Origin of the sequence: Campylobacter sp. BCW_4341, assembly GCF_001764255.1 — a bacterium.
GTDB classification, from domain to species: domain Bacteria; phylum Campylobacterota; class Campylobacteria; order Campylobacterales; family Campylobacteraceae; genus Campylobacter_D; species Campylobacter_D jejuni.
This window is the reverse complement of sequence record NZ_MKAH01000005.1, coordinates 1-115343: the sequence shown is the minus strand read 5'-3', so window position 1 is coordinate 115343 and position 115343 is coordinate 1. Positions and strand designations below refer to the sequence as shown.

At 30.5% G+C, this 115343-nt stretch carries 122 protein-coding genes and 2 pseudogenes (1 of these 124 running past the window's edge); 61 read left to right on the top strand and 63 right to left on the bottom strand.

The genetic code is table 11. The annotated features are described in order from the left end of the window. The 3 genes from AJN70_RS00660 to AJN70_RS00650 form a co-directional block, all read left to right on the top strand. Positions 1-1246, top strand: the 3' portion of a protein-coding gene (locus AJN70_RS00660) for an FAD-dependent oxidoreductase (RefSeq protein WP_070276419.1). Its footprint begins 101 nt before the window's first position; 1246 of the gene's 1347 nt are visible here — the last part of the coding sequence; its start codon lies beyond the left edge, outside the window; it ends in the stop codon at positions 1244-1246. 48 nt (positions 1247-1294) lie between these two features. Next, positions 1295-2737 carry a pyruvate kinase gene (pyk, locus tag AJN70_RS00655; protein WP_070276417.1) on the top strand — a complete coding sequence of 481 codons (1443 nt, stop codon included), beginning with the start codon at positions 1295-1297 and terminating at the stop codon, positions 2735-2737. 97 nt (positions 2738-2834) lie between these two features. Continuing rightward, positions 2835-3470 carry a hypothetical protein gene (locus AJN70_RS00650; protein ID WP_070276415.1) on the top strand — a complete coding sequence of 212 codons (636 nt, stop codon included), beginning with the start codon at positions 2835-2837 and terminating at the stop codon, positions 3468-3470. Between the two features lie 30 nt (positions 3471-3500). Here AJN70_RS00650 and pflB read toward each other — a convergent pair whose 3' ends face one another. From pflB to der, 5 genes are read right to left on the bottom strand one after another with little or no spacing between them, the layout of a single operon-like run. Next, positions 3501-5963, bottom strand: coding sequence for a motility protein PflB (gene pflB, locus AJN70_RS00645; protein WP_070278293.1), 2463 nt, complete (start codon positions 5961-5963; stop codon positions 3501-3503). Between the two features lie 9 nt (positions 5964-5972). Then, a complete protein-coding gene (gene serS, locus AJN70_RS00640) occupies positions 5973-7208 on the bottom strand; it encodes a serine--tRNA ligase (RefSeq protein ID WP_070233640.1) in 1236 nt (411 codons plus the stop codon). A 10-nt stretch (positions 7209-7218) separates the two neighbouring features. Next, the gene (gene trpS, locus AJN70_RS00635) at positions 7219-8178 is read right to left on the bottom strand and encodes a tryptophan--tRNA ligase (RefSeq protein ID WP_070295335.1); all 960 of its coding nucleotides are present in this window, start codon (positions 8176-8178) and stop codon (positions 7219-7221) included. Then, positions 8175-8672, bottom strand: coding sequence for a shikimate kinase (locus tag AJN70_RS00630; protein WP_072225852.1), 498 nt, complete (start codon positions 8670-8672; stop codon positions 8175-8177). Before AJN70_RS00630 ends, trpS begins: the two co-directional genes overlap by 4 nt. Next, on the bottom strand, positions 8659-10041 hold the full coding sequence (gene der / locus AJN70_RS00625; RefSeq protein WP_038816916.1) for a ribosome biogenesis GTPase Der: 1383 nt from the start codon (positions 10039-10041) through the stop codon (positions 8659-8661). The genes AJN70_RS00630 and der overlap by 14 nt, the downstream gene beginning before the upstream one ends. Positions 10042-10142: 101 nt before the next feature. Between der and AJN70_RS00620 the strand changes: the two genes are divergently transcribed. The 7 genes and pseudogenes from AJN70_RS00620 to AJN70_RS00590 all read left to right on the top strand — a co-directional run bounded on the left by AJN70_RS00620 (position 10143) and on the right by AJN70_RS00590 (position 14943). After that, positions 10143-11075 (top strand): DMT family transporter, encoded by a 933-nt coding sequence (locus tag AJN70_RS00620; RefSeq protein WP_070295333.1) that lies wholly within the window; start codon positions 10143-10145, stop codon positions 11073-11075. Next, positions 11072-11887, top strand: a complete 816-nt coding sequence (kdsA, locus tag AJN70_RS00615; RefSeq protein WP_002933960.1) for a 3-deoxy-8-phosphooctulonate synthase — start codon at positions 11072-11074, stop codon at positions 11885-11887. The genes AJN70_RS00620 and kdsA overlap by 4 nt, the downstream gene beginning before the upstream one ends. Continuing rightward, a complete protein-coding gene (gene ribE, locus AJN70_RS00610) occupies positions 11884-12348 on the top strand; it encodes a 6,7-dimethyl-8-ribityllumazine synthase (protein WP_002933962.1) in 465 nt (154 codons plus the stop codon). The genes kdsA and ribE overlap by 4 nt, the downstream gene beginning before the upstream one ends. Next, positions 12348-12746 carry a transcription antitermination factor NusB gene (gene nusB, locus AJN70_RS00605; protein WP_002854405.1) on the top strand — a complete coding sequence of 133 codons (399 nt, stop codon included), beginning with the start codon at positions 12348-12350 and terminating at the stop codon, positions 12744-12746. Before ribE ends, nusB begins: the two co-directional genes overlap by 1 nt. Next, positions 12743-13420: pseudogene (gene pyrF, locus AJN70_RS00600) on the top strand (orotidine-5'-phosphate decarboxylase); the annotation flags it as partial. The gene nusB and the pseudogene pyrF, both read left to right, overlap by 4 nt. Positions 13421-13477: 57 nt before the next feature. Continuing rightward, complete coding sequence (gene msrP / locus AJN70_RS00595; RefSeq protein WP_002857634.1) at positions 13478-14371, top strand: protein-methionine-sulfoxide reductase catalytic subunit MsrP; 894 nt, start codon at positions 13478-13480, stop codon at positions 14369-14371. Continuing rightward, positions 14371-14943, top strand: a complete 573-nt coding sequence (locus AJN70_RS00590) for a sulfite oxidase heme-binding subunit YedZ (protein ID WP_052776093.1) — start codon at positions 14371-14373, stop codon at positions 14941-14943. The genes msrP and AJN70_RS00590 overlap by 1 nt, the downstream gene beginning before the upstream one ends. Here the strand turns inward: AJN70_RS00590 and AJN70_RS00585 are convergent. The 8 genes from AJN70_RS00585 to rpsU all read right to left on the bottom strand — a co-directional run bounded on the left by AJN70_RS00585 (position 14908) and on the right by rpsU (position 21473). Continuing rightward, a complete protein-coding gene (locus AJN70_RS00585; protein ID WP_070295332.1) occupies positions 14908-16620 on the bottom strand; it encodes an AAA family ATPase in 1713 nt (570 codons plus the stop codon). The two genes, AJN70_RS00590 and AJN70_RS00585, sit on opposite strands and share 36 nt — an antisense overlap. Beyond that, a complete protein-coding gene (locus AJN70_RS00580) occupies positions 16620-17444 on the bottom strand; it encodes a hypothetical protein (RefSeq protein ID WP_070295330.1) in 825 nt (274 codons plus the stop codon). The genes AJN70_RS00585 and AJN70_RS00580 overlap by 1 nt, the downstream gene beginning before the upstream one ends. Positions 17445-17454: 10 nt before the next feature. Continuing rightward, the gene (locus tag AJN70_RS00575; RefSeq protein WP_002854442.1) at positions 17455-17931 is read right to left on the bottom strand and encodes a hypothetical protein; all 477 of its coding nucleotides are present in this window, start codon (positions 17929-17931) and stop codon (positions 17455-17457) included. Positions 17932-17939: 8 nt separating this feature from the next. Next, positions 17940-18431: a YajQ family cyclic di-GMP-binding protein gene (locus AJN70_RS00570; protein WP_002854188.1), complete on the bottom strand. Its 492-nt coding sequence runs from the start codon at positions 18429-18431 to the stop codon at positions 17940-17942. Then, complete coding sequence (locus AJN70_RS00565) at positions 18421-19356, bottom strand: D-2-hydroxyacid dehydrogenase (protein ID WP_070233642.1); 936 nt, start codon at positions 19354-19356, stop codon at positions 18421-18423. The genes AJN70_RS00570 and AJN70_RS00565 overlap by 11 nt, the downstream gene beginning before the upstream one ends. Positions 19357-19359: 3 nt before the next feature. Then, positions 19360-20529, bottom strand: coding sequence for a glutathionylspermidine synthase family protein (locus AJN70_RS00560; protein ID WP_070233643.1), 1170 nt, complete (start codon positions 20527-20529; stop codon positions 19360-19362). Between the two features lie 9 nt (positions 20530-20538). After that, positions 20539-21144, bottom strand: a complete 606-nt coding sequence (locus tag AJN70_RS00555; RefSeq protein WP_002870776.1) for a UPF0323 family lipoprotein — start codon at positions 21142-21144, stop codon at positions 20539-20541. 116 nt (positions 21145-21260) lie between these two features. Beyond that, positions 21261-21473 carry a 30S ribosomal protein S21 gene (gene rpsU, locus AJN70_RS00550; RefSeq protein ID WP_002780697.1) on the bottom strand — a complete coding sequence of 71 codons (213 nt, stop codon included), beginning with the start codon at positions 21471-21473 and terminating at the stop codon, positions 21261-21263. 159 nt (positions 21474-21632) lie between these two features. On the opposite strand from rpsU, the pseudogene ccoG reads away from it, so the two are divergent. The 5 genes and pseudogenes from ccoG (at position 21633) to cmeC (ending at position 29420) form a co-directional block, all read left to right on the top strand. Next, positions 21633-23010, top strand: a pseudogene (gene ccoG / locus AJN70_RS00545) (cytochrome c oxidase accessory protein CcoG). Then, positions 22997-23629 carry a multidrug efflux system transcriptional regulator CmeR gene (gene cmeR, locus AJN70_RS00540; protein WP_002861132.1) on the top strand — a complete coding sequence of 211 codons (633 nt, stop codon included), beginning with the start codon at positions 22997-22999 and terminating at the stop codon, positions 23627-23629. The pseudogene ccoG and the gene cmeR overlap by 14 nt, the downstream one beginning before the upstream one ends. Positions 23630-23723: 94 nt before the next feature. Next, positions 23724-24827, top strand: coding sequence for a multidrug efflux RND transporter periplasmic adaptor subunit CmeA (gene cmeA, locus AJN70_RS00535; protein ID WP_070278299.1), 1104 nt, complete (start codon positions 23724-23726; stop codon positions 24825-24827). Beyond that, positions 24827-27949 (top strand): multidrug efflux RND transporter permease subunit CmeB, encoded by a 3123-nt coding sequence (gene cmeB / locus AJN70_RS00530; RefSeq protein WP_074470127.1) that lies wholly within the window; start codon positions 24827-24829, stop codon positions 27947-27949. Before cmeA ends, cmeB begins: the two co-directional genes overlap by 1 nt. Beyond that, positions 27942-29420 (top strand): multidrug efflux transporter outer membrane subunit CmeC, encoded by a 1479-nt coding sequence (gene cmeC / locus AJN70_RS00525; RefSeq protein ID WP_070233647.1) that lies wholly within the window; start codon positions 27942-27944, stop codon positions 29418-29420. The genes cmeB and cmeC overlap by 8 nt, the downstream gene beginning before the upstream one ends. A 22-nt stretch (positions 29421-29442) precedes the next feature. On the opposite strand, the gene cmeU is transcribed toward cmeC, so the two are convergent. Next, positions 29443-29694 carry a CmeU family protein gene (cmeU, locus tag AJN70_RS00520; protein WP_002861128.1) on the bottom strand — a complete coding sequence of 84 codons (252 nt, stop codon included), beginning with the start codon at positions 29692-29694 and terminating at the stop codon, positions 29443-29445. A 127-nt stretch (positions 29695-29821) separates the two neighbouring features. On the opposite strand from cmeU, the gene AJN70_RS00515 reads away from it, so the two are divergent. After that, positions 29822-31168, top strand: coding sequence for a coproporphyrinogen III oxidase family protein (locus tag AJN70_RS00515; protein ID WP_070295328.1), 1347 nt, complete (start codon positions 29822-29824; stop codon positions 31166-31168). On the opposite strand, the gene hemJ is transcribed toward AJN70_RS00515, so the two are convergent. The 4 genes from hemJ to AJN70_RS00495 all read right to left on the bottom strand — a co-directional run bounded on the left by hemJ (position 31165) and on the right by AJN70_RS00495 (position 34521). Next, complete coding sequence (hemJ, locus tag AJN70_RS00510; protein ID WP_070295327.1) at positions 31165-31617, bottom strand: protoporphyrinogen oxidase HemJ; 453 nt, start codon at positions 31615-31617, stop codon at positions 31165-31167. The genes AJN70_RS00515 and hemJ overlap by 4 nt on opposite strands. Beyond that, the gene (lspA, locus tag AJN70_RS00505) at positions 31601-32071 is read right to left on the bottom strand and encodes a signal peptidase II (protein ID WP_070233650.1); all 471 of its coding nucleotides are present in this window, start codon (positions 32069-32071) and stop codon (positions 31601-31603) included. Before lspA ends, hemJ begins: the two co-directional genes overlap by 17 nt. Next, positions 32064-33401, bottom strand: a complete 1338-nt coding sequence (gene glmM / locus AJN70_RS00500) for a phosphoglucosamine mutase (RefSeq protein WP_070295325.1) — start codon at positions 33399-33401, stop codon at positions 32064-32066. Before glmM ends, lspA begins: the two co-directional genes overlap by 8 nt. A 94-nt stretch (positions 33402-33495) precedes the next feature. Next, positions 33496-34521, bottom strand: coding sequence for a cytochrome-c peroxidase (locus tag AJN70_RS00495; RefSeq protein WP_002861123.1), 1026 nt, complete (start codon positions 34519-34521; stop codon positions 33496-33498). 199 nt (positions 34522-34720) lie between these two features. Here AJN70_RS00495 and plsY point away from each other — a divergent pair, with 199 nt between their 5' ends. From plsY to AJN70_RS00470, 5 genes are all read left to right on the top strand, one after another. Then, positions 34721-35329 (top strand): glycerol-3-phosphate 1-O-acyltransferase PlsY, encoded by a 609-nt coding sequence (gene plsY / locus AJN70_RS00490; RefSeq protein ID WP_002857304.1) that lies wholly within the window; start codon positions 34721-34723, stop codon positions 35327-35329. Next, positions 35314-35631 (top strand): dihydroneopterin aldolase, encoded by a 318-nt coding sequence (locus tag AJN70_RS00485; RefSeq protein WP_002857609.1) that lies wholly within the window; start codon positions 35314-35316, stop codon positions 35629-35631. The genes plsY and AJN70_RS00485 overlap by 16 nt, the downstream gene beginning before the upstream one ends. A 78-nt stretch (positions 35632-35709) precedes the next feature. Next, a complete protein-coding gene (gene hsrA / locus AJN70_RS00480; RefSeq protein ID WP_002857553.1) occupies positions 35710-36381 on the top strand; it encodes a homeostatic response regulator transcription factor HsrA in 672 nt (223 codons plus the stop codon). Between the two features lie 112 nt (positions 36382-36493). Beyond that, positions 36494-36739 carry a YfhL family 4Fe-4S dicluster ferredoxin gene (locus AJN70_RS00475; protein WP_002854647.1) on the top strand — a complete coding sequence of 82 codons (246 nt, stop codon included), beginning with the start codon at positions 36494-36496 and terminating at the stop codon, positions 36737-36739. After that, positions 36739-38199, top strand: a complete 1461-nt coding sequence (locus AJN70_RS00470; protein WP_070295323.1) for a Ppx/GppA phosphatase family protein — start codon at positions 36739-36741, stop codon at positions 38197-38199. Before AJN70_RS00475 ends, AJN70_RS00470 begins: the two co-directional genes overlap by 1 nt. Here the strand turns inward: AJN70_RS00470 and AJN70_RS00465 are convergent. The 9 genes from AJN70_RS00465 to AJN70_RS00425 form a co-directional block, all read right to left on the bottom strand. Further along, on the bottom strand, positions 38196-38993 hold the full coding sequence (locus AJN70_RS00465) for a hypothetical protein (protein ID WP_070278307.1): 798 nt from the start codon (positions 38991-38993) through the stop codon (positions 38196-38198). The genes AJN70_RS00470 and AJN70_RS00465 overlap by 4 nt on opposite strands. Further along, on the bottom strand, positions 38994-39302 hold the full coding sequence (gene fliN / locus AJN70_RS00460; protein ID WP_002824739.1) for a flagellar motor switch protein FliN: 309 nt from the start codon (positions 39300-39302) through the stop codon (positions 38994-38996). Then, complete coding sequence (locus tag AJN70_RS00455) at positions 39302-39724, bottom strand: chemotaxis protein CheX (RefSeq protein ID WP_002854524.1); 423 nt, start codon at positions 39722-39724, stop codon at positions 39302-39304. The genes fliN and AJN70_RS00455 overlap by 1 nt, the downstream gene beginning before the upstream one ends. A 70-nt stretch (positions 39725-39794) precedes the next feature. Beyond that, positions 39795-40544 (bottom strand): tryptophan synthase subunit alpha, encoded by a 750-nt coding sequence (trpA, locus tag AJN70_RS00450; protein WP_070233655.1) that lies wholly within the window; start codon positions 40542-40544, stop codon positions 39795-39797. After that, a complete protein-coding gene (gene trpB / locus AJN70_RS00445) occupies positions 40537-41715 on the bottom strand; it encodes a tryptophan synthase subunit beta (protein WP_070243294.1) in 1179 nt (392 codons plus the stop codon). Before trpB ends, trpA begins: the two co-directional genes overlap by 8 nt. Further along, positions 41712-42311, bottom strand: a complete 600-nt coding sequence (locus AJN70_RS00440; protein WP_002854429.1) for a phosphoribosylanthranilate isomerase — start codon at positions 42309-42311, stop codon at positions 41712-41714. Before AJN70_RS00440 ends, trpB begins: the two co-directional genes overlap by 4 nt. Next, positions 42298-43899, bottom strand: coding sequence for an anthranilate phosphoribosyltransferase (trpD, locus tag AJN70_RS00435; RefSeq protein WP_070295322.1), 1602 nt, complete (start codon positions 43897-43899; stop codon positions 42298-42300). The genes AJN70_RS00440 and trpD overlap by 14 nt, the downstream gene beginning before the upstream one ends. Then, positions 43896-45146 (bottom strand): anthranilate synthase component I family protein, encoded by a 1251-nt coding sequence (locus AJN70_RS00430; protein ID WP_070278311.1) that lies wholly within the window; start codon positions 45144-45146, stop codon positions 43896-43898. Before AJN70_RS00430 ends, trpD begins: the two co-directional genes overlap by 4 nt. 167 nt (positions 45147-45313) lie before the next feature. After that, a complete protein-coding gene (locus AJN70_RS00425) occupies positions 45314-45439 on the bottom strand; it encodes a hypothetical protein (RefSeq protein WP_044778484.1) in 126 nt (41 codons plus the stop codon). 122 nt (positions 45440-45561) lie between these two features. Here AJN70_RS00425 and AJN70_RS00420 point away from each other — a divergent pair, with 122 nt between their 5' ends. The 6 genes from AJN70_RS00420 (at position 45562) to AJN70_RS00395 (ending at position 51543) form a co-directional block, all read left to right on the top strand. Then, the gene (locus AJN70_RS00420; RefSeq protein WP_044778483.1) at positions 45562-46347 is read left to right on the top strand and encodes a sulfite exporter TauE/SafE family protein; all 786 of its coding nucleotides are present in this window, start codon (positions 45562-45564) and stop codon (positions 46345-46347) included. 73 nt (positions 46348-46420) lie between these two features. Then, complete coding sequence (gene uvrA, locus AJN70_RS00415) at positions 46421-49243, top strand: excinuclease ABC subunit UvrA (RefSeq protein WP_070295321.1); 2823 nt, start codon at positions 46421-46423, stop codon at positions 49241-49243. A gap of 1 nt (position 49244) precedes the next feature. Next, positions 49245-49796, top strand: coding sequence for a hypothetical protein (locus AJN70_RS00410; protein WP_002867760.1), 552 nt, complete (start codon positions 49245-49247; stop codon positions 49794-49796). A 19-nt stretch (positions 49797-49815) separates the two neighbouring features. Further along, positions 49816-50523 carry a hypothetical protein gene (locus AJN70_RS00405; RefSeq protein WP_002867759.1) on the top strand — a complete coding sequence of 236 codons (708 nt, stop codon included), beginning with the start codon at positions 49816-49818 and terminating at the stop codon, positions 50521-50523. Further along, positions 50504-51100, top strand: a complete 597-nt coding sequence (locus AJN70_RS00400; RefSeq protein WP_070295320.1) for a hypothetical protein — start codon at positions 50504-50506, stop codon at positions 51098-51100. The genes AJN70_RS00405 and AJN70_RS00400 overlap by 20 nt, the downstream gene beginning before the upstream one ends. Continuing rightward, the gene (locus tag AJN70_RS00395) at positions 51100-51543 is read left to right on the top strand and encodes a YqaA family protein (protein WP_002867758.1); all 444 of its coding nucleotides are present in this window, start codon (positions 51100-51102) and stop codon (positions 51541-51543) included. The genes AJN70_RS00400 and AJN70_RS00395 overlap by 1 nt, the downstream gene beginning before the upstream one ends. On the opposite strand, the gene AJN70_RS00390 is transcribed toward AJN70_RS00395, so the two are convergent. Beyond that, positions 51499-52506, bottom strand: a complete 1008-nt coding sequence (locus AJN70_RS00390; RefSeq protein ID WP_002867757.1) for a nucleoside hydrolase — start codon at positions 52504-52506, stop codon at positions 51499-51501. The two genes, AJN70_RS00395 and AJN70_RS00390, sit on opposite strands and share 45 nt — an antisense overlap. Beyond that, the gene (locus AJN70_RS00385) at positions 52503-53864 is read right to left on the bottom strand and encodes an MFS transporter (protein WP_070295319.1); all 1362 of its coding nucleotides are present in this window, start codon (positions 53862-53864) and stop codon (positions 52503-52505) included. Before AJN70_RS00385 ends, AJN70_RS00390 begins: the two co-directional genes overlap by 4 nt. A gap of 161 nt (positions 53865-54025) precedes the next feature. Between AJN70_RS00385 and polA the strand changes: the two genes are divergently transcribed. From polA to motB, 3 genes are read left to right on the top strand one after another with little or no spacing between them, the layout of a single operon-like run. Next, entirely contained in the window at positions 54026-56665 is a 2640-nt protein-coding gene (gene polA / locus AJN70_RS00380; RefSeq protein WP_070233660.1) for a DNA polymerase I, read from the top strand. A gap of 16 nt (positions 56666-56681) precedes the next feature. Continuing rightward, on the top strand, positions 56682-57458 hold the full coding sequence (gene motA / locus AJN70_RS00375; RefSeq protein ID WP_002854170.1) for a flagellar motor stator protein MotA: 777 nt from the start codon (positions 56682-56684) through the stop codon (positions 57456-57458). Between the two features lie 2 nt (positions 57459-57460). Further along, a complete protein-coding gene (gene motB / locus AJN70_RS00370) occupies positions 57461-58204 on the top strand; it encodes a flagellar motor protein MotB (protein ID WP_002861111.1) in 744 nt (247 codons plus the stop codon). 5 nt (positions 58205-58209) lie between these two features. Here the strand turns inward: motB and flhB are convergent, their stop codons facing one another. Then, positions 58210-59298 carry a flagellar biosynthesis protein FlhB gene (gene flhB / locus AJN70_RS00365; RefSeq protein ID WP_002861110.1) on the bottom strand — a complete coding sequence of 363 codons (1089 nt, stop codon included), beginning with the start codon at positions 59296-59298 and terminating at the stop codon, positions 58210-58212. A 118-nt stretch (positions 59299-59416) separates the two neighbouring features. Further along, on the bottom strand, positions 59417-60013 hold the full coding sequence (locus tag AJN70_RS00360) for a peroxiredoxin (protein ID WP_002854219.1): 597 nt from the start codon (positions 60011-60013) through the stop codon (positions 59417-59419). 205 nt (positions 60014-60218) lie between these two features. On the opposite strand from AJN70_RS00360, the gene AJN70_RS00355 reads away from it, so the two are divergent. From AJN70_RS00355 to AJN70_RS00330, 6 genes are all read left to right on the top strand, one after another. After that, entirely contained in the window at positions 60219-60503 is a 285-nt protein-coding gene (locus tag AJN70_RS00355) for a DUF362 domain-containing protein (protein ID WP_002854354.1), read from the top strand. A 112-nt stretch (positions 60504-60615) separates the two neighbouring features. Further along, entirely contained in the window at positions 60616-61029 is a 414-nt protein-coding gene (ndk, locus tag AJN70_RS00350; protein WP_002870750.1) for a nucleoside-diphosphate kinase, read from the top strand. After that, positions 61030-61383: a hypothetical protein gene (locus tag AJN70_RS00345; RefSeq protein ID WP_044780420.1), complete on the top strand. Its 354-nt coding sequence runs from the start codon at positions 61030-61032 to the stop codon at positions 61381-61383. Positions 61384-61406: 23 nt separating this feature from the next. Next, the gene (gene rpmF, locus AJN70_RS00340; protein WP_002858674.1) at positions 61407-61553 is read left to right on the top strand and encodes a 50S ribosomal protein L32; all 147 of its coding nucleotides are present in this window, start codon (positions 61407-61409) and stop codon (positions 61551-61553) included. A gap of 5 nt (positions 61554-61558) precedes the next feature. Continuing rightward, positions 61559-62545 carry a phosphate acyltransferase PlsX gene (gene plsX / locus AJN70_RS00335; RefSeq protein WP_070233661.1) on the top strand — a complete coding sequence of 329 codons (987 nt, stop codon included), beginning with the start codon at positions 61559-61561 and terminating at the stop codon, positions 62543-62545. Further along, the gene (locus AJN70_RS00330) at positions 62538-63512 is read left to right on the top strand and encodes a beta-ketoacyl-ACP synthase III (protein ID WP_002858639.1); all 975 of its coding nucleotides are present in this window, start codon (positions 62538-62540) and stop codon (positions 63510-63512) included. Before plsX ends, AJN70_RS00330 begins: the two co-directional genes overlap by 8 nt. On the opposite strand, the gene AJN70_RS00325 is transcribed toward AJN70_RS00330, so the two are convergent. The 17 genes from AJN70_RS00325 to AJN70_RS00245 form a co-directional block, all read right to left on the bottom strand. Further along, positions 63509-63859 (bottom strand): RidA family protein, encoded by a 351-nt coding sequence (locus tag AJN70_RS00325; RefSeq protein WP_002854323.1) that lies wholly within the window; start codon positions 63857-63859, stop codon positions 63509-63511. The genes AJN70_RS00330 and AJN70_RS00325 overlap by 4 nt on opposite strands. Next, positions 63856-64932 carry a phosphoserine transaminase gene (gene serC, locus AJN70_RS00320; RefSeq protein ID WP_002858670.1) on the bottom strand — a complete coding sequence of 359 codons (1077 nt, stop codon included), beginning with the start codon at positions 64930-64932 and terminating at the stop codon, positions 63856-63858. Before serC ends, AJN70_RS00325 begins: the two co-directional genes overlap by 4 nt. A 9-nt stretch (positions 64933-64941) precedes the next feature. Then, on the bottom strand, positions 64942-66105 hold the full coding sequence (gene xseA / locus AJN70_RS00315; protein ID WP_070295318.1) for an exodeoxyribonuclease VII large subunit: 1164 nt from the start codon (positions 66103-66105) through the stop codon (positions 64942-64944). After that, entirely contained in the window at positions 66102-66809 is a 708-nt protein-coding gene (gene ubiE, locus AJN70_RS00310; RefSeq protein ID WP_070295317.1) for a bifunctional demethylmenaquinone methyltransferase/2-methoxy-6-polyprenyl-1,4-benzoquinol methylase UbiE, read from the bottom strand. The genes xseA and ubiE overlap by 4 nt, the downstream gene beginning before the upstream one ends. Positions 66810-66811: 2 nt before the next feature. Beyond that, entirely contained in the window at positions 66812-68008 is a 1197-nt protein-coding gene (locus AJN70_RS00305) for a hypothetical protein (RefSeq protein ID WP_070295315.1), read from the bottom strand. A gap of 45 nt (positions 68009-68053) precedes the next feature. Beyond that, complete coding sequence (perR, locus tag AJN70_RS00300) at positions 68054-68464, bottom strand: peroxide-responsive transcriptional repressor PerR (protein WP_070295313.1); 411 nt, start codon at positions 68462-68464, stop codon at positions 68054-68056. A gap of 85 nt (positions 68465-68549) precedes the next feature. Next, on the bottom strand, positions 68550-70397 hold the full coding sequence (dxs, locus tag AJN70_RS00295) for a 1-deoxy-D-xylulose-5-phosphate synthase (protein ID WP_070233666.1): 1848 nt from the start codon (positions 70395-70397) through the stop codon (positions 68550-68552). Continuing rightward, positions 70390-71220, bottom strand: a complete 831-nt coding sequence (gene fliH / locus AJN70_RS00290; RefSeq protein ID WP_070233667.1) for a flagellar assembly protein FliH — start codon at positions 71218-71220, stop codon at positions 70390-70392. Before fliH ends, dxs begins: the two co-directional genes overlap by 8 nt. A gap of 7 nt (positions 71221-71227) precedes the next feature. Next, positions 71228-72256 carry a flagellar motor switch protein FliG gene (gene fliG, locus AJN70_RS00285; RefSeq protein WP_002854670.1) on the bottom strand — a complete coding sequence of 343 codons (1029 nt, stop codon included), beginning with the start codon at positions 72254-72256 and terminating at the stop codon, positions 71228-71230. Beyond that, positions 72256-73938, bottom strand: a complete 1683-nt coding sequence (fliF, locus tag AJN70_RS00280; RefSeq protein ID WP_002861099.1) for a flagellar basal-body MS-ring/collar protein FliF — start codon at positions 73936-73938, stop codon at positions 72256-72258. Before fliF ends, fliG begins: the two co-directional genes overlap by 1 nt. Positions 73939-73991: 53 nt before the next feature. Next, positions 73992-75086, bottom strand: a complete 1095-nt coding sequence (hisC, locus tag AJN70_RS00275) for a histidinol-phosphate transaminase (protein ID WP_002922251.1) — start codon at positions 75084-75086, stop codon at positions 73992-73994. After that, positions 75076-76149, bottom strand: a complete 1074-nt coding sequence (pheA, locus tag AJN70_RS00270) for a prephenate dehydratase (RefSeq protein ID WP_070239982.1) — start codon at positions 76147-76149, stop codon at positions 75076-75078. Before pheA ends, hisC begins: the two co-directional genes overlap by 11 nt. Then, positions 76143-76904 carry an HAD-IIA family hydrolase gene (locus tag AJN70_RS00265; protein ID WP_070239980.1) on the bottom strand — a complete coding sequence of 254 codons (762 nt, stop codon included), beginning with the start codon at positions 76902-76904 and terminating at the stop codon, positions 76143-76145. Before AJN70_RS00265 ends, pheA begins: the two co-directional genes overlap by 7 nt. Before the next feature lies 1 nt (position 76905). Next, on the bottom strand, positions 76906-78114 hold the full coding sequence (gene lysA, locus AJN70_RS00260; protein ID WP_070239978.1) for a diaminopimelate decarboxylase: 1209 nt from the start codon (positions 78112-78114) through the stop codon (positions 76906-76908). A gap of 43 nt (positions 78115-78157) precedes the next feature. Further along, positions 78158-79216, bottom strand: coding sequence for an LptF/LptG family permease (locus tag AJN70_RS00255; RefSeq protein ID WP_070239976.1), 1059 nt, complete (start codon positions 79214-79216; stop codon positions 78158-78160). Position 79217: 1 nt separating this feature from the next. Beyond that, the gene (gene pth, locus AJN70_RS00250) at positions 79218-79763 is read right to left on the bottom strand and encodes an aminoacyl-tRNA hydrolase (protein WP_002892865.1); all 546 of its coding nucleotides are present in this window, start codon (positions 79761-79763) and stop codon (positions 79218-79220) included. Then, the gene (locus AJN70_RS00245) at positions 79760-80296 is read right to left on the bottom strand and encodes a 50S ribosomal protein L25/general stress protein Ctc (RefSeq protein WP_002791314.1); all 537 of its coding nucleotides are present in this window, start codon (positions 80294-80296) and stop codon (positions 79760-79762) included. The genes pth and AJN70_RS00245 overlap by 4 nt, the downstream gene beginning before the upstream one ends. 131 nt (positions 80297-80427) lie before the next feature. On the opposite strand from AJN70_RS00245, the gene AJN70_RS00240 reads away from it, so the two are divergent. From AJN70_RS00240 to AJN70_RS00230, 3 genes are read left to right on the top strand one after another with little or no spacing between them, the layout of a single operon-like run. Continuing rightward, complete coding sequence (locus AJN70_RS00240) at positions 80428-80766, top strand: DMT family transporter (RefSeq protein WP_002892867.1); 339 nt, start codon at positions 80428-80430, stop codon at positions 80764-80766. A 2-nt stretch (positions 80767-80768) separates the two neighbouring features. Then, the gene (locus AJN70_RS00235) at positions 80769-81083 is read left to right on the top strand and encodes a DMT family transporter (protein WP_002794052.1); all 315 of its coding nucleotides are present in this window, start codon (positions 80769-80771) and stop codon (positions 81081-81083) included. Between the two features lie 9 nt (positions 81084-81092). Further along, complete coding sequence (locus AJN70_RS00230) at positions 81093-81698, top strand: dethiobiotin synthase (protein WP_070233671.1); 606 nt, start codon at positions 81093-81095, stop codon at positions 81696-81698. Here AJN70_RS00230 and AJN70_RS00225 read toward each other — a convergent pair. Further along, entirely contained in the window at positions 81685-82968 is a 1284-nt protein-coding gene (locus AJN70_RS00225; RefSeq protein ID WP_070233672.1) for an adenosylmethionine--8-amino-7-oxononanoate transaminase, read from the bottom strand. The genes AJN70_RS00230 and AJN70_RS00225 overlap by 14 nt on opposite strands. A 67-nt stretch (positions 82969-83035) precedes the next feature. Between AJN70_RS00225 and AJN70_RS00220 the strand changes: the two genes are divergently transcribed. Genes AJN70_RS00220 through AJN70_RS00190 form a run of 7 tightly spaced genes read left to right on the top strand, consistent with a single transcriptional unit; the run spans position 83036 to position 88212 of the window. Continuing rightward, on the top strand, positions 83036-84178 hold the full coding sequence (locus AJN70_RS00220; RefSeq protein ID WP_070274992.1) for an aminotransferase class I/II-fold pyridoxal phosphate-dependent enzyme: 1143 nt from the start codon (positions 83036-83038) through the stop codon (positions 84176-84178). Next, on the top strand, positions 84175-84786 hold the full coding sequence (locus AJN70_RS00215; protein ID WP_070233674.1) for a pimeloyl-ACP methyl esterase BioG family protein: 612 nt from the start codon (positions 84175-84177) through the stop codon (positions 84784-84786). The genes AJN70_RS00220 and AJN70_RS00215 overlap by 4 nt, the downstream gene beginning before the upstream one ends. Further along, complete coding sequence (gene bioC, locus AJN70_RS00210; protein WP_070233675.1) at positions 84783-85469, top strand: malonyl-ACP O-methyltransferase BioC; 687 nt, start codon at positions 84783-84785, stop codon at positions 85467-85469. Before AJN70_RS00215 ends, bioC begins: the two co-directional genes overlap by 4 nt. A gap of 50 nt (positions 85470-85519) precedes the next feature. Beyond that, a complete protein-coding gene (gene modA, locus AJN70_RS00205) occupies positions 85520-86269 on the top strand; it encodes a molybdate ABC transporter substrate-binding protein (RefSeq protein ID WP_070276369.1) in 750 nt (249 codons plus the stop codon). Further along, on the top strand, positions 86266-86667 hold the full coding sequence (locus AJN70_RS00200) for a molybdopterin-binding protein (protein WP_070233677.1): 402 nt from the start codon (positions 86266-86268) through the stop codon (positions 86665-86667). The genes modA and AJN70_RS00200 overlap by 4 nt, the downstream gene beginning before the upstream one ends. Further along, the gene (gene modB, locus AJN70_RS00195; protein WP_070233678.1) at positions 86660-87334 is read left to right on the top strand and encodes a molybdate ABC transporter permease subunit; all 675 of its coding nucleotides are present in this window, start codon (positions 86660-86662) and stop codon (positions 87332-87334) included. The genes AJN70_RS00200 and modB overlap by 8 nt, the downstream gene beginning before the upstream one ends. After that, entirely contained in the window at positions 87331-88212 is an 882-nt protein-coding gene (locus tag AJN70_RS00190; protein WP_070276365.1) for a sulfate/molybdate ABC transporter ATP-binding protein, read from the top strand. Before modB ends, AJN70_RS00190 begins: the two co-directional genes overlap by 4 nt. On the opposite strand, the gene AJN70_RS00185 is transcribed toward AJN70_RS00190, so the two are convergent. Genes AJN70_RS00185 through surE form a run of 3 tightly spaced genes read right to left on the bottom strand, consistent with a single transcriptional unit; the run spans position 88168 to position 90369 of the window. Continuing rightward, on the bottom strand, positions 88168-88941 hold the full coding sequence (locus AJN70_RS00185) for an OXA-184 family class D beta-lactamase OXA-614 (protein ID WP_070233680.1): 774 nt from the start codon (positions 88939-88941) through the stop codon (positions 88168-88170). The genes AJN70_RS00190 and AJN70_RS00185 overlap by 45 nt on opposite strands. Beyond that, positions 88938-89603 carry a ThiF family adenylyltransferase gene (locus AJN70_RS00180; RefSeq protein ID WP_074470129.1) on the bottom strand — a complete coding sequence of 222 codons (666 nt, stop codon included), beginning with the start codon at positions 89601-89603 and terminating at the stop codon, positions 88938-88940. Before AJN70_RS00180 ends, AJN70_RS00185 begins: the two co-directional genes overlap by 4 nt. Next, positions 89593-90369, bottom strand: a complete 777-nt coding sequence (surE, locus tag AJN70_RS00175) for a 5'/3'-nucleotidase SurE (protein ID WP_070239961.1) — start codon at positions 90367-90369, stop codon at positions 89593-89595. Before surE ends, AJN70_RS00180 begins: the two co-directional genes overlap by 11 nt. Before the next feature lie 481 nt (positions 90370-90850). Between surE and AJN70_RS00170 the strand changes: the two genes are divergently transcribed. The 11 genes from AJN70_RS00170 (at position 90851) to AJN70_RS00120 (ending at position 101034) form a co-directional block, all read left to right on the top strand. Beyond that, complete coding sequence (locus tag AJN70_RS00170; RefSeq protein ID WP_070233683.1) at positions 90851-91651, top strand: RICIN domain-containing protein; 801 nt, start codon at positions 90851-90853, stop codon at positions 91649-91651. 15 nt (positions 91652-91666) lie between these two features. After that, complete coding sequence (locus AJN70_RS00165) at positions 91667-92473, top strand: cytolethal distending toxin subunit B family protein (RefSeq protein WP_070239959.1); 807 nt, start codon at positions 91667-91669, stop codon at positions 92471-92473. 14 nt (positions 92474-92487) lie between these two features. After that, the gene (locus AJN70_RS00160; protein WP_044779556.1) at positions 92488-93060 is read left to right on the top strand and encodes a cytochrome c oxidase subunit IV; all 573 of its coding nucleotides are present in this window, start codon (positions 92488-92490) and stop codon (positions 93058-93060) included. Between the two features lie 226 nt (positions 93061-93286). Further along, positions 93287-94381 (top strand): lipid-A-disaccharide synthase, encoded by a 1095-nt coding sequence (gene lpxB, locus AJN70_RS00155; protein WP_070239956.1) that lies wholly within the window; start codon positions 93287-93289, stop codon positions 94379-94381. 11 nt (positions 94382-94392) lie between these two features. Continuing rightward, a complete protein-coding gene (gene greA / locus AJN70_RS00150; protein WP_002851733.1) occupies positions 94393-94878 on the top strand; it encodes a transcription elongation factor GreA in 486 nt (161 codons plus the stop codon). A 9-nt stretch (positions 94879-94887) separates the two neighbouring features. Next, positions 94888-95646 carry a UDP-2,3-diacylglucosamine diphosphatase gene (locus tag AJN70_RS00145; RefSeq protein ID WP_323470666.1) on the top strand — a complete coding sequence of 253 codons (759 nt, stop codon included), beginning with the start codon at positions 94888-94890 and terminating at the stop codon, positions 95644-95646. Then, the gene (locus tag AJN70_RS00140; RefSeq protein WP_070283916.1) at positions 95639-96595 is read left to right on the top strand and encodes a chemotaxis protein; all 957 of its coding nucleotides are present in this window, start codon (positions 95639-95641) and stop codon (positions 96593-96595) included. Before AJN70_RS00145 ends, AJN70_RS00140 begins: the two co-directional genes overlap by 8 nt. Positions 96596-96598: 3 nt before the next feature. Further along, positions 96599-98908 carry a chemotaxis protein CheW gene (locus AJN70_RS00135; protein WP_070295311.1) on the top strand — a complete coding sequence of 770 codons (2310 nt, stop codon included), beginning with the start codon at positions 96599-96601 and terminating at the stop codon, positions 98906-98908. A 4-nt stretch (positions 98909-98912) separates the two neighbouring features. Further along, positions 98913-99434 (top strand): chemotaxis protein CheW, encoded by a 522-nt coding sequence (locus tag AJN70_RS00130; protein WP_044779559.1) that lies wholly within the window; start codon positions 98913-98915, stop codon positions 99432-99434. Beyond that, complete coding sequence (gene serB, locus AJN70_RS00125) at positions 99434-100057, top strand: phosphoserine phosphatase SerB (RefSeq protein WP_070295310.1); 624 nt, start codon at positions 99434-99436, stop codon at positions 100055-100057. The genes AJN70_RS00130 and serB overlap by 1 nt, the downstream gene beginning before the upstream one ends. Then, positions 100057-101034, top strand: coding sequence for a transaldolase (locus tag AJN70_RS00120; RefSeq protein ID WP_070295308.1), 978 nt, complete (start codon positions 100057-100059; stop codon positions 101032-101034). Before serB ends, AJN70_RS00120 begins: the two co-directional genes overlap by 1 nt. Here AJN70_RS00120 and AJN70_RS00115 read toward each other — a convergent pair whose 3' ends face one another. The 10 genes from AJN70_RS00115 to AJN70_RS00070 form a co-directional block, all read right to left on the bottom strand. Beyond that, entirely contained in the window at positions 101035-101457 is a 423-nt protein-coding gene (locus tag AJN70_RS00115; protein ID WP_002851686.1) for a hypothetical protein, read from the bottom strand. Further along, positions 101454-104723, bottom strand: a complete 3270-nt coding sequence (gene carB, locus AJN70_RS00110; RefSeq protein WP_070295306.1) for a carbamoyl-phosphate synthase large subunit — start codon at positions 104721-104723, stop codon at positions 101454-101456. Before carB ends, AJN70_RS00115 begins: the two co-directional genes overlap by 4 nt. A 260-nt stretch (positions 104724-104983) precedes the next feature. Further along, positions 104984-105733, bottom strand: coding sequence for a rod shape-determining protein MreC (gene mreC / locus AJN70_RS00105; protein ID WP_070261202.1), 750 nt, complete (start codon positions 105731-105733; stop codon positions 104984-104986). Further along, positions 105723-106763, bottom strand: coding sequence for a rod shape-determining protein (locus AJN70_RS00100; protein WP_002851700.1), 1041 nt, complete (start codon positions 106761-106763; stop codon positions 105723-105725). The genes mreC and AJN70_RS00100 overlap by 11 nt, the downstream gene beginning before the upstream one ends. Before the next feature lie 11 nt (positions 106764-106774). Beyond that, complete coding sequence (gene clpX, locus AJN70_RS00095; RefSeq protein WP_002860329.1) at positions 106775-107998, bottom strand: ATP-dependent Clp protease ATP-binding subunit ClpX; 1224 nt, start codon at positions 107996-107998, stop codon at positions 106775-106777. Further along, a complete protein-coding gene (gene lpxA, locus AJN70_RS00090) occupies positions 107991-108782 on the bottom strand; it encodes an acyl-ACP--UDP-N-acetylglucosamine O-acyltransferase (protein ID WP_002921686.1) in 792 nt (263 codons plus the stop codon). Before lpxA ends, clpX begins: the two co-directional genes overlap by 8 nt. Then, on the bottom strand, positions 108782-109222 hold the full coding sequence (gene fabZ / locus AJN70_RS00085; protein WP_052949480.1) for a 3-hydroxyacyl-ACP dehydratase FabZ: 441 nt from the start codon (positions 109220-109222) through the stop codon (positions 108782-108784). The genes lpxA and fabZ overlap by 1 nt, the downstream gene beginning before the upstream one ends. Positions 109223-109316: 94 nt before the next feature. Then, positions 109317-110408 (bottom strand): epoxyqueuosine reductase QueH, encoded by a 1092-nt coding sequence (locus tag AJN70_RS00080; RefSeq protein WP_070295304.1) that lies wholly within the window; start codon positions 110406-110408, stop codon positions 109317-109319. Beyond that, positions 110408-110863 carry a thioredoxin-dependent thiol peroxidase gene (gene bcp, locus AJN70_RS00075; protein ID WP_070295303.1) on the bottom strand — a complete coding sequence of 152 codons (456 nt, stop codon included), beginning with the start codon at positions 110861-110863 and terminating at the stop codon, positions 110408-110410. Before bcp ends, AJN70_RS00080 begins: the two co-directional genes overlap by 1 nt. Further along, a complete protein-coding gene (locus AJN70_RS00070; RefSeq protein WP_070295301.1) occupies positions 110860-111066 on the bottom strand; it encodes a tautomerase family protein in 207 nt (68 codons plus the stop codon). The genes bcp and AJN70_RS00070 overlap by 4 nt, the downstream gene beginning before the upstream one ends. Positions 111067-111240: 174 nt before the next feature. Between AJN70_RS00070 and ilvE the strand changes: the two genes are divergently transcribed. The 4 genes from ilvE to AJN70_RS00050 are packed head-to-tail and all read left to right on the top strand — an operon-like array spanning position 111241 to position 114308. After that, on the top strand, positions 111241-112155 hold the full coding sequence (ilvE, locus tag AJN70_RS00065; RefSeq protein ID WP_070295299.1) for a branched-chain-amino-acid transaminase: 915 nt from the start codon (positions 111241-111243) through the stop codon (positions 112153-112155). Positions 112156-112167: 12 nt separating this feature from the next. Then, a complete protein-coding gene (locus tag AJN70_RS00060) occupies positions 112168-113256 on the top strand; it encodes a prohibitin family protein (protein WP_002870862.1) in 1089 nt (362 codons plus the stop codon). A 12-nt stretch (positions 113257-113268) separates the two neighbouring features. Further along, positions 113269-113799 (top strand): DUF2393 domain-containing protein, encoded by a 531-nt coding sequence (locus AJN70_RS00055; RefSeq protein WP_002870863.1) that lies wholly within the window; start codon positions 113269-113271, stop codon positions 113797-113799. Continuing rightward, entirely contained in the window at positions 113799-114308 is a 510-nt protein-coding gene (locus AJN70_RS00050; RefSeq protein ID WP_002861050.1) for a DUF2393 family protein, read from the top strand. The genes AJN70_RS00055 and AJN70_RS00050 overlap by 1 nt, the downstream gene beginning before the upstream one ends. A gap of 120 nt (positions 114309-114428) precedes the next feature. Here the strand turns inward: AJN70_RS00050 and AJN70_RS00045 are convergent. Then, a partial coding sequence (locus AJN70_RS00045) for a methyl-accepting chemotaxis protein (RefSeq protein ID WP_002934477.1) occupies positions 114429-115343 on the bottom strand: 915 nt, incomplete at its 5' end.

Genomic DNA, 115343 nt, shown 5'->3' with positions numbered 1-115343 from the left:
TTTGATAGAAAAATATAATACAGCTGCAACATTAAATTCTAAGGGAACGAGTAATTCTCAAACCATTCATTGTGGAGATATTGAAACCAATTATACTTTAGAAAAAGCGCGAAAAGTAAAAAGAACAGCTGATATGATAGTTAAATATGGACTCATGCAAAATGCGCAAAATAATTTCATGTTTTCTCATCAAAAAATGGCTCTAGCTGTTGGAGATATAGAATGTGATTATATGAAAAAACGCTATGAAGAATTTAAAGAACTTTATCCTTATATAAAATTTTTCGATAAAGCAAAAATCAAACAAATTGAACCCAAGGTTGTTTTAGGAGAAGATTGCAATCAAGATAGACCTGAAAATATCTGCGCCATGGGTGTTGAAAGCGGCGAGGTTTTTACAACTGTAGATTTTGGGAAAATGAGTATAAATCTAATAGAACAAGCCCAAAAACAAAATAAAAATACTTTCGTTGCCTTTAATCAAGAAATTATTCACATAGAAAAAAAGGATGATATTTTTATATTAAAAACCTCAAATCATCAAGAATACCATGCCAAAAGCGTAGTTGTCAATGCTGGAGCGCACTCTTTATATTTAGCACATAAAATGAACTTAGGTATGGATAAGTCTTGTTGGCCTGTTGCAGGAAGTTTTTATTTAACCAAACAAAAACTTTTAAATGGCAAGGTTTATATGGTGCAAAATCCTAAACTTCCATTTGCAGCTCTTCATGGAGATCCTGATTTACTTGCTAATATGAACACTCGCTTTGGACCTACTGCACTTGTTATTCCAAAACTAGAACGTTATCATGGTCTAAAATCAGTTCCAGAATTTTTTGAAGCACTAAAACTTGATAAAACTGTTTTAAAAGTAACTTTTAATATGTTTAAAGATGCAACAATTAGAAATTACATCTTTTATAATTATCTTTTTGAACTACCTTTTATTGATAAAAGCTTATTTGTTAAAGATGCCAAAAAAATAGTCCCAAGTCTTAAAGCAAGCGATATTTATTATGCAAAAGGTTTTGGAGGCGTAAGACCACAAGTTATTGATAAAACTAAAGGAGAATTAATGCTAGGTGAAGCAAGCATCACAGAAACCCCTGGTATTATTTTCAATATGACTCCAAGTCCTGGAGCAACAAGTTGTCTAGGAAATGCTGAAAGAGATGCAAAGCTTGTATGTAATTACCTAGGAATGGAATTTAACGAAGATAAATTTTCTTCAGAATTATTGTAATCATTTTGTTTCTATTTTTAGCTACAATAATTTCAAAAGGAGTTTACCATGCTTAAAAAAACAAAAATTGTAGCCACAGTAGGTCCAGCAAGTGAAAAGGAAGAAATTCTACGCCAAATGATTATCAATGGTGTAAATGTTTTCCGTTTAAACTTTTCTCATGGAACACATGAGTATCATAAAAAAAACTTAGATACCATAAGAAGAGTAGCTAAAGAATTGCATACTCGTATTGGAATTTTACAAGACATTAGTGGTCCTAAAATTCGTACAGGTGAACTTAAAGAACCATTTGAATTAAAAAAGGGTGATAGACTTGATTTTTATCGTGAAACAATTTTAGGGGAGAAGATTGCTCAAAATCATTATAAAATCAGTATCAATCAAAAATCCATTTTAGATATGTTAAAAATTGATGAATATATTTATCTGTATGATGGATCAATTCGTGCTAAAGTACTAAATATAGATAATCAAAAAATTGAAACCATTATAGAAAATGATGGTTTTTTAAACTCAAATAAAGGTATTAATTTTCCGAATACTAAAATCAATATTGATGTTATTACACAAAAAGATAAAAATGATTTACTTTGGGGTATAAAAAATGAAGTAGATTTTTTAGCAATATCTTTCGTGCAAAATGCGCACGATATTGATGAAGTTCGTGAAATTTTAGCACAAAATAACGCAAAAATATCTATTTTTGCAAAAATTGAAAAATTTGATGCAGTAGAAAATATTGATGAGATTATTAAATCTAGCGATGGTATAATGGTTGCAAGAGGAGACTTAGGTATTGAAGTACCTTATTATAAAGTTCCTAATATCCAAAAAGAAATTATACAAAAAGCAAACAATGCCTCTAAGCCTGTTATTACTGCGACTCAGATGCTTTTTTCATTAGCCAAAAGCAAAACCGCCACAAGAGCTGAAATTTCAGATGTTGCAAATGCTGTTTTAGATGGAACAGATGCAGTAATGCTAAGTGAAGAAAGCGCCGTTGGTATAGATCCTGCAAACGCTGTTGATATAATGTGCCAAACTATAATAGAAACAGAAAAACGCTATCCATATAACAAATTTAATGATTTTAATGATTTAGACAATACAGATAAAATCATGCGTTCTTCAGCTCATCTTGCAACAGATCTTAACTCTGATGCTATTTTTTCTTTAACAAGTAGCGGAAAATCTGCTATTAAGATTGCAAGATATCGCCCAAATATAGAAATCATAGCAGTAGGGCATTCTGAAAAAACCTTAAACTCTTTAAGTATAGTTTGGGGAGTTAATCCTGCGATTTTGGTTAACAAGAGTAATGAACTTACAGAATTATTAAAAGACTCTGTAAGATCAAGTGTTGAAAAAGGTTTTATGGATGAAGACAAATGCTATCTTCTAACTGCAGGCTTTCCAACAGGAGTAGAAGGTACTAGCAATCTTATCCGCATTCTCAATAAAGAGCAAATTGCTTATTATCTACAATAAAACATTAAATTCCTTTGAAAATAAGGAATTTAATGTTCTTATAAATTTTTTAAGTCAAAAGTCGATATAAATTAAAGCCTCACACAAAGGAGCAAATATGCAAGTGAATACTTTTTCAAATATCGCTAGCATGGCACAAACACAAGTTAGCAATAAGAAGGCAGATGATGCTAAGGAAAACACAAAAGACAAAAATGTTCAAAGTGCTAATTCTAGCAAGGATGTAGATAAAAATACCCTTGAAAAATTAAATGCACTTGGTGGAAAGGGCATTACACAAATTTACCTAGTTCAATTTCAACAGCAAACAATGAATGCTGTAATAGGTTCGAGCAATGCCCAAACTGGACTAGATAGTCTTTTAAATGGTGCCAATTTAGATACTGCGAAATCTATACTTACAAATATTGATTTTGCATCCTTAGGCTACAGTGGCAAAAATCCACTTGATATGAATACAGATGAACTTCAACAACTTGTAAGTGAAAATGGTTTTTTTGGAGTGGAAAATACAGCCAATCGCATCGCGGATTTTGTTATTAAAGGCGGTGGCGACGATGTTGAAAAATTGAAAAAAGGTCTTGAAGGTATGAAAAAAGGATTTGAGCAAGCAGAAAAAATGTGGGGCGGAGAACTTCCTCAAATCAGTCAAAATACAATAGATGCGGCACTTAAAAAAGTTAGCGATCGCATTGATGAACTAGGCGGAAAAACTCTAGATCTTCAAGCTTAACTAAAAATGCTTAGAAATTTCTAAGCATTTTTAGTTGTTATTAATATCAAAAGTAAAAAATTCACTCTTAAAATTATTAGGTAAAGTTTTATACTGAGATATCGCAGCTTCATAGTTCTTTACTTCTTGATACAACATACCAAGAGCTGCTTTACTCTCTTTGTTATTTTTATCTGTAAGTTTAGAAAGCTGCAAAAGCGCTATAGCTGAATTTGGATTATTTGCACCTACGGCTGCTACGGCTGCTAAAAATAAAGTTTTAGTATCTTTAGCTCCATAATCATCAATCAAAGAATTATAAAGCGCATAAGCCTCCTCGTATTGCTGTGCAAAAATATCCAAATAAGCTAAAGTTTGTAAAATACCCTCATCTTTTGCTCCTGAAACATTAATCAACTCTTTAAATTTCTGTCTTTCTAAATTTAAAAGCCCTGCAATATGCATTAAATTAACATAAAATTCCCTAGCTATATTTGGCCCACCAAAAACACTACGATAATCAAGTTTTAAATTTTTAAAATGAATTTGAGCATTTTGAGCATATTCTTTAATATTTAAATTTGAATTTAAAGAATTAAAATACAAAATATTTGTCAAAATATCTTCAGGCAACTCTGAACGCAATTTAGCAATTTTCACATCTACTTGATTATTAAGGTTATTATTTTTAGCAACAATAGCTTCAAAAATCAAACTCAAAGGCGTGTCTTTTTTTGTTTCATCTAAATAAGGAAGCATAGAAATATAATTATTATTAACTAAAAACAACATACTTTTTTGCATATTAGCTTTAAAATTAGAATCAGCAGCTATATTATCAAGAATTTCATTGTAAAGTTTAGTTGTATCAATATCAATTAATTTTGCACAAAACATAGCAAAAGCACCTGCTAAGTAATTTTTAGGATTAAGATGATATGAACTTGAAAAATGCTTATAAGCAAGTTCATAATTTTGCATTTGGGCATAGGTTAAAGCCAAATTATAATGTAAAATACTATGTTCTGGATAATCCTTGATAAGTTTTTGAAATTCTTGGTTAGCAAGGCGTAACTTCTGATTTAATGCATAGTTAATAATATTGGCAATTTTTACATTGGTAGATGAAAGAGCTTTGCTTGCATTAAGATAAATTCCCGCATCAGTACTATCATCTACGAAATCTGTAACATTAGCTTTTTTAATATACAAAGCAGCCTGCTTACTATCAAACACTTGATAAGGTGCAAAATAAAAAAGTAAATCGAATTGATCTTTTTGTTTTTTTAACAAATCTTTTGAAAAAGAATTTTGAGCAACTGCTATATTAAAAAGATCCTTATTTAAACGAACTTGAATTTTATAAGTATCTAAAATCTTATATCTATCTTTATCATTATCATAAGAATTTTGCAAGCGTGCTAACATATCTTGATAATTTCCTGTTTTAATATCAACCAATGTCAAAGCCGCCAAACTCTGATTAAAATCTCTTTCAATTTTCATCGCTGTACTTAAAGCGACTTTAGCTTTAGCATATTCTCCTATTCTAGCATATAAAAGACCTAAAGATAAACTAGATTCAAAATTGCCTTGAGAATTTAATTGCTGTATAGCCTTGGAATCAAAGTCCATTTTTGCATAAATTTTAGCAGACAAATACTTTGCAACATCAGAATACGGCTCCACATCTGTTCTTTGCAACATTTGTAAGGCCTCAGGGTAATATCCTTTGTAATAATTAATCAAGCTTAAATAATAATCATATAATTTTGATTTTCCTTCTTTTGGAAGATACACTTGAGCTAAATCAATATAATATCTAAATTTTTCCTTATCATTAAGCTTTAAAGCACAAACAGCAGCATTGATAGCAGCTACACTTTGATTTTCTCCATTGGCTATAGCTTTCTTGAAGCTTTCAAAAGCTTCTTGGAATTTATTCTCATTCATTTGAGAAACGCCTAAATTATAATTAGATAAAGATTCATTATATACGGCAACTTGCTCATAAACTTTTAAAGCCTGTTCAACCTCACCCTTTAAATATAAAGCATTTGCTTTTTGGATCATACCATCAATTCTTTGCATATCATTGTATTTATATGATTCATCAGGCATAACAACAGGTTGTTCTAAAGGCTTAGAAGCTATAATATCTGGTTTAATTTTTCCTTCACTAAAAGTTAAATAAAAAAGTGTAAAAACTAAAATACAAATAATCCCCAAAGATAAACCCACAAGAGACATAAACTTACGATCTTTATACCAAGGCGTAGGCTCTTGACTTTCAACTTCTTCAAAAGTTGATACATCTTCAGGCGCACTTTCTCTTGTAAATTTAAAACCACTTTCACTATTTTCTTGAGGTAATTCTTCTGGCAATGATGCAAATTCTTCATCTTCTGGAGCTTGCCCCTCTTGCCCTTTAAATCCCTCTAAACTCTCATCAAGTCTTGGTTGATTTAAGCCATCTTCGGGTTTTTCTAGTATTATATCTTCTTGTTCAGCCATCTATACTCTTTAAAAATATTTTTTCAAAACATCAGGAATATGAATTTTTCCTTCTTTATCTTGATAATTTTCCATAATCGCTACCAAAGTTCTTCCTACTGCCAAAGATGAGCCATTAAGAGTGTGGACGAGTTCATTTTTTCCTTGTTCGTTTTTATAGCGAATTTTAGCGCGTCTTGCTTGAAAATCACGACAATTTGAAACCGAGCTGATCTCACGATATTTATTTTGTCCTGGAAGCCACACTTCAAGATCTACAGTTTTTGCCGCACTAAAACCCAAATCTCCAGTGCAAAGCATCAAATGTCTATGCGCTAAACCTAAAGAACTCAGCAAATCACTTGCACACTCAAGCATTTCATTAAACACGCTATCACTTTGCTCAGGTTTAGTAATACTTACAAGCTCTACTTTTTCAAACTGGTGTTGTCTTATAATACCTCTTGTATCACGCCCTGCACTGCCTGCTTCTTTTCTAAAACAAGCGCTATAACAAGTCATTTTTATCGGTAAAGTTTCACTCGCTAAAATTTCTCCACTATAAAGATTGGTTACTGGAATTTCAGAAGTTGAGATCAAATACAAATCCTCATCATCTACCTTATACATATCTTCTTTAAATTTTGGCAACTGACCTGTCCCAAACATAGTAGCACCATTTACCAAAAAAGGCACATTAACAAATTCAAATCCACGACTTCTATTAAAATCTATCATATAATTTACCAAAGCGCGGCTTAATAAAGCTCCTTCGTTTTTAAGCACACAAAAACGACTTTGTGAAATTTTTACCCCACGCACAAAATCAAGCCAATTTAAACTCTCACCTAATTCAAAATGTTCTTTTGGAGTAAAATCAAAGCTAGGTGGATTTAAAACTTTTTTAAGCTCCACATTTTCATCTTCGTCTTCACCCACAGGCACAGACTCATCAGGGATATTTGGGATGGCATGAGCGATTTCTTCAAGCTCATTTTCTAAAGCATTTACTTTAGCGCTTTGCTCATTAATTTTGCTTTTATTTTCGCTTAATTTTGCTTTTAAATTTTCTTTATCTTCGGCTGTAGCAAGCTCTTTGCTGAATTTATTTTGAAAAGCTTGAAATTCTTCTAAAGCTGTTTTTTCTTTTTTTAAACTTGCAAACAGTTCAGCAAGTTTTTTTAAAATATTTTCATCAACTTTTTTATTTTTTAACTTTTTAGCCACTTCATCAAAATTATTTTGCAAATTTTTTAAATCTAGCATTTTCTACTCCTTAAAGTCCGATTTTTTCATAAATTTTTTGCATTTTTTCTTGGGCGATTTTTCTTGCTTTGGTTGCACCAAAATCTAAAATTTCTTTTAAATGTGAAGGCTTTTCTAAAAGCTCATTGTATTTTTCTCTCGCTTCTTTAAAATAAACATTTACAAGCTCGTTTAAATACATTTTAAAATGTCCATAACCCTCGCCACCTTTTTCATAGCGTATTTGTAATTCTTTTTGCTCTGCTTCATCTAAAAAAAGCTTTGCGATTTTAAAAACATTGCAGTTTTCATGATCTTTTGGATCTTCTAAAGCGGTACTATCTGTAACTATGGAAGAAATTTGTTTTTTTAAGGTTTTTTCACTGCTAAAAATATCTATAGTATTTTGATAAGATTTACTCATTTTTGCCCCATCGGTGCCTACAACTACAGCTACTTCTTCATTAACTCTCGCTTCTGGAAGGGTAAAAATTTCACCCCATTCATTATTAACTTTTAAGGCAATATCGCGTGCGATTTCAACATGCTGGATTTGATCTTTTCCTACAGGGACAATTTGTGTATCAAAAAGCAAAATATCTGCCGCCATTAAAACAGGATAAGAAAAAAGTCCGTGTGAAGCACTAAGCCCCTTAGCAACTTTATCCTTATAACTATGCGCACGCTCTAATAAACCCATAGGAGTAAATTGCGATAAAATCCAATAAAGCTCCATAACTTCCTTAACATCACTTTGCAACCAAAAAACGCTCTTTTGCGGATCTATACCAAGGCTTAAAAAAGCCGCAGCAGCTTTTAAGGAATTTTGTTTAAGTTTTTCTCCATCTTGAGAAGAAGTCATGGCATGATAATTAGCAATAAACATAAACATTTGGCTTTTTTCTTGTGCATCTACCATTTGCTTAATCGCACCAAAATAATTACCTATATGCAAATCGCCACTTGGCTGAAGGCCTGTTAATACTCTCATTTTATCACCTTTTTAATCTCGCTTAAAAGCTTGTCTATATTTTTATTTTCTATATTTAAAACAAAATTTGCCTTTTGTTCATACTTGCTTAAACGCTCATTATATAATTTTTTTGCTTTAATTTCATCATAAAACAAAGGTCTTTTAGAAATTTCATTTTCATCTAAACGCTTTTTTAAATATTCAAAATCTGCTTTTAAATAAATACAAAAACCTACTTTTTCTAAATTTGAAACATTAACAAAACCCCCGCCTGTAGCAATACAAGTTTTCTCACAAGAACTAAAAAAATCAGCCATTTTTTGCTCTTGTTCTCTAAAAAAAATCTCGCCTTTTTGTGCGAAAATTTCACTGATTTTTTGATTAAATTTTTGTTCTATTAAAAAATCACTATCTAAAAAAACAAGATCTAAATCCTTAGCCAAAGCTCTTGCTAAAGTACTTTTTCCAGAACCCATAAATCCTATAAAAACGATATTTTTAGCTTTCATCATTTTCTTTACTGCCCTTTTTACGCGAAGCAATCACTAAAGGCACACCTTCAAAATTAAATTCTTTTCTGATTTGATTTTGCAAATAACGCTTGTAACTAAAATGCAAAGCCTTAGGACGATTCATGATAAGCGCAATTTTTGGCGGTGCTAAGTCATATTGTACTGCATAATAAATTTTAACCAATTTCCCATAATCATGCGGCAAAGGATGTGCTCTTGTGGCATTTTCTATCAACGTATTAAGCTTAGAAGTTTGGATTTTTTGAGTGAAATTTTCAAAAATTTGCAAAATTTTATCGAGTAAAACATGCACCCTTTTTCCACTTAAAGCTGATACACTAATCACGGGTGCGTAAGCTAGAAATTTAAAACGATCAAGACGCAATTCTTTTACAGTCTTATCAAAATCCATCTCACTTTTATCCCATTTATTTAAAACAATAATCACACCCAAATAATGCTTAGCCACAAGCCCAGCAATGCGTTCATCAAGCTCGTTAAAGCCCTCATGCGCATCTAAAACCAAAAGTGCTATTTGAGAATGAGATAAAATTTTTTCCGTGCGATTTAGGGCAAAGCGTTCGAGTCCTTGAATTTTACCCCTTTTTCTAATACCTGCAGTATCAACAAATTCTATCACTTTATCTTTATGAACTACACTTTCATTAACAGGATCTATAGTAGTTCCTGCGATAGAACTTACAACACTACGTTCTTGTTTAACCAAAGCATTTAAAAGACTTGATTTTCCAACATTTACACGCCCTACAATACCCACTCTGATATGATTTTGATCGACTTCTTTAAATTGAAATTCTTTTCCTTCTTCATAATGCTCTAAAAAATCTTCTAAATTTTCTTCTTCATCGGGGATTAAAAACTCTTCATGTAAAAATTTTTCAAGCCATTCATAAAGTTCATCTAAGCCTACATTATGGGTTACTGAAAGATTAAAGATTTCCTTTACGCCAAAATTTGCAAACTCCCAAGCCCTTTCTTCATCTTTTTTATTATCTACTTTATTAATCACTAAGGCTATAGGTTTTCCAAGTTTTTTTAAAGAATAAAAAAACTGTCTATCCTCATCATCAGGCGCTAATTTTCCATCAACTAGATAAAGTATGATATCGCTTTCTTTGGCTACTTTTAAAGTGTTTTTTTTCACATTTTTAAAAAGTTCATCACTTTCATCAAGCCCTCCACTATCAATAAGCATGGCTTTTTTTGAATGAATATGAATTTGCGTTTTATTTGTATCTCTAGTTGTACCTGAAATATCACTTGTAATAGCTATTCTTTGTCTTGCCATTCTATTAAAAAGACTTGATTTACCAACATTTGGCTTGCCTATAAGTATGATGCTTTGCATTTTTTTCCTAGAAAATTATATTTTTAAAATTATATAAAATTTGGCTTAATATTAAGCAAAAAAAGACTAGAATTAACCCAGATTTTAGTCAAGGAAAAAAAATGCTAAAAGTAATCAAGCATAATTTAGGAATTTATTTCATGATTTTAGCATGTTTGGATTTTGCACTTATGGGAGCTTGTGCAAAAATTCTTAGCAAGGAAATGAGTTCTATAGAAATTATGTTTTTTAGAAATATCATAGGAATTTTTTTCATAGTCTATCTTTTAAAGCAATCTAAGGCACATAAAGAAGGGGGACATTTTTGGCTCTTGGTATTTCGTGGAGTAGTAGGCACGCTTTCACTATATATGTTTTTCTATAATGTTTCAAATATTACACTAGGTGGAGCTTTTGCTTTTCAAAAAACTGCTCCTATTTTTATTACTTTAATAGCTTTTGTTGTTTTTAAAGAAAATATTGGCATCAAAGGCTGGATAGGAATTTTAATAGCATTTGGTGGAGTGCTTTTAATCGCTCAGCCTTGGGCTCATAATTTAAATCATTCAGGCTTTGATTTAAAAAATTCAGTTATAGGTATCACGAGTGGATTTTTAGCTGCTTTAGCTCTTACAAGTGTAAGAGAACTTAGAAAATCTTACACTACAGAACAAATTGCCTTTTCTTTTATCCTTTTAGGAACCTTAATGCCTTTAATTTCTATGATCAGTGCTGAATTTTTTGAACCACAGCATCTTGATTCTTTACATTTAGATTTCATTCTAGCACCTTTTGTGATGCCAAGTCTTACAGCTTGGCTTATCGTTGCCATTATGGGAACTTTAGGCACCATTTATCAAATTCATGTCACTAAAGCTTATGGTATCGCTAAACAAGCAGGAGTAGTTGCTGGAGTTAGTTATCTTGATGTAGTATTTAGTATGATAGTTGGGATAATTTTAGGAGATAATTTACCAAGCACTATAGTTTTTTTAGGTATAATAGGCATTATTTTTGGTGGATTAATTTTAGTTAAGAACAAAGGAAAAAAATGAAAAAAATGATACTCATTGCTGGTCCTTGCGTGATAGAAAGCAAAGATTTGATTTTTAAAGTTGCTGAACAGTTAAAAAACTTTAATGAAAATCCAAATATAGAATTTTATTTCAAATCAAGTTTTGATAAGGCCAATCGCACAAGTATTAATTCTTTTCGAGGTCCTGGTCTTGAAGAAGGATTAAAAATTTTACAAAGCGTAAAAGATGAATTTGGTATGAAAATCTTAACCGATATACACGAAAGCAATCAAGCAAACCCTGTAAGTGAAGTAGCTGATGTCTTGCAAATTCCTGCTTTTTTATGTCGTCAAACCGATTTACTTGTAGCCGCAGCAAAAACTAAGGCAAAAGTTAATATCAAAAAAGGACAATTTTTAAACCCAAGCGATATCAAATACAGCGTTAAAAAAGTTCTACAAACCCGTGGCATAGAAGATGAAGGCTATGAAGCTGCTCAAAAAAATGGTGTTTTTGTAGCTGAAAGAGGATCTAGCTTTGGCTATGGAAATCTAGTAGTAGATATGCGTTCTTTAGTTATTATGCGTGAATTTGCTCCAGTTATTTTTGATGCTACCCATAGTGTACAAATGCCAGGGGCTGCAGGTGGAAGTAGCGGAGGGAAAAGCGAATTTGTAGAACCTTTAGCAAGAGCGGCAGCAGCCGTAGGCATAGATGGCTTTTTCTTTGAAACACATATTAATCCTTGCGAGGCTTTATGCGATGGACCTAATATGCTTAATCTTACACGCCTTAAAAATTGCGTTAATACATTACTAGAAATACAAAATATCATAAAGGAAAACAAATGAATATTATTGAAGGAAAATTATATTTAGACTCAAATACAAAAATTGCTATCATTAATGCAAGATTTAATCATATCATCACAGATCGCCTTGTAGAAGGAGCAAAAGATGCTTTTTTAAGACACGGAGGCAAAGAGGAAAATCTAAGCCTTATACTTGTTCCTGGTGCTTTTGAACTTCCGTATGCGTTAAAAAAAGCTATAGAAAGCAAAAAATTTGATGCAATTTGTTGTGTAGGCGCAGTAATTCGTGGCTCAACTCCGCATTTTGACTATGTTTCAGCAGAAACCACCAAAGGCATAGCCAATGTGAGTTTAAATCATAATATCCCTGTAAGCTTTGGTGTTTTAACTACAGATACAATAGAACAAGCCATAGAAAGAGCTGGAAGCAAAGCAGGCAATAAAGGCTTTGAAGCTATGACAACTGTAATCGAGATGTTAAATTTAAGCAAGGAGCTTTAATGGCAACGCGTCATCAAGTTCGCCAAAGCGTCATCTCCTTGCTTTATGCTTTTGAATTAAATTCTCAAAACAACGTTTTTGTAGATGAAATTTTAGATGAAAAAAAAATACGCAATGAACAAAAAAATTTTACTTTAAATTTATATCATGGAATTTTAGACAATTTAAACAATATTGATGAAACCTTAAATTCATTTCTAAATGATAATCAAATTACAGCTTTAGGACATGTAGAAAGAGCTATACTAAGACTTGGAGCTTATGAGTTACTTTTTACCGATACTCCTAGCGCCATTGTTATCAATGAAGCTATAGAACTTGCCAAAGAACTTGCTAATGATAATTCTCCAAAATTTATAAATGGAGTTTTAGATGCCTTGATAAAGGCTAAAAAATGAAGCTTTGTGTCGCACTTGATCTTTCTACAAAAGAAGAATGCTTGCAACTTGCTAAAGAATTAAAAAATTTAGACATATGGTTAAAAGTAGGTTTAAGAGCATATTTAAGAGATGGTTTTAAATTCATAGAAGAACTTAAAAAAGTTGATGATTTTAAAATATTTCTTGATCTTAAAATTCATGATATTCCCAACACTATGGCAGATGCTTGCGAAGAAATATCAAAACTTGGTGTTGATATGATCAATATCCACGCAAGTGCTGGAAAAATAGCTATGCAAGAAGTTATGACACGGCTTAGCAAATTTTCAAAAAGACCTTTAGTTTTAGCAGTTTCTGCTCTTACGAGTTTTGATGAAGAAAATTTCTTTAGTATTTATAGACAAAAAATCGAAGAAGCTGTAATTAATTTTTCAAAAATATCCTATGAAAATGGACTTGATGGTATGGTATGCTCTGTTTTTGAAAGTAAAATCATCAAAGAACACACTCAAAGAAATTTCCTAACTCTCACTCCAGGAATTCGTCCATTTGGAGAGAAAAATGATGATCAAAAACGCGTCGCTAATTTAACAATGGCTAGAGAAAATTTAAGCGATTTTATAGTAGTTGGACGCCCTATTTATAAAGATAATAACCCTAGAAAAATTTGCGAAAAAATTCTACAAGAAATTTAATAATCATTATCCTTGTTATGTTTTAATAATAAAAATTTTTAACAAGGAAAAATTATGATTATAACCCCTGAGAATTTATATAAAAAAAGAAGAGATTTTTTAAAACTTGGAGCAGGTGCTTTAATAAGTTCAAGCGTGCTTGCTTCTAAATTATCTGCTTTAAATTTCACAAGCGATACTAATCCAAACAAACTTGAAATCAGCGATGAAGAACTTGCTACAAATTATGTCAATTTTTATGAATTTTCAACAGATAAAAAAAAGGCTGTATCATTGGCACAAAATTTCAATACTCAAAATTGGAAAATCGATATCAGTGGAGAAATAGAAAAACCTTTAACTTTAAGCATGGAAGATATTTTAAAATTCCCACTAGAAGAAAGAATTTATCGTTTTCGCTGTGTTGAAACTTGGTCTATGGTGGTACCTTGGGTAGGCTTTGAATTGCGTCGTTTGATTGAAATGGCAAAACCTACAAGCGAGGCAAAATTTGTTAAATTCACCACTCTTTTAGATAAGAGCCAATTTCCCGATCAAGACGCTTTATTTCCAACTATAGACTATCCTTATGTAGAAGGACTTCGCATGGATGAAGCTATGCATCCTCTTACCTTGCTTGCAGTAGGAATGTATAAAAAAGCCTTAAAGCCTCAAAATGGTGCTCCAATACGCCTTGTTGTTCCTTGGAAATATGGCTTTAAAAGTATTAAATCTATAGTTAAAATAGAATTTACCAAAGAACAGCCTAAATCCACTTGGGAAAGTTACGCTCCAAGTGAATATGGTTTTTATGCTAATGTCAATCCTAATGTTTCTCATCCTAGATGGTCTCAAGCTAACGAAAGGGCTTTAGGAGACTTCTTTACCAAGCCTACTTTAATGTTTAATGGTTATGAAAAAGAAGTGGCAAGTTTATATAAAAACATGGACTTAAAAGTGAATTTTTAATGCAGACAAAATACTTTAAATTTCTTGCTTATTTTAGCTTTATCATAAGTTTAATCTATGGCTTTTATCATATCATAAAAGCCTTTGATTTTGTAAAAGAAGCCTACATTTACACTGGAATATTTGCTTTAATCTTTTTAAATTTAAGTCTTTTATTTTCTTTACTTAAATTTAAAAAAACAAAAAATTATCCTAAAATTTTAGGTATTTTTGCAGCTTTTTGGGCGATTTTGCACTTTTTAAATTATTTTATTTTTGATAGAAATGCTCAAATTTCAAGGCTTTTCGATGATATTTCACATCGTTTATTAGAAGCAAGTGGATTTATCGCATTTTTAATCATATTTTTAATGCTTTTAAGTTCTTTTAAAATCTTTAAAAAACTTAGTAAAATCAGAAAACTAGGATATTTATGCTTAGTTTTGGCAAGTTATCATTATTTTTTAACCCCAAAAGTTCCTATGTTTTGGGAATGGAGTGCTTTAATTGTAGCTTTGTTTTATTTTATAGTTCGCTATACAAAAACATTAAAAAAGTTAAAATCCAACAATCTTACTTTTATCAAAACTTGAATTTAATTCTTTTTGTATGCTTTCTATAAAATCTTGCATTTTAAAAACCCCATCTTGTGATACAGCTACTTTCAAAGCTGTATTCTTTACTATCATTAAAATTTGTGCTCCACTTAATTCATAATTTGATAAAATATTTATATCAAAATCTTTTTCAAATAATGCTTTTTTAGGTAGAAATTTTTCCCAAATTTTAAGCCTATCTTTAAAATCAGGTTTTTTAAATTCTATCTTATAATCAAATCTTCTTGAAAATGCACTATCTAAGCTTTCTAAAAAATTTGTCGTAGCGATAATTACACCACTAAAACGCTCAATTTGCTCTAAGAATATATTTTGCATTTGATTATGCATTTTATCACTACCACTACTTCCATCTACACGCGTACTTAAAAACTGATCGGCTTCATTGAGAAGTAAAATAGGACTTTGTTTACAAGTTTGCACAATATTTTTATAAGTATCAAAAATTTTTCTTACATTTTGCTCACTCTCTCCAACCCATTTGCTCAAAATTTTAGAACAGTCAAAACTAAGAACAGATTTTTTCATTGATTTAGCCATAGCTAAAGCTGACATAGTTTTTCCAGTACCAGCAGGACCATAAAAAATAATTTTAGCTTCTATATTTTTATTACTCTTTATACCCCAAGAATGAAGTCTTTCTAGGACTTTTTTATCTTGTTGTTTTAAAATATTTTCTAAAAGCTCTTTTGTATTTTCAGGCATAATAATATCATTGATGTCAGTGCTTGGTTCTATAAGCTCGAAAATATCTTGATCTTTTAAAACACTTTCAATTTTGATTTTTTTACTTTGTTTTGGTTCAAAATTTATAATTCTTTGTAAAATTTCATCAATAATAAAAAAACTTTTAGAAATATCTCCAAAAGCATTTAAATATTCATCGTACTCGATTAAGTTTAAAAGAGGAGCATTTTCTTGTAATAGTTTTTTATTTTTGTGTCTTTCTAAATCATTTTCACTGATTAAAGAAAGTAAAGAATTCATTTCTCTAGAAATCGAACTTTCATTACTTAAGGCGTATTCTTCTTTTAAAAGTGCTAGAAAAATAATTTGTTCTTTATGTTCAAGATTGTATTCTTTAAAAATATCAGCCAATACATTATAAAATTTACTTTTTTTTAGTCTTTCTTTGATATGTTTTTCATAAAGTTTAATTTGATTTTTTATTTCACTATTATAAGCACTTTTTTGTATAAAACTTAATCTTTCGTATAATTGAATACGCACAAATTCATCTTTTAAATATTCTAAATAATCTGCATAAGCCTCTTGTTTCTCAAAGTTTAAACGAGGTTTTGCTTCTAAAAATTCTAAAAAATATTCACTTAAACTAAGCTCACTTTGCAATAAGGCAAGAGTTAATGTTTGAGTTTTATTATTTTCCAAACTTTTAAAAAAACTCGAATTTTGATTTACAAAACCTCTTTCGATAAGTTTTTTTAAATCCTCCAAAGCATCAAGATAAAGATACTTATCATTTCCAAAAATTGTCGATAATAAAGTAAAGGCATTGATAGAAGAAATAGAAACGACATAATTTCTACAAAGCTCTCTAAGAATCAAAGCTTCATTTTTAGCACACTTAAGCTCTTTATAAATTTGAGTATCTTCTATATTTTTCAAACTTAAAAAATTTTTTAATTTTTCCATTATTTTTTAAATTCCTTAAGCTCATCTTCATTAAATTCTACGCAAATATTTTCATCTAAAAAATGACCTTCAAAAGGTAGATAACAAATTTTTAGTTTTCCATTATTAAGTAAAAAATTATTATTAAATTGTAAATTTTGCAGATCTTCAAAACACTCATCACATGTATTTTTAAGCTTCTCATGTAAAAGATTTTGAAATTTTTGATTTTCAGTATTATACAAATCATTTAGTTTTACAAATGCGTGAGCATTAATATCATAAACAAAATTATTTAACTCTAAAATAGCACGACTCATACCATCTTCATAAAAATAATACCATTCTTCAAAACTAATTTTTCCATCTTGTAAAAAAATAGGTTTTTGGCAAATTTGCTCAAAGCTAAATACACCCTTATGAACAGGATGAAATTCTTTAAAATCATCATTAAAACCTATAAAATCAAGACTACGCTTTATACGAATGCCATCTTGCGTTTCGACAAGTTCTAAAGTAGTTGTTCCTAAATTTTCTCCTTGAAAATTTTTATTATCATATGTAAGCATTTTAGAAGAATTGATTTTATATTTTTTACGCTCATCCTGCCAAAAATCATTTGTCTTAACGAGCGGAATCTCTAAATTTCCATTTATATCATCAACAATTAAAAAACTAGAACTTGTTTGATTTTTATCCCTGTCAAAAAGTGGGGTCATAGGTGCATTATCATAAACTATGGCAAAAATTTCTTTATCCTGCAAATGATAAAAATACAATTCACCTTTATAAATTTGTGCTAAAGCTAGATTTACAAAGCAAAATACCAGTAAAAAAAATTTCAAACTCTATCCTTCAATTTTGAATATGCGTTAAGATAATTTTAGTATGTGAAATTTTATCAAAAAAACTTACTTTATTATCACAAACTTGATAAAAAATTTCATAATTTTTTGCTTTTAAATTTTGTTCAAAACCACAATCAGTTTTTTCTAAATTTTTACCCTGCCATAAAGCATTTGCCTTTAAAATATCACTTAAAATATCATCATAATATACATTTTTAAAAAATTTTTGATTAAACACTTTTTTATCATAACACACTGCATTGATACAAATTTTATCTTTGATTTTGAGTTCAAAAAAAGCTTGCCCTAGTTTATAAACTTCTAAATTTAAAGCATTATTTTCTTTTTTTAAAAAAGCTGCGTCATTGATTTTTATCATAGGAGAAGCAATCAAAACCATCAAGCTTTGACTCGAAAAATTTTGATTTTTCACACTACAAGCACAAAGAAAAAAAATAAAACACAGAGCTAAACAATGCTTCAAATTTGACCTTATTTAAGATTTTTAAAACTGATATTTAACTCTAAATCAAGCTCTTTTACAAGCTTCATCACAGCTTGTAAATCATCAATTTGTTTTGCTACAACACGAATTTCTTCACCACGAATCGAAGAATTAACTTTAAGTTTGCTATCTTTGATAGCTTTATTGATTTTTTTAGCATTTTCACTATCAATAGCATCGTTTGCTTTCAAATTTAAACGAAACATTGCTCCACTTTCACGAGAAAGCTCTTTAATAGCATTAGGATTAATTCCTCTTTTGATAAGTTTAGAAATCACTATATCTTTTAAAACATCAAGCTTTCCTTCACTAGAAGAACTGAGTTTAAAAATACTCTCTTTTTCGCTTAAATCAATCTCACACTTAATTCCTTTTAAGTCATAACGACTATCAAGTTCTTTTTTAGCTTGTTCAAAAGCATTTTTTAACTCTTGTTTATCTAAAGCTGCTGAAATATCAAAACTATGTTCACTTGCCATTTTCTATCCATTCTTTTAAATTATTATAAACTATATCCATTAAAGCATTTAAAGCTTCCTTACTCGCCCATGCAACATGAGGGGTGATAATAAGATTTTCTTTATTTTTAATGCTTAAAAGCGGATGATTTTTCATCATAGGTTCAATTTCTAAAACATCAAGCCCTACACGAATATTTTTTTCATCTATGATTTTAGCTAAATCATTTTCATTGATAATCCCACCTCTTCCTACATTAATCAAAATCGCATTATCTTTTAAAAGCTTTAATTCTTCAAAGGTGAGTAAATTTTTAGTTTTTTCATTTAAAGGTGCATGGATACTTATAATATCGCAAGTTTTCAATAAATCTTTTAATTCCAAATGTACAAAATCTGCGTTTTTATTAGCTCCACTCGTAGAATAATAATAAATTTCGGCTCCAAAAGCCTTTGAAATTTTTGCCACTTCTTTACCTATAGCTCCTAAACCTATAATACCATGTTTTTTACCACTTAAGGTGTTTAAAATTCTACTATAATCTGTAAAAATAGAACTTTCACACCATTTACCCTCTTTGCTCCATTTGTCATAATAAAGCACTTGATTTAAAAAAGTAAACATAAACGCAAAAGTATGTTGTACAACACTCATGGTAGAATACCCAGCAGCATTTTTTACAATAATACCTTTTTCTTTAGCATACTCAATATCGATATTATTAACCCCTGTAGCAGTTTCTAAAATGAGTTTTAAATTTTTACAAGCATCAATCACATCTTTATCAATTACAACCTTGTTTGTCATGGCGACATTAGCATCTTTTAAACGCTCTATGGTTTGCTCTTTATTTGTTGTAGTATAAATTTGCAAAGAACCAAATTTTTCAAAAACACTTAAATCATAATCCCCTAAAGTTGCCGCATCTAAACAAACAATTTTCATTTTTCAATCCTTTATAATATGTCCTACAAATTTAGAATAATTATCAAGCACAAGTCCTCCTTTTCTAAATCCTAAGCCACACCCTTCATAAGCAAAGAAAACACCTGCTTGATAGTATTCGTTTTCACATGAATTAAACTCTACATATTCTTGATAAATAGCCTTATTATTCCCGTAAGGACCTACATTCTCATGCAAAGTTTTTCCATCTTTAATTATACTGATATTTGCACCTTCTCTACCAAAAACAGGTTTTTTAACATAATTTTTACCCTCTAAAGGAGTATCTTTTGTTTCTAAAAGTAATGGATGATTTGGATAAAGCTCCCATAAAATTTTTAAAATTCCCTTAGATTGAAATAAAAGCGTATAAGCAGGATTTAAAATAATCGCTCTTTGATTACGCATGATCTGAGTTAAAAGCATAGCAAGTTCACCCTCTTCTATAGCTATATCCTCCCAAGGAATAAGCTTAAACCAATACTCATAATTTTCACCCTCTTTAAAAATTCCTTCTTCACTAAATTCTACCTCATCTACAAAGGAAAAATTAGTTTGAAAACCTGCTTCATTGGCTATATGGGAAAGTAATTTTGTAGTGATTTCTTCTTCTTTGCTTCCTGCAACACTTGAAAAAAGAATTTTCCACCCTTGGTAATGCTCTTCAAACTCTTCAACACTTTCATCAAGGGTAATAAGTCTTTTAAAATTATCCATCAAACTTTCATAAATGCTATTAAATTGTGCGCTTTCATCCATTCCATTTTGTTTTAAAAGTGCCCATTGTAAAATCGCACTTTCAAAAAGAGCAGTAGGGGTATCAGCATTAAATTCTATAAGTTTTATAGGCTTACCATCAAGCCCACCCGCTAAATCAAAACGCCCATATAAATGCCAATGAACCTCATTTTCCCAACTCATTTTAATCGCATCAATAAGATTAAAAGGGATTCCAAGCTCATCAAAACGATCATTGTCAATCACTTCTTGCGCTGCAGCAATAAACATATCATAAAGCTCATTTACCGCTTCATAATAAGCATTAACTTCACTTTCCTTAACACAAACTAACTTATTGCTAATATAATCACTTCCATCTTCATCTGTATGCCAAGAAAAACCTATATTTTCTAAATAATCTTTTTGAAGTTTGTCTACTTGTAATAATTGCATTATTTATCCTTAAGAACCAAAAGAAGAACTAGAACTTGTGGCTTTAGAGCCTCCACTAAAAAAACCTGATTTTTTAGCACTTGAAGCGGAGCTTGTTGTACCTGCTTTATTAAAACTATTAACACTCCTTTGATAAGCACTTTGATTTGAAAAAGCACCGCGTTGTTGGTTGGCAAAATTTTGATTATTGAAAAGTTTTGAACCTATCCAACTTCCCAAAATAGCGCCTGCAGCACTTGCGAGTAAAGTTTCTCCCAAACTCAATCCTCCACTACTGATTTGTCCATTGTCTTTAGTTAAATTTGAAGTTCCATTATCAATTTTAGCTGCTTCTTCTTTAATCAAAGCATCCATTTCTTCTTTGGATAAAATTCTTTCTGTACCATTAAGATCTTTTAAAACTACCCTTGTTTCATCACTTGGATATTGATCTTTGATTTTATACTGCCCTGGAGCTGTTTCTTCGATAATTACAAAAGCTCCTTGAACATTAGCTGCTTGATTTAAAGTATCTGCATTGTCATTATTACTTCCACAACCTGCTAAAGCACCTCCAGCAACAGCTGCTAAACCACCTATCATACCAATTTGAATGATTTTTTTGATTTTTTTCATAAGTTTATCCTAAAAACAGAAAATTTAAATTAGAAATTTTAACAAAAAATAATAAATACTTTTTAATACCGAATGAAGATTTGTAGGTATAAAAAAAGCCCTTTCGGGCTTTTGGGTTAGAGTCTTGACTCGTAGCGTCTAAGCATATAAAGTCTTTTAAGCATTTTTTTGCGTGCTGAAATTTTTTGTTTTTTGCGAATTTCAGTCATAGGCTCGAAAAATCTTCTTGCTCTTACTTCAGTTACAACTAGATTTCTATCTACTTGCTTTTTGAATTTACGATACGCTTCATCAAAAGACTCGTTAGGATGCACCTTGATTCCTGGCACAGTCCTCACCACCTTTCATGTGTAAATTTTTGTTGTGAAATATAATTATAAAACACTTCTTATTAATTCTAACTTAGAAAGCATTTAAAAATTGTTTTAGTTTTTATCGGCTATAATCTTTAGTTACAAAGTGCTAAAAATTATAATTAAGGTCTAAAAATGCAAGGACACATTACAAACTATACAAAAAAACGATATTTTATATATTTAATTGCAAGTATTGTCATATTTGCTCTACCTTTCATAAGAATTAATGAAAATCATTTTTTTCTTTTAAGTTTTGATCACTCTAAATTAAACCTATTTTTTATTTCTTTTTCAACACAAGAATTTTATCTCATGCCTTTTATTCTTATATTTCTTTTTTTATTTATTTTTTTTATTACAACTTTAGGCGGAAGAATTTGGTGTGCTTGGAGTTGTCCACAAACGATTTTTAGAGTTATATATAGGGATATTATACAAACTAAATTTCTTAAAATTCGCAAAAATATTAATAATAAACAAAAAGAATATGAGGGACAATATTTTAAAAAATTTCTTGGAGTAATAATTTTTTATTTTATATCTTTAGTTGCTGTTAGTAATTTACTTTGGTACTTTATTCCTCCTGAAGATTTTTTCAATTATATTCAAAATCCTGGTGAGCATCTACTTTTACTTGGAGTTTTATTTTGTGCTAGCTTACTTTTTACTTTGGATATTACCTATTTACAAGAAAAATTTTGTATTTATGTCTGTCCTTATGCAAGAATACAATCTGTAATGTTTGATCATGATACAATGCAAGTGATCTACGATGAAAAACGCGGGGGTTTGATTTATGATGGACACATCAAACTTCATAAAAAACCGCCTGAAGGAGAATGCATAGGTTGTGAAGCCTGTGTTAGCATCTGTCCAACTCATATTGACATACGCAAAGGAATGCAACTTGAATGTATTAATTGTCTTGAATGTGCCGATGCTTGTTCTAAGGTACAAAGCAAATTTAATCGTCCAAGTTTGATCAATTGGACAAGTGCAAAAGCTATTGAAACGCGTTCTAAGGTTCATTATTTAAGATTTAGAACGATAGCATATTTTATAGTTCTTTTAATTGCTTTATTGGCTTTAATTATCATGGGAAGCAAAAAAGAAAGCATGCTTTTAAATATCAATCGTAGTAGTGAATTATATAATATTTCAAATGTTAAAGGTAAATTAGTCATTTCAAATGCTTATACCTTTTTGTTTCAAAATACAGATTCTAAACCTCATGAATATTATTTTACAGCAAATTTAGAAGGAATAAATGATGGAATTGAAATCATAAGACCAAACAAACCTTTTAAATTAAAAGCAGGAGAACAAGTTAAAAAAATAGTTGTTATCAAAGCTACAAAAAATTTAGCAAACAACGATAAAAAAGATGTAATCTTTCCTTTACATATAAAAGCTTATGCAAAAGATAATGAAAAAATTTCGGTTTTTAGAAAAAGTATATTTGTATACCCCAAAAACACTCTTACAAAGGATAAAAAATGAACTCAAATAGAACACCATCACAAAAAGTTTTAGCTAGACAAGAGAAAATCAAAGCAGTGGCCTTAGAGCTTTTTTTAACAAAAGGTTACCAAGAAACAAGTTTGAGTGATATTATTAAATTATCCGGAGGATCTTATTCTAATATTTATAATAGTTTTAAAAGCAAAGAAGGATTATTCTTTGAAATTTTAGATGACATATGTAAAAAACATTTTCATCTTATTTATTCCAAAACACAAGAAATTGAAAATGGTACTTTAAAAGAAATTTTAACTTCTTTTGGTTTAACTTTTATAGAAATTTTTAATCAACCAGAAGCTGTAGCTTTTGGTAAAATTGTTTATTCTCAAGTTTATGATAAAGATAGACACCTTGCTAATTGGATAGAAAACAATCAACAAAATTTTTCCTATAACATACTTATGGATTTTTTTAAGCAACAAAATAATTCTTATATGAAAAAAAACGCAGAAAAACTTGCTGTTCTTTTTTGCACTATGTTAAAAGAACCTTATCATCATCTTAATGTTTTAATTAATGCTCCTTTGAAAAATAAAAAAGAACAAAAAGAACATGTTGAATTTGTTGTAAACGTTTTTCTAAATGGGATCAATGGCTCCAAAGCTTAAAAAATAATTTTATTAACCAAAATTAAGATATAATTAGCCAAAAATTTTTGTAATAAATATTACAATTTTTAATTTAATTTTTCAAGGTAAAACCATGAAATTATTTCAAAACAATACTATTTTAGCTTTAAGTGTTGTGCTTTTACTCACTGCTTGTAGCAAAGAAGAAGCACCAAAAATACAAATGCCGCCTCAACCTGTAACGACAATGAGTGCTAAATCTGAAGATTTGCCACTTAGTTTTACTTATCCTGCTAAACTTGTCAGTGATTATGATGTTATTATAAAACCTCAAGTTAGTGGCGTAATAGTAAATAAACTTTTTAAGGCTGGAGATAAGGTAAAAAAAGGACAGACATTATTTATTGTAGAGCAAGATAAATTTAAAGCTAGCGTTGATTCAGCTTACGGACAAGCTTTAATGGCTAAGGCAACTTTTGAAAACGCGAGCAAGGATTTTAATCGTTCGAAGGCTCTTTTTAGCAAAAATGCAATCTCTCAAAAAGAATACGACTCTTCTCTTGCTACATTTAATAATGCAAAAGCTAGTCTAACAACTGCTAGAGCACAACTTGCAAATGCAAGAATTGATCTAGATCATACCGAAATAAAAGCTCCTTTTAATGGTACTATAGGAGATGCTTTAGTTAATATAGGGGATTATGTAAGTGCTTCAACAACTGAACTAGTTAGAGTTACAAATTTAAATCCTATTTACGCAGATTTCTTTATTTCAGATACAGATAAACTAAATTTAGTCCGCAATACTCAAAGCGGAAAATGGGATTTAGACAGCATTCATGCAAATTTAAATCTTAATGGAGAAACCGTTCAAGGCAAACTTTATTTTATTGATTCCGTTATAGATGCTAATAGTGGAACAGTAAAAGCCAAAGCTGTATTTGATAACAACAACTCAACACTTTTACCGGGTGCTTTTGCAACAATTACTTCAGAAGGTTTTATACAAAAAAATGGCTTTAAAGTGCCTCAAATAGCTATTAAACAAGATCAAAATGATGTTTATGTTCTTCTTGTTAAAAATGGAAAAGTAGAAAAATCTTCTGTACATATAAGCTACCAAAACAATGAATACGCTATCATTGACAAAGGATTACAAAATGGCGACAAAATCATTTTAGATAACTTTAAAAAAATTCAAGTTGGTAGCGAAGTTAAAGAAATTGGAGCACAATAATGTTTTCTAAATTTTTTATCGAAAGACCTGTTTTTGCTTCAGTTGTTGCAATTATCATTTCTTTAGCTGGAGTCATCGGTCTTACAAATTTACCCATAGAACAATATCCTTCTTTAACTCCTCCTACAGTTAAGGTAAGCGCAACTTACACAGGAGCTGATGCACAAACCATTGCTTCAACGGTTGCAAGTCCTATCGAAGATGCAATCAATGGTGCAGATAATATGATTTATATGGATTCAACTTCAAGTTCTTCAGGAACTATGAGTTTGACTGTCTATTTTGATATCGGCACAGATCCCGATCAAGCCACTATAGATGTTAATAATAGAATTTCAGCTGCAACTGCAAAAATGCCAGATGCAGTTAAAAAACTTGGAGTAACTGTTAGAAAAACTTCTTCAGCAACACTTGCTGCAATTTCTATGTATTCAAATGATGGTTCAATGAGTGCAGTGGATGTATACAACTACATCGCTTTAAATGTTTTAGATGAGTTAAAAAGAGTTCCGGGAGTTGGGGATGCAAACGCTATAGGAAATCGTAATTATTCTTTAAGAATTTGGCTAAAACCTGATTTATTAAATAAATTTGGAATCACAGCTACTGATGTAATTTCTGCGGTTAATGACCAAAATGCTCAATACGCAATTGGTAAAATTGGCGAAGAGCCCGTAACTCAAAAATCCCCTTATGTTTATTCAATCACTATGCAAGGAAGACTACAAAATCCTAGTGAATTTGAAAATATTATTTTAAGAACAAATGATGATGGATCATTTTTAAGACTTAAAGATATAGCTGATGTAGAAATAGGATCACAACAATACAGCTCACAAGGACGATTAAATGGCAATGATGCAGTTCCGATTATAATCAATCTTCAATCAGGGGCAAACGCATTGCATACAGCAGAACTTGTCCAGGCTAAAATGCAAGAACTTTCAAAAAATTTCCCAAAAGGTTTAACATATAAAATTCCTTACGACACAACAAAATTTGTGATAGAATCAATCAAAGAAGTAATTAAAACTTTTGTTGAAGCTCTAATTTTAGTTATCATTGTTATGTATATGTTCTTAAAGAATTTCCGTGCAACGCTTATTCCTATGATAGCTGTACCTGTTTCATTATTAGGAACTTTTGCTGGACTTTATGTTTTAGGCTTTAGTATTAACTTGCTTACGCTTTTTGCCTTGATTTTAGCTATAGGGATTGTTGTAGATGATGCGATTATAGTTGTAGAAAATATCGATAGGATTTTACACGAAAATGAACAAATAAGCGTAAAAGATGCTGCTATCCAAGCGATGCAAGAAGTTAGCTCTCCGGTTATTTCAATTGTTCTTGTACTTTGTGCTGTTTTTATACCCGTTTCTTTTATATCAGGTTTTGTTGGAGAAATTCAAAGACAATTTGCCCTTACCTTAGCAATATCTGTAGCCATATCAGGTTTTGTTGCTCTTACTTTAACACCTTCTTTATGTGCACTCTTTTTACGACGTAATGAAGGAGAGCCATTTAAATTTGTAAAGAAATTTAATGATTTTTTTGATTGGAGTACTTCTGTATTTAGCACAGGAGTAGCATATATTTTAAAAAGAACCATTCGCTTTGTTTTAATTTTTTGTATTATGCTTGGGGCAATTTTTTATCTTTATAAAGCTGTACCAAGCTCTTTAGTTCCTGAAGAAGATCAAGGTTTGATGATTGGCATTATTAATCTTCCTTCGGCTTCAGCACTTCATAGAACAATCTCAGAAGTTGATCATATAAGTCAAGAAGTTTTAAAAACCAATGGAATTAAAGATGCAATGGCTATGATAGGATTTGATCTTTTTACAAGCTCATTAAAAGAAAACGCTGCTGCAATGTTTATAGGCTTGCAAGATTGGAAAGATAGAAATGTGAGTGCTGATGAAATCGCCATGGAACTTAATAAAAAATTTGCTTTTGATCGCAACGCTTCAAGTATATTTATAGGCCTACCTCCTATACCTGGATTAAGCATCACAGGTGGTTTTGAAATGTATGTTCAAAACAAAAGTGGAAAAAGTTATGATGAAATACAAAAAGATGTAAATAAACTTGTTGCTGTAGCCAACCAAAGAAAAGAACTATCAAGAGTAAGAACAACCCTTGATACAACTTTCCCTCAATACAAGCTTATAATTGATAGAGATAAATTAAAACACTACAATCTTAACATGCAAGATGTTTTTAACACAATGAATGCAACTATAGGCACTTATTATGTTAATGATTTTTCTATGTTAGGCAAAAACTTCCAAGTAAATATCCGTGCAAAAGGTGATTTTAGAAATACACAAGATGCATTAAAAAATATTTTTGTAAGATCAAACGATGGAAAAATGATACCACTTGATTCTTTCTTAACTTTACAAAGAAGTTCAGGGCCTGATGATGTAAAACGATTCAACCTTTTCCCAGCGGCACAAGTTCAAGGTCAACCCGCACCAGGTTATACTTCAGGTCAAGCTATAGAAGCGATTGCTCAAGTAGCAAAAGAAACTTTAGGGGATGATTATTCCATAGCTTGGAGTGGATCAGCCTATCAAGAAGTTTCTAGCAAAGGAACAGCAAGCTATGCTTTTGCTTTAGGGATGATATTTGTCTTCTTAATTCTAGCTGCCCAATATGAAAGATGGCTTATACCTTTAGCAGTTGTAACAGCTGTGCCTTTTGCGGTATTTGGATCATTTTTATTGGTATATTTAAGAGGATTTAGCAATGATATATATTTTCAAACAGGACTTTTGCTCTTGATTGGACTTTCAGCTAAAAATGCTATCTTGATCGTAGAATTTGCAATGGAAGAGCGCTTTAAAAAAGGCAAAGGAGTTTTTGAAGCAGCTGTTGCAGCAGCAAAACTTCGTTTTCGTCCTATCATAATGACTTCTTTGGCATTTACTTTTGGGGTCTTGCCAATGATTTTCGCAACAGGAGCAGGAAGTGCTTCAAGACACTCTTTAGGAACAGGGCTTATTGGTGGAATGATCGCAGCATCAACTTTAGCGATATTCTTTGTGCCTTTATTTTTCTATCTTTTAGAAAATTTTAATGAATGGCTAGATAAAAAAAGAGGTAAGGTTCATGAATAAAATAATTTCAATTAGTGCTATAGCAAGTTTTACTCTTTTGATTTCAGCTTGCTCTTTAAGTCCAAATTTAAATATTCCCGAAGCAAACTATAGCATTGATAATAAGTTTGGAGCCTTATCCTGGGAAAAAGAAAACAATAGCTCTATCACAAAAAATTGGTGGAAAGATTTTGATGATGAAAATTTAAATAAAGTGGTTGATTTAGCACTTAAAAATAATAATGATTTAAAACTTGCCTTCATACACATGGAACAAGCTGCTGCTCAATTAGGTATAGATTTTAGCAGTTTGTTGCCAAAATTTGATGGTAGCGCAAGCGGTAATCGTTCAAAAACAGCTATAAATGCTCCAAGCAATCGAACCGGGGAAGTAAGTTACGGTAATGATTTTAAAATGGGGCTTAATTTAAGCTATGAAATCGATCTTTGGGGAAAATATCGCGATACATATCGCGCCTCAAAATCAGGCTTTAAAGCAAGTGAGTATGATTATGAAGCTGCAAGACTTTCTGTTATTTCAAATACGGTTCAAACTTATTTTAATCTTGTAAATGCTTATGAAAATGAAAATGCTCTTAAAGAAGCCTATGAATCTGCAAAAGAAATTTATAGGATTAATGATGAAAAATTTCAAGTTGGCGCTGTAGGTGAATATGAACTTGCTCAAGCAAGAGCCAACTTAGAAAGTATGGCTTTGCAATATAATGAAGCAAAATTAAATAAAGAAAATTACCTTAAAGCTTTAAAAATTTTAACTTCAAATGATTTAAATGACATACTTTACAAAAATCAAAACTATCAAGTTTTTAATCTTAAAGAATTTGACATTCCAACTGGAATTTCAAGTACCATCTTGCTTCAACGTCCAGATATTGGCTCTTCTTTAGAAAAATTAACTCAGCAAAATTATCTTGTTGGAGTAGCTCGCACGGCTTTCTTACCTAGTCTTTCTTTAACAGGATTATTGGGATTTGAAAGTGGGGATTTAGATACCTTGGTTAAAGGAGGTTCTAAGACTTGGAATATAGGTGGAAACTTTACTCTGCCTATTTTTCATTGGGGTGAAATTTACCAAAATGTAAATTTAGCTAAGCTTAATAAAGATGAAGCTTTTGTAAATTATCAAAATACTTTGATTACTGCTTTTGGAGAAATTCGCTATGCTTTAGTAGCTAGAAAAACTATACGCTTACAATACGATAATGCACAAGCAAGCGAACAATCTTACAAAAGAATCTATGAAATTGCTAAAGAACGCTATGATATAGGAGAAATGTCTTTGCAAGATTATTTAGAAGCACGTCAAAATTGGCTTAATGCTGCGGTTGCTTTTAATAATACTAAATATTCTTATGCTAATTCCATAGTAGATGTAATCAAAGCATTTGGTGGAGGATTTGAGCAAAGCGAAGATATGAGTAAAAATATAAAAGAAGAATCAAAAAATTTAGATATGTCTTTTAGAGAATAGTTTATTCTATTCTCTAAATAAATTAAAAATCTTTGTCTAAATCTGCATCTGTAATTTCATAAGCCTTGTAAATAGCAGGCAATAATTTTCTTATAGCATAATCAAAATGATAAAATTGCCTATATACCTCTTCTGGATTTAAATTTTTAGCATTCTTAAAATCAAATACTTCAGTATTATTGATTTTGGCAATATTTTCATCAAAATAAGAGTAAAACTCTGCTCTTTGTTTAAACAAAGCATTTAAATTTTGAACAATTTTGGCTTTATCCATTTTATATCCTTTTTAAATAATTTAAAAACTTAATCCCATTTTTTATTTAAGAAATAAAAAATTTACTCCTATTTTAGCTAAAAATTGATAAAGTTATATCTTAAATATTTTAATATATAGGCCACTTATGAATTTATTTCAAAATTTAGCTTTAAAATACTCTCATACTATGATGGAAAAATCCCTCCAAAAAGGTTTCAATGTCGAACTTTTAAAACAACCCGAAGAAAAAATTCCAAAACAAGACAAAAGCTATATGCTTTATGCCCATGTACCTTTTTGCCATACTTTTTGTCCTTATTGTAGCTTTCATAAATATTATTATGATGAAAATTTAGCCAAAGTGTATTTTCAAAATCTTAGAGAAGAAATTAAAATCATGAAAGATAAAGGTTTTGATTTTACTTCCATGTATGTGGGTGGTGGTACAACACTGATTAACGAAGAGGAATTATTAAAAACCTTAGAACTTTGTAAAAAATTATTTAATATAAAAGAAATTTCATGCGAAAGTGATCCAAATCATATTGATCCAAATAAGCTTTTTATGTTTAAAGGTATAATTGATCGTTTAAGTTGCGGAATTCAAAGTTTTGATGATGAAACTTTAAAAAAAGTGGCAAGATATAATAAATTTGGTTCATCTAAAGAACTTCAAGAAAAAATTTCAAAAGCTTTAGGAATTTTACCTATTTTTAGTATAGATCTTATTTTCAATCTTCCAGGACAAAGCGAAAAACAACTTTTAAATGACTTAGAAATTGCTACAAATTTAGCCCCACAACAAATCACAACCTATCCTTTAATGAAATCAAATCTTACCAAAGATAATATCGCTAAAAGTCTAGGAGTGAGCATTAAAGATAATGAATTTACTTATTATCAAATCATATGCGAATTTTTTAAAGACTATACCCAAAACAATGGTTGGAGTTTTTCTTTAGAAAAAAACAAGCTTAATGACGAATATGTCAGTTCTCATCATGAATACCTAGGAGTAGGCAGCGGGGCTTTTAGCTTTTTAGATGGGGAGCTTTTAATTAATGCATTTAATCTAAATGATTATGCTAAATTTATACAAGAAAAACAAAATGCTAATATAGCCAAAGCTTGTTTTGATAAAAAAGAGATTATCAAATATGTCTTTTTAACTGAAATTTTTTCAGGGAAAATAGAAATTGATAAATTTAATAAAACTCTAAATTGCAACCTCGAAAAAGAACTTTTCATAGAACTTTTAGGGCTTAAAACAAGTGGTGCCATCATAAAAGATCAAAATGCTTTAATCGCAACCGAATTTGGTCAATATCTTTTTGTGGTTTTAATGAAAGATTTTTACATAGGAATGGATCTTGTGCGTGCAGTATTTAGAGATGATAAGCGTCTTAAAAATAAAGATTATATCGATATCATGAAAGAAAATATTGATCCGCTTAACTCCGCTAGTATGGAATTTAAAGCGGAGACAAACTAAAAGGGGCGAACAACCATCATTAAAGCGATAATAATAAACATTATAGTTGGGAATTCATTATAAATTCTAAAATATTTCCCACTTTTAGCAGAAGTATCATTTGCTAAAGCTTTTAAACAATAATAATTATGTATATGGAAAATAATCAAAAGTGTAACACAGGCAAGTTTAGCATGCATAAAACCCGAACCTACCATTAAAACTTCCTTATGAGCATGCAACATTAAACTTCCTGTGATTAAAGTCACAATCATTGCAGGAGTTTGTATATAAAAATAAAGTTTTCTTTCTTGAATTTTTACAATCTCGACAAAACCTTTATTGTCTTTATGTTCAGCATGATACACAAAAAGACGAGGTAAATAAAAAAGACCCGCCATCCAAGAAACAAATGCCAAATAATGCACCCATTTAATCCAAAAATAATAATCATTAATCCATTCTGTCATCTTTTTTCCTTTTTTTAAATATTTCTTGTATTAAAATCAAAGCCACACTTATATTTATCATGACATCTGCAACATTAAAAATAGCAAAATTAAACCATTTATGCCAAAAAAACATATCCACTACACCTCCATGTATAAAACGATCCAATAAATTTGAAACACCAGCACCAAGCATCATTCCAAAAGCTATATTATGAGTTTTTAAAAGTGTTTTTTGCCAAAAAAGATAAATAAAAAGCACGCCAATTAAAGCAAGATGTAAATATTTTAAATTATGTTCTAAAAAACTCAACATTGAAAAAGCTACGCCTGTATTTAGAGCATAAGTTAAATCTAAGTATTCACTCTGCCATCTAAGTCCTGCTAAAGTTAAGGATTTTACCCATTGATCAAGGGCAAAAACCAAAACAAAGACACCCCAAAAATAAAAAATAAATTTAAAAGTTTTAGCCATTTAAAGCTTTCTTAAAAAACTCCACAACATTTTTCATTTCTTTTTCTAAGAGCTTAATATCTTTAGCTTCTAGCAAAAGTCTTATCAAATTTTCTGTTCCAGAATAGCGAAATAAGGTATTAATATTTTTATTTTCTAAATCTTTTTTTAATTCTTTTAAACCTTTAATTTTATCTAAATCTTTTTTTTCTGCAATTTTAAGATTGGTTAAAAGCTGAGGATAAGGTTTGACTTGACCCAAAATAGAGCTTGCAGATTTTTTCTTAGAAAGCATTAAAGCACTAAATTGCAAAGCAGCTATCAAACCATCTCCAGTTTTTGCATAATTACTAAAAATAATATGCCCACTTTGCTCTCCACCAAAATTTCCACCATTAGCTTTTAATTTTTCAAGCACATATTTATCGCCCACATTACAAGTAACAAGTTCTATACCATGTTTATTTAAAAATTCTTTTAAAGCACCATTACTCATTATAGTGACTACAACACTTGATTGTAATTTACCTTGTTCTTTAAGATAAAGTGCTAAAACCCCTAATAAACTATCTCCATTAGCCACTTCGCCTTTTTCATCTACAACCACCAAACGATCTGCATCACCATCAAAAGCAAAGCCTACATCTGCACGCAAACGCTTTACCTCAGCAGCTAAGTTTGCAGGATGCAAAGCTCCACAATTTTCATTGATATTAAGTCCATTAGGTTTATCGCTCATTACTATAACTTCAGCGCCTAATTCCTTAAAAACAGTAGGTGCTACCTTATAAGCTGCCCCATGAGCCACATCTAAAACCACACGCAAAGACTTTAAAGTAAGATCTTTTGGAAAAGAATTTTTAATAGAAACAATATATCTTCCTATAACATCATCAATTCTTTTTGCTTGACCAATTTTTTCCATATCTACCTTAGAGGCTTGTATAAGCTTATCATCAAAATAAATTTCTTCTATTTTTTTCTCTATATCTTCACTGAGTTTATTTCCATGAGCATCAAAAAATTTAATACCATTGTCATAATAAGGATTGTGAGAAGCTGAAATCATAATCCCTGCATCACAACGCATATCTTCAGTTAAGAATGCAATCGCAGGAGTTGGCATAGGACCAATTTGTATAACATTATATCCTATAGAAGTAAGCCCTGAAACAATAGCATTTTCTATCATATAGCCACTTCTTCTTGTATCTTTTCCTACTAAGATATTATTAGTAATACTTTTATCTTTAAAATAAATACCCGCAGCCATTGCTAAACGCATAGCCAAAAAACTATCTAAAAATTCACCCGCTTTTCCACGAACTCCATCGGTTCCAAAAAGTTTCATTGCAAACCTTTCTAGCAAAAATTTAAAGACAATTATAACAAAGCTAAGATAAAGAAATTTAAACAAGCTCTAAAAATAGAGCTTGTTTAGAACCTTATAGTTCAGGTTTAGGAGTTCTTTCAGTAGAAATAGGAAGTTGTGGATAAACAATTGCTGGTTTTGTTCCTGTTAAAGATTTTAAGAAAGTTTCAATACTTTTTGCTTCTTTATCAGAAATTTTAATGCCAAGTTGCACACTACCCATTTCCTTAATAGCATCTTTTAGATTCCAAATAGCGCCATTATGAAAATATGGAGCAGTTTCAGCAACATTTCTTAAAGTTGGAGTTTTTACCATGCCATTTGCATCACCTTTAAAATCGCCTAAATTTGCAAATTTATATTTACCAGCAACTTCGAACGCTTGCATATTGCCACCTAAATTCACACCATTATGACAAGCTACACAACCTTTATCTATAAAAAGTTTTAAACCTTGTTGCTCTTCTTTTGTTAAAGCTTTTTCATCGCCTTCTAAAAATTTATCAAAACGAGATGGAGTGATCAAAGTTCTTTCAAAATTTGCAATTGCATCAGCAATATTGTCAAAATTTACACCGCTTTTACCATAGATTTTTTTAAACTCACTCACATATTCAGGCAAAGATGAAATTTTTTCTACTGCAAGTTTAGCAGGAGTTGCCATTTCAGGATCAGCTTGGATTGGACCTTTAGCTTGATCAGCTAGAGTACCTGCACGACCATCCCAAAATTGAGTACTATTTAAAACTGCATTATAAACTGTTGGTGAATTTAAATGATGGGGATTTGCTGTCCATTTATGACCTATTGCAGCACTGATTCCATCTATTCCACCAAGTCCTACATTATGACAGGTATTACAAGAAATGATACCACTTTTTGAAAGGCGTGGTTCAAAATAAAGCTTTTTACCAAGCTCTGCTTTTTCAAGAGTAAATTCACTAGCCTTTACTCCATTTTGTTTCAAAATTTCATCAACGCCTTTTTGATCTTTTGGTAAGGCAACAAGACCTGAATTTTTAGCTTCATCTATAAGACTTGCAGCATTTAAGCTTGAAAAAGCAACTAAGGATGCGATTAGCAATGATTTTACTTTCATTTACAAACTCCTATTAAAGATAAATTAAAATAAAATAATAATCATTTAGAGCTTAAATAAAAATAAATATTATTAAAAAATGTTTATAATTAATTAATACTATTTTTATCTTAAAAATTATTTTTTGTTTATTTATTTTGATAAGATATAATTTTTAGTTATAAATCTTAAAATTTTAAGATGATTTGAAAAGGATATTATGGAAAATTTAATAATTTACGCTTTTATATATCTTTTAGGTTCAATCCCTTTTGGGCTAATCCTAGCTAAATTTTTTGCTAAAACTGATATCAAAAAAGAAGGTTCAAAAAGTATAGGGGCAACCAATGTTTTAAGAGTAGTAAAAGAAAAAAATCCCAAACTAGCAAAAAAACTTGCCATTGCTACAATAATTTTAGATTTTGCAAAAGCAGCTATTCCTTTACTAATCTTGAAATTTCTTCATTATGATCAAGCTTTGCTTTGGAGCGTCGCAGTTTTGGCTATTTTTGGACACTGTTTTTCAATTTACTTGTTATTTGAAGGAGGGAAAGGCATAGCAACAGGAGCAGGCGCTATGATAGTTTTACTTCCATTGGAAGTGCTTACAGCATTTATTGTGTGGGTAGTTATTGGAAAAATTTTTAAAATATCTTCGCTAGCTTCTTTAGCAGCGTTACTTGCTTTTGTTATAAGTTCTTTTATATTTAATTATGACTTAGAAATTCATACACATGCACCCGTTTTCATTATCGCTTTTATTATAATATATAAACATCTACCTAATATTAAAAGATTGATTTTTAAAGAAGAATGCAAAGTCATATAAAAATAAAATTTCACTTTAAGTGTATCATTGGTATATTAGATTTCGAAAGAAGAAAAAAACAAAAAATTATTATCAAACTTAAAGCTAAAGCAAATGAATTTTTAAATTATGCAGAGGTAATTACCAAAATTAAAAAATGGTATAAAAAAGAAGAATTTTACACCCTTGAAGAGTCTTTAGACTTTGTAAGCTTAAATTTAAAAAAAGATTTTCCTAATTTAACCAATCTTAACATAAAAATTTTCAAACCCCATATAATAAAAAATGCTACAGTTGGGGTTAAATTGAAAAAAAAATATTAATTTTTTTTTAAAGATATCTAAACATTTACTTAAGCTATGATATAATTCTTTAAATTTTTCTTAATAAGGATAGAACAAATGAGAATTTTAGTTATAGAAGATGAGATTAGCCTAAATAAAACAATTATAGACAATCTTAATGAATTTGGTTATCAAACCGATTCTTCTGAAAATTTTAAAGATGGAGAATACTTTATCGGCATTAGACATTATGATTTAGTTTTAGCAAACTGGACTTTACCTGATGGAGATGGAGCAGAACTTGTTAATACCATTAAACATAAATCTCCAAGAACTTCAGTTATGATTATGTCTTCAAAAACAGACAAAGAAACAGAAATCAAAGCTTTGAAAGCTGGAGCTGATGATTTTGTTAAAAAACCTTTAGATTTTGATATTCTACTCGCAAGAATTGAAGCAAGACTAAGACTTGGCGGAACCAATGTTATTAAAATTGAAGACTTAGTTATTGATCCAGATGAGGAAAAAATTACTTATAAAGGTCAAGATATAGAACTTAAAGGAAAACCTTTTGAAGTTTTAACGCACTTAGCAAGACATTCGGATCAAATTGTATCCAAAGAACAACTTTTAGATGCCATCTGGGAAGAACCTGAGCTAGTAACTCCAAATGTTATCGAAGTAGCTATCAATCAAATTCGTCAAAAAATGGATAAACCATTAAATATATCTACCATAGAAACAGTTCGTCGTAGAGGATACCGTTTCTGCTTCCCTAAAAAATCTTAACAATTTTGCACCTTCGGTGCAAAAAATTTATCTTTATTTCTATTTTTATATTTTATTTAAGTTTGGTTATTGTATAAACTAAAATTATTTTTTAAATTTTTGAAAGGTTATGATGTCTCTTTTAATTACAAAAGACTGCGTATGTTGTGATGCTTGCAGAGAAGAATGTCCTGATGAAGCTATTTATGAAAATAGTCCAATTTATGTAATAGACCCTGATCTTTGTTCAGAGTGCGTTAATGATTTTTCAGAGCCTGCCTGTATTGTTGCTTGCCCATATGAATGTATCATTCCTGATCCTGATAATGTAGAAACTATAGAAGAATTAAAACTCAAACATAGAGATAGAGAATTTTAATGGCAAAAAAAACAGCCGTTGTTGATCTTGGCTCAAACTCCATTAGAATGGTGATTTTTGAAAAAACTTCTAGATATGGTTTTTATACAACTTGCGAATACAAACGCAAAGTAAGACTTGGAGAAAATGCTTATAATAATGGCAAAATTCTCCAAGAAGAAGCCATGCAAAGAGCCGAAGATGCCTTAGCTTTTTTCAAACAATGCGCTTTAAAGCATAAGTGCAAAAAAATATTTATAGTAGGCACATCAGCCTTAAGAGATGCCCCAAATTCAAAAAATTTCATTAAAAGAATCAAAGATAATCTGTCTTTAAATATACGCTGTATAGATGGAAAAAGCGAAAGTTACTTAGGTGGTCTTGCAGCTCTAAATTTATTAAGTCCTTTTAAGGATGGAACCACTTTAGACATAGGTGGTGGTTCTAGTGAATTGTGTTTAATAAAAAATAATAGAATTATTTCTTGCATATCTCTTGATATTGGCACTGTTAGGCTAAAAGAATTGTTCTATGATACTGGAAAAATGGATTCTTTAGAAGAATTTATAAAACCAATTTTAGAACAAATTCCTAAAGAATTTTGCAATCAAAACCTTATTGCAATAGGTGGAAGCTTAAGAGCAATATCTAATTCCATCATGCAAAAAAATTCCTATCCACTGAAAAATTTACATGATTTTCGCTATATGCTAGATGAAGAAAAAGGACATATTTTAAAAATTTTTAATTCAAACTTAGACTCTTTAATCAATTTTGGCATAAAAAAGGATCGTTTTGATACCATTAAAGAGGGTATATTTATTTTTTTAAAGATTGCGGAAAAAATAAAAGCCAAACAAGTTATCACGAGTGGGGTTGGAATCAGAGAAGGAATTTATTTGCAAGATTTACTTCGTCCTAAAATCACATTTCCACCAAATTTCAATCCTAGTTTAAAATGTTTGCAAGATAAATTTTTACAATCAAAACAAAAAAATAAAACTCCACATTTTGCTCTGCAAATTTTTACAACCCTTAAAAATCTTCATAAACTTAACGATAACTATAAGCATACTTTACTAAATGCTGCTAAATTATGCCATATTGGAGAATATTTAAATTTCTATTTTGCTAATGAACATTCTGCTCATTTTGTACTAGGTGGATTAAATTATGGATTTTCACATAAAGAAAAAGCTTTAATTGCTAGCATTATTAAGCTTAATGGAAAAAAAGTTAATCCTTATAATCTTGAACCCTATAAGCAACTTTTACCCAATATTCATACCATTTCATGGCTTAATTTTATTTTGTGCCTAGCTAAAACTTTAAGCGCAAATGAAGATAAGATTGATTTTGCCTTTGCAAACAATACTCTTTATATATATCAAGAAAACAAAATTCTTAATTTACCCAAAGATGAGCTCAAAAAAATTGCAAAACCAGCTACCATAGCATTAGCAATCAATCAAAAAATTTAAGATTTTTTACCTTTTTGACGCTGCTCTATAAGATTTTGAATTCTTTTTTTATTCTCTTCAAAAAAAGAATCAAAATTTTTCTCTGTTTTTTCTGTATGTTTTATTGTTTGTTCCTCTGGAATTTCAATACTTTCTAAAAGCACATTGGAATTACCTATTATCATTGTATAACGTTTATTAGCGTGATCAAAAACAACAAGTTGATTATTTTTATCTAAAAATCTTTGGAAAATCATAGTAAAATCTCTAGAAACATTGTTATTTTTATAAACCATAGTCTTTTTAAACCACCAAAGTACTATTAACAAAATAACTAAAATTAGCATTACTAAGATATAATTTGTATAATCATACCCTTCTAAACTTGTACTTTTTGGTTTAGGCATTAATTCTTGAGAATTATTCGCAGTTGTTGTAGGTGCAGATTCGATATTTGCTTTCCCTTGCTCTATAGCTCGTATCCTTACTCCAAATTTATCATTGATAGAGCTAAGTTCTAAATTAATATTTTGTTTGTTTTGTAGCATAATATAGGTATTATTATTTTTAGAACTAATACTAATTTTATCTACAAGTTGAGAGTTAAGTTCTTTTAATTCATCTTTAGAATACGTTAAATCACTAAAAGTTAAAAGAGTTAAATTTTTTTCTTTTTTTTGAGAAATATTGCCATTATAAGCATTATCAAAAGAAAGCATTAAATCTACTCGATCATTTCTATCGTAGATATTATAACTAATCAGCTCAACACTATATAAAGGTAAAATTAAAAAAAATAATACTAGTAATCTCATTTAAATTTCTTTTTTAAAGTATTGAAGCACAGTCTTAGAATCCAAAATTTCATTAATTCTTATAGCGAGATTTTTTTCATAAACCATAACCTCGCCTTTGCCAAAAATTCTTTTATTGATATAAAGCTCAACGCTTTCTCCAGCAGGCTTTTCAAGATCAATAACCGAACCTACTTCAAGTTTTAAAAGCTCTGCTACACTCATATTTGTAGTTCCGAGCTCGCTTACAAAATCTACTGTAATATCTAAGATATCTTCATAAGATTGTAAAAGCCCATGATGAATGTTAAACTCTATATCATCGCTCATTATTTGCAATATCCTATTCTAAAATAACAATTTTCAAATTTATAAGTTAAAGCTTCATCTAGAACTATTTCAGAAAAATCAACTTTTCCTAAATATTCGGGAATTCCAAGTTTATACTCGTCATCACCCTTAGCATCATTTAACAAATTTTTAGCATAACCTATAATCTGATTGGCACATTCTTTAGTTAAATCGCACCAGTCATCTTCTTTAAATTTTTCATCATTAATTAAAATTTCTGCAATTTTTTTTAAAAATTCTTTTGGAAAAAATAAATAAAAATTACATTCTCCTTCGCTTTTGCCCATGATAGGAATACTCGCTCCATAAAGTTCACCGCTTATATCTTGAGCTGCTTCAATGCGAAGTCTTAAGATATGCTCGCAAAAATGAGTGATGGAATACTCAAGAATCTTTAACATAGCTACCACCTTTATAAAAAACTTAATTTAAAATTATAGTAAATATAAAATAAAAATATGTTTTAAAATTTTATTTTTTGAAAATTTCTTCAATATCTTTCATTATTATATCCAAATTTCCTTGTTTAAAACACTTTACTATGCTAGTTCCCACAATCACTCCATCAGCAACTTTTCTCATTCTTTTTACATCTTGATTATTTTGAATGCCAAAACCTACAAAAATAGGCAAATTTGTAAAAGATCTGATTTCTTTTACTTTATCTTGTAAGACTGCTTCTTCGACACTTTTAGTACCTGTAATACCTATGCTTGCTAATAAATAAATAAAACCTTTAGCATGTTTTACTAACTTTTTAACCCTTTCTTTAGGGGTTGTAACACTTACAAGTGTAATTAAAGCTATATTATATTTTTCACACTCTTTAATTAAATCATCACTTTCTTCAAAACTTAATTCAGGTATAATCAAAGCACAAATCCCTAAAGATTTTGCTTTTTTCACAAATTTTTCCAAACCATAAGAAAAAATTAAATTATAATAAACCATAAAAACCAAAGCTTTTTTAGTTTTTACCCTAGCTAAAAGCTCAAAAACATTGTAAATATCTACACCTTGATCAAGAGCTATTTTTGCCGCATCTGCAATAATCTCACCATCGGCAATAGGATCACTATAAGCAACACCAAGTTCTAAAATATCAATAGGGCTTTGATCCAATCTTTGCAAAAAAGCTTCACTTGTTTGAAGATTTGGATAACCTAAAACCGTATAAGCCACATTTGCATTTTCTTTATAAAATTTTCTAAAATCAACCATAAATCACCCCTTTTTTATAATCTCTAATCATTTGCATATCCTTATCTCCCCTACCTGAAAGATTTACTACTATCACGCTTTTCTTTTTTAAAGTTGGACAAAGTTTTTCTAAAAACGCTAAAGCATGCGAACTTTCAATCGCTGCAATAATACCTTCCTCTTTGCAAAGTAATTTTAAAGCTTGCATACATTCTTCATCACTTATAGCATGATATTGCGCTCTTTTACTTTCAAATAAAAAAGCATGCAAAGGGCCAATTCCTGGATAATCAAGCCCTGCAGAAACACTATGCACAGGCAAGATATTGCCTAAATCATCTTGTAAAACCTTGGTTTTCATACCGTGAATAATGCCTGTTTTTCCCTTATTTAAAGTCGCTGCATGATAAGGTGTATCGATGCCAAGCCCCCCTGCTTCAATACCTATAAGTTTAACATTTTCATCTTTGATAAAATCATAAAAAATCCCAGCTGCATTGCTTCCACCCCCAACAGCTGCGATAATATAATCTACTTTTTTATTGAGTTTTTGAAGTTGCATTTTGCATTCTTTTCCTATAATGCTTTGAAAATGCGTTACCATTTTAGGATAAGGATAAGGACCTACCGCACTTCCAACCACATAAAAAATATTTTTAATATCTCCAACCCAAGCTTGAATAGCTGCAGTAGTAGCTTCTTTTAGAGTTTTAAGCCCACTTTGTACTGCATGAATTTTAGCACCCAAAAGCTCCATTTTATAAACATTTAAAGCCTGTCTTTGTATATCAGTTGCCCCCATATAAATTTCACATTCAAGTCCTAAAAGTGCTGCTGCAGTGGCTGTTGCAAGTCCGTGTTGACCTGCTCCTGTTTCTGCTATGATTTTTTTCTTTCCCATTTTTTTTGCTAAAAGGGCTTGAGCGATGGCATTATTGATTTTATGTGCTCCAGTATGATTTAAATCCTCGCGTTTTAAATAAATTTCATGCTGATATTTTTTGCTTAAATTTCTAGCAAAATAAAGCGGAGTAGGACGCCCTACATAAGTTTTTAAAAGCTCGTTTAATTCTTTTTTAAAGAGTTTATCTTTAGAAAATTTCAAAAAAGCACTTTCTAGCTCATTTAAAGCAAACATTGCACTTTCAGGCAAAAACTGCCCACCAAAATCCCCATAATATGCTTTTTTCATTTTTTCAGCTCCTTTAAAATTTGTTTTATTTTGTTGATATCTTTTAAGCCTTTTTCATCTTCAAGCTTCGAATTAAGATCTAAAATTTTAGCTCCTGTTTTTACGGCCTTATGAATATTATCCAAACCTATGCCTCCAGCTAATACAAAATCTTTAGTATAAGAACTTAATAAAGTCCAATTAAAACTTATTCCATTACCGCCCTTTAAAATTCCCTTAGCATCAAAAAGCACTAAATCAGCAAAAATTTCACTTTTTAAATCTAAACTATCTTCCACACTTATCACCTGCCATACAAAAACATTTTGCACCTTTAAAATTTCAAATTCTTCTTTGGTAATAGTGCGATAAATTTGTACTCCATCAAGCTTAACTTCTTGAATACATCTTAAAATTTGTTCCAAATTTTCATCTACAAAAACACCGACAACTTTTTTATCTTTTTCATGAAAAATTGCACTTAAATTTCTTGCTTGTTCTAAACTCACTCTTCTTGGACTTTTAGCAAAAATAAGTCCAAAAAAATCAATATTTAAAAAAGCTAAATCTTTAGCATTTTTTTCATCTTTAATGCCACAAATTTTAAGCTTTAGCATAAGCTTGATACTCCTTAAAATACTCTATAACTTTACCTGAATAAATGGCTTCTAAAATCATATCTTTAGCCGCTAAAGGCGAACTTGCTTTATTGGCTGTATAAAGTGCAAACATTGCATTTAAAATCACCAAATCAAATTTTGCCCCTTGCATTTTACCACTTAAAATATCTTTTAAATCTTTAGCGTTTTCATATGTGCTAGACCCTATGATTTCACTATGAAAAGCTCTTTTAAAACCAAATTGTTCAGGACATATAGAATACTCTAAAATTTCTCCTTCGCAAAGCTCATAAATTTTGCTTTCATCACAAATACTAAGCTCATCCATACCATCATTTCCTCTTACCACTAAAGCTTTTTTGCGTCCTAAATTTTTTAAAACCTCTATCAAAAGCCTATGTACAGGTGCGTGATAATTTCCCATAAGTTGATATTTTAACTTTAAATTAGGGTGCAATAAAGGACCTAAAACATTAAAAACCGTTCTTACTCCAAGTCTTGTTCTGATCTCTTTAAGCTCTCCTACTAAAGGATGGAAAAATGGAGCATGTAAAAAACTAAGCCCTTGATTATTTAGTTGTTTTAAAGCTGATTCTAAAGTATTTGGAGTAGCTATGTTTAAAGCTTCTAACACATCTGTACTTCCACTAGAACTTGAAATGGCGCGATTTCCGTGTTTGGCTACTTTTACCCCTAAAGCTGCTAAAATAAAAGCACTAGTCGTAGAAACATTGATACTTTTAAAACCATCTCCACCTGTTCCACAAATATCAATCATCTCACTCTCATCACTAAAAGTTTGAGAATATCTTAAAATTTGTCTTACAAAAGCACTTAAAGATTTTTCATTTAAGGACTTTTCCGTGATTAAAATCAACAAAGCTGCTACTTGCAAAATTTCATAATCTTTAGACATAATAATCTTACAAATTTGCTCAAAATCATCACTTTGTAAAAAATGATTTTCACTCATTTTTTGCAAATAAAAACTTAAAGGATTTTCTTGTTTTTGTGATTTTTTTATATCTTGTTTTAAAAAATTAGAAAAAAGTTGTAAGCCATATTCACCAAAATAGCTTTCAGGGTGAAATTGCACACCATAATAAGGTAAATTTTTATGCCCCAAAGCCATAATCACACCCTTTTCATCAAAGGCTAAAATTTCAAGATCATCACTAAGCTGTTTAACCTCCAAAGAATGATAACGCATCACGCTAAAATTTGAAGGCAAATTAGAAAATAATTCATTTTCCTTGCATTGTTTTATCAAAGAATTTTTTGCATGCATAGGCTCTTGCATCTTAACCACTAAAGAATCAAAAGCTAAAGCTAAAGCTTGATGTCCTAAGCAAATGCCCAAAACAGGGATATTAAGCCTTGCTTTAAAAATTTCAAGACAAATCCCACTTTGACTTGGATGCTTTGGACCAGGACTTAAAATAATATGAGTAGGATTTAAATTTTTAATTTCACTCAGAGAAATTTCATCATTTCTTCTTACTAAAATTTCATCATTGCTGAGTTGCTCTAACATGCTTTTAACATTAAAAACAAAAGAATCATAATTATCAATTAAAAGTATCATTGATTTTCCTTTTTTAAATTTTCAAAAGCTACCAAAAGCGCCTTGCGTTTAGCACGAATTTCTGCATATTCTTTTTGACTCTCACTTTGCAAAACAATACCCGCCCCACTTGCCAAATAAGCCTTATCTTGAGTAAAAAAAGCGCAACGAATTAAAATCGCTAAAGTTATGTCTTCGTTAAAATTTAAAAATCCTACCGCACCACCATAAATTCCACGATCGCAATCTTCAAGCTCACTAATGATCTCTAAAGCTCTTATTTTAGGAGCTCCGCTTAAAGTTCCCGCTGGAAAAACTGCTTCAATCACATCGAAAATACTCGCATCTTCTTTCATATTGGCATACACTTCACTCACTATATGCATGACAAATTTATTTTTAATAATAGAAAAAAGATTTTCCACCCTTGTTTGAGTGCCAAATTTAGAAGCATCATTTCTTGCTAAATCTACAAGCATCTTATGTTCACTAAGTTCTTTTTCATCACTTAAAAGATCTTTTTCTAAAGCCAAAAGATCGCAGTTATTTTCCAAATTTCTAGTTCCAGCAATAGGGGCTAAATAAATCTCTCTTTTTTTAATTTTTAATAAAAACTCTGGAGAAGAACCCAAAACAACACCATATTTACTTGGAAAATAAAACATATAAGCGCTTGGATTTAAAACACTTAAACTCTCATAATAATCAAAAGCATTTACTTGATGCTTGATACAAAGTTGCTTACTTAAGACCACTTGAAAAATATCTCCACTTAAAAGATATTCTTTAGCTTTTTCACACATTTTTAAAAAATCATTTTTTTCATCTTCTAAAGAGTTTAAAATTTCAAAATCATTTTTTTGTTTCGTTTTTATTGGCTCAATATCATCTTTTAAATATTCAAAATATTTTGAAGCGCCAAATTTAAAAAACATCTTACTATTTTTCTCATAAATCAAATAAGCTTTAGCATTGGCGAATAAAAATAAAGGAAAATCATAATTTTTCTTAGAAGAAAGTGGAATTTTTTCAAACAAAGATACAAAATTTGCACTAAAAACTCCAAAAAATCCAGCAAAATCGCAAATTTTATTCTTGCTTAAAGCTTCATAATATTTTGCCTTAAACTCGCTAAAGGATAATTCATTAGCATCTAAATAATCACAATCAATCCCTATAATTACCTTAGTCAAATCCTCTGCAAAATAAGAATTTTCAAATTTTTCAAGGATTTGTCTGTAATAAAAATTTACATTTTTAACAAACATAATAAACCTTTTTAAAAATTAAAATAAATTAAAATAACATTAAAGAAAAAATTTAGATAAAAAGAAGTTTAGAAACGCCAAGAGCGAAGAGTATGTGTAAGTTTTAAAATCAAAGAACTACTAAAAAAACCATTTTCACTCATCTTTTACCTTTCTTATAAAATATTTCAAAAATTAAGACTTTTATGAAAATTTTTAAAGTCTAAATTAATTTTAATCAATAAATATAAAATTTGCTTTAAATTTAAAATAAATATTATAAAATCTTTATATTTTATAATATTTTGAAACATTTTTACGATGCTTAAAGTTACCAAAAAAATATTCTATTGTTATAAAAAACTAAGATAATACTTAGCTTAATAAGATAAAATTATTCCGTATTTGAAATATTTAATATTTTTTAGGAAAAGCTATGGAAATCACAGATTTACCTTATCTAATCATAGGAATCATTTCAGGTATTGCTTCTGGACTTTTTGGCATTGGTGGAGGTATGATTATCGTTCCTTCTATGTTCGCACTTGGAGCAAGTGCTCACCATGCTATCGGAATTTCAGTATTGCAAATGATTTTTGCAGCAGTTTTTGGCTCTTATATTAATTATAAGAAAAAAAATCTAAATCTTAAAGATGGTATTATGATAGGTTTTGGAGGGCTCATAGGGGCAAGCTTTAGCGGAATGCTTTTAAAAGCTTTAAGCGATGTAGCTCTTACTAGCGTATTTTTGGCGGTAAGTTGTATATTTTTTATCAAATATGCTTTTGGAATTAAAGAAAACATTGTGCAAAATCAAAGAAGCGTTTGGGTAAAGAATATCATTTTATTTATTGCTGGAGCTTTTACTGGTATTTTTGCTATTTCTTTGGGAATTGGTGGTGGACTTTTAATTGCTCCAATTTTAGCTTATTTTTTAGGCTATGATAGTAAAAAAGTTGTTTCCTTATCCTTGTTTTTTGTTATTTTTGCTTCAGTCTCTGGTATTATATCTTTTTCAAATTCTGGAGTTATAGACTCTGAAGTTATTCATAAAGGAATACTAGTAGGTATAGCTTCTATGGTTGGAGTTTTTATAGGAATTAAAATCATAGAAAAAATGCATATTTCAGCTCATAGAAAAATTTTACTTTGCGTATATGCCTTATCAATACTTGGAACCACCCACTCTTTGCTTAATAAGCTAAATCTTATAAATTTTTAACTTGGATTTATCCAAGTTCTTTTAATATTATTATGCTAAAATCTTAAATTTATTTTAATGTTTAGGAAAGACTATGAACGATACCATCAAAATCATTGGTGCAAGAGAAAATAACCTAAAAAATATCCACCTTGAAATTCCCAAAAACAAACTCATTGTTTTTACAGGACTGAGTGGAAGTGGAAAATCAACCCTTGCTTTTGGCACTCTTTATGCTGAAGGACAACGCCGTTATATAGAAAGTTTAAGTGCTTATGCCAGACAATTTTTAGATAAGGTAGGCAAACCTGATGTCGATAAAATCGAAGGTTTAACTCCAGCCATTGCTATAGATCAAAAAACTACTTCTAAAAATCCACGCTCGACCGTGGGAACCATCACTGAAATTTATGATTATCTAAGACTTTTATATGCAAGAGTTGGCATTCAACATTGTCATCAATGTGGACAAAAAATCTCATCTATGAGTGCAAGTGATATAGTCAGTGAAATTTTAAAATTTCCAAAAGGTGCAAAAATCATCATCTACGCCCCACTCATACGAGAAAAAAAAGGAACTTATGCAGATTTACTTGAAAATTTGCGCAACAAAGGCTATGTAAGAGCTCAAATTGATGGAGTTTTAGTAAGACTTGATGAAGAAATTGAACTGGCTAAAACCAAAAAACACACCATTAAACTTGTCATAGATAGACTTGAAATTCAAGAAGATTTACTTTCTCGCCTTGCAAGCGATATAGAAAAAGGCTTACAAGAAAGCTTTGGAGAAATAGAAATAGAAGTTTTAAATCATGAAGAAATAAATCTTAATAAACACTATCATTTTAGCGAGCATTCAGCTTGTTTTGATTGTAAAATTTCCTTTGTTCCACTTGAACCTTTAAGCTTTTCTTTTAATTCTCCAAAAGGAGCATGTGAAGCTTGTGATGGACTTGGAATTCGTTATACTTTAGATATGAAAAAAATCATCGATGAAAATTTAAGCCTCGAAAATGGTGCTGTTAAAATCATGTATGGTTTTAACAAAAGTTATTATTATAAATTCCTAATCGCCTTTTGCGAACAAAATGAAATTCCTATCAAAATACCTTTTATGCAATTAAGCGAAGAGCAAAAACGCCTTGTATTGTATGGTAATGCCAAAACTATAGAATTTCTTTGGAAAAGAAATCGTCTAAAACGCACTTTTGAAGGCGTGGTTAAAATGGCTTATGAAATGCTAAAAGATGAAAAAGATTTAGCTGAATATATGAGTGAAAAAATTTGTAAAGACTGCGGTGGGCATCGTTTAAAACCCGAAAGTTTAGCCGTGAAAGTAGCCAAAAAAAGCTTGGGTGAAATTTTAGATATGAGCATAGAAGATAGTACGGCCTTTTTTGCAGATGAGAAAAATTTTTCTTATTTAAGCGAGCAACAAAAACTTATTTCTAAACCTATCCTAAAAGAAATCAACGAAAGATTGTTTTTCTTGTATGATGTGGGGCTAGGTTATCTTTCTTTAGGGCGCGATGCAAGAACGATTAGTGGGGGTGAAGCACAAAGAATCCGCATAGCTTCACAAATTGGCAGTGGTTTAAGCGGAGTGATGTATGTCTTAGATGAGCCTAGCATAGGACTTCATGAAAGAGATACTGCAAAACTGATTAAAACTTTAAGAAATTTACAACAAAAGGGCAATACCCTAATTGTCGTAGAGCATGATAAAATGACCATAGAAGAAGCAGATTTTATTGTAGATATTGGTCCAAAAGCAGGAAAATTTGGGGGTGAGGTTGTATTTAGTGGAACTTATAAAGAACTTTTAAAAAGCAAAAGCGAAACTGCACTTTATATGAATGGTAAAAAACAAATTTCGCAACTTCAAAACAGAACACAGAAAGAATGGCTTGAGCTTAAAAATGTAAATATTAACAATATCCAAGATTTAAGCGTAAAATTTCCTTTGCAAAATTTAGTCGCTATAACAGGAGTTTCAGGTTCTGGAAAAAGCTCTTTGATACTTCAAACCCTACTTCCTTTTGCACAAGAGGAATTAAACCGTGTGAAAAAAGTTAAAAAACTTGGCGGAGTACAAATAGAAGGACTTGAAAAACTTGATAAAGTCATTTATCTTGATCAAAGCCCAATTGGGCGCACACCACGTTCAAATCCTGCCACCTATACAGGTGCTATGGATGAAATCAGAAATCTTTTTGCCGCCACTAAAGAAGCCAAAATGCGTGGTTATAAAGCTGGACGCTTTTCTTTTAATGTCAAGGGTGGAAGATGTGAGAAATGTAGCGGAGATGGAGAAATCAAAATAGAAATGCATTTTTTACCTGATGTTATGGTAGTTTGTGATACTTGCGAGGGCAAACGCTACAATGATGCCACGCTAGAAATCAAATATAAAGGCAAAAATATCAGTGAAATTTTAAATATGAGTGTTTTAGAAGCGAGTGAATTTTTTACAGCCGTTCCTAAAATCAAACAAAAATTAGATACTCTAGTAAAAGTGGGTTTAGATTATCTAACTCTAGGACAAAATGCCACCACCTTAAGTGGAGGTGAAGCACAAAGAATCAAACTTGCTAAAGAACTAAGCCGTAGCGATACAGGAAAAACGCTTTATATACTTGATGAACCTACAACAGGACTGCATTTTGAAGATGTCAATAAACTCATCTTAGTTTTACAACATTTAGTTGATCTTAAAAATTCTGTTTTTGTGATAGAACATAATTTAGATGTGATTAAAAATGCTGATTATATCATCGATATGGGGCCTGAAGGCGGAGTTAAAGGTGGAAAAGTTATAAGCACAGGAAGCGTGGAAAAAGTCGCTAAAGAGCATAAGAAAACAAAATCCTATACAGGATATTATTTAGATCTAGAGCTTAAAAACGCAAGGAGTTGAAATGACACACGAACAAAAAATTGCATTTTTTAAGATTAAAAGATTAAGTGTTTATATATTTTTCTGTGCTTTATATAATTTTTATTACTTTTTTTCTTATGAAGGGGTGACGAGTTCATATGAAGCTGGGAACGAAATTCTTTATATTGGCGGTATATTTTTATGCTTCTTTTCTTGTATTTACATAGTTCTTGCTTTTATTTTTATGGTGGTCAGAATTCATTTTTTATTTTCTTCTAATAAGATTTTAATTTATTTTTTGCTTGCCATTATAAACCTTGGTGCATCTTTTTTTCTTTTGGAAAATAAAATTTTATTTTTAGGGCTTTTAGCTTTATTTTTCGTTTTTTATTTTTTATTTTCACTTACCCTTGCTTTGCTTTTTAAAGAAGTGAAAATGTCTTTTTTATTTGCATTTTTGTGCATGCTTTTGGCATTTTTATCTTTTATATTTATCTATAAATTAAGCCTTTTATTTCTTTTCCTTACTTTGCATTTTTTGAGTTTTGCTTATGCCTTTGAAAGGTATAAAATTTTAAAAAAGCTAGATTGAAATATTTTAAAGAAGAAAAGTGTCAAATTTAAACTTTCATCAAATGTTTGAAATTCGAAGACAAAATGATTTTAAAAGCGTTAAAAAGTTTGCTTGGATAGTTTTTATAAGTTTTTTACTTTCAATTTGTTTTTATTTTTTACCTATCGTTCTTGATTTTATCTATGATTTAAAATTGTATAATTTTGATTCTATCGCTAACATTTTAACTATAATTTTTTGTGTGATTTTTTTAATTTCTTATTCAATTATGATTTTAAAACTTTATTTTACAAGTAAAAGTAAAGTTTTGTTGATAAGTTTTTTTATAGCTGCAAGCACTCAATTTATCGCTTTGTTTAACTTAATTCTTATTATGAGTGCTTATCCTCTCAGTCAGACGCGTATTGCTCTATATAGCTTTTCTTTTTTATGTCTTATAGTAGCCATTTTTTGTACTTTTATATTTTTTAAAACACTAAGAGCTTTATGTAAAAATCAAATTTATTTTCTCTTATGTTTTATTTTTAAAAGTATGATTTTGATAATTGTTTTTATATTTATGCTTTTTTTAATTCATAGCAAGCCTTCACTTGCTTTAGCCATAACTTTGTTTATGTTTTTTTTCTTTACAGGCTTATTGTTTGTCATTTATTACGCCCTATTTGCTTTCGCACTTAGTAAAAACCAAAATATCAAATTTATCCCAAATTTAAAGCTTTTATCCAATGAAAAAGAAAATATTTAACTATAGTATTTTATTTGTTATCTTTTTAAGCCTAAGTCAAATCACCTTAGTTTTTGTTTTTAATCACTATTTAACCATTGATTATAGCCTTTATGAATTACCACCGCAAAACCTTCAAATGCTAAATTTAGCTGATCAAAAGCTTTATCATCTAAGAGAAAATTTGCGTTTTTTAAATTCTATTTTAACTTTTTTACTGCTAATTTTATTTTGTTTTATACATTTATTTTATTTTTTTATTTTTAGAAAAGAAAAATTGATATTTCCTTTGGCTTTTTGTTTTATTTATATAATGTTTGTTTGTTGTATTGATATGTATTTTCATCTAGAAAACGCTAACTTATGGCAATTTTTCATTTATTTAGCTTTTATTCTTTCTTTTATTTATATATTTCTTTTAGATAAATTTTTTCAAAGCCATCTTTTCAAAATTTATTTTATTTTTATCATTATAGGTGCTATTTTTTTAAGATTAGATCTTGGAATTTTAAATTTGTATTTTGAAATTATCAAATCTTTTTTATTTCCTATCCATCTTTTTATTTTGTTTATTTTAATGCGTAAAAAAGAGTTTTAATGTTTGATTTTTTATATAATGATATTAGCTATTTGGGGCTTTTCATGGTGTGTTTTCTTTCAAGCACACTATTACCCTTAGCAAGTGAAGCCTTTGTTTTAGGCTTTATAAAACTTGATTTTAATCCGAATTTGGTACTTATCATAGCCACTTTGGGTAATACCTTAGGAAGTTTAAGTACTTATGCTTTAGCGTATTTTGGAAAAGAAAAAATTTTAGAAAAATACTTTAGCAAATCCTTAAAAAAATTAGAAAATTTCAATGCTAATTTTGCTAAATTTGGAAGTATATTTGCTTTTTTTACTTTTTTACCTTTAGTAGGAGATCTTTTTGCCTTGGGACTTGGTTTTGCGAAATATTCTTTTTTAAAAACTATATTTTTTATCTTACTTGGAAAATTAAGTCGTTATGCTTTCATAATTTTCATAGCAAACTCCTTTTAAAAACTTCTCTTTTATAAGTTTTAAAAGCTTTGCATTGTCTACATTTTTTAGAATTTTAACACAATTTTTAGTGCTTAAATCCACCCCCATACTCATTTTTGGTTCTTTAAAACAACGCCAACTCATACCTCTTGCCAAAGAACTATCGCAAATAACATCAGCATAACACTCATCAAAATCTGCAATACTAGAATCTAATGCGTAAGCTATCGTTAAAGCATCATGTATCCAAGTTCCCTTTGTACCACGTGTTTTAGAGGCATAATCAATCCAAACACCTAAAGTTTCAACGATAAAATCACATAAAATATTCTTACCTTGCAACTCTTTTAAATCCTCGTGTGTTAATAAAGTCTGCATGGTTGCATTATAAGGTACGAGTGTAATTTTAGCTCTTGAATTTAGCACTATACTAGCCGCCTCAGGATCAAAACCAAAATTTGTATCTTTAGTGTAATAAGGCATATCAAAACTGCCGCCCATAATAAAAAGCTCTTTAAGATTTATATCAAAATCTTTAAAAATTTTCATAGTCATAGCGATATTTGTCAAAGGTCCTATCGCACAAATAGAAATTTCTTTAGGATTTTTACTCACCAACTCACCCATTTTAAAAATCGCATCAGGATTTATATTTTCTAAAATTTCAGGACTTTTTATATTTTCCCAAAGATATTCAAGTTTAAAATTTTTAACACTTTCATCAAGTCTTTGACGCCAAGCTTTACTTGGTTCTTTTAGGGCTTCATTCGCTCCCAAATAAACGGGGATATTTAAATTTAAACGTTTAAATAAATCCTTAGCCACACTATAGGCAACAAGGCTTGGAACATTACCGCAAACTGTGCTTAGCATTTCAAGTTTGATTTCTTTAGATGACAAAATCAAAGCAAGTGCTAAACCATCATCAGTATTTGCTCCTGCAATAGCATTGCCTATGTCCGTGTCTAAGATAAGTCTCATATCGCATCTTCTATTTTATTTAAATCCCTGCCTCTAGTTTCTGGCGCAAAAAATGTAGTCACAAAACCTATACCTGCAGTTAATACAAAATATGTCGCAATAGGCCACCAAGTGCCATAATACGCAAGCAAAGCAGAAGCCACCATAGGCGCTGTTCCTCCTGAAAGAATAGAACCTAGCTCCTTAGCAAAAGCCATTTTTGTATAACGGTTTTTTACCCCAAAAAGTTCTACACCCCAAGCCGCTTGTACACCAAAAATCCCTAAAGATGCTAAAGACATACCTACAATAATAGTTAAAATCACAATAATTTCATTTTTACTATCTAAAAGCATAAAAGCAGGAAAAGCATAAATCATCAAAAGCAAACAAAACATTCTATAAGTAATACGTCTTCCAAATCTATCACTTAAATAACCTGCCAAAGGAATAATCAAAAAACCCACCAATGAAGCTATCATCACCGCTGTAGTGGCAACTGATTTGTCTAAAAGTAAAATTTTAGTCACATAGCCTACAATAAAACCTTGTGCAAGATAAGAAGGTCCATTTTCACCTATTCTTAAACCCACCATAGTCCAAAAAGCACGACTTCTTTGCCAAAAACTTCTTTCATCTTTTTTCATATGCTTTTCGTTATTAAGACGCAATTTCATCATTTCATTTTTTTGCTTTTCAAAAACAGGGGTTTCTTTGACATGAAAACGAATATATACAGCAAAAAGAGCGATTAAAATACTTCCCATAAAAGGAACTCTCCAGCCCCATTCTTTAAAACTTGCTTCATCCATTTGTACCATCAAAAGCCATACAAAAGACGCAAGCAAAGTTCCGCTATTTGATCCTAAAGCAATCACAGAAGAAACAAGCCCTCTTCTCTTGCTAGGAGCATATTCTCCAAGCATAACTGTTCCACCTGAAAGTTCAGCTCCTGCACCAAAACCCTGTATAAAACGTAATATAACCAAACAAATAGGCGCCCAAACACCAATTACTGCATAGCTTGGGATAAAACCTATAAGAGTAGTTGAAATTCCCATTAAAGCTATTGTAGCCATCATAACATTTTTTCTTCCATGTTTATCGCCTAAATAGCCAAAAAACAAAGCCCCAATAGGTCTTGCAATAAAACCTATGCCATAAGTTACAAAACTAAGCAAAAGTGCAATTACTGGAGTTTGCTCAGGAAAAAACACTTCTGAAAAAATTGTTGCAGCTGCTAAACCATAAAGTGCAAAATCTGCATATTCCATAGCAGTTCCCAACCAGCAAGAAAAAACTGCCTTTTTAAAAACTTTCCTACCTTTAGGTGTGTTAAAATTCTTATCCGCAATTCCATCAATTTGCTGATTTGTCATTACATTATCCTTATATTTTAATATATTTTTTTATAAATAATTTGTAATTATGGCTAAAAATTGCAGTGTTTTTGCTTAAAGATCTTAAATTGTAGACATTTTAAGCAAAATTTTGAAATAATACAACTTAAAAATATATTTTATCAAAAGAAGAAATTATTATGAAAACTTTAACTATTATCGATACTTTTGGATTTTTTTTCAGACTTTACTACGCATTAAAAGGTTTTAAAAATTCACAAGGACAAGCTAGTGGAATGATTAGCGGTTTTGCAAATTTTATTTATAGCTTAAAAAATGAACATAAAAGTGATTATATTGTTTTTGCATTAGACTCCAAAGGAAAAACTTTTCGTAGCGAAATTGATCCAAACTATAAACAAAATCGCACTCCACCACCACCTGAACTTCTAGAACAAATTCCAATTTGCATAGAGATGATAGAAAAAATGGGTTTTATAAGCGTTTCTAGGGAAGGTTATGAAGCCGATGATATCATCGCTTCTTTTGTAAAAACTTGTGAAGATAGGGATATTTTTGTACGCATTATCACTCAAGATAAAGATCTTTATCAACTCATAAAAGATGGTAAAACAAGTATTTATAGCCCTATTTCTAAAAACGACTATGATGAAGCAGCGTGTTTAGAAAAATACGGAGTAAAACCTCATCAAATCAGAGATTTTTTAGCTCTTTGCGGAGATAGTTCTGATAATATTCCAGGCGTTAAAGGTATAGGCGCAAAAGGAGCCAAAACCTTACTTGATGAATTTGGCAGCATAGAAGGAATTTATGAAAATTTAACCCTAGTACGCAACGAAAGAAGTCGTAATTTGCTTTTAGAGGGTAAGGAAAATGCATTTTTAAGCAAAAAATTAGCTTCTTTGTATGAAAATTTAGAAGTGCAAGATCTTATAGAAAAAGCCACTTATCCTGATGAAGAACCTCTTTTAAAAATACTTGAAATTTTAGAACATTACGAACTTAATGCTTTGCTTAAAAAACTGCGTCAAAATCCTGATAATAAAGATAAAAATTTAGGTTTTAAAGCCACTTTAATACAAGATGAAAACAAACTTTTTGAAATTTTAAATACTCTTGATAAAGAAAGTATTATTGCTTTTGATACCGAAACTACAGGACTTGATACAAAAGAGGCAAAAATTGTTGGTTTTAGTTTTTGTATGAGTGAAAACGAAGCCTTTTATGTGCCTTTAACTCATAATTATCTTGGAGTAGGTGAGCAAATCTCATTGCAAAATGCCAAAAAAGCCATAGAACTAATCTTTAATCATTTTGTTATAGGGCACAATCTCAAATATGATTTTAAAATCATTCAAAATAATTTTGGATTAAATTTACCTCAAAAATACGCAGATACAATGATTTTAGCATGGCTTAAAAATCCTTCTTTAAGAGTAAATATGGATGATTTAGCCTTAAGACTTTTTAATTACGAAACCTTGCATTTTGAAAGCCTTGTTAAAAAAGGAGAAAATTTTGCAAGTGTAGAACTTGAAAAAGCTTGCAAATACGCCGCAGAAGATGCTTATATCACGTTAAGATTTTATCTTTATTTTTTAAAAAATCTTGAAACTCCTTTATTAGAACTTGCTAAAAACTGTGAATTTGATTTCATTAAAATCATTATGATGATGGAAGAAAATGGCATAAAGCTTGATACAAATGCACTTGAAGCCCTTATGAAAAAATTTGAAAATGAAATCAAAAATTTAAGTGAAGAAATTTATACTCTTTGTGAGGATAGATTTAACCTAAACTCACCTAAACAAGTAGGTGATATACTTTTTGAAAAACTTAAACTTCCAAGTGGAAAAAAAGGAAAAACAGGATATTCTACCGATGAAAAAGTTTTAAATGCACTTTTAGATAAACATCCTGTAATTGCCAAAATTTTAGATTATAGAGAACTTGCCAAACTTTATTCCACTTATTGCGAACCTTTGTTAAAACTAGCGTTAAAAGATGAAAATTCACGCATTTACTCAAGTTTTTTACAAACTGGAACTGCAACGGGTCGCCTTTCATCTAAAGATCCAAATTTGCAAAATATTCCTGCACACGGACAATACGCAAAAGATTATAAATCTTGCTTTGTAGCTAAAGATGGATTTAGTTTTATCTCTCTTGATTATTCTCAAATCGAACTGAGAATGCTTGCACATTTTAGCGAAGATGAAAAACTTTTAAATGCTTTTGCTAACGATGAAGATATACATGCAAGAACAGCTATAATGATTTTTGGAGAAAGCAATTATGAAACCAGAAGTGTTGCAAAAAGTATAAATTTTGGACTTATTTATGGCATGGGCTATAAAACTTTAAGTCAAAATTTAAAAATAGAAGCTCATTTAGCCAAATCTTATATAGAAAAATATTTTGAAAATTTTACTAGCATTAAAAAATATTTTGAAACAGTTAAAAACGAAGCTAAACAAAATGGTTTTATCACTACTTTAAGCGGTCGCAAGCGTTATTTTGATTTTGAAAATGCAAAACCTATGCAAATTGCCATGTATGAAAGAGAAAGCATTAATTCAATCTTGCAAGGTTCAGCAGCAGATGTAATCAAACTTGCAATGCTAGAAATCAATAAAGAATTAAATGAAGACAAAAAGCTTATTTTGCAAATTCATGATGAATTAATTTTTGAAGTAAAAGATGATTTATGTGAAAATTTTGTAAAAAAAACTAGAGATATTATGGAAAATATAGTAAAATTAAAAATAAAATTAAAAACAAGCTCAAGTATTGCCAAAAATTGGGGCGATTTAAAATAATCAAGGAGATATTTATATGGATCTTTCAACCATACTGGGAATGGTGCTTGCAGTTACTAGTATTTCAGTAGGAGATATACTAGAAGGTGGTAATCCTTTACATGTTGTACATCTTTCTTCCTTTCTTATAGTTATGCCAACAGCTGCATTTTGTGCAATGACTTCTACACATAAAAAAATTGTAAAAGCAGCTTATAAAGAACTCAAAGTTGTCTTTAAAGGCTCTGGAGTAAATCTACCTGAAAGGATAGCCCAGTTAATAGAATTTGCCATTATTGCAAGAAGAGATGGGCTTTTAGCATTAGAATCAAGAACCAATGAGATTGAAAATGAATTTTTAAAAAATGCTATGATGATGCTTGTAGATGGTAAAAGCTTTGAAGAAATTCACGAAAGCATGGAAATACAAACCGAACAACTTGAAGAGCATTATAAAGAATGTGCAGAATATTGGATAGTATTTGGAGAAACTTGCCCTACCATGGGACTTGTTGGAGCGGTTTTTGGTCTTATTCTAGCTCTTAAATTGCTAGACAATCCTCAAGCAATGGCAGCGGGTATTTCAGGTGCTTTTACAGCTACGGTTACTGGGATTTTTGGTGCTTATGCGCTTTTTGCACCTTGGGGAAGAAAAATGAAAGCTAATGGAATGGATCTTGTAAAAGAGCAAATTGTCATCACTGAAGCCATAAAAGGAATTGCAGAAGGTGCGAATCCTAGAGATTTGGAAGCTAAGCTTTTTAATTTCTTAAGTCACGATGATCCAAAAATTTCACAATTTGACAAAGGTTAAAAATGGCCAAGAAACATAAATGTCCAGAATGTCCTGCAGGTGAAAAATGGGCTGTACCTTATGCAGACTTTCTAAGTTTGCTTTTGGCGCTTTTTATTGCTCTTTGGGCAATTTCTAAAACAAATCCTGCTAAAGTAGAGGCTTTAAAAACCGAATTTGTTAAAATCTTTGATTATACCTCTACTCAAACAGTCAAAGAAGAGAGCAAAACCCAAGAAAAATATAAGGGTGCAGCAAAAGAAGAAAGTGATGAACTCAAATCGTTAAAACAAATGACTATGACACAGCAAGAAACCATCAAACGTCTTCAAGCGGCTCTAGATCAAAGCGACAATCAGGTTGCTCTTAACCTTCCATCCAAAGTTGAATTTGAAAGAGGTAGCGCTCAAATCGTTTCAGCTGATATACAAGATTATTTAAAACGTATGGCTGAACTAACAACATATTTGCCACCTCAAGCAAAAATAGAAATTAGAGGCTATACAGACAATAGCGACTCTATTATAAGAAGTTATGAACTCGCCTACCAAAGAGCAGAAAATGTATTAAAATATTTTATAGAAGGTGGAGCAAATTTGAAAAATATTAGCATTAAAAGCTACGGGCTTAATAATCCCATCAATGGAAATCCGCAAGCCTTAGAAAATAATAGAGTAGAAATATATTTTAAAGTCGATACAGCAGATACAAGCACTCAAAAATCTGTTCTTGAACTTATCAATAAAATAGGAACTAAAACACCTTAAAAGTTTTAGTTTCCTTTTTTTACTTGACCAGCTAAACGACTCTTATTATTTGTATTATAAACAAATCCTAGCACCTCAGCTACAGCTTTAAACATTTCCCTAGGAATAAGATCATTAACATCACAAGCTTTATAAAGCTCTCTTGCTAAAGGAGGATTTTCATAAACCACAACATTATTTTCATAGGCTACTTGTTTTATGCGAAGAGCGAGAAAATCCACTCCTTTGGCAACAACCCTAGGGGCTTGTTCTTTACTTGTATCATAACGAATAGCTACGGCATAATGCGTTGGGTTTGTGATCACCACATCCGCACCTGCAACATCTTGAACCATACGACGACGCGCAGCTTCCATTTGAAGTCTACGAATTCTACCTTTAACCTGAGGATCTCCTTCCATTTGTTTATACTCATCTTTTATTTCTTGTTTGCTCATACGCAAACCTTTAAAATACTGAAAACGCACCAAAAAAACATCTAAAACAGCAATAATTAAAAAAGCAACTATAACAATAGCTGCTAAAACAATAGCTCTGTCTCTTAGCCAAGTAAGCTGTGCAACCATAGTATAAAGCTCAACTCTTGGAAGCTCTTGCATAAATTTAAGTAAAACTATAAAAGCTATAGTAAAAACAATACCCACTTTTAAAATAATTTTTATACTTTCAACAATTTTTTTCAATGAAAAAAGGTTTTTTAAACCTTTTAGAGGATTGATTTTTCCTAAATTTGGCATAATAGGTTTAGTTGTAAAAATAAAACCAAATTGCATAATATTTCCCAAAACCCCAGCAATCATAATACTTAAAACAATAGGTGCAAGAATAATTAAAACCTCAAAAATGCTTTTAATCATAATGGCTTGAATAATACGCAAATCAAATTCAACACCAATAAAACTTTGATAGTATCTATATAAATTTACAATTCTCTCGCCCATAAAACTCATCATAAGTAAAGTTATAGTTACTCCAATTATCAAAGTTACAATAGCTGCCGCATCTTGAGACTTTGGAACATTACCTTCTTTACGCGCATCTTCTATCTTTTTGGACGTGGGTTCTTCTGTTTTTTCTTGATCTTCGCCTGCCATATTTTAGCCTAAGTAAAAATTTTAATATGTGTGTAAAATTATAGTAGAAAATTTATGAATTTCAATTAAAGAATAAAAATGAAGAAAAAGCCTCATGAAGAGGCTTTATACTAAGAAATTAAAGTTTAGCTTCGTTTTTACCAAGATATTCAGCCACGCCTTTAGGGTTAGCTTTCATACCTTCATCGCCCTTATTCCATCCTGCAGGACAAACTTCACCATGCTCATTTGTAAAAAGCATAGTATCAACCATTCTTAACATTTCATCTATATTTCTACCTAGTGGTAAATCATTAACCACAGCATGGCGAACTGTTCCATCAGCATCAAGCAAGAACGAACCACGAAGGGCAACTGCTTCTGCATAAAGTACATCAAAATTTCTAGCAATCTGCTTAGTTAAGTCAGCAACAAGCGGAAATTTAACCTGACCAATACCACCTTGATTTACTGGAGTATTTTTCCAAGCAAAATGTGAAAATTCATTATCTCCTGAAATTCCAATTACTTCAATACCGCGGTTTTTAAATTCTTGATATCTTTTGTCAAAAGCTATAATTTCTGAAGGACAAACAAAAGTAAAATCTTTTGGATAAAAGAATACTACCGCTCCTTTTGGGCCTATGTTTTTGTAAAGATTAAAATCTTGAACAATTTCATTGTTTCCTAATACCGCTGGAGCAGTAAAATCTAAAGCTTTTTTAGTAACTATCATATTTTCTCCTAAATAATAAATTTTATTGATAACGAAATTATATCGTTTAAATCTTTATTTTTTTTTAAATATCTAAAATAATATTAAAAATTTAAGAAAGTTATAATTATTATCAAATAATGTAAATTTTTGATTATCAAAATTTACATTATTTAAGAATTTTATGCTAAAATCTTTTAAATATTAATATTAAAAAGGAGAAAAAATGGCTGTAAAAATTACAGATATATGTATTGCTTGTGGTTCTTGTATTGATGAGTGTCCAGTGAGTGCTATCGTTGATGATGCTAACAATCCAGAAGGTGAAGATAGATATTATGTTTATGCAAACAAATGCGTTGAATGCGTAGGACATAATGATCAACCAGCTTGTGCCAGTGCTTGCCCAACAGATGGATGTATAGTTTGGAGTGCTGTAGAATCAGGACAACCAAGTCGTGATAATATCGGCGCTGATATGAGAAGCGGGGACACTCCAGTTTTTGCATAATTTTAAAAAATTAAAAAGCTAGAGATTCCTAGCTTTTTCTTTTAATTTAACTTTTTTTAAACAAATTCAAGTATAATTTTAAGCTTTATTAAAATAAGGAGTTATTACAAAGATGGAAAAAACTTTATCTATAATTAAACCTGATGCTGTTAAAAAAGGTGTTATAGGAAAAATTTTAGATCGTTTTGAAAGCAATGGATTAAGAATCGCTGCAATGAAAAAAGTTCAACTTAGTAAAGAACAAGCTGAAAATTTTTATGCTGTTCATAAAGAAAGACCTTTTTTTAAAGACTTGGTTGAATTTATGATTAGCGGTCCTGTTGTTGTTTCTGTGCTAGAAGGAGAAGGTGCCGTATTAAAAAATAGAGATTTAATGGGAGCGACAAATCCTAAAGAAGCTAAAGCAGGAACAATTAGAGCCGATTTTGCTGAGAGTATTGATGCTAATGCTGTTCATGGAAGCGACAGCTTGGAAAATGCAAAAATAGAAGTTGAATTTTTCTTTAAACCAAACGAAATTTGCTAAATGAAAATCCCTTTTTCTAAGATTAACATAAAGGAATATCCTTTTAAACTTAATCTTGAGAATATGATTTTTGAAGGAAATTTAGTAAAAATAAATCCTAAGCTTGTTAAAATAAATGCTATTATGCAAGGTTTTATCTATAGACCTTGTGATAGTTGTGGAACTGAGTTAGAACTTGAAATTAAAGAAAATTTAGAACTTTTTGCAAGTGATGGTATTTTTAAAGATGAAGCAAACAAATTGAGCAATACTATAGAATTTTTCGATGGACATATTGATTTAATAGAAGTTGCTATCAGCGAGCTTGAAGCTTATTTGAGTGATTATTTTTATTGCATAAATTGCAATAATTAATTAAATTTTATAAAGGAGAAAAAATGGCAGTACCAAAGAGAAGAGTGAGCAAAACTCGTGCAGCTAAACGCAGAACTCACTATAAAGTTAGTCTTCCTATGCCTATAAAAGACAAAGATGGAAGCTACAAAATGCCTCACCGTGCGAATCCAACAACTAAGGAATATTAAAATCAATGATTAACATTGCCATTGATGCAATGGGTGGTGATTTTGGAGAAAAACCCATTATAGAAGGCGTTTTAAAGGCACTAGAAGCAAAACCTTTTAACGCTATCTTAGTGGGAAATTCTAAAATTCTAAAACCTTTAATACCAAAAAAATTAGAGCAATATATACAATACGAAGAAGCTAGTGAAATTTTTTCGATGAATGAAAATGCCACAGATGCTTTAAAAAATAAAGAAACAACCATATACAAAGCTATTAATTTATTAAAAGAAAAAAAAGTAGATGCTGTAGTTTCAGCGGGTCATAGTGGAGCAAGTATGTCTTTGGCTACCTTAAGGCTTGGAAGACTTAAAGGTATTTCAAGACCTGCTATTGCCACTTTAATGCCAAATATCGTTAACAAAACTTTACTTTTGGATGTTGGAGCTAATACAGATTGTAAAGCTGAAAATTTATTTCAATTTGCCATAATGGGTGAAGTTTATGCTAAAGAAATTATGCAAATTCAAAAACCACGCCTTGCTTTACTTTCTAATGGTGAAGAAGAATGCAAAGGTAATGAACTTACCAAAGAAAGTCATCAGCTTATGAAAAAAATTCCAAATTTTATAGGTAATGCTGAAGGTAGAGATATTTTCAATGGTGAAATAGATGTTTTAGTCTGCGATGGTTTTGATGGAAATGTTATCTTAAAGGCTTGTGAAGGTGTGGCAACAGCTATTTTTCAACTTCTAAAAAACGAAGTAAAGCAATCTTTTATTTCTAAAATAGGTGCTTTACTTATGAAGCCATCTTTTAAAAAATTAAAAAAACACACAGATTGGCAAGAATATGGCGGAGCACCCCTTCTTGGAGTTAATGGCTGCGTGATCATAAGTCATGGAAAAAGCGATTCTAGAGCTATTAAAAATGCAATTTTTCAAGCTATAAATTTTAGCCAATCTCATATCAATAAATTTATAGAAAATGAACTTGGGAAATACAATGCTTAAAGCCAGTCTTAAAAGTATAGCTTCTTATATTCCAGAAAAAATTTTAAGCAATGCTGATCTTGAAAAAATGGTAGATACCACCGATGAATGGATCACTAGACGCACAGGTATTAAAGAAAGGCGCATTGCTAGTGAAAATGAAAATACTAGCGATTTGGGCACAAAAGCTGCATTAAAAGCCATAGAAAGAGCAAATTTAAAACCTGAAGATATTGATGCGATTCTTGTAGCTACTTTAAGTCCTGATTATTTTACTATGCCTTCAACGGCTTGTAAAATTGCTTCAAATTTAGGACTTGTAAATATTAGCGCTTTTGATATTTCAGCAGCTTGTTCTGGTTTTATCTATTTGCTTGAACAAGCTAAAGCCTTAGTAGAAAGTGGTTTGAAAAAAAATGTTTTAATCATAGGAGCTGAAAAAACAAGTTCAATTATGGATTACAATGACAGAAGTATTTGCATACTCTTTGGAGACGGTGCAGGTGCTGGAGTTGTAAGTTTGGATAATGAAAATCATATCCTTGATGTACATACTGCAAGCAATGGTAATTATGGAGATCTTTTAATGACTCAAAGATCGCAAAAATCAAGCCTATGTCAAACACTTTCTATGCAAATGAAAGGCAATGAAGTTTTTAAAATAGCAGTAAACACGCTTAGTAATGATGTTGTAGAAATTTTAGCTAAAAATAACATTTTAGCACAAGAAATTGATCTTTTTATTCCTCATCAAGCTAATCTACGCATCATTAAAGCCGTTCAAGAAAAACTCAATCTAAGCGATGAAAAATGTGTGATCACTGTACAAAAATATGGCAATACTTCAGCTGCTTCTATACCTATGGCAATGAATGATGCCTATGAAGAAGGTCGACTTAAAAAAGGAAATCTGATCTTACTAGATGCTTTTGGCGGTGGTTTTACTTGGGGATCTGCGCTTTTAAAATTTGGAGGAGAGAATTTTTAATTCTCTCTTAGCTTTCCAAAAGCTTGAATTTCTACCAAATAACCCTCTGCTAAAGCACTTCCTACACAAGCTCTAACAGGTTTAGGATAATTTTTAATCCAAGCATCATAAATTTCATTCATTGCATCAAAATCTTGCATATTAGCTAACCAGATTTGAATTTGAATCAAATCTCCTTTGTTTGCGCCTATTTTTTCAAACAAAGCATCAAGTTCTGCAAGCGCTTCTTTAGTTTGTTTTTTAATATCTCCGCTAGGTTCAAAAGCCACTTGTCCTGCAGTCTTAAAATATTTATCAAAAACAATAATTTGCGACATTCTATCGCACTCATCAAAACGCTTTATCATGCATATTTTCCTTGAAATTCTTTCATAAATTCACACAAGGTTTTTACCTGATCCAAATTAAGCGCATTATAAATACTTGCACGAATTCCTCCTAAAATTCTATGTCCTTTAAGTCCTATCATTCCAGCTTCTTCGGCTTCCTTTACAAAAAGAGGCTCTAAATCTTTATTTTTAGCAATATTAAAACTCACATTCATTAAAGATCTATCCTTTTTATCTGCATGTCCTTTATAAAATCCATTACTTAAATCAATACATTCATAAAGCATAGTAGCTTTTTGAGAATTTTTCTCATGCACTTTATCAAGCCCACCTTGATTTAAAAGCCAATCCATTTCAAGATTAAACATATAAATGGCAAAGGTTGGAGGCGTGTTAAACAAGGACTGATTCTCAGCATGAGTCAAATAATTTAACATACTAGGAATTTGTTTATTTTTAGATCTTTCTAACATATCTTTACGGATAAAAATACAACTTAAACCCGAAATTCCAGCATTTTTTTGCACTCCGCCATAAAAAAGAGCAATATTTGAAAAATCTACTTTTCTAGAAAAAAAATCACTCGATGCATCCACAATCAAAGGAGTTTTAGTTTTAGGATAATTTTGATATTGAGTGCCGTAAATAGTATTGTTAGAACAAATATAAGCATAATCAGCATTATCGCTAAATTCCACTCTAGGAATATGATCGAAATTACTTTCCTCACTACTTGCTACGGTTTTAACATTGACACCTAAAATTTGTGCTTCTTTAATCGCTTTTTTTGTCCAAACTCCTGTATTTGCATATTCACAAACCCCATTTAAAGCTAAATTCATAGGAATCATAGCAAATTGCAAACTTGCTCCACCTTGTAAAAATAATACTTCATAATCATCATTTAACTCGTAAAGTTTTTTAGCTTTCTCTTGTGCTCCAAAATGCACTTCTTCAAATACTTTTGTGCGGTGAGAAATTTCCATTATAGAATAACCCCTACCCTGATAATCACAGAGTTCTTTTTGAGCTTGCTCTAAAATTTCTAAAGGTAAAGTCGATGGCCCTGCACTGAAATTGATTTTTCTCATAATCTATCCTTATAAAATTTTTGCTTCTTTTTGAGAAGTTTGAGAACTTAAAATAACGATATCATCACTCTTAAGATCTTCTAAATTTGCTATTTTACCATTTTTTCTGATACAAATAAACTTTTTGCTTTTATTAAAAAAATTCTCATGTTGCAAATAAGCATTTTGCAATTTATCTAATTTTAATTCATTATAACGCATTTGATTTGCCAATAGATGATTTAATTGCTTTTCTATATTATGGCTTTGTTTTATTTTTTCATCTATTATTTTTGGCAAAGAATTAAATTTGAAAAATTTGCTTAAATTTAAAAGCAAATTTTCATAATTTTGTATTTTATAATTCCAAAGTTGCATTAATTTTTCTTCCATTAAATCCAAACTTTGCTCTATATCCAACTTAGAATAAAACAAAGTATCTATAGCAGCTGAAGGCGTTGGAGCTCTAAAATCTGCAACAAAATCACTAATAACATAATCAATCTCATGTCCTATGGCTGAAATGATAGGAGTTTTTGCTTTAAAAATCTCTCTTGCTAAATTTTCATCATTAAAACAAAAAAGATCTTCCCTGCTTCCTCCACCACGTGCTATAATAAGAATATCTAAATCCATATCATCAGCTTTTTTTAAAGCTTGCATAAGGGAAAAAGAAGCATTGCTTCCTTGAGTTAAAGTATCAAAAATATAAATTTTTGCCAAAAAATATTCTTTTTGATGAATAAGTTTTAACATATCTTGCAAAGCAGCAGAAGTTTTTGAAGTGATAATACCTACTTTTTTAGGAAATTTTGGCAGAGATTTTTTAAAGCGTGGATCAAAAAGTCCTTCTTTTTGCAAACGCTCTTTTAAAGCCAAAAACTGTGCTTCCAAATCCCCAAAACCTGCTTTTTTCATACTAGTAGCGATAAATTGATAACGACCACTTTCAGGATATAAACTCACACTTCCACAAAGCTCTAAAAAATCCCCCACTGCGGGTTTAAATCCGACTTTTAAATTAGCTCCTTTAAACATAGCACAAGCAATGCTTGATCTTTCGTCTTTTAAATCAAAATACCAATGCCCTGAACCATGCAAAGTGATTTTTGAAATTTCTCCACTTAAAACTATATCCTCAAAATGTGTTTCTAATAAAGCCTTTGCTTTAAGATTTAATTCTGTTGGTGTCATAGTTTTTTTGCTATAAACATTGAACTCACGCCAAAGCTAAAACTTTTATAATCAAGCATTTTAAAACCAGCATTTTTAAGCTCTAAAATAAACTCTTCCTTACTTAAAAATCCTTCAATAGAATTTGGCAAATACTCATAAGCACTTTTATTTTTACTGATTATCCCACCTATACTTGGTAAAATATTTTTAAGATAAAAATCTCTACAAGCTGCTATAAATCCACCCTTTTCTCTTTTTGTAAATTCCAAAACTACCAAAATACCATCTTTTTGGAGTACTCTAGCAAATTCGCTTAAGGCTTTTTGTCTTTCTACAACATTGCGAATGCCATAACTAATACTTAAAATATCTAAACTTTGACTTTCTAAAGGCAAATTTTGCGCCCCTGCTTCTATAAATTCGACATTTGGAAATTTTTCTCTTGCAACATTTAGCATACCACTACTTGGATCAATACCTTTAATATTTAAAATATTTTTTTCCATTTTTAAAGCACTCTCTTGCCAAATCTCTATCATATCCCCTGTGCCACAAGCAATATCAGCGATTTTTAAATCTTTTTTTAAATACAAACTCATCACTCTTTGGCAAGCTTTTTTACGCCACGCTACATCAGCTCCAAAGCTTAAAATTCTATTCGCCTTATCATAAGTAGGTGCAATTTGATTAAACATTTCTATAATTTTTTCTTGTTTTTGCATTTTTATCCTTTGTAAATTTTCAAATTTTTACTTGATTTTTTAAGCAATTTGTAAAATTTATTTTTATTATTGATTATTTTGGAAAAAATATTTTTATCCCTATCTTTACAATATTTTTCATAAAGTTTGTTTAAATTTTTTATCTCTAAAAAACGATAAAAATATTCTAAAAATATTGCTAATTCAAAAAAACTATTTTCAAAAAGCTCTAAATCAAAATTTTTTAGTATATTTTTTCTAAATAAAATAATTTTTTTTCTAAGTTCTAACGCAATAAGTTGTTTAAAAAACCTATCTTTGCAATCGCCTTCATAAAAAGAATTTTCTTTTATAAAAAAATCAAAATCATTAAACAAATCTTGGATTTTTTCATCGCTTAAAAATAGCAATAAATCTTGATTTGAATTTTCACTTGCTAAAATATCTTGAGTTTTTTTCGTTATATCTTTAAACTTTAAAGCCAAAATATTACTCAAATTTTTATCTAAAATAGTATTCATGCTTGATAAAACTATATACAAACTTCTTGAATAAAATAAAAATTCGCATAAACTTTGCTTATCTTTTCTCTCTAAAGATAAAGTCCAATAAAATTTTAATTTTTTAAATAAATAAAATAAAAAAATCCTAAATCCATCATAAGCATTAATATAATTTGGAAAATCCAAGCTAAAATTCTGATTTTTTTCTATAATTTTAAAACATTTCTCTATATCAAACTTTTGATATTCAAAACCATATAAAACGATATGTTTAGAATTTAAATCATAATGTAATTCTTTTTGAATTTTAAAATCTTTAGGAATTTTAAATTCATTGGAGCTATCCAATGTTGGAAAAAATATTTTTAAAATACAAATTTTAGGCTCTTCATAAATATCAATATAACTTTTTAAAGAGCACAATTTAAATTCGAAGCGTTCTTTTTTAATGCTCTTTCCTATAATCTTTTTTCGAGCTTTTTCAAATTTTTTTTTAGAAATTTTCTCTTCTTGATTCTGTTCTAAAATTGAATTATTAAATTTTGTAATTTTATAAAATTCATTGCAAAAACTTTGAAATTTAACACTATGATTTGAAGTTATTTGAGTATAAAAAGTTTCAAATTTAGAATTTCGAAAAGGTATATTATCTTTTTTTAAATTCTCTAAAAGAGTGCAGTCAGATAGTAAAAAGTTTTTTTGAATTTCATAAACCATTAAAATAACCCTTAAAATATATGGGCTATTTTAACTTTATTTTGCTTAATGACACTTTTTACAACTATCAACATAAGCACAAACGGACAGATAATTGACGAGATTGCCTATCTTTTTTTCTAAATGCTCTTGATATTCATAAAGCTTAGCATCTTTAAAACTTAAATCCTCTATACCACCACATTTGGTGCAAACTACATGAATATGTTCTTCTTCATAAATATCGTAACAAGTTTTTTGATTTAAAACATTGATTTCAACAACTAAACCTTGCTTTTGTAAAGTATTAAGATTTTTATAAACCGTCGCTAAAGAGATTGAAGGGTATTCTTTTTTAATTTCTGTATATAACTCATCAATATTAGGATGCTCATGTCTTTTTAAAATTTTTAAAACACATAGTCTTTGCGGAGTAGCTTTTAACTCATGTTTTTTAAGCATTTGTAGTAATTCCATTGTATTTATTCCTTGCTTTTTTAAGTGGAAATAATAATAAAATTTTTATTAAAAGAAGTTTATATTAAATAATATTTTTTATTATTTAATGATAAAATTTTAAAACTTTCGTCAACAAACTATTGACATCTTTTTCTAGATTTTTTTCCACCTCACTTGTTTTTCCATGTTCAATAAATTTGTCTTCATATTCAAAGCTAATAACTTTTACATGCAAATCATATTTTTGTAAAAAATTATTAATTAAACTTTCTATACCGCCAATTTTAACATTTTCACTAAAAATAAACCAAATTTTACTTTTTTTAGCAAGCTCACACAAAAGCTCTTCATCTAAAGGTTTAGCAAAAATTAAATCAATCAAATTAGCATTATTATTCATTTCTTGCAAGGCTCTTAAAACTTGCCACGCTTTTGCCACACCTTGTCCATAACCTAAAAAAGCAATTTCACTACTATTTTTTACAAGCCATTGCGCCTTACCAAGTTTTATCTCACAAGGATTAAATTCTTTATCCAAAATAAAACTCCCTCTAGGATAACGAAAAGCAATAGGTCCTTGATGTAAATAAGCATACTCCATTATATTTTGCATCATTTGTTCATCTCTTGGAGCTAAAAGAGTGAAATTTGGCAAAGGAGCTAAAAAACTAAGATCAAAAACACCTTGATGCGTCTCCCCATCTTCGCCTACTATCCCTGCTCTATCCATAGCAAAAACCACATTTAAATTCATAATCGCACAATCATGAATCACTTGATCATAAGCACGCTGTAAAAAGGTGCTATATATTGCAATAAAAGGTTTAAATCCTTCTTTTGCCATAGCGGCCATAGAAGTTACTGCATGCTGTTCTGCAATAGCCACATCCCAAAAACGATTTGGATATTTTTCTATAAGCTTATCAAGACCTGTTCCACTTGGCATAGCCGCCGTAACCCCAACAATATTTTCATATTTTGAGGCTAAATCAAGCAAATTCTTAGAAAAAATTTCAGTAGCAGATTTTTTAGCATCACTTTTTTTAACACTCTCTCCACTATCTATATCAAAAGCTCCCACCCCGTGCCATTTAGCATGTTTTCCTTCAGCTAAAGCATAGCCTTTACCCTTTATGGTTTGAGCATGTATCACACAAGGCTTTTGCATAGCTTTTGCTTGTTTTAATGCAGAAATAATTTCACCTAAATTATGTCCATCAATAGGCCCTATATATTCAAGCCCTAATTCTTCAAACAAAAGCCCAGGAGTAATAAGTTTAAAACTCTCTTCAAAACGCTTGGCCATATAAGTAGCACTATCAGGCAATATATCCAACATTTTAGCAATACGCTTTTTAAAACTTTGATAAAACTGCGTTGCCATAGCCTGAGAAAGATACTTTGAAATTGCTCCAATTGGTTTTGAAATACTCATTTCATTATCATTTAAAAGTATTACGCAAGGAAATTTAGAATCACCCAATTCATTTAAAGCCTCATAGGCCATACCCGCACTTAAAGCACCATCTCCAATCAAAGCAACAGGAATACGTTTTTCACCCTTTAAAGCAATGGCCTTACAAGCACCTACTGCCAAAGAAATAGAGGTGCTAGAATGCCCTGCTACAAAATAATCTCCCTCGCTAGGTTTTGTATAACCACTTAAACCATTGATTTGTCTTAAAGTATCAAATATTTCTTCTTTTCCGCTTAAAAGCTTGTGTGTATAAGATTGATGTGACACATCAAAAATAAAAGGATCTTTTTTTGCATCAAAAACCAAATGCATTGCTATACTAAGTTCTACAGCACCCAAATTTGAACTTAAATGTCCACCATTTTTACTCACAACTTGTATGATTTTTTCACGTATAGATGCTGCTAAATTTTCTAATTCTTTTAAACTTAGCTTTTCTAACTCTTCTTGAGTATGGGCAAATTTTTTACTCATTATTCACCATTTTTTTAATTTTAGTTAGACGAGAGTTAAGATTGGATTCTATATTGCCTGCGTCACTTATAATAATAACACTTCCTTTGCTAATTGCATCATCAAGACTTATTTTAATATGAGCATTCTGATCAAATTGCTCTTTTAAATACTCATAATCCTCTGCATTAACCTTAAGCTCAATTGCACTAGCACCCTTAAGCTCGCCGATTAAATCTTTGGCCAAAGCATAAGCTATCTTACTTGAATTTAGTTCAAGTTCTTTTAAGATTACTTCTTTAGCGATATCTATAGCAGTATCTGCTAATTCTTTCTCGTTTTTTTCTATAAAATTTTCAAGATTTTCACAAGCATTATCGAGCTTGGCTATACTTTTTAAATACTTATCTTTAAAATCACTCAATTCCTTTTGAAATTCTTCTTTTGCTTTCTCATAACCTTCTTTGGCAAATTTTTCTTTAGCATTTTCAAGTTCTGAATTTAAGCGGTTATTAAATTCATTCTCTTGACTTTCTATTTGCATTTGAAGTTTAATAATATTGCTTGACATTTCATCTGTTTTTTTAAGCAAATCTTCAACAAAACTTGGTTGAAATGTTGGAATTTGAGTTTCCATAACAGCTTGCGTAGGGGCAATAGCATGATTTTCTTCGACTGGTTTTTCATCATTTAAAGATATATTAGCATTTTCTTCATCTGGAGTTTGAGTATGTTTTTTTTCACCTATATGATTATCAAATTCTGAAATAACTTTAAAACGATATCCTTCAACAACATGCTGATCAGAAGCCCCACCAGAAATTACATTGCTACGATTAACCATCTCTCACCTACTCTATCATTTCATCCGCATCGCCTGTTTGAACAAGACCTTGTTCTGCAAGTTTTTGCACCACTTCAACAACCTTTCTTTGTGCATCTTCAACATCTTTAACACGCACAGCACCCAAAAAACCCATTTCTTCAAGAAAAGCTTCGCTTGCACGCGTAGACATATTGGCTAAGAATTTTTGCTTTAACTCTTCACTTGCGCCTTTTAAACCTATCATTAAATCACGCTTATCAGCTACTTTTAAAATTTCTCTTATAGCTTGAGTACTAAGTTTTTGTATATCATCGAAAGTGAACATAAGCTCTTTAATAGTCTCTGCTAAGCGTTCATCACTTTGTTCAATATAAGTAATGGTTGATTTGCTTGCTTTTTGACCCAAACGATTAAGCACTTCTGCTACTGCTCTTGGGCCGCCCACTTCAACCTTATAAGAGGTAAGACTTTCAAGCTTGCTTTCTAGCACTGCAGAAACTCTTTTAATAATACTTGGAGAAATATCGCCAAGATTTGCCATTCTTATAACCACCTCAGCCCTTAATTCATCACTAAAATACTCTAAAGTTTCTGCCGCATGAATAGAATCCATGTGTGCCAAAATAAGAGCGATGGTTTGTGGGTGCTCTTTGGTAATAAAGTCTGCAAGTTGCTGTGGTTTAATTTGCGCCAAATAAGCAAAATTTTGATTATTCTCCATACTTTTAGTGAGTTTTTCAAGAATTTTATTTGCAATCTCTGGTCCAAAAGTACGAAAAAGTATTTCTTTAGCATATTCCAAACCACCGCTTTTAATATATTGATTTGATTGAAGCAGAGTGTAAAATTCTTCTAAAACTGCAGTAGCTACGGATCTATCAACATTTTTAGCCATAGCAATATAACGTGAAATTTCTGTAATTACATCAATTTCCATATGTGAAAACACAGAAGTTGTTGCATCTTCGCCAAGTTGTATAAGAAATATCGCCACCTTTTCAGGCATCGATAAATCATCATAGACCATTTTTTGTTCTTCACTTAGCTTTATCATCACATATCCTTTTCACCAAATTCACTATCGTTTTGAATTAAATTTTGCAAAAGTGCAGCAATTTCCTCGCTTTTATCACTTACCAAACCACGCAATTTTTCAAGCAAAACCTCATACTGGATAGAATCTTCATTGAAATTATCTCCAAAACCAAGTTGTTCTTCAACTTTTTTCCTTGCTGCATTCATTTTTTCCAAAGTATCTTCAACATCATCTAAAACAGCATTTGGACCTTGCTGCATTTCTTCTTGCGCTGCGACATCTTCAAGCATTTTTTGAGTAAATGGAGTAATAACTTTTTTGTAAAAAATAAAAAGTAAAATCGCTGCAATAAAATACTTAACCGGTGGAATAAACGGCTCAATAAAACGATTATAAAAAGTTTTAACTTTACTCTCAACTCTAATCGACTCACGATGAAATGGTAAATTTTGAACTACAACACTATCACCTCTAGTAGCACTAAAATTAATAGTATTTTTAACTATACTCTCAACACTTGCAAGCTCTTCTTTGGTTAATGGAACATATTCGCTTTTCACATCCCCATTTTCATCAACCACATCTTGATATTTTCCATCTATAGTAACAGCTGCTGAAGTGCGTAAAACTGTTGCAAATTGTTTTTTGGTATTTGTAATAGTTTTAGAAAGTTCATTATTCGTAGTAACTTGATTTTTTTTATAAGTGTCAATTTGACCCTTATTGTCAAGTCCTTCAACAGGACCTATATTAGAAACAGCACCTGGAACACCCTGAATTTCTGGATCTTTTCTACCTGTTCTTTCCTCGTTTAAAGTTTGCTCGCTACGCACTATAGGATTTGGATCATAAATTTCACTTTGAGATTCTTGCTTGGAAAAATCAAAATCTATATTTACACTCACTTTTACTTTATCCATACCACCTGCAAAAGGAGCTAAATTTTCTATAATCTTATCTTCTAAAGCTTTTTCTTGATCACTTTTAAATTTAATTTGCGCACGAACCAAATCATCTTCATATGCTTCTTGCTCATCTAAAGGCACACCACTTTGATCACTAATCTTAACATTTTCTTTAGTAAGTTTTGGAACCGCCGCTGAAACAATATTTTTTATACCATCAATTTGTTTTCTAGTAAGCTTTAAGCCTTCGCGAACATTAACAACAACTGAAGCTGTAGGCGGAATTTGCCTTTCGGTAAAAACACTATCTTTAGGAAATGCTATGTGTACAACAGCGCTACGAATAGGTTCTAAAGTCTCAATAGTTCTTGCAAGTTCGCCTTCTATGGCTCTTTGGTATTTTACCTTTTGTTCTTCATTTGTAGCTCCAAAAGCTTGAGTATCAAAAGCTTCAAAACCCACGCGACTATCTTTTATAAGACCTTCGCTTGCAATAAACATTCTTTGACGATAAACCTGATCTTGTGGAACTAAAATTTTATTTTCACTTTCTAATTTATAGGGAATATTATTTTGTTCAAGTTTAGCTACAATTGCAGCAGAAGAACTTGGACTTACATTTTCAACTAAAACTGCATATCCATTATTTGCATTACTACCACTTCCGCGAAATAAAGCTAAAAAAACCAAAAACCCAACCACCACTACAATAGATGCAGCAATCACTATACGCTGCTTGCGAGTTAAATTTTGATAAAGTTGCCCAATTTGATGAAACATATTTTTAAAATCCATTAATTCTCATCCCTTAGTTTGGCGAATTTTACATATTTTTATTTGATTTATATCTATCTTAAAATCTTATCAAATTCTGTAAAAAATCTTTCATTTTCATAAGATGTTCCTATAGTAATGCGTATAGCATTTAAACCATAGCTTTTTAAATTTCTTATTATTATACCCTTTTTAAGCAATTTTTCAGACAAATCTGTACTATTTTTTTCATCAAAAAAATAAGTGATGAAATTTGTATAACTATCAATGATTTTGATATTATGTTTTTTAGCAAATTCTTTATAAAGCTCCATTTGAGAAAAATTATTCTCTAAAGTTTTTTCAGTAAATTCATCATCATCCATTGCTGCAACTGCTGCTTTTAAAGCAAGATTGCTCACATTAAAAGGCGCACGAAGCTTGTAAAATGCACTAATAATACTAGCATCAGCTATGCCATAACCAATGCGTAAGCCTCCTAATCCATAAAGCTTAGAAAAAGTTCCCAAATAAAGTACATTGTCAAATTCTTTAATCAATTCACAAGGTTCTAAATGTTTTTTGCTATCTTTAAAACTTGCAAATTCATTATAAGCTGCATCAATCACAACTAAACAATCCTCCTCCACACCTTTAATAAATTTGGTCACTTCACTTGCATCCAAACACTCGCCTAAAGGATTGTTTGGCAAGCATAAGAAAATGAGTTTAATTTCATCTTTGTGCGTTTCATAAAGCTTTTTAAACTCATCTAAATTATGAGTAATGCTTTGAGTTTTATAGCACTTTGCACCGCATTGTTTGGCGTAAATTTCATACATAGCAAAGGTAACTCCAGCTTGCAAAAAAGCATTTTTAGAATTTAACTTAGCATGTATAGCAAATTCAATCACTTGATCACTGCCTGCACCGATAATAATATTTTCATTTTGAACTTTGTATTTTTGAGCCAATGTGCTTTTAAGTTCTATCATACTATCATCAGGGTAAAGATGGGCTTTGTTTGCATTTTGTCTTAAACATTCTATAGCTTTTGGTGGCGTGCCAAAAGGATTTTCATTACTTGCTAATTTTATCACTTCTTTAACGCCATATTCTTTAGCAATAACTTCTATATCTTTGCCGGGTTCATAATTGCTTAAATGATTTAAAAATTCATTAAATTTCATCTTTCTCTCCTGATAAATAAGATCCAAGCCAAACAATCTCTTGTATATCTTTTAAAGCTTTTTTTACATTTTCATCATCAATATGCCCTTCAAAATCTATATAAAAACTGTGTAAAAATTCTTTTGATTTTACAGGACGAGATTCAAGCTTGGTAAGATTGATATTTTCTTTTTTAAACTGCTCTAATAAAAAGCTAAGCCCCCCAGGTTTATGTGCTGTGTGTGCTAAAATAGAAGTTTTACAATTTGGCATTTTAGGATTTTTAATATCGCTTAAAATTAAAAATCTTGTTTTATTGGCTGCATTATCTTCTATTTTATCAAAAAGCACAGGCACATTATAAAGCTTAGCCGCTATTTTAGAGCAAATTGCTGCTGCATATTTATCTTGCGAAGCTAGATAAGCCGCATTAGCTGTAGATTTTGAAGGAACAAATTCTATAGCACTAAGTTCATGACTTTCTAAAAATTTACGACATTGATTATAACCTTGTGGATGCGAATAAATACGTTTGATTTCTTTTAAATTTTCATTAATTCCCACAAAAGAATGATGAATATCCATATAAATTTCACCAAAAATTTTAAGCTCATTATACCTACCTAGACAATCTAAAGTAATACCTACTGCACCTTCGGTATTATTTTCTATAGGCACAACACCGTATTTTGCTTCTTTGTTGCTTAACTCTTTAAAAACATCTTCGATATTAGCCAAGGCTATATAACGACTCATCGCTCCAAAACGACTTCTTGCTGCTTGATGAGTATAAGTTCCTTCAGGCCCTAAATAAGCTATAGTTTGAGGCATTTCTAAATTTCTTGAAACTGCAAAAATTTCTTGATAAATTGCCTCTATGGCATTTTGATCTAAAAGTCCTAAATTTGCATTTTTTAAACGATTGATAATGGCTCTTTCGCGCTCAGGACGATAAATACTTCCCCCGCTACTTTGTTTAAGCTCGCCTATGCTTTTAACATAAGTCATTCTTTCGTTTAAAAGTTCTAAAATTTTATCATCAACCGCATCGATTTTATTTCTAAATTCTTCTAAATTTAGCATTTTAGCTCCTTTAAAAACTCAAAAACACTAGGATAAACTCCATCAAGCAAATCCGTATCAAGCCCTTTTGTGTCGCTTATTTTGCCGCTTAAAACTAACAAGGTTTTCATGCCGAGTTCTTTTGCCTTAAGCAAATCTCCTCTAAAATCATCACTAATGATTTTAATATCTTCAAAATCGATTTTTGAATTTTGTCTTCTTATCAAATTTAAAGCTTCTTTATAAAAAGCAATGCTAGGCTTACCCACAACCTCGTATTTAAAATCAATAGCATTTTTAAGCATAGCCATAATGCTACCTACACCAGGATAAGGCCTGCCATCTTTTTTATAAATGCTAGTTTCGTGCATAGCTATAAACCTAACTTCTCTTCTAGCAAATTCTATCATACTAGCAAAATCTTTAAATTTAAAATCATCATAACTAGCTACAAGCACAGCACTAGGATTTACAAAATCAAGTTCAAAACCAAGATTTTCAAGACTTTTTACAAACTCATCTGCACCAAAAGCCACAACTTTACAAGGTTTTAAAAGGTGTTTTAAAACGCTAAAAGGATCAATATAAGCATTTTCTTTTATAGCCAATCCTTTTTGCTGTAATTTTTCTAAAAAATCAAGTTTTTTTGTATTGTTAGTAATAATAACATAAGGAAGATTTTTTGCATTTAAAAAATCGATCAATTCTTTAGCACCATGGATTAAACTCTTATCATGATCAGAAATTAAAGTCCCTTGAACATCTAAAAAAAACATTTTAAGCCTTTAAAAATTTCTCTTCTAAAACGATTTGATTTTCAAAATTTTCTCTTTGACGGATCAATCTTACCTGTCCTTCTTCAAGGGCTAATTCGCAAACTTTATTACGAGTATTGTAGTTACTACTCATGCTAAAACCATAAGCTCCAGTATTTTTAATAACCATTATATCACCACTTTGAGTGCTAGGTAAAGACCTTGCTTTAGCAAAAAAGTCTCCACTCTCACAAATTCCACCTACAACATCACATAAACTCTCTTGGGCTTGAGTATAAGGTAAGATTATTTCATGATAAGCCTCGTATAAACTTGGGCGTATAAGATCATTCATCGCTCCATCTACTACAACAAAACGCTTGGTTTTATTTTGTTTTTCATAAAGTACTGAACAAACAAATTCTCCACTTTTAGCAACTAAATACCTTCCAGGCTCCATTCCTATGGTTAAATCAAGCCCATGAAGTTGTGCTAATATACCTTGTGCATAATTATAAAGATCAACTTCACACTCATCTTTTTCATAAGCCACACCCAAGCCACCGCCTATATCAAAAAATTTAAGATCGATTTGCAAGGCTTTTAACTCTCTTACAAGTTTTGCGACAATGGCTGCTGCTTCATGAATAGGAGAAATATCTAAAAGTTGCGAACCTATATGAAAATGCACTCCAACAGGCTCTAAAAAAGATGAATTTTTTGTATAAAGATACATTTTTCTTGCTATATCAATTTCAACACCAAATTTATTTTCATTTAATCCTGTAGAAATATAAGGATGAGTTTTTGCATCAACATTTGGATTAACACGAATACTAATTCTTGCCTTTAGATTAAGTTCTTTAGCCACACTTTCTAAAAGCATCATTTCAGCTTCGCTTTCAAGGTTAATATATAAAATATCATATTCTAAAGCTTGTCTTAACTCTTCTTTGGTTTTTCCTACTCCACTAAAAATAATCTTATAAGCTTTTGCCCCTGCTTTTAAGGCACGCTTTACCTCGCCTATACTCACACAATCAAATCCACTATCTAAATTTGCAAGCATTTGCAACAAACTTAAATTTGAATTGGCTTTTACAGCATAAAAAATTTGAGATTTTCTAGCCTTAAAAGCCTCTTTGAGATTTAAAAAACGCTCTTTTATGAAATCAAAATTGTAAATATAAAAAGGAGTATTAAATTCTTGCTTTAATTGTTTATAATCCATATTTAACCTTTAATTTTTATAATTTTACTACACAAAGCTTAATTTATCGATGCTTATAATACATATAAGCACTTAAACAACCCAAAATTATAATAGGCACTACAATGCCAATTTCACTTGCAATCACACTATTTTCGCTTAATCTAGTAAGCAAAAACAAGACTCCCCAAATCATCAAAGTCACTACAAAAGCTATAAAAGTTACAAAAGCAAGATTAAAAAATCTTGCTATTACAGGAAAAAAATAATACATAATAAGCATTAAAAATGGTGCAAAAAAAGGAGTAAAAACAAATTTATAAAGATTGATTTTAAGAGCATCTGTATTGACATTTTGCGCCTTAAAAAGCTCAAAACTTTCAAGTGCGTCAGATATTGAATAATCACTATTACTAGCAACCCCTTCTATAATCTTTGGTTTAAAACCCTCAAGTGATTTAAGCTCGGAGAAATCTTGTATCTTTAAACCATCATTAGCAAGTTCATAATTTTTAGGTAATAATGTAATATTACCATCTCGCAAAATCCAACTTTCACCTTCAAAATGGGCATTTTTAGCACTTACAAAAGAGCTTAAATTTAAATCATTGATATTAAAAATTTTTATATTTTGAGCACTATTTTGTCCATGATTTATCTTTGAAATATAAACAAAATTATTGTTAAATTTCAAAAACACTTCTCCACTTTGATTCATAATAGTGCCATTTTTTAAAATATTTCTCTTATAATCATTTGCATAAGCAAAAGAAGTAAAATTCAATCCTATATAAATACAACAAAAAAATAAAGCCCATAAAAAAGGAAATAAAATAACATAATTTCTGCTCAGTCCTAATGCATAAAGACTTACAAATTCATTTGCCCTGATCATGGAAATCAAAGAAACTACCAAGGCAAAAATCAAAGAAATGGGTAATACATAAGGTACTGCCGAGAAAGATAAAAACATAATATAAAGCAAATCAAGATTTGCGGCTTTTGGTAGATCTTTAAAATTTAAGAGCAAATCAATACCACAATAAAAACCAAGTAAAGAAAAAAATATAATAAAAAAATTTTTTAGATAAATCCCTGAAATAAAACGAAAAAATATCCACATCTTAAGCCTTTAGGCTGTATTTAGATGATATAGCAGACAAATCATCATTTTCAATAAGCTCAAGCAAAGCTTTTTTTGTATGCTCTAAAACTTTGCTTAAAGTTATTTCTTCTTCGGCTTTAAACTTGCCCAAAACATGGGAAATCACATTTTCACCCTTTCCCACTCCTATACGCACTCTTTCATAATCATTTCCACATAAAGTATCTATGCTTTTAAGCCCATTATGTCCACCACTTGAACCGCCTTTTTTAAAGCGCAAGGCTCCTAAATTTATATCTATATCATCATGGATAACTATCATTCTTTCGCATTTATAAAAATCATTCACTGCTTTTACACTAAGTCCTGAATTATTCATATAAGTACTAGGTTTAAGAAGAAGCAAAGAAGAACCTATTTTAAAAAGTTCTCCTTTAAATTTAGAGTTTGTAAGATTTGTAAAATTGCTTTCTTTTAAAAGCAAGTCAATTAGCATAAAACCGACATTATGACGGGTATTTTCATACTCTACGCCTATATTGCCAAGCCCTACGACTAAAATCATCTAGCTTTTTCTACACCTACAACCGCTACTCTATCAGCATCAATCATAGTTACTCCCGCAGGAACTACAATATCACGAACAAGCAAAGCATCACCCACATCAAGCTTACTTACATCAAGTTCGAAGAAATTTGGCAAATTTTCAGCTGCACATTTTACTTTTAATCTTCTTTTTGATTGGATTAAAACACCTTTATTTTTAAGACCTATAGCTGTTCCTGTGATTTTAACTGGAACCATGTATTTAGAAATCACACCTTTTTGTGCAACTTTTAAATCCACATGTTTAAGTTCTGCAGTTACAGGATCTTTTTGATAATCCACAACTACAACGCTTAAAGTTTGAGAACCTACTTTTACATCAAAAATTAAAGTAGTTTTTTTACGAACTTCCTTAATAAACTCATTTACTTTAAAAGCGGCATTGATGTTTTCTAATCCTTTTCCATAGATGTTTGCGATTAGATAACCATCTCTTTTTAAAGCTTTAGCAGCTTTTCTACCGATACTCTCTCTAACGATACCTTCTAACATCTTTTGTCCTTTCTTAAAAAATGAGCTTTGATTATATCTAATTTTGGCTTATGGAAAAGTAAATTTATAGCTTCTTTTAATTTCTTTAAGATATAATTTGTTTTATAAATTATGTTAATTTAAGGCTTCATGTGAATGAAAAATTCAATATCAATATAGCTTGGTTTTTAATAATCTTAGGTGGGATTATAGAATGCTTTTGGGTAAGCGGACTTAAGTATTCTACAGAAATTTGGCACTATATTTTAACAGCCATTGGGGTTTGTATTTCTTTTACTTGCTTTTTAAAAGCTTGTGAAAGACTTGAAGTAAGTATTACTTATAGTGTTTTTGTAGGCATTGGCACTGTTGGGGTGGTTTTAAATGAAATGTTTATTTTTAACGAGGCTGTTTCTATAGTTAAACTTGTGCTTATAGCGATTTTACTTTTAAGCATTATAGCCCTTAAATGGGTAAGCAAGGAAGCTTAGTTATGGAATGGTTTTATTTGTTTTTAGCTACTGCTTGTGAAATTTTTGGTGTGGTGATCATGAAAGAACTTGTAAGCACTAAAAACAAGCTTTACCTTTTGGCTTTGATTGTGTGTTTTGGATTTTCTTTTACTTTTTTAAGCTTAAGTATGCAAAATATCGCTATGAGTGTTGCTTATGCTATATGGACAGGAGCTGGAACTGCTGGTGGGGTAATGATAGGAGTACTTTTTTATAAAGAAAGTAAAAGTTTTTTAAAACTTTTTTTAATCGCTGTGATTATTGCTTGTACAGTAGGTTTAAAATTTCTTTCTTAAGGATTTTTTGTGCAAATTTATGTGAGTGGAATACATACTGATGTAGGAAAAACACATTTTAGTGCAGCTTTTTGCGCGAATTTTAACTATGACTATTTTAAACTCATTCAAGCAGGAACTCCAACAGATAGCGATTTTATTGCAAAATTTAGCCCAAAAACAAAGATTTTTAAAGAAGGTATTTTTTTGCAAACTCCAGCTTCTCCTCATCTTGGAAAAATCAAAGAAAAGCTTGATTATAAAGCCTTAGATATCATTTTACCAAAAAGCAAAAACCTACTTATTGAGCTTGCGGGTGGGCTTTTTTCTCCTATGGATGAAAATTACACTATGATTGATTTTATGAATATTTTTAAACACCCTACGATTTTAGTAGCAAAATACTATCTTGGAAGTATTAATCATATCTTGCTTAGCATTGAAGCTTTAAAGCAAAGAAATATCAATATTTTAGCCCTTGTGATGATGGGTAAAAAAGATATCTTACAAGATGATTTTATAAAAAATTATGCAAAAATTCCTATAATCAATCTTGATTTTTTTGATGAAAATAGTATTTTAAATAAAGATTTTAAAGAACAAATGCAAGAAATTTTACAACTTAAAATTCCTTAAAAATCTGCTCTAAACTCTCTACTACATAAACGATTTGTTCTTTTGTGATGATGTAAGGAGGCATAAAATAAATCGTATTTGCCAAAGGTCTTAAAAGCAAACCTTTTTCTAAGGCTTTTTGAAATACAAAAAGCCCCACGCGTTCATATTTATAACTTAAAATATCAAAAGCACTAATCATTCCGCAAGTTCTAAAATTTCCTAAAAAATCAAATTTTTTAAGTTTTGAAAATTCTTGTTGGATAAAGGCGCTTAAAATTTGATTTTTTTCTAAAATATTTTCATTTTCAAAGATATCTAAAACCGCATTAGCCGCTGCACAAGCTAGAGTATTTCCTGTATAACTATGAGAATGTAAAAAGGCTTTTTGCTCGCTATAAGGTGCATAAAAGGCATTATAAATTTCATCCTTTGTAAGCACCACAGAAAGAGGCATAAATCCTCCTGTAATTCCCTTTGAAAGACAGATAAAATCAGGGCTTTGTTTGCATTGATGCAAGGCAAACAAAGTTCCTGTGCGTCCAAAACCCACTGCAATTTCATCAAAAATCACTTGCACATTAAAATCATGGCAAAGCTTGATCGCTTCATCGATAAAACCAACTTCATACATGTGCATATTTCCCGCACATTGCACCAAGGGTTCAAGAATAAAAGCACAAATTTCACTCGAGTGTTTTTCTAAAATATCTTTTAAAATTTCAAGCTCTTTAGTATAGTCTTTACCTTGTGGCACAGGAGTGCTTAAACACTCTAAAAGCAAGGCTTTGTAAGTATCTTTATATAGCGCAACATCGCCTACGCTTAAAGCCCCTAAGGTTTCACCATGATAGGAATTGCTTAGGGATAAAAATTTATTTTTTTTCAAACCTTTATTTAAATGATAATGAAAACTCATTTTAAGTGCTACTTCAATGGCACTTGAGCCATTATCTGCATAAAAACATTTATTAAAATCACGCCCCACTTTTTCACAAAGTCTAGCCGAAAGTTTGATGATAGGCTCATGTGTAAAACCTGCTAAAATCACATGTTCAAGCTCATTAACTTGTTTTTTAATGGCATTTGCGATTTTTTCATTACAATGACCAAAAAGATTTACCCACCAAGAACTCACACAATCCATATAAGCTTTATCATCAAAATCATAAAGCCACACGCCTTTTGCTGTTTTTATAGGGATTAAAGGTAAAGTTTCGTGATCTTTCATTTGTGTGCAAGGGTGCCAAATGTGTTTTAAATCGAGATTTTTTAAGATTTGATTTTGCATCATAACTTCTTTTTTAAAAATATTTTGGCAAAATAATACTTTAAATTTTTAAATTTACAGGAAAAAAATGAAGCTTGAAAAAATTTTGCAAGATCTAGAGCAAAATCACAATCTAAGAACTCTAACGCCTTTAAAACATGAAAATAAATTTGTTTATAAGCAAGATCAAAAACTTTTAAATTTAGCAGGAAATGATTATCTTTATTTGGCGTCTTCTAAAGAGTTAAAAGCTGAGTTTTTGAACACCTTAAAAGAGCAAGATTTATTTTTTTCAAGTTCGAGTTCAAGAAGTTTGAGTGGAAATTTTGAAATTTATGAAGAATTAGAAAGTTTTTTAAAGACTAAATTTAAAGATAAGGAAATTTTACATTTTAATAGTGGTTATCATCTAAATATCTCTTGTATAGCAGCACTTTCTAGCGTTTCTAAGACGCTTTTTTTAACCGATAAATTTATTCATGCAAGTATGATTGATGGTTTAAGACTTGGCGGAGCTGATTTTTTTCGTTTTCATCATAAAGATATGAATCATTTAGAGAGTTTAATCCAAAAACATTATGATAAATATGAAAATATCATCGTTTTAAGCGAAGCTTTGTTTAGTATGGATGGAGATTTTAGCGATTTTAAAACTTTGTGTGAGCTTAAAAGACGTTATGATAAAATTAAGCTTTATATAGATGAAGCACACAGCGTGGGTTGTTTTGATGAAGAAGGTTTGGGGCTTGTTAAAAAACTAGCCTTGGAAAATGAAGTGGATTTTTTGGTTTTTACCTTTGGTAAAGCCATTGCTTCCATAGGTGCTTGTATAATATGTGATGAAAAATATAAAAAATTTTTCATCAACAAAGCTAGAGCTTTTATTTATTCTACAGCCTTGCCACCTATTAATGTAGCTTGGACGCAATTTATTTTTAAAAAAATGCCTTATTTTAAGAAAGAAAGAGAAAAATTAGAGTTTTTAAGTACTTTTTTTAAAAGTAAATTGCAAGAAAAAAATCACACTGTTTTAGGCGATGCTTATATTATTTGCTTGCTTTTAGGTGAAAATAAAAAAGCCTTAGAAATTTCACAAAAACTCCAAAAAGCTGGATTTTTTGCTCCTGCGATCAAAGAACCTACCGTGCCAAAGAATAAAGCCAGAATTCGTTTTTCCTTACATGCAGGACTTAACACAGAAGAACTTGAAAGGATAATAGAGCTTTTATGAAATATGAATTTTTATGTAAAAATCCTGATTCAAAAAAACTTATAGTGATATTTGGGGGATTTGCTTCACATCCTAGTCATTTTTCGCATTTAAAAAGCAATAAAAATGTGATTTTATTTTATGATTATGAAAATTTTGATTTAAATTTTGATTTCAAAGCTTTTGATGAACTTTTTTTAATCGCTTTTTCTATGGGGGTTTGCGTAGCAAATAGACTTTTAAAAGAGCTTAATTTTAAACAAAAAATAGCCATAAATGGCACAAATTTAGGTATAGATAAATCAAAAGGAATTCATCCTACAATTTTTAAAAAAACCCTGCAAAATTTTAAATTAGAAAATTTCAAAGAAGTTTTATTTGAAGAACGCAAAAGCTTAGTCAAAGATTTTATTTTTAAAGATGAAAAAGCTTTAAAAATAGAACTTGAAAAACTTTTTGACTTTGCTTTAACAAAACAAGAAGAAAATTTGCTTTGGGATAAGGTTTATTCAAGTAAAGAAGATAAAATTTTTCCACCAAATACTTTAAAAAATGCTTTTTCAAAACTTATTTTTTTAGATGAACCGCATTTTGCTTTTTTTGATTTTAAAACTTGGGATGAAATTTGAATTTTTTAAAAGCAAAAGATTATGAAAAACATGCAAAAGTGCAAGATTTTATGGGTTTAAAACTTTGTGAAATTTTAAAAGATTTAAAAATTTCACATTTTGAAAAAGTGTTTGAATTTGGTTGCGGTAGAGGTGAATTGAGCAAAAAACTTCAAAATTTCATTACTTTTGATGAATATTTAAAAAACGATATTTTAGATTTTAAAGAAAATTCTAATATTTTAATTTTTGATATGAACGAAATTGCAAAACAAGATTTAAGTAAAGAGAAATTTGATCTTATTGTTTCAAATGCAACTTTGCAATGGCTTGATTTAAAACGCATTTTACCAAGTCTTAGGGATATGCTAAATCAAAATGGGATTTTACTTCTTTCTACTTTTGCAGAACAAAATTTAAAAGAAATCAAGCAAAGCACGGGTTTTGGTTTAAATTATTTTAGCTTAAATGAATTAGAGCAAATTTTTAAAGTCTATTTTAATGAGGTAAAAATTACTCAAGAACTCATAGAATTAAGCTTTGATAATGCTTTAGATGTTTTTAGGCATTTAAAATTTAGCGGTGTAAATTCTTTAGGATTTTATCCTTTAAATAAAAGTTTTTTAAAAGAATTTGAAGAAAAATTTCAAAACAAACTCACTTATCATCCTGTATTTATTTTATGCAAAAATGATATAAAATGAATTTTTTGTGTTATAATCCAAAAATTAAATTTTTACACAAGGAAAACTAAATGAAAAAGTTTATAGTATTTTTTGGGATTTTGTTTTTTACCTTACATCTAAATGCACAAAATTTAAGCATTTTTGTAGCTTCTTCAGCTTCAAAGGCAATGAGTGAAGTTAAAGATGAGTTTTTGAAAACACATCCAGAAGATAAAATAGAATTGGTTTTTGGTGCTTCTGGAAAATATTATGAACTTTTAAAACAAGGAAGAGAATTTGATCTCTTTTTTTCAGCGGATACTAAATATACTAAGGCTATTTATGATGATAAAAATGCCTTAATAAAGCCAAAAGTTTATGTTTTAGGAGTTTTGGCTTTGTATAGTTTGGATGAAAATTTACTCCAAAGAGGCATTGAAAATTTAAAAGAAAAGGCAGGTAAAATCACGCATCTAAGCATAGCCAATCCTAAAGTAGCTCCTTATGGAGTAGCAGCTAAAGAAGTGCTTGAAAATTTGGATTTAAATGAGCTTTTTAAAGACAAAATCGTTTTAGGCGAAAATATCTCAGTGCCTGTTTTACATGTAGATAGTAAAAATGCAGATATAGCTATAGTAGCTTATTCTTTAGTTTCTCCTATTAATCATCCTAAGGGTAAGACTGTTATAATTGATGCAAAGTATTTTAGCCCTTTAGAACAAAGTTATGTCATCACAAAATATGCTAAGGATAAAAAATTAGCCTTTGAATTTAGTGAATTTATTAGCTCTTCAAAAGCAAAAGAGATTTTTAAAAAATACGGATTTAGCACACCATGAACCTTATAAAAGGACAAATTTACGAGCTTTTAAATCAAGAGGATATAGTTATTGTTAAAATACTTTCTAAAGAAGTGATTTTTAGTGTTTTAATGCTTGAATTAAAGTCTTTAGAAAATTTAAAAATTGGTGCGAGTGTAGAACTTCTTTTTAAAGAGCATGAGCTTTGTTTTAGCACAAGCAAAACTCTTTTAAGTGTTGAAAATTCTTTTTTAGCTAAAATTACAAAAATTAAAAAAGGCGAACTTTTGTATCAGGTATTTTTTGATTTTAAGGGTAATGAGCTTTCTAGTATCATCACCAAAGAAAAAGCCTTAGAACTTGAACTTTGTGAAAATCAAGAATGGCTTTGTTTTGTAAAAGCAAATGATATTGTATTAAGGAGTCATAGTGCTTGAACCAGCTTTTTTACAAACCCTTTATCTTACTTTTAAACTTGCTTTTATCACGACTTTTATTCTTTTTTTTATCGGTGTTTTTTTAGCTTATTTGTTAAGTTTTGTGCGTTTTCCTTTTAAAACAATCCTTCAAAGCTTTATTTCTTTGCCTTTGATTTTACCTCCTAGTGTTTTGGGATTTTATTTGCTTGTAACTTTTTCGGCTAATAGTTTTTTAGGGCAAGTTTTAAAAGAATATTTTAATCTTTCTTTGGTTTTTAGTTTTGAAGGTCTTGTTTTTGCTTCTTTGATTTTTTCTTTGCCTTTTATGGTAAATCCTTTGCAAAGTGCCTTTTCATCGATCAATCCAAATTTACTCGATGCTTCTTATAGTTTAGGTAAAAGTAAAATTTATACTCTTTTTAGAGTAATTTTACCTAATTCTAAAGCAGGAATTTTTAGTGCTTGTGCGATGAGTTTTGCCCATACTGTGGGTGAATTTGGAGTCGTGATGATGATAGGAGGACATAAACAAGGTGAAACTTTAGTAGCTAGTATAGCTATTTATGATGAGCTTGAGATCTTAAACTATAGCTTAGCCCATCAATATGCTTTTATATTGTTTATTTTTTCTTTTTTAGTGCTTTTTAGTCTTTATTTTGTCAATAAAAAAATGAGTTTTCAATGATAAAAATTGATATCAATCATCCTATAAATACTGCTAAAGGAATGCTCAATCTAAATTTTAAAAAAGATATAGAATCAGGAAAAATTACTGCACTTTTTGGCGAAAGTGGAGCAGGAAAAACCACTCTTTTAAAAATCATAGCAGGACTTATAAAGCCTAAATTGGGGCGTATAGAAGTAGATAATGAACTTTGGTTTGATTCTTCAAAAAATTTTAGTTTAGCTTTGCAAAAAAGAAAAATTGGTTTTGTTTTTCAAGATTATGCGCTTTTTCCAAATATGAATGTAAAAGAAAATATCGCCTATGCCGCTAGTTCTAAAGCAAAGGTTAGCGAGCTTTTAGCCTTAATGGGACTTGAAAATTTAGCTAAAATTTATCCTAAACATTTAAGCGGAGGACAAGCACAAAGAGTAGCTTTAGCAAGAGCTTTAGCAAGGGAACCAAAAATTTTGCTTTTAGATGAGCCTTTGAGTGCTTTGGATTTTAAAATGCGCGCCAATTTACAAGATGAATTGGCTAAAATTTTAGAGTATTTTAAGATAAGTACTTTATTGGTAAGTCATGATTTAGCTGAAATTTATAAGTTAAGTCATAGAATTTTAGAGCTTAGGAATGGAAAAATCATTAAGGATTTTCCTAAAAATGAATTTTTTACTCATTCAAGTATTAGTGCAAAATTGCGTTTGAGTGCAACTTTGTTAGAAATTAAAAAAAGTGATATTTTAGTGGTTTTAACCTTGCTTTTAAATCAAGACATTATTAAAATTACTCTTAGTGAAGAGGAATTTTTAAAAGCTTATCAAGATATAAAAATAGGCGATACTCTCATACTTTCAGTAAAAGCTTTTAATCCTATTATTGTTGGAAAAATTAGCTAAATACTTATTTAATAATTCTTCCCTTATTTTAATATTTTTAATGTCCTTTATATCAACATTTAAAGCAAAAGATAAAATTTTGTTTTCAGTCTTTACAAATCCAACAATCCAAGCTAAATTGATATTATCATTAAAACCTGTTTTAGCATAAATTTTTTGGATTTTATCTTCCTTAAAAAGAATAATTTCTTTAACTTCTTCTTGACTTTTTTTGGAAAAAGGTAAAGAATTTTGCGAAAGTTTAAAAAGCAAATCAGCTTGATTTTTTGCAGAAATTTGTAAAGAATTATCCAACCAAAAGGTATCGATTTTTGAAATTTTTGTATTTCCATAAGAAAGTTTATTTAAGCCTTCTTGCATGGTTTTAAGTCCTATTTTTCTTGCCAATTCTTTAAAAGCAGGCACTTGAGAGCGTTTTATGGCTGAGCTTAAACTAGCATCTTGTTTCCAAGAGGGCAAAAATACTTTTTCACCCTTATAATGATAGAAAATTTCCTTTGTATCTCTAACTACACCATTATCAAGTGCAATTAAAGCATTAAAAATTTTAAAAGTTGAAGCAGGAGAAAAGGTTTGTTTAGCTCTTTGAAAATCATTACTTGCATAATTTTTTCCATCAAAGACTATAAAAGTCCCACTTGTATTACAATCTTTAAAAAAATTACCAAGTATTTTATCCTCTCCAATGGCTATATTCAAAAACAATATAAATACAATAAAATTTCTCATTGCTCTTTATATTTTGATAAGACTTTTCTCATTGCTAAACTTGCTAAAGCCAAACCAAAAGAAGCTGTTACACCCATAAAAGAACCTAAATCTTTACAATGTGCTTCTTCATCAGAAAATACCACATCAAAATTTCCCTTAAAGCCTGATTTTCTAAGTTCATAACGAAATTTTTTCGCTAAAGCATCGCCGTGAGTATTAAAAATACTTGTAGTTTTAATGCGTGTTGGATCAAGCTTTCTAGCTCCACCTGTTGAAGAGATAAAAATTTGTTTTTTAAAATCTATAAGATGAGCCAAAGCTACTTTTGCAGGGATATCATCAATGGCATCTATGATAAGATCAAACTCGCTTAAATCAAATTTTTCTAAAAAATCTTCATCGATTTTGCTGACTATACCTTTAGCCTTATAAATTCTTTCAAATACTTTAGCTTTTTCTTCGCCTATATTTTCGCTATGAATTTGGCGATTTTGATTGGTGATTTCAAATTTATCCGCATCGATTAAAGTAAGGTTTTTAAAACCACTACGATAAAGTGCATCAACGCAAATTCCACCCACTCCACCAAGTCCGCAAACCAAAACTTTTGTTTGTGAAATTTTTTGAAATTTTTCTTCTCCAACTAGCCATTTTATACGTGTAAATCTATCATTCATCATTTGCCTTTAACCATTTTTTAACTTTTTTCATTTTTTCATAAGCTGTAAGATCCAGCATTATAGGGGTTATTGTAGCGTAGCCTTTTTTAAGTAAGACAATATCGCTATTTTTCTCATCTTCAAAGTCTAAATTCGCTGCTGCAAGCCAATAATACTCAACTCCTCTTGGATTGACATTTGAGTGGGCTTCAAAATTATAAACCCTTTTGCCTGCTTTACAAATTTTAATGCCTTTGATTTTTGATTTTGCAGGAAAATTGATATTTAAAAATTCTTTTTTTTCCAAAGGAAAACCTTTATCAAAAATATTTTGAATGATTTTTTTGGTAATTTTTAAAGCATTTTTATAGTCTAGTTCTTTTTCGCTTTTTTTATAAAATTGAGAAAGAGCGATAGCAGGAATTCCTTGTAAAACCGCCTCCATAGCTCCTGCACAAGTTCCTGAGTAGGTAATATCTTCACCTACGTTTGCTCCTTTGTTAATCCCACTGATTACAAGATCAGGCAAGCGTGTTTTATAAAGTGCGTGAAGTGCAAGATAAATACAATCTGCTGGAGTACCATCATCAAGCTTGTAAAATCTTTTTCCTACTTTAACAAAACGCAAAGGTTTGGTTAGGGTTATGGAGTGTGAACAAGCTGATTTTTCACTAGCAGGAGCTACTATGGTGATCTTGGCTTTAAATTCTTTTTTTAACATTTTAATGAGTTTTTTAAGTCCTTTGCTCTCATAGCCATCATCATTAGTGATAAGAATTTCTTTCATTGCTTTTCCTTATTGGATATTTTAACATAAAAAGCTTTAAGAATAAATACAAATAAAGCTATATAGAAATGTTCTTTATAATTAATTCTTTTATTCTCAACTCAATAAAGTAATTCACAATTAACTCAAAATTAACTTAATTTTTATTATTTAGTCCAATCTACACTTTAGAATCACGATTTTAATCGTAACTCTTCTAGTGTTCAAATATTTTGAATTCCATACTCATTTATATTTTTATTCTTAAAAACTTAAAATTCCATAGTTTAAATTTTAATAATAAAAAAACTTTTTTATTATTAAAATTAATTTTCATTATTGATGTTAATATATTTTTTTTATAACTATGAATTTTTCCAAAAAATTAAAATTTTATTCTTTTATAGAAGACAATTATTTAATCTTAAATTATAATTTTTTATATATTTTTAAAATTATATTATTATACTTATCGAAATCTTAATTCACTTAAGGAGAAAAAATGCAAAAATTTCATTCTATGATAGTATTAAGCTTATTATTGATATTTTTTATCGGATGCTCTTCTAAAGAGCTTAATCCTCTGGGACGATCTTATGGTGATTTACATGATAGCGATCCACTTAAAATAGGAAAAACACCTACAATACCAGCCAAACAAGAAACTCCTGCTTTAGTTGATGGTTCAGATTTGATACCAAAAGATGTTCCTTTAGAACCACCTGTAATAAAAACAAATACTTTTAAAGGTAATGATTTTGTTAAAGGACCTTCGCCTAGATTACAATCAAATGGAAAATTTAATGATGCATCTGTATATGAAAATAGAGGATATCCTAGTGATTTTGTAACCATAATGGGTCCATCAGGAGCTGCTTTAACTGTATGGGCTTTAAGACCGGGAAATTGGATATGGGGCTATACTTTATATTCAAGTATACCTTTTGGCGATGCAAATGTCTGGCAAATCATAGAATTTCCTCAAAACAAAGTTATGATTAAAAACGTTAAGACGCTTACATGTCTCAATGCTTATGGCGAAGGGATTGTCCATTACCCTTGCGATCAAAGCAATTTTGCTCAATTTTGGATATTATTTCCTATGAGTAATGGTGCTTACCAAATTTATAATTACGCAACTCAAAAATGCATTCAAACACCTATAAATGATGTAATGAAAGAATTTGATTTTAGTTATTATAAAATATTTCTTACTGATTGTTTAAAATCAGGAGAAAAAAATTTAGATAGACAGTGGTATATAGCACCGCCTACTTATGCTACTCATAGTCCCTATAGATAAATTTTGGAGTTAATTATGAAAAAAATATTATTAATCATTTTAAGTATAAATTTAAGCTTTGCTTCTTTAGAAGATTATAATGTTGGAACATGGAATTTACAAGGTTCTTCAGCATCAACAGAAAGTAAATGGAATATTAGTATTAGACAACTTGTTACGGGAAGCAATCCTATGGATGTCTTAGCTATTCAAGAAGCAGGTGTTTTACCATCCACTGCAGTAATGACACAAAGACAAGTTCAACCTGTTGGGGTGGGTATTCCTATCCATGAATACGAATGGAATCTAGGAACCTTATCTCGTCCTAATTCAGTTTTTATATATTATTCAAGAGTTGATGTAGGAGCAAATAGAGTTAATATGGCAATAGTAAGCAGAAGACAGGCAGATGAAGTAATTGTATTACCTCCTCCAACCGTTGCTTCAAGACCTATCATAGGAATCCGTATTGGCAATGATGTATTTTTCAACGCACATGCTTTAGCAAGAGGAGGAAATGATGCAGGTGCTATAGTTACTGCTGTTGATATGCATTTTAGAAACATGCCTCAAATTAATTGGATGATCTTGGGAGATTTTAATAGAAATCCAGGCTCATTAGCATCTTTATTAGATCGAGGATTAAGGGATCGTATATATTTTGTTTCTCCTGCTTCTTATACTCAAGCAAGTGGTGGTGTTCTTGATTACGCTATTACAGGAAATTCTGATACAACCAGAAGATATACTCCCCCAGCTATACTAGCCATACTAGCTGCTGCTGGACTTAGAACATTTTTAGCTTCAGATCATTTTCCTGTGAATTTTAGAAAATTTTTTTAATATAAGGTGTTGTTATGAAAAAAATTGTTATTTTAATATTAGTTTTATTAAGCTTATCTAAATCTATCGAAGAACCTGGCGATTTATCTGACTTTACACCAATGTTTGCTATTAGATCCTTACAGACAGGAATTAGTTTAAGCCCTTTTAGAGAGACTTCGGAAGATTTAAAAGACCAAAATTGGATCTTAAGAGAAATTATACTTAGCGATGAATTAAAACAAAAAGATGAATTAGGAGAATTGTTACACTTTGGTTATGTGCAATTTGTAAATCCAAACGATGATGATATTTGTTTGGCGATACTAGAAAGTGGTTTTTTTGGAGGGAAATCATGCAAACAAGATTTAAAAGATGGAAAGTTAGAAACTATATTTTCTATTATGCCAACAACTAGCTCAGCAGTTCAAATAAGATCTTTAGTTGAAGGTGGAAGAGAATGTATGAAAATATTTTATAATCCAAATGTTCCAATAGAAAAACGTTTTGGTATACAACCATGTACTTTAGATCCAGCTTTATTTTTAGATTTAAATGAATTAATGTTTTTTACCCCAGCCATTATAGAAGCAACCCCTATTTATTAATTACTTGCAAGCAAGCTAAAATAATAAGCTTGCGAGTAATTAAAATATTGAATAAATCGATGCAAAAAATAAATATATTATGTTTATAAATCTTAAGAAAATTTTCAAAAAATACTACTGGAGAAAATAAACCTTCATATACACTTTTAGTGTGTATTTTTCCACAACTTCTTTTAATTAAGCCAAAATAAGATAAAATATTTAAAATATTTATAAGGAAATTTTTTTGAAAACCTTTTTAGTTTGCGCCTTAGAACCTTCAGCAAATTTGCATTTAAAAGAAGTGTTAAAAGCTTATAAAAAAGACTTTGGTAAATTTGAAATTCATGGGATTTATGATGAGAGCTTATGTAAAGAATTTGATCTAAATTCTAGGCCGCTTTATAGCTCACATGAATTTAGCGCCATGGGTTTCATAGAAGTTTTGCCTTTGATTTTTAAAGGAAAAAAAGCTGTAAAAGAACTTGTAAATTTAAGTTTTACTCAAAAAATGGATGGGATTTTATGTATAGATTCTCCTGCCTTTAACTTACCTTTTGCAAAGGCTTTAAAAAAAGCAGGTAGTAAAATTCCACGCATTTATTATATTTTACCTCAAGTTTGGGCATGGAAAAAAGGTCGCATACCTATCATAGAAAGTCATTTTGATATTTTAGCTTCTATTTTGCCCTTTGATAATCAGTTTTTTAACAAAAGCACTTATGTAGGCCATCCGCTTTTAGATGAGATAAAAGAATTTAAAAATAAAGAAGATATTAATCATACACTTTCAAAAAAAGATGATGAAAAAACTATAGCCTTTTTACCAGGTTCAAGGCGTAGTGAAATTAGGCGTTTGATGCCTATTTTTAAAGAACTTTCTCAAAAATTTAAGGGTGAAAAAATTCTTTGTGTTCCCCCATTTAATCTTGAAAAATTAGAAATTTATGGTGATATTAGTGAATTTAAAATAGAAAGTAACACTCCAAAAGTGCTTAAAAAAGCTGATTTTGCCTTTATTTGTAGTGGAACGGCTACTTTAGAAGCAGCTTTAGTGGGAACTCCTTTTGTTCTTGCTTACAAGGCAAAGGCTATCGATATTTTTATCGCAAAACTTTTTGTAAAATTAAAACACATAGGACTTGCAAATATTTTTTGTGATTTCGCTGGAAAAGAAGCTTTAAATCCTGAATTTTTACAAGATAAAGTCAATGTTTTAAATTTATATGAAGCTTATAATAAATATGATTATAAGGCATTTTTTGCTAAAGTTGATTTTCTAAAAGAATATTTACAATTTGGAAGTGCTAAAAATTTAGCAAAAATCCTAAGTGAAATATAAAAGGATAAATTATGCAAAAAGAACCAATGAGTCAATTTGGCTATGATAAGTTAGCCGCAGAATTAAAAGATTTGAAAGATAATCAACGTCCCGCTGTTGTAATAGAAATCGATACAGCAAGAAGTCACGGGGATTTGAAAGAAAATGCAGAATACCATGCTGCAAGAGAAAAACAAGCTTTAATTGAAAGTCGTATAGCAGAGCTTAGTGACTTGCTAGCAAGAGCTCAAGTGATCGATCCTTCAAGCTATGAACATGATAGTGTGAAATTTGGCTCAAGTGTTGTGATCATGGATTTGGATACAGAAAAAGAAAGCAAATATACTCTAGTAGGAATTTGCGAAGGAGATTTAGATAAGGGCTATATTTCCATCGCATCTCCAATAGCAAAAGCTATGCTTGGGAAAAAAGAAGGAGATGATTTTAAAGTGCGTTTGCCAAAAGGTGAGAGTGAATTTGAAATCCTTTCTATAAATTATGAGCCTTTGAAATTTTAAGGATAAAAAATTTTACTACAAAATGGAGCGATTTTAATCGCAGATGCTCATGAAAATAAACAAAGAAGGGGGTTTTGGGAATTTTTACAAGCCTTAAAAAAAGGTAAAATTTCCACCTCTCAACTCATACTTATGGGCGATATTTTCGATTTGCTTATAGGCGAAATCTCTGCTACACATGAATTTGCTAAACCTTACATAGAACTTTTAGAAGAATTGGCCTTAAAGATTGAAATTATCTACTTAGAAGGCAATCATGATTTTAATCTTTCTTGTTTTTTTAAAAGGGTAAAAATTTTTAACTTACAAAAGCAACCCATAAAGCTTAATTTGCATACAAGTAAAGGTAATAATCTTGTTTTAAATAACGCTTTTATAAAATTAGCTCACGGAGATATTTTTTTACCACCTCTTTTACAATTTACTCTTAAAATATTAAGGAATCATTATTTACTTATATTTTTGAATTTTTTAAATATTATTACTCGTAATTTTATTTCAAATAAAATTCTTCAAAATCAAAACAAAAAAAACCTTTTTTATCAAATAAAAGATTTTGAAAATTTAGCGAAAAAAAGATATGAAAGATATGAAAATTTAGGATTTTGGGTATGTGAAGGACACTATCATCAAAATCATCAAATCAACAAAGAAAACATTAAATATCTTAACTTAGCTAGTTTTGCATATAAGAGAAGTTTTTTTGTAGTAGAATATCAGCAAGAAATCAAATTTCGAGAACAGAAATTGAGGGGTCAAAATGTTTGATGAAAATATCGTGAAAACGGGTTCAAATGAAATGGAGCTTGTCGATTTCCGTATCTTTAAGCAAGGACACGATAAAGTCTATGAAGGAATTTATGGTGTAAATGTTTCTAAGGTAAGGGAAATTATAAAAATCCCAAGCCTTACAGAACTTCCAGGTGTACCTGATTACATCGAAGGTATCTTTGATCTTCGTGGAGTGGTTATACCTGTAGTCAATCTTGCCAAATGGATGCAAATCACTGAGCCAGAAAGCGCTATGCTAAAACCTAGAGTTATTATCACTGAATTTAGCAATATTCTTATTGGTTTTATAGTTCACGAAGCAAAAAGAATTCGTAGAATAAACTGGAAGGATATAGAACCAGCAACTTTTTCTACAGGATCAGGTGCTTTAGATAAAGGTAAAATCACAGGTGTAACACGCATCGAAAATGATGAAGTGTTGCTAATTTTAGATCTTGAAAGTGTTGTTGAAGATTTAGGAATTTACGCTCCAAAAACAGATATAGATTTTGAAAAAATAGAAAAATTTACTGGAACGGCACTTATACTTGATGACAGCATGACTGCTAGAAAACGCGTCAAAGAAATGATGCAACAGATGGGCTTTCAAGTTGTTGAAGCTAAGGACGGCGTAGAGGGCATAAACAAATTAGAAGAATTAAGCCAAGCTTATGGTGAAAGTTTAAATGATACTTTAAAAATTATAGTAAGCGATGTCGAAATGCCACAAATGGATGGTTTCCACTTTGCTGCACGCATTAAAGAAGATCCAAGATTTAAAGATATTCCTATAGTCTTTAACTCGTCTTTATCAAATGAATTTATGAATGAGAAAGGTGTTCAAGAAGCTGGTGGAGAAGGCTATCTTGTCAAATTTAACGCTAGCGATTTCTTCAATGAAATTGCAAAGGTTATTAAAAAACATCAATCTCAAGAACAGGGGTAAAATATGGAAGATATGCAAGAAATACTTGAAGACTTTTTGGTTGAAGCTTTTGAGCTTGTTGAGCAAATCGACCATGATTTAGTAGAGCTTGAATCAAATCCAGAAGATTTAGAATTATTAAATAGAATTTTCCGTGTTGCACATACGGTTAAAGGATCATCAAGTTTCTTAAATTTTGATGTTTTAACAAAGTTAACTCACCACATGGAAGATGTTTTAAACAAAGCAAGACATGGCGAGTTAAAAATAACTCCAGATATCATGGATGTGGTTTTAGAGTCTATTGATAGAATGAAAACTTTGCTTAATTCCATTCGTGACAATGGCAACGATACTGCTATTGGTATGGATATAGAACCAATTTGCGCAAGATTAACAGCTATTTCAGAAGGAGAGTCTCCTGTTGCGGCAAAAGATTCAAATGAAAAATCTACTCTACAAGTAGAACCAGAAGCACCAAAACAAGAAATAGCAACTCCAGAACCTGAAGTAGATGTTAATCAATTAAGTGATTCTGAAGTTGAAGCTGAAATAGAAAGACTTTTAAAAGTTAGAAAAGCTGAAGATCAAGCTCGTCGTGCACAAAAGAAACAAACAACAAATGCAGCACCTAAACCGACTAACAATACAGCAAATAAACCTGCGGAAAGTGGAGAGAAAAAAGTTCCTGCTTCAGGTAGTAATGCTAGCAGTATGGATCAAACCATACGCGTGGAGGTAAAAAGGCTAGATCACTTAATGAATCTAATTGGGGAGCTTGTTTTAGGCAAAAACCGTTTGCTTAAAATTTACGATGATGTTGAAGAGCGTTATGAAGGAGAAAAATTCCTTGAAGAACTTAATCAGGTTGTAAGTCAGCTAAGCATCATTACAACCGATGTTCAACTTGCTGTAATGAAAACAAGAATGCAACCTATAGCAAAAGTTTTCAATAAATTCCCAAGAGTTGTTCGTGATTTGAGTCGTGAATTAGGAAAGCAAATAGAACTTGAAATTACAGGTGAAGAAACTGAACTTGATAAATCTATCGTAGAGGAAATTGGCGATCCTATCATGCATATGATTAGAAATTCATGTGACCATGGTGTTGAGGATCCAGCAACTCGTGCAGCGAACGGAAAACCTGAAAAAGGTATAGTTCAACTTAAAGCTTATAATGAAGGCAATCACATCGTTGTAGAAATTACAGATGATGGTAAAGGACTTGATCCAAATGGCTTAAAAGCAAAAGCTATAGAGAAAAATTTGATTACCGAAAGAGAAGCAGATCAAATGACAGACAAAGAAGCTTTTGCTTTGATTTTCAAACCTGGTTTTTCAACTGCGGCTAAAGTAACAAATGTTTCGGGTCGTGGCGTAGGAATGGATGTTGTTAAAACCAACATCGAAAAACTAAATGGGGTAATTGAAATTGATAGTGAGTTAGGTAAAGGAAGTTCATTTAAACTTAAAATTCCTCTTACCTTGGCAATCATTCAATCTTTACTTGTAGGAACTCAAGAGGAATTCTATGCAATTCCACTTGCAAGCGTTCTTGAAACAGTTAGAGTGCCAATTGATGATATCTATACTATCGAAGGTAAAAATGTATTACGCTTAAGAGATGAAGTGCTTTCTCTTGTGAGACTTTCGGATGTATTTGGAGTTAAACAAGTCCTTGAAAGCGGTGATCAAACTTATGTCGTTGTTATAGGGGTAGCAGAAAGCAAGCTTGGCATTATAGTAGATACTCTTGTAGGACAAGAAGAAATAGTTATTAAATCTATGGGTGATTATTTACAAAATATCCAAGGTATAGCAGGAGCTACAATCCGTGGCGATGGTAGAGTGACATTAATCATCGATGTAGGTGCTATGATGGATATGGCCAAAGAAATTAAAGTTGATATTAAAGCGCAATTAGAATCAAGTGCGAAAAAACCTAAAGAACAACCAAGTGATTATAAAGTCTTAATTGTAGATGATTCTAAAATGGATAGAACTTTAATGCAAAAAGCTTTGGAACCGCTAGGGGTTAGTTTAGTTGAAGCAACAAATGGTGTTGAAGCATTGAATATTATAAAATCTGGCGAACATGATATTGATGCAATGCTTATAGATATCGAAATGCCAAGAATGGATGGATACACCTTAGCTGGTGAAATTAGAAAGTATTCTAAATATCGTAACTTACCACTCATTGCAGTTACTTCAAGAACAAGTAAAACTGACCGCTTAAGAGGTGTTGAAGTGGGTATGACTGAATATATCACTAAACCTTATTCTCCAGAATACTTGGAAAATGTGGTTAGAAAAAATTTGAAACTAGGATAAGAATATGAGTAATGAAAAATTAGAGCAAATTTTGCAAAAACAGCAAACTCAGATGGCTGGTCCTGATGTCAATCAAAGAGAAGATGATATCATCCAACTTGTTGGCTTTGTAGTTGGAGATGAGGAATATGCGATTCCAATTCTTAATATACAAGAAATCATCAAACCTATAGAATATACTAGAGTTCCTAGTGTACCTGATTATGTTCTAGGGGTTTTTAATATGCGTGGTAATGTTATGCCACTTATTGATCTAGCTCAACGCTTTCATTTAGGAAGTTCTAAAATGACACCTCAAACAAGATATATTGTTTTAAGAGGTGAGACAAATGGAACTGGAGTTGGAGGAAATGCTGGTTTTGTTATAGATAGATTAACCGAAGCAATTAAAATTCACAGAAACAGAATCGATCCACCACCTGAAACTTTAGTTAAAGACAAAGGTATGATTTATGGTATAGGAAAAAGAGATGAAAATATCTTAACTATACTCAAAGTAGAAGCTTTACTTAAGCGCGAATTTTAATGATTAAACTTTGTGTTTTTGACTTTGACGCTACTTTAATGGATGGTGAAACCATCGATATTTTAGCTACAGCGCATGGCAAGGGTGATCAAACAAGCGAAATTACCCGCCATGCTATGGCTGGAGAACTTGATTTTTTCGAAAGTCTTCAAAAACGAGTAAGCCTTTTAAAAGGTATGTCTTATAAAAAAGTTTTAGAATTAAGTAGCACACTTCCACTAATGCATGGAGCACATGAACTTATCCAATATTTAAAATCTAAAAACATACAAATTGTTATTTTTAGCGGTGGTTTTCATGAAGGCATAGATCCTGCTATGCAAAAACTTGGAATTAACCTCGGTTTTGCAAATTATCTACATCATAAAAATGACATTTTAACAGGGCTAGTTGGTGGGGAAATGATGTTTTCAAATTCAAAAGGCTTAATGCTACAACGATTAAAAAGCTTTTTAAATTTGAAAACAGATGAAGTGATGTGTGTTGGCGATGGGGCAAATGATTTGGCAATGTTTAACGAAAGTGGATTAAAAATTGCATTTTGTGCTAAAGAAATTTTACGTTCTCAAGCTGATATTTGCGTAGACATAAAAGACTTAAAAGAAATAATAAAGGTAATATAATGAAAAATTTTTCTCTTTGGTGTGATTTTATAGAAAATAGTTTTTTAGATAATGAATTTTTAAATTTATTATCACATGGAATTAATGGCGCCACTTCAAATCCTGCTATTTTTAAAAATGCTATTTTAAATTCTCCAATTTATAAAGATAAAATTCTTAAATTAAAAGAAAAAAAAACAAAAGATATTTATGAAGAATTAGCAATTTCTGATATTCAAAAAGCAGCTGATAAATTAGCTCCTCTTTTTTATCAAAAAAACGATGGATTTATAAGTATTGAAATAGATCCAAGACTTCATGATAACACGACTCTTAGTTTAGGCGAAGCTAAAAGACTTTATAGTGCTATTAGCAAAAAAAATGTAATGATTAAAATTCCAGCTACAAAAGCTTCTTATGAAGTAATGTATGAACTTATGAAAAATGGTATTAGCGTCAATGCTACCTTAATTTTTTCTCTTGAACAAAGTCAAAAATGTTTTGAAGCTTTAAATGCAGGTTTATTCGAATTTAGAAAAAACAATATAGCCTTAAAAGAACAAAATACTAGAACACCACAAGCTGTTATAAGTATTTTTGTAAGTCGTTTTGATAGACTTTTAAATCCTAAAGCCAAAGAGCAAAATCGTATTGGAATTTTAAATGCAAATTTAGCTTATAACAATATCTACTCAAAAAATGAACCTAATATTCGCGCCTTGTTTGCAAGCACTGGAGTTAAAGGAGATGATCTGCCAAAAGACTATTATATCAAAGAACTTCTTTTTGAGAATTCTGTTAATACTGCTCCTCTTGATGCAATAGAGGCATTTAAAGGAAAAATGGATTTTAAAAAACCTTTAATGAATTTTGAAATTTATACAGAACTTAATCAAATCATTTCTCAAAGCGAACGAGAAAAAGCTTGCAATGATTTATTAAGCGATGGCATAGAGCAATTTTGTATTGCTTTTGAAGATATTTTAAAAGCTCTTTAATTAACGTATTTTTATCATTTTATTCTTTGAAAGTTTTAATATTTTTGATGGGATATTTTCGAAAAATTTCTCATCAAGTATTATATCGGCAACACTTCTAGCCCATTCTTCATCAAATTCTTTTCCATGCTTGTTTGCCGAAGATGAATAAAAATAGCCATTTTTACTTAAAAAATTCGCATGTTTACACTCTTTCACAATACGAATGGCCTGATTATTTGGATAAATAAAAGTTGTTTTTTTAGAACGACGTACTAAATTTTTAAAAGATTTTGGAATTCTTGCTAAACTTTTTAACTCGCAAAATTTCGCAGAAGTGATTAAGCAAGGTTGATTTTTATCTCTACCTTTTAAAGCATTAATCTCTTCTAAATTTTTACTTAAAAATCCTACCGTAGTATCTGTTTGAGCTAAATAAATCAAGATTTAAGCCACTCCTGCAAACTCTTTACATCTAAGCAAGATTTACTCTGTATAGCTTTAATCGATTTTGCACCTGCTAAAGCTGAGCGCAAATTTGTAAAATAAGGTATTTTAAAACGAATGATATTTTCACGAATTTTTTTCGTATCACCTTTAAAACTGTGACTATCGCTTGTATTGATAACTAAGTGAATTTCACCATTTTTCAATTTATCTTCAACATTGGGGCGTCCTTCTGAAATTTTATGCACAAGCTCACACTCAAAACCACTTTCTAAAATTTCCTTGCAAGTTCCCCCTGTTGCCATAAGTCTAAAGCCAAGCTTTACATATTCTGCAGCGATTTTTTTAGTATATTTTTTATCCTTATCTTTTAAGGAGATAAATATCACACCTTGCTCTGGAAGATGATTAAACGATGCGATTTGACTTTTTGCGTAAGAATTTGCAAAATCCTTACTTATACCCATAACTTCACCTGTTGAACGCATTTCGGGGCCTAATTCTAAATCACTTCCACTAAGTTTTGCAAATGGAAATACTGCTTCTTTTACACTCATATATTTTGGAGTTTTAGGGCGTAAAATTTTAGTATCAAAATTAACCACTTTGAAAGTATCATAAAATTTCAAAGCTTCTTTTAAATTTCCTTGCCACATCACACGCGTTGCTACTTTTGCCAAAGGAATGCCCGTAGCTTTACTAACAAAAGGCACAGTACGACTAGCTCTAGGATTTACTTCTATCATATAAAACTCATTATTATGTAAAGCAAATTGTATATTTAAAAGCCCTACAACACCCAAATTTAAAGCAATATCTGCGGTTTTTTGTGCAATAAATTCTTGCATTTTTTCATCGATATTGCAAGGTGGTAAAGAACAAGCACTATCACCTGAATGAATTCCTGCTTCTTCTATATGCTCCATAATTCCTGCCACATAAACATCTTTGCCATCACAAATCGCATCAACATCAATTTCTGTAGCATTGTCTAAAAACTGATCGATCAAAACAGGACTTTTATCGCTCACATCTACAGCTTCTTGCATATAAAGTCTAAGTTCAACCTCATCATTTACCACGCGCATCGCACGCCCACCTAAAACATAACTTGGTCTTACAAGCACAGGATACCCTATATCACTAGCCTTAAGAACCGCTTCTTCTACACTTGTTGCAGTAGAATTTTTTGGCTGATTGATGCCTAATTTTGTAATAAATTCGGCAAATTTCTTTCTATCTTCTGCCATATCAATTACTCTTGCGCTAGTACCTATAATCTTAGCTCCAAAAGCACTCAAACGCTTAGCAAATTTCAAAGGAGTTTGTCCACCAAAATGCACAATCACTCCATCAGGTTTTTCACGCTCAATCACCGCTCTTAAATGTTCAAAATCAATAGGCTCGAAATACAAAATATCACTTGTATCATAGTCAGTCGAAACGGTTTCAGGATTACAATTATACATAATGGTTTTAATACCCATATCTTTAAGCGCAAAAGAAGCATGTACGCAAGCATAGTCAAATTCTATACCTTGTCCTATGCGATTTGGCCCCCCGCCTATAATCATCACTTTTTTTTCTTTTTTATCCTTAGCATCGTTTTTACTTTGAGTGAGTTCGCTTACATTGATACTTGAATAAAGATAAGGAGTTAAAGCTTCAAATTCACCCGCACAAGTATCCACTTCGCTAAATTCTGCAATGATTTTTTGCTTCATTCTTGCATAATAAATATCATTTTGGCTTAATTCTAAATTATCTTTCAAATTCACAAGCAAGGCTATCATTTTGTCTGAAAAGCCCATAGTTTTTGCTTTTCTCAAAAGAGCTTTATTGTTTAAAATATCCATATCAATTTGCTCTTCAAAATCTACAATTTCTTTAATCTGTGTTAAAAACCAAGGATCTATTTTACAAAGCCCATAAAGTTCTTCTACGCTAAAACCTTCCCTAAAAGCTTGAGCAACATAAAGTAAACGCTTTTCATTAGCATTGCGAATTTTAAAAACAAGACCATTTCTATCTTCAAATTTTACTCTATCAAAACCACTCAAAGAACGCTCAAGAGAACAAAGTGCTTTTTGTATACTTTCTTTAAAAGTGCGTCCTATAGCCATTACCTCACCCACACTTTTCATAGCTGTACCTAAAGTTGTATTTGCTCCTGGAAATTTTTCAAAAGTAAAGCGAGGAATTTTTGTTACAATGTAATCAATCACAGGCTCGAAAGATGCAGGAGTTCCTGTAATGTCATTTTTAATCTCATCTAAACTAAAGCCTACTGCCAAAAGTGTCGCAACCTTTGCTATAGGATAACCCGTTGCCTTAGAAGCTAAAGCACTTGATCTTGAAACTCTTGGATTCATTTCTATAACTATCATTCTTCCATTTTTTGGGTTGATAGCAAATTGTACATTACTTCCGCCTGTATCTACGCCAATTTCACGCAAAATAGCAAAAGAAGCATTACGCATAACTTGATATTCTTTATCTGACAAAGTTAATGCTGGAGCTATTGTAATACTATCTCCTGTATGAACTCCCATAGGATCGATATTTTCTATACTACAAACTATGATACAATTATCCGCTCTATCGCGTATAACTTCCATTTCATATTCTTTCCAACCTAACAAACTTTCTTCAATCAAAATTTCATGGATAGGCGATAAAGCTAAAGCAGTATTAGCGAGTTCTTTAAATTCGTCCATATTATAAACCACACCACTTCCAGCACCTCCTAAAGTATAAGAAGCACGGATCATCAAAGGAAAGCCGATTTCATCTACGGCTTTTAAAGCTTCATCATAATTATACGCATACATCGATTTTGGCAAATCCATACCGATTTTTTTCATACATTCTTTAAAGACCTGACGATCTTCGCCCTTTTTAATCGACTCAGGATTTGCGCCTAAAAATTTTACATCTCCTAAAAGTCCGCTTTCATAAACTTCCATAGCAACATTTAACGCTACTTGTCCGCCCATAGTTGGCAAAATTGCATCAATTTTTTCTTTTTTAATAATACTTAAAATACTTTCTTTTGTTATGGGTTCTATATAAGTTGCATCTGCAAATTCAGGATCTGTCATGATAGTTGCAGGATTTGAGTTGATTAATACTACACGATATCCTAACTCTTTTAAAGTCTTTGCGGCTTGAGTTCCAGAATAATCAAATTCACAAGCTTGTCCTATCACAATAGGACCACTTCCTATAAGTAAAATGCTTTTAATATCTGTTCGTTTTGGCATAAATTTTCCTAAGAGCATGAATTTGAGCTGATTATAACAAAAATTAGTTTTATAAACTTTGAAATTATTGATATAATTTTAAAAAATAAACACCCTGCTTTTAATCTAGGAAATAATACATAAAGAAATTTAAGATTTTTTATAAGATTCTCATTCGATTATAAAAATTTATTTGATAATTTAACAAAATTTTTAGCATTAAACAAAGTTATAATAATTAGTAAAAATATAGAAAATTTTTAAAAAGTCTAACCCTTGACTTATAAATTATCTACTACATATAAATAAGCAGGAATACTGATCTTAACATAAGGCTTTACTTCTACACTTTGATACATATCTTCATCATCAACTCTATTCACAATCCCAACAGGGACATCCGAAAAGAAAATATTATCAAGTCCACTTGTTAAGATTTCATCTCCGACATTAATTTTCGCCCACTTTGGAATAAATTTAACCACAACCTTGCCATTTTCACCTTGAATTAAACCTGGAGCTTTGGATTTTCCTATATAAACAGAAAAAACACACTGATCATCACCTTGCAGAAGAGCCATTGTTCTGCCATCTTTATTAATAGCTATACCTGCAGTATATCCTTGATATATTAAACCGCGATTTTTACCAACGGGAATTTTGCTCCAATCTAGCCATAATTTTTTATAATCATTCAATTGAACATAAGAAATAACTCTAGTTAAAGAAACTTGAGGTAAATATTTTGTAGAATTTTGATCCTCTAAAATACGATTTAATTGATTTGCAAAGCTAGTTACCTTTACAGCAATGTCTTCTAATTCTTTATTTCTAGCTTTTAATTGCTGAATTTGATTTGCTTGATTAAAATGTTCTGAAATTTTTTCTCCCAAATAATCTTTAATATTATAAAAATTACCTATAACAAAGTCATTAACACGGAGAACATTCTGCTTGATAAGTCCTCCATAATAAAAAGATATAAAAACCAAAAAGGCTAAGACAAGAACATAAAAAATCTTATTCTTCATTGGTTAATTGTTGTAATAATGAAATTTCCTCTAAAGCTTTACCTGTTCCTTTTGCTACAGCTAAAAGCGGTTCATCTGCGATATAAACTGGCAAACGTACAATTTCACTTAAGTATTTATCAAGACCACGAATCAATGCTCCGCCACCTGTTAAAACTACACCATTTTCTACTATATCACTTGCTAAATCAGGCGGCATCATTTCAAGAACCATTTTTAAAGCATCAGCAATTTCTTTTAAATACTCACGCATCGCTTCTCTTACATCTTCGCTTGTAAGTTCAATACGACTTAAAAGTCCACTTACTTGATCGCGTCCTTTTACCACCATAGAAAGCTCTTTTGGAAGTTGTATTGCTGAACCTATAGTGATTTTGATCTCTTCGCCTGTTCTTTCACCTATGATAAGATTATATTTTTCTTTTACATAATTAACTATACTCATATCAAGCTTATCTCCAGCCGTACGAATAGACTTTGAAATCACAAGTCCACCCAAAGAAATCACTCCAATCTCAGTAGTTCCACCCCCTATATCTACTACCAAATTTCCTTTAGGCTCTTGTATAGGTAAACTTGCACCAATAGCTGCTGCCATAGGCTCTTCAATCAAAAATACCTCTCTTGCACCTGCGCTTAAAGCACTTTCTCTTACCGCTTTTCTTTCTACTTGAGTTAAACCATAAGGAACAGAAATGATAATTCTAGGGCGTAAAAAACTTTTTCTACGGTGTGTTTTTTCTATAAAATAGCGGATCATTTTTTCAGTCATATCAAAATCTGCAATCACGCCATCTTTCATAGGACGAATAGCTTCGATATTGCCTGGAGTTTTTCCCACCATATCTTTAGCTTCTTTACCTACGGCTAAAATTTTTGCTTTGGAACCATACCTTTCTCTTTCAACTGCCACAACAGAAGGCTCATTTATCACTATACCCTTATCTTTTACCAAAACTAGTGTATTAGCTGTTCCTAAATCAATCCCCATATCACTAGAAAAAAATCCTATAAGTTGATCTAATATCATTTCTATCCTTTTTAACTTATTTTTCTTTTTATTAATAATGCCTTTGCATTGTCTTTAACAACTTCTTTAGTTATTACAATATCATAATTTTTATACTCTGGTAACTCAAACATTAAATCTACCATCATTTCTTCTATAATACTTCTAAGTCCCCTAGCCCCTGTTTTTCTCTCCAATGCAAGTTGTGCGATAGCTCTTAGAGCATCTTCTTCAAATTTTAAATTTACCCCATCAATAGCAAAAAGCTTTTGATATTGTTTAATAATGGCATTTTTAGGCTCAGTTAAAATTCTTACCATATCCTCTTCATTAAGCTCATTTAAAGATGCAATCACATGCAAACGACCTATAAGCTCAGGAATCAAACCAAAATGCACCAAATCATCAGGTTCAATTTTCTCAAGTAAAGCTTTATTTTCTTCTTTTGCATCATCAAAAAAGCCCACAACTTTATCGCCAAGTTTTCTTTTTAAAATAGTTTCCAAACCATCAAAAGCTCCACCACAAACAAATAAAATATTTGAAGTGTCAATTTGTATAAACTCTTGATTTGGATGTTTTCTTCCCCCTTTTGGTGGAATATTTACCAAACTTCCTTCGATAATCTTAAGTAAAGCTTGTTGCACACCCTCTCCACTTACATCACGAGTAATAGAACGATTTTCACTCATTCTAGCAATTTTATCAATCTCATCAATAAAAACTATACCTTTTTGAGCTCTTTGCACATCTCCATCTGCAGCTTGTAAAAGACGTGTTAAAATATTTTCCACATCCTCACCTACATATCCTGCTTCAGTTAAAGAAGTTGCATCACAAATTGCTATAGGTACATCTAAAAATTTAGCTAAAGTTTGTGCCAATAAAGTTTTTCCACTTCCTGTTGGCCCAACAAGTAAAATATTTGACTTAAAAAGCTCTGTATCATCATCTTGAAGTTCGGCTTTAAAAAGTCTTTTATAATGATTGTATACTCCAACACTAAAAACTTTTTTAGCTCTATCTTGCCCTATGACATAACGATCTAAATAAGCTTTTAATTCTTTTGGAGTGATATCTTTAAATTCTGTATTATGGCTTTGTTTAGGTTCTTTAAATTCTTTTTCTTCTCCATAAATAATACTATAAGCACCTTCAACGCAATATTCACAAATAAAAGCATCATCATTTTCATTTGCTAAAATTCTTCTTTGTGGATTCTCCACTTCATTGCAAAAACTACATTTTCTAGGCATTATTTTTACCCCTATAGACAGGAATTCCGCGCTTTGTTTCTAATATAAAATGGCACATTTTTTTAACATTTTCACTTTCTTGATTTTCAAGCAAATTTTTAGCATTTTCTTTTAAATCTCCTTGCCTAAATAAAGTTTTAAAAGCTCTGCTAAGTCTATCTACTTCATCTTTATCAAAACGACGACGAATACCTACTAAATTTAAACTTCTAATACTTGCACGATTTCCTTCTGCTAAACAAAACGGTACTATATCCTGAGAAAGTGCACTTGCTCCTGCTATCATACAACCCTCGCCTACTTTGACAAATTGATGAATAGGTGTAAGCCCGCCTACAACCGTAAAATCTCCAAGCTCTACATGTCCTGCTAAAGTTGCATTATTAGCTAAAATAATATTATTACCTAAAAGACAATCATGAGCAATATGACAATAAGCCATAATAAAAGCATTATCGCCTATACGAGTAAAACCATCTCCTTTAGCTGTACCTGAATTTATCGTTGCAAATTCTCTAATAGTTGCATTTTTTCCTATAACAACACCGCTTTTTTGCTCTTCTTTATAAGATATGTCCTGAGGAATATCGCCTACTATAGCATAAGAAAATACACGAGAATGATCGCCTATAGTTGTATCTGAAAGAATTCGAGCACCTTGTTTGATGACAACATCATTACCTATTTTAGCATCTTTACCTACATAAGCATAAGCTTCTATTACAACATCGTCACCAAGTTGTGCACCCTCTTCAATCACCGCACTTGGATGAATTTTTTTCATTATTTATCCACTATCATAGCTTTAAGCTCGGCCTCTGCAACTAAATTTCCATCTACAAAAGCTTGCCCTTTAAAAATCCACATATTGCCACGATTTTTAACCACGCTCATTTCATAATCAAGCCTATCTCCAGGACGCACAGGATTTCTAAATTTTGCTCCATCTATGCCTGTGAAATAAACTACTTTACTTTTTGGATCCACTTTATCTTCCATACTTTCAAAAGCTAAAACTCCGCCTGTTTGAGCCATACCTTCTAAAATCAAAACTCCAGGATAAATAGGATGTTCTGGAAAATGTCCCATAAAAACATGGTCACTTATACTAATGTTTTTATATCCTCGAACCACTTCTTTAACTTTTAATTCTGTAATTTTATCTACTAGTAAAAAAGGATAACGGTGTGGTAAGATTTCTTGAATTTGCATTACATCTATCATTATTAAATTAACCTTGAAAACAATTAAAAATTTTATTATATAAAAAAATCATTAAAAATTACATTAACAAAAAAAGTTTTTCTTAATAAATTTCTTAAATTTCTACAAGCACCTCTTGATTATCATGATAAATTTCACTTTTTGCTATCACTTCATATCTTGAAGGTAAAATATTTTCAAGGATGATAATAGGGCTAAGATTATAAGTTCCAAACAATTTATTACGCCATTTAATTTCTGCTTGCACACTCAAAGGTCTTTTTAAAAAATCTTCAAAATTTTTCCATTTGTTTTTAAAAAATGCATTAAAACGCCAAAATTCAACAAAAACCATTTCATCTTTAGTGCTTCTATAAAAGCCTTCTTTTAAATTTTGTTTTAAATTTTCCTCATCCAAAGAAAATCTTGTATAAGCGTTTTTAAAATGCGAATAAAATAAAATATGAGATTTAACAGGCTTTTTATCTAATTTTATTAAAGCACTTAAAAGACGATAATTTAAAAATTTCTCTCTTAAAATTTCAAATTTTATACCTTTTTTTTCCCATAAAACTACTTTTTTATAAAGAGCTATTCTTGCTTCTATACTTGCAGGTAAAATTTGCTTATTTACAGAAGACATTAATTCATCAATGAAATTCTTATCTTGTTTTTGTTTTTTAAGTCCATAAATACAACCACAATAATTTTGATGATAGAGCATTTCTTTTTTTGCTAAAGCAAACTGCCTTTGAGTGCCGCCATTTTTACGAAAATCAGGGGCTAAAAACTCTACCCCATAAGGCTCACATTCTTTTTGTAAAGCATTTTTTAACTGTTCTAAATCTTTTTTAGGGCTAGTTAAAAGCGTAGTAGTAAGCTTTTTTTCTCCTATTTTAGCAGCAAATTTAACACTAGATCCCATTCTTACATCAAAGCAAATTTCACACCTTGCACCCTTTTCAGGCTCATCTTCATAACCACGCACAGCATTAAGCCATTTTTCATACTCATACTCACCTTTATAAAGCTTGATACCAAGTTTATCACAAGATCTTTTTACATCTAAAAATCTTAGTTCGTATTCGCTTAAAGGATGGATATTTGGATCATAAAAATATCCTATGATTTTTTCATTAGGATAAGTTTTTCTAAGTTCTTCAATAAAATAATGACTATCTACGCTACAACAAATATGTACTAGCATTAAAGACTTTCAAGCACTTTTAAAGCATGATCTTTTACACGAACATTGCTATAAATTTGGGCAATCTTACCTGTTTCATCGATAACAAAAGTAGAACGAATAAGACCTTCGTATTCTTTTCCGTAATTTTTCTTAAGCCCCCAAGCTCCATAAGCTTTAGCAACTTCTTTTTCACTATCGCTAAGTAAAGTATGTTTTAAATCAAATTTAGAGATAAATTTTTCATGACTTGCCACGCTATCAGGACTGATACCAATAATCACTGCATTTTTACCACCAAATTTATCATAATTTGCACTAAAATCACAAGCTTCTGTAGTGCAACCTGGGGTATTATCTTTTGGATAAAAATACAAAATCACCTTTTTGCCAATAAAATCTTTTAATGCTATTTTTACCCCATCTTGATTTAAAAGCTCAAACTGAGGCGCTTTATCTCCTATGTTTAAACTCATTTACTTGCCTTTGCTTTAATAGCTTCAACGCTTTCTCCGCCAAAGCCTATGTCATAATTTTCCACATCTTCTAAAACCACCACAACTCTTTCTCTACTTTTATTATATTTCGTGCTTAAAAGTTCGGTAATATCAGCTATAAGTTCCGCTTTTTGTTCCTTGCTTAAAGACGGCTTTGCTAATTTAATATTTACCAATGGCATAATTTCTCCTTTTTAACGATAATTTTTCATAATTATTTCAAAAAATACCTAATATTTTTTTTAACAAAAAACCTTAATTTAATAAAAGCTTATTGTTAGTATATTTTTGATAAAATCCCGATTTATTCTTAAAATAATATTTTTTAAGAAATAAACAACTATAAAAGGTAAAAAATGATCTCAGCAGATAAAATTTGGATGGATGGAAAATTAGTTGATTTTAAAGATGCAACTTTGCACTTTTTAACCCATTCTTTGCATTATGGCAATGCTGTTTTTGAAGGAACTAGAGCCTATAAAACAGATAAAGGCTTAGCAATTTTCAGACTTGAAGATCACACCAAAAGACTTTTAGAGTCTGCAAAAATTACTCTTTTAAATTGTCCTTTTTCTCAAAAAGATCTTGAAAATGCACAAATTGAACTCTTAAAAGCAAACAATTTTCAAAGCAATGTCTATATCCGTCCTTTGATTTTTTTAGGTGATGGAGTTATGGGACTTTATCATATAAAAGCTCCTGTAAGAGTTGGGATTGCAGCTTGGGAATGGGGTGCTTACCTTGGAGAAGAAGGTTTAGAAAAAGGCATAAAAGTAAAAATTTCGTCTTTTGCAAGAAATAGTGTTAAATCATGCATGGGAAAAGCTAAAGCAAGTGCGAATTATCTTAACTCTCAAATTGCAAAATTTGAAGCTATTGAAGCAGGCTATGAAGAAGCTTTAATGCTTGATGAAGAAGGTTTTATCGCAGAAGGAACAGGAGAATGTTTCTTTATTGTAAAAGATGGGGTTTTAATCACACCTCCAAATGATTTTTCTTTAAAAAGCATTACTCAAGATACAGTGCTTAAAATCGCTCATGATCTTGGTGTCACTGTGCTTCGCCAAAGAATTTCAAGAGATGAAGTTTATACTGCTGATGAAGCATTTTTTACCGGGACAGCCGCTGAAATCACACCTATTAACAATATTGATGCAAGAATAATAGGAAATGGTTTAAGAGGATCTGTAACTAAAAAACTTCAAGATGCTTATTTTGATGTAGTTTATGGACGCAATCAAAAATACGCATCTATGCTAACTTATATTTAAAAAAGGAAATAAATGCCAGCTGATTTGAATGATTATTTCAATAAAAAAAATGGAAATTCTAACAATAACGGAAACAACAACCGTCAAAATTTCAATTTCAAAGCACCAGAATTTAATTTTAAAGGTTTTGGAAAATTCTCTCCGTTTATTTATGGGGTGATTATTATTATCTTATTTTTAATCGTTGCAAAACCTTTTATGGTAATAAATTCTGGAGAAATGGGGATTAAATCAACAACAGGTAAATATGACCCAAATCCATTAGAACCAGGACTTCACTTTTTTTTACCTTTTGTACAAAAAATAACCATAATCGATACTAGAGTAAGACAAATCAACTATGCTTCTATAGAGGGAAGTAATGAAAATTTATCTTCAGGTTCAGGTGTTATTAATAAAAATAGTATTTCTGTGCTTGACTCTCGTGGATTGCCTGTATCTATTGATGTTACAGTGCAATACCGCTTAAATCCTTTGCAAGTTCCTCAAACTATAGCTACTTGGAGCTTAAATTGGGAAAATAAAATTATCGATCCAGTTGTTCGTGATGTAGTGCGAAGTGTTGTAGGAAAATACACAGCCGAAGAACTTCCTACTAATCGTAATACAATAGCCACTCAAATAGAAGAAGGTATAAGAAAAACCATAGAAGCCCAACCAAACGAACCTGTAGAACTTCGCGCTGTACAACTTAGAGAAATTATTTTACCTTCAAAAGTAAAAGAACAAATCGAACGCGTGCAAATTGCAAAACAAGAGGCTGAAAGAACTAAATATGAAGTAGAAAGAGCTAATCAAGAAGCCTTAAAAAAAGCTGCCTTAGCTGAAGGGGAAGCAAATGCAACTATAATCAGTGCCAAAGGTAAAGCTATGGCTGTTAAGATAGAAGCAGATGCACAAGCTTATTCTAATAAAGAAATCGCAAACAGCTTAAACACTCCTTTACTAAATTTAAAGCAAATTGAAACTCAAAAAGAATTTAATGAAGCTTTAAAAGTCAATCAAGATGCTAAAATTTTCTTAACTCCAGGTGGAGCAGTACCAAACATTTGGGTTGATACCAAAGATGCTAAAAAGCAAAGTTCTGCCAACATGAACTAAAAGGATACGCAAGTGGAAAAACTAAGAGAAATCGTGCTTTTTTACACTACTCATTTATATTTAGTAGATTATATGCTGATTTTATTAGTTTTTTTTCTCTTCACTTGTGTTTTACTTCTTTGTGTATTTTTACGCCATAGACCTATAGCAGCACTTTTTATTATTGCATTTGATATTATTGTTTGTTTTTTAGTTTATATCTATGGGTATAAACTAATAGACAATGAAGTAAGAACTCGGAAAACCGCTATTACGGATCAAAAAATAATACAAAGTTCAAATGATTTAATTGTTGATTTTAACATTACAAATAATTCAAAAAATAATTTTAAAGAATGTAAAATTACAGCTAAAATTTTTGCGGATAAAATACCTAATGATAATATCATAGAAGAATATAAAAAGAAATTTATCCCTTTTAGACAAAAAAGTAGAGAAATTAAAGATCTAAAGAAAAATGCAACCCAATTTCAAAGAATTGCTTTCGAAAATTTTAACTATGAAAATAACTATACCATACGCTTAGTTTCGGAGTGTTTTTAATGCATTTTACAATTTTTCATATTATAGCTTTTATCATTTTACTTATTTGCTTTGCCTTGATTTGTATTTTAATTTTTCTAAAAGTTAAACAGAAAGAAATGGCTTTGATTTCTTATACCATAGCTACTATTTTTACCGCACTTTTGATATATTCTATTTTTCTAACAATCAATCAATTCACCACTCAAGCCGATCTTAGCAAACTAACCTACACAAGAGATCTAAGACATGAAAGTGTTATCGTAAGCGGAAAGGTTCAAAATCTTACTAAATTTGAAATCAGAAAATGCTATTTGATACTTAGCATATTAAATCAAAAAAAAGTAGGGGGAGAAATTTTCAATGATAAAAATATTCGCAATGCCAAAATGCAAAATACAAGTGTTTCTTACACTATAGAAATTATAGACAAACTTCCAGGTAATACTTATAAAGAATTTAGAGCCAGTGTTCCTTTTCCTCCAAGTTTTGATAACCCTGAATTTTATCACACTCTAAAATGTATTTGATTTAGAAAATACTTAATATTGACAATTAGAATTTCTCTATACCACATTTCATTAAATCTTAAAGAATTAAACATATATTATTTTATAGAGATAACTAGCTTTTTAGCTAGTCATCTAAGATTAAAACCTCTTCTTCTTAACATCTTCTAAGATATTATTAGCTATATCACTTACTGTACTAGAAATAATAGCTGATTCATTAGCAATTTCAACATTATCTTTAGTAGTTTGATCAATTTGAGCTACGCTATCATTGATTTGAGTAATACCTGCAGTTTGTTCTTTAATACTTTCTGCCATATCATTGATAGATTGAACAAGTAAATTAGTATTAGCTTCTATTTCAGATAAAGACTTTTGAGTTCTCTCAGCTAGTTTTCTAACTTCATCAGCCACAACAGCAAAGCCTCTACCATGTTCTCCAGCACGAGCCGCTTCAATAGCTGCATTTAAAGCTAGAAGATTAATTTGATCTGCAATATCACCTATGATACCTGTAACATTTTTAATCTCTTCAGATTGAGTGATAACATCACTAGTTTTAACTGAAACATTTTGCATAGAAGAAGTGATCTCTTCTAAAGCTGCTGCAGTTTCTTCTAAAGATTGAGCTTGAGAATTTGAAGAAGTGGTTAAGCTTTGAACAGCAGTTTGTAATTTTCCACTTTCATTAGCTAAAGCATTAGCAAAGTCTGAACTTTGTTTTAGCATTTTAACTATTTCATCGCCTAAAGCATTGGTAGTTAATTCAACACTTCCTGAAGCATTAGAGATTTTATTTCTAAAATCTAAGCTTTTGTATTCTTCAAATATTTTATGAATAACATTCATATCAGAACCTACTCTAGCTTGTAAAACATCAAGAAGTTTATTTAGAACATTTTTAAGTTCAATAAGTTGCGGGTTTCTTGGATTAGCAGTAATTCTTGCTGTTAAATTACCACCTTCTACAACTGATACGGTTTGAACTGATTCTTTAACAGCTTGATTGTCTTGTTCTAAACCTTTTTTAGTAGCAAGGATGTTTTCGTTGAT

Excerpts from the sequence above, each read along its gene's own strand:
- pyk (WP_070276417.1), top strand. The coding sequence starts at position 1,295 with ATGCTTAAAAAAACAAAAATTGTAGCCACAGTAGGTCCAGCAAGTGAA.
- AJN70_RS00650 (WP_070276415.1), top strand. The coding sequence starts at position 2,835 with ATGCAAGTGAATACTTTTTCAAATATCGCTAGCATGGCACAAACACAA.
- pflB (WP_070278293.1), bottom strand. The coding sequence starts at position 5,963 with ATGGCTGAACAAGAAGATATAATACTAGAAAAACCCGAAGATGGCTTA.
- serS (WP_070233640.1), bottom strand. The coding sequence starts at position 7,208 with ATGCTAGATTTAAAAAATTTGCAAAATAATTTTGATGAAGTGGCTAAA.
- trpS (WP_070295335.1), bottom strand. The coding sequence starts at position 8,178 with ATGAGAGTATTAACAGGCCTTCAGCCAAGTGGCGATTTGCATATAGGT.
- AJN70_RS00630 (WP_072225852.1), bottom strand. The coding sequence starts at position 8,672 with ATGATGAAAGCTAAAAATATCGTTTTTATAGGATTTATGGGTTCTGGA.
- der (WP_038816916.1), bottom strand. The coding sequence starts at position 10,041 with ATGCAAAGCATCATACTTATAGGCAAGCCAAATGTTGGTAAATCAAGT.
- AJN70_RS00620 (WP_070295333.1), top strand. The coding sequence starts at position 10,143 with ATGCTAAAAGTAATCAAGCATAATTTAGGAATTTATTTCATGATTTTA.
- kdsA (WP_002933960.1), top strand. The coding sequence starts at position 11,072 with ATGAAAAAAATGATACTCATTGCTGGTCCTTGCGTGATAGAAAGCAAA.
- ribE (WP_002933962.1), top strand. The coding sequence starts at position 11,884 with ATGAATATTATTGAAGGAAAATTATATTTAGACTCAAATACAAAAATT.
- nusB (WP_002854405.1), top strand. The coding sequence starts at position 12,348 with ATGGCAACGCGTCATCAAGTTCGCCAAAGCGTCATCTCCTTGCTTTAT.
- msrP (WP_002857634.1), top strand. The coding sequence starts at position 13,478 with ATGATTATAACCCCTGAGAATTTATATAAAAAAAGAAGAGATTTTTTA.
- AJN70_RS00590 (WP_052776093.1), top strand. The coding sequence starts at position 14,371 with ATGCAGACAAAATACTTTAAATTTCTTGCTTATTTTAGCTTTATCATA.
- AJN70_RS00585 (WP_070295332.1), bottom strand. The coding sequence starts at position 16,620 with ATGGAAAAATTAAAAAATTTTTTAAGTTTGAAAAATATAGAAGATACT.
- AJN70_RS00570 (WP_002854188.1), bottom strand. The coding sequence starts at position 18,431 with ATGGCAAGTGAACATAGTTTTGATATTTCAGCAGCTTTAGATAAACAA.
- AJN70_RS00565 (WP_070233642.1), bottom strand. The coding sequence starts at position 19,356 with ATGAAAATTGTTTGTTTAGATGCGGCAACTTTAGGGGATTATGATTTA.
- AJN70_RS00560 (WP_070233643.1), bottom strand. The coding sequence starts at position 20,529 with ATGCAATTATTACAAGTAGACAAACTTCAAAAAGATTATTTAGAAAAT.
- AJN70_RS00555 (WP_002870776.1), bottom strand. The coding sequence starts at position 21,144 with ATGAAAAAAATCAAAAAAATCATTCAAATTGGTATGATAGGTGGTTTA.
- cmeR (WP_002861132.1), top strand. The coding sequence starts at position 22,997 with ATGAACTCAAATAGAACACCATCACAAAAAGTTTTAGCTAGACAAGAG.
- cmeA (WP_070278299.1), top strand. The coding sequence starts at position 23,724 with ATGAAATTATTTCAAAACAATACTATTTTAGCTTTAAGTGTTGTGCTT.
- cmeB (WP_074470127.1), top strand. The coding sequence starts at position 24,827 with ATGTTTTCTAAATTTTTTATCGAAAGACCTGTTTTTGCTTCAGTTGTT.
- cmeC (WP_070233647.1), top strand. The coding sequence starts at position 27,942 with ATGAATAAAATAATTTCAATTAGTGCTATAGCAAGTTTTACTCTTTTG.
- cmeU (WP_002861128.1), bottom strand. The coding sequence starts at position 29,694 with ATGGATAAAGCCAAAATTGTTCAAAATTTAAATGCTTTGTTTAAACAA.
- AJN70_RS00515 (WP_070295328.1), top strand. The coding sequence starts at position 29,822 with ATGAATTTATTTCAAAATTTAGCTTTAAAATACTCTCATACTATGATG.
- hemJ (WP_070295327.1), bottom strand. The coding sequence starts at position 31,617 with ATGACAGAATGGATTAATGATTATTATTTTTGGATTAAATGGGTGCAT.
- lspA (WP_070233650.1), bottom strand. The coding sequence starts at position 32,071 with ATGGCTAAAACTTTTAAATTTATTTTTTATTTTTGGGGTGTCTTTGTT.
- glmM (WP_070295325.1), bottom strand. The coding sequence starts at position 33,401 with ATGAAACTTTTTGGAACCGATGGAGTTCGTGGAAAAGCGGGTGAATTT.
- AJN70_RS00495 (WP_002861123.1), bottom strand. The coding sequence starts at position 34,521 with ATGAAAGTAAAATCATTGCTAATCGCATCCTTAGTTGCTTTTTCAAGC.
- plsY (WP_002857304.1), top strand. The coding sequence starts at position 34,721 with ATGGAAAATTTAATAATTTACGCTTTTATATATCTTTTAGGTTCAATC.
- AJN70_RS00485 (WP_002857609.1), top strand. The coding sequence starts at position 35,314 with ATGCAAAGTCATATAAAAATAAAATTTCACTTTAAGTGTATCATTGGT.
- hsrA (WP_002857553.1), top strand. The coding sequence starts at position 35,710 with ATGAGAATTTTAGTTATAGAAGATGAGATTAGCCTAAATAAAACAATT.
- AJN70_RS00475 (WP_002854647.1), top strand. The coding sequence starts at position 36,494 with ATGTCTCTTTTAATTACAAAAGACTGCGTATGTTGTGATGCTTGCAGA.
- AJN70_RS00470 (WP_070295323.1), top strand. The coding sequence starts at position 36,739 with ATGGCAAAAAAAACAGCCGTTGTTGATCTTGGCTCAAACTCCATTAGA.
- AJN70_RS00465 (WP_070278307.1), bottom strand. The coding sequence starts at position 38,993 with ATGAGATTACTAGTATTATTTTTTTTAATTTTACCTTTATATAGTGTT.
- fliN (WP_002824739.1), bottom strand. The coding sequence starts at position 39,302 with ATGAGCGATGATATAGAGTTTAACATTCATCATGGGCTTTTACAATCT.
- AJN70_RS00455 (WP_002854524.1), bottom strand. The coding sequence starts at position 39,724 with ATGTTAAAGATTCTTGAGTATTCCATCACTCATTTTTGCGAGCATATC.
- trpA (WP_070233655.1), bottom strand. The coding sequence starts at position 40,544 with ATGGTTGATTTTAGAAAATTTTATAAAGAAAATGCAAATGTGGCTTAT.
- trpB (WP_070243294.1), bottom strand. The coding sequence starts at position 41,715 with ATGAAAAAAGCATATTATGGGGATTTTGGTGGGCAGTTTTTGCCTGAA.
- AJN70_RS00440 (WP_002854429.1), bottom strand. The coding sequence starts at position 42,311 with ATGCTAAAGCTTAAAATTTGTGGCATTAAAGATGAAAAAAATGCTAAA.
- trpD (WP_070295322.1), bottom strand. The coding sequence starts at position 43,899 with ATGATACTTTTAATTGATAATTATGATTCTTTTGTTTTTAATGTTAAA.
- AJN70_RS00430 (WP_070278311.1), bottom strand. The coding sequence starts at position 45,146 with ATGTTTGTTAAAAATGTAAATTTTTATTACAGACAAATCCTTGAAAAA.
- AJN70_RS00425 (WP_044778484.1), bottom strand. The coding sequence starts at position 45,439 with ATGTTTCAAAATATTATAAAATATAAAGATTTTATAATATTTATTTTA.
- AJN70_RS00420 (WP_044778483.1), top strand. The coding sequence starts at position 45,562 with ATGGAAATCACAGATTTACCTTATCTAATCATAGGAATCATTTCAGGT.
- uvrA (WP_070295321.1), top strand. The coding sequence starts at position 46,421 with ATGAACGATACCATCAAAATCATTGGTGCAAGAGAAAATAACCTAAAA.
- AJN70_RS00410 (WP_002867760.1), top strand. The coding sequence starts at position 49,245 with ATGACACACGAACAAAAAATTGCATTTTTTAAGATTAAAAGATTAAGT.
- AJN70_RS00400 (WP_070295320.1), top strand. The coding sequence starts at position 50,504 with ATGAAAAAGAAAATATTTAACTATAGTATTTTATTTGTTATCTTTTTA.
- AJN70_RS00395 (WP_002867758.1), top strand. The coding sequence starts at position 51,100 with ATGTTTGATTTTTTATATAATGATATTAGCTATTTGGGGCTTTTCATG.
- AJN70_RS00390 (WP_002867757.1), bottom strand. The coding sequence starts at position 52,506 with ATGAGACTTATCTTAGACACGGACATAGGCAATGCTATTGCAGGAGCA.
- AJN70_RS00385 (WP_070295319.1), bottom strand. The coding sequence starts at position 53,864 with ATGACAAATCAGCAAATTGATGGAATTGCGGATAAGAATTTTAACACA.
- polA (WP_070233660.1), top strand. The coding sequence starts at position 54,026 with ATGAAAACTTTAACTATTATCGATACTTTTGGATTTTTTTTCAGACTT.
- motA (WP_002854170.1), top strand. The coding sequence starts at position 56,682 with ATGGATCTTTCAACCATACTGGGAATGGTGCTTGCAGTTACTAGTATT.
- motB (WP_002861111.1), top strand. The coding sequence starts at position 57,461 with ATGGCCAAGAAACATAAATGTCCAGAATGTCCTGCAGGTGAAAAATGG.
- flhB (WP_002861110.1), bottom strand. The coding sequence starts at position 59,298 with ATGGCAGGCGAAGATCAAGAAAAAACAGAAGAACCCACGTCCAAAAAG.
- AJN70_RS00360 (WP_002854219.1), bottom strand. The coding sequence starts at position 60,013 with ATGATAGTTACTAAAAAAGCTTTAGATTTTACTGCTCCAGCGGTATTA.
- AJN70_RS00355 (WP_002854354.1), top strand. The coding sequence starts at position 60,219 with ATGGCTGTAAAAATTACAGATATATGTATTGCTTGTGGTTCTTGTATT.
- ndk (WP_002870750.1), top strand. The coding sequence starts at position 60,616 with ATGGAAAAAACTTTATCTATAATTAAACCTGATGCTGTTAAAAAAGGT.
- AJN70_RS00345 (WP_044780420.1), top strand. The coding sequence starts at position 61,030 with ATGAAAATCCCTTTTTCTAAGATTAACATAAAGGAATATCCTTTTAAA.
- rpmF (WP_002858674.1), top strand. The coding sequence starts at position 61,407 with ATGGCAGTACCAAAGAGAAGAGTGAGCAAAACTCGTGCAGCTAAACGC.
- plsX (WP_070233661.1), top strand. The coding sequence starts at position 61,559 with ATGATTAACATTGCCATTGATGCAATGGGTGGTGATTTTGGAGAAAAA.
- AJN70_RS00330 (WP_002858639.1), top strand. The coding sequence starts at position 62,538 with ATGCTTAAAGCCAGTCTTAAAAGTATAGCTTCTTATATTCCAGAAAAA.
- AJN70_RS00325 (WP_002854323.1), bottom strand. The coding sequence starts at position 63,859 with ATGATAAAGCGTTTTGATGAGTGCGATAGAATGTCGCAAATTATTGTT.
- serC (WP_002858670.1), bottom strand. The coding sequence starts at position 64,932 with ATGAGAAAAATCAATTTCAGTGCAGGGCCATCGACTTTACCTTTAGAA.
- xseA (WP_070295318.1), bottom strand. The coding sequence starts at position 66,105 with ATGACACCAACAGAATTAAATCTTAAAGCAAAGGCTTTATTAGAAACA.
- ubiE (WP_070295317.1), bottom strand. The coding sequence starts at position 66,809 with ATGCAAAAACAAGAAAAAATTATAGAAATGTTTAATCAAATTGCACCT.
- AJN70_RS00305 (WP_070295315.1), bottom strand. The coding sequence starts at position 68,008 with ATGGTTTATGAAATTCAAAAAAACTTTTTACTATCTGACTGCACTCTT.
- perR (WP_070295313.1), bottom strand. The coding sequence starts at position 68,464 with ATGGAATTACTACAAATGCTTAAAAAACATGAGTTAAAAGCTACTCCG.
- dxs (WP_070233666.1), bottom strand. The coding sequence starts at position 70,397 with ATGAGTAAAAAATTTGCCCATACTCAAGAAGAGTTAGAAAAGCTAAGT.
- fliH (WP_070233667.1), bottom strand. The coding sequence starts at position 71,220 with ATGGTTAATCGTAGCAATGTAATTTCTGGTGGGGCTTCTGATCAGCAT.
- fliG (WP_002854670.1), bottom strand. The coding sequence starts at position 72,256 with ATGATAAAGCTAAGTGAAGAACAAAAAATGGTCTATGATGATTTATCG.
- fliF (WP_002861099.1), bottom strand. The coding sequence starts at position 73,938 with ATGGATTTTAAAAATATGTTTCATCAAATTGGGCAACTTTATCAAAAT.
- hisC (WP_002922251.1), bottom strand. The coding sequence starts at position 75,086 with ATGAAATTTAATGAATTTTTAAATCATTTAAGCAATTATGAACCCGGC.
- pheA (WP_070239982.1), bottom strand. The coding sequence starts at position 76,149 with ATGCTAAATTTAGAAGAATTTAGAAATAAAATCGATGCGGTTGATGAT.
- AJN70_RS00265 (WP_070239980.1), bottom strand. The coding sequence starts at position 76,904 with ATGTTTTTTTTAGATGTTCAAGGGACTTTAATTTCTGATCATGATAAG.
- lysA (WP_070239978.1), bottom strand. The coding sequence starts at position 78,114 with ATGGATTATAAACAATTAAAGCAAGAATTTAATACTCCTTTTTATATT.
- AJN70_RS00255 (WP_070239976.1), bottom strand. The coding sequence starts at position 79,216 with ATGTGGATATTTTTTCGTTTTATTTCAGGGATTTATCTAAAAAATTTT.
- pth (WP_002892865.1), bottom strand. The coding sequence starts at position 79,763 with ATGATTTTAGTCGTAGGGCTTGGCAATATAGGCGTAGAGTATGAAAAT.
- AJN70_RS00245 (WP_002791314.1), bottom strand. The coding sequence starts at position 80,296 with ATGTTAGAAGGTATCGTTAGAGAGAGTATCGGTAGAAAAGCTGCTAAA.
- AJN70_RS00235 (WP_002794052.1), top strand. The coding sequence starts at position 80,769 with ATGGAATGGTTTTATTTGTTTTTAGCTACTGCTTGTGAAATTTTTGGT.
- AJN70_RS00225 (WP_070233672.1), bottom strand. The coding sequence starts at position 82,968 with ATGCAAAATCAAATCTTAAAAAATCTCGATTTAAAACACATTTGGCAC.
- AJN70_RS00220 (WP_070274992.1), top strand. The coding sequence starts at position 83,036 with ATGAAGCTTGAAAAAATTTTGCAAGATCTAGAGCAAAATCACAATCTA.
- AJN70_RS00215 (WP_070233674.1), top strand. The coding sequence starts at position 84,175 with ATGAAATATGAATTTTTATGTAAAAATCCTGATTCAAAAAAACTTATA.
- modA (WP_070276369.1), top strand. The coding sequence starts at position 85,520 with ATGAAAAAGTTTATAGTATTTTTTGGGATTTTGTTTTTTACCTTACAT.
- AJN70_RS00200 (WP_070233677.1), top strand. The coding sequence starts at position 86,266 with ATGAACCTTATAAAAGGACAAATTTACGAGCTTTTAAATCAAGAGGAT.
- AJN70_RS00190 (WP_070276365.1), top strand. The coding sequence starts at position 87,331 with ATGATAAAAATTGATATCAATCATCCTATAAATACTGCTAAAGGAATG.
- AJN70_RS00185 (WP_070233680.1), bottom strand. The coding sequence starts at position 88,941 with ATGAGAAATTTTATTGTATTTATATTGTTTTTGAATATAGCCATTGGA.
- AJN70_RS00180 (WP_074470129.1), bottom strand. The coding sequence starts at position 89,603 with ATGATGAATGATAGATTTACACGTATAAAATGGCTAGTTGGAGAAGAA.
- surE (WP_070239961.1), bottom strand. The coding sequence starts at position 90,369 with ATGAAAGAAATTCTTATCACTAATGATGATGGCTATGAGAGCAAAGGA.
- AJN70_RS00170 (WP_070233683.1), top strand. The coding sequence starts at position 90,851 with ATGCAAAAATTTCATTCTATGATAGTATTAAGCTTATTATTGATATTT.
- AJN70_RS00165 (WP_070239959.1), top strand. The coding sequence starts at position 91,667 with ATGAAAAAAATATTATTAATCATTTTAAGTATAAATTTAAGCTTTGCT.
- AJN70_RS00160 (WP_044779556.1), top strand. The coding sequence starts at position 92,488 with ATGAAAAAAATTGTTATTTTAATATTAGTTTTATTAAGCTTATCTAAA.
- greA (WP_002851733.1), top strand. The coding sequence starts at position 94,393 with ATGCAAAAAGAACCAATGAGTCAATTTGGCTATGATAAGTTAGCCGCA.
- AJN70_RS00140 (WP_070283916.1), top strand. The coding sequence starts at position 95,639 with ATGTTTGATGAAAATATCGTGAAAACGGGTTCAAATGAAATGGAGCTT.
- AJN70_RS00135 (WP_070295311.1), top strand. The coding sequence starts at position 96,599 with ATGGAAGATATGCAAGAAATACTTGAAGACTTTTTGGTTGAAGCTTTT.
- AJN70_RS00130 (WP_044779559.1), top strand. The coding sequence starts at position 98,913 with ATGAGTAATGAAAAATTAGAGCAAATTTTGCAAAAACAGCAAACTCAG.
- serB (WP_070295310.1), top strand. The coding sequence starts at position 99,434 with ATGATTAAACTTTGTGTTTTTGACTTTGACGCTACTTTAATGGATGGT.
- AJN70_RS00120 (WP_070295308.1), top strand. The coding sequence starts at position 100,057 with ATGAAAAATTTTTCTCTTTGGTGTGATTTTATAGAAAATAGTTTTTTA.
- carB (WP_070295306.1), bottom strand. The coding sequence starts at position 104,723 with ATGCCAAAACGAACAGATATTAAAAGCATTTTACTTATAGGAAGTGGT.
- mreC (WP_070261202.1), bottom strand. The coding sequence starts at position 105,733 with ATGAAGAATAAGATTTTTTATGTTCTTGTCTTAGCCTTTTTGGTTTTT.
- AJN70_RS00100 (WP_002851700.1), bottom strand. The coding sequence starts at position 106,763 with ATGATATTAGATCAACTTATAGGATTTTTTTCTAGTGATATGGGGATT.
- clpX (WP_002860329.1), bottom strand. The coding sequence starts at position 107,998 with ATGCCTAGAAAATGTAGTTTTTGCAATGAAGTGGAGAATCCACAAAGA.
- lpxA (WP_002921686.1), bottom strand. The coding sequence starts at position 108,782 with ATGAAAAAAATTCATCCAAGTGCGGTGATTGAAGAGGGTGCACAACTT.
- fabZ (WP_052949480.1), bottom strand. The coding sequence starts at position 109,222 with ATGATAGATGTAATGCAAATTCAAGAAATCTTACCACACCGTTATCCT.
- AJN70_RS00080 (WP_070295304.1), bottom strand. The coding sequence starts at position 110,408 with ATGCTAGTACATATTTGTTGTAGCGTAGATAGTCATTATTTTATTGAA.
- bcp (WP_070295303.1), bottom strand. The coding sequence starts at position 110,863 with ATGAGTTTAAACATAGGAGATAAAGCGCCTCAGTTTGAGCTTTTAAAT.
- AJN70_RS00070 (WP_070295301.1), bottom strand. The coding sequence starts at position 111,066 with ATGCCATTGGTAAATATTAAATTAGCAAAGCCGTCTTTAAGCAAGGAA.
- ilvE (WP_070295299.1), top strand. The coding sequence starts at position 111,241 with ATGATCTCAGCAGATAAAATTTGGATGGATGGAAAATTAGTTGATTTT.
- AJN70_RS00060 (WP_002870862.1), top strand. The coding sequence starts at position 112,168 with ATGCCAGCTGATTTGAATGATTATTTCAATAAAAAAAATGGAAATTCT.
- AJN70_RS00050 (WP_002861050.1), top strand. The coding sequence starts at position 113,799 with ATGCATTTTACAATTTTTCATATTATAGCTTTTATCATTTTACTTATT.